Source organism: Marinomonas sp. TI.3.20 (genome assembly GCF_038155025.1).
GTDB classification, from domain to species: Bacteria; Pseudomonadota; Gammaproteobacteria; order Pseudomonadales; family Marinomonadaceae; genus Marinomonas; species Marinomonas flavescens.
Map to the genome: position 1 here is coordinate 1 of NZ_JBAKAS010000007.1, position 115343 is coordinate 115343.

A 115343-nucleotide genomic window follows, 5' to 3' on the forward strand; every position below is an offset into this window, starting at 1 on the left:
CCCACAAATGAGGGTCACATTAAGTTGATCAGAAGCCGTAAACATGAGTCTTTTATTCCAATTTAAAAAATGAAAGACTTTATGGTTTTTGGAAGAGACTGCTATGTGGGGTTTAGCCGACGCTCACCTTAAAACAGACAACTCCAGTCTTAATATTACTGGACGCGCCAAATTTACAGCGTCGCATACTGACAGTGGGGGTCTACCTGGATTTAGTTCTCGCTTAGGTGCAAATGGGCAGGTTCAAAACAATGATGGTGTAAGCGCGTTTTTTAATGTCGGTTGGGAGATGCAATCTACTCGAGACACGATATCAAGCAATGTTAAAGGTGGCGCTGACAACATAAAATCACGATATATATTCGTCGGTTTAGGTTCCAAAACATTAGGGAAAATCACTTTAGGACAAAATGACACACCATTTTACACAATGGTAACGTCCACTACAGATATCCCTTATTACAACAGCATGGAAGCCTCCGCAAATACTTACGGCTACGACTTTGCTCCTAATCTAGCTCTTTATTCAAATAAATTTGGTAAATTATCCGTAGAAGCATCTTATCAGTTTAAAACAGTAGAAGGTGGCTCTTCAAATAACGGTGATGTTCTTGATTATTATGATGCAGGCTTAACATCTGCTAACTTTAAAACTCAAAATAATGCTTATAGTGCTGGTGCTATCTATAGCCTTAACGATCACTTAAATGTACACGCTGGTTATGCTTATCAAACCTTTATGAACGATGCGACTAAAGCCGACTATGGTTTCGCTTTAGACTACACCATTAATAATCTTTATTTAGGCGCCGTTTATACTTATAGCAAAGAAGATGATGGCACAAACTCTGCTAACCACAAAGGTGCTGAAGTAACGGCAAGTTACTCTATGAATCAATATACCTTTGATACTAGTTACGCTTACGGAAAACAGAAAAGTGATATTTCCGGTCAAGATAAAACGTACGCCAAAGCAATCAATGTCGATGTTGTATACGCGGTATTTAGTAACGTAAATGCGGCAGTAGGTATAAGCCATGTAACCACTGGTAAAAATGAATATTACACCAGCTTAAATTACTCGTTCTAAACATTTGTTTTAATTAGTCAGGAAGCACTAACTAAATCAAATTGGTTATTAGGAAAGTCTTTTCAGTCCCCCCTTCTGAAAAGCACATAAAAAAAGAGGCCGAGGCCCCTTTTATTAATGCACTAAAACAATTTCACGTGCTGCAGATCTGCCATTAGCGTTTTAACATCAGTTTTGATCACCAGAAATTCGGCTGCCAACGGCTGACGTCTGATTCTTATATTTAGCATTGTCGCGCTTGTTATAAGGACGCTCTGCAGAACCAGACATGGTTTCGAAATTAATCGCACCAATGGTCATACCAGGACTCAGTGCAATGGGTAATTTGCCACCGTTTAAGAACTCTAAAACGATGCCGCCGCTCCAACCTGGATCAATCCGATGGGCGGTTACATGCACCATCAGACCTAAACGAGCCAAAGAAGAACGTCCGTCTAACCAGCCAACTAAATTATCTGGCAAGGTCACAGACTCCTTGGTAACGCCCAACACTAACTCACCTGGGTGAATGAAGAATGGCTCGCCGTCATCGACCAAAATCTCATCACTCATCACAGACTCGATGACTTTATTCAGATCTGCTTTCGAACTACTAAGATCCAAATACGGCGCCGGATGCCCCTGAAACACACGAAAGGAATTCCCTAATCGAAGGTCCACGGAGACGCCGCTAATCACGCTATTATCTGGGCGAGGTTCTATGGTGATGCTACCTTCGTCTAAGGCTTTAATGATATCTCGGTCACACAAACGCATTGCTATTCCTTAATCGTCACTCATGCCAATGGTAGGCATTGTAAACTGGTTATCTTGTTGGGACGCAAGAGTAGCACCAAGCTTACGCGCAATCGACTGATAAATGCCGGCGGCTTCGCTTTCAGGCTCACTCACTACCACAGGATTGCCCGCATCACTCTGCTTACGAATGGCCAAACTTAATGGCAATTTACCCAATACATCGACATTATATTCTTTCGCCAAACTCGCACCGCCTTCGTCACCAAAGATGGCTTCATGATGTCCACAGTTCGAACAAATGTGTGTCGACATGTTCTCCACCACACCCAATACAGGAATATTTACCTTATTGAACATTTCAATGCCGCGACGCGCATCTAATAACGCAATATCTTGTGGAGTGGTAACAATTACTGAGCCTGCAACCGGCACTTTTTGCGCCAAAGTTAACTGAATATCCCCCGTACCCGGCGGCATATCGATGAATAAATAATCTAAGTCACTCCAATCAGTTTGCGTCAAAATCTGCATTAACGCGCCCGTCACCATAGGCCCACGCCACGCTACTGGCGTATCTTTAGTGGTTAAAAATGCCATCGACATCACTTGAACATCATGCGCTACCGGAGGGATGAAATATTTTTCATCGCGTATTTTCGGACGAGTACCGTCCGCAAAACCCATCATCATACCTTGGCTCGGCCCGTAAATATCGGCATCCAGAATACCCACGCGCGCGCCTTCTTTCGCCATCGCCAGCGCAAGATTGACCGTGGTAGTCGATTTACCCACTCCGCCTTTACCAGAAGCAACGGCAATAATATTTTTCACCCCTGTGAGGCCTGGGATATTCCCTTGTGTTGCCTGACTTTCTACTCGGTGTTCAATCTCCAAAATCAATTCACGAGTGTCTGCCAATAACGCTTGAATGCGTGCACTTAATTGCGCCTGTTCAGTTTGCGCAGGGTAACCCAAACTCAAAGTAAGATGTAAACGACTCGAATCCCCTGTAACTTGCCATACAGCGCCATACGCTTGACCGCTATTTTGATCGATTAGTGTTTCTAATTGAGCCTGTATTTGGGCATCGGTTTGCATTTTTCTCTCCAACAAAGCAGCTGCACTGTTTATAGGCTGTTCAATAACCGCTCATAAACAAGCACAACCGACTTTTTAATAAGTCGTTCTCATAAAATTTTCTAGAATATGTGCCAAGTGTGGGGGCAAAATGCAGAAAAGCAAGTCAAGCTATTGCACACCACAGAGGGGCTCTTATAATTACGGGATCTATTTCGTTATCAATGGTTAGGCTCTTTTAGTGCGCTTCGACTTGTTTAGCACGCGTCGATTTGGCCCTTACATCGCGATATATCCAGCGATGCCTTCCTATTGATAGAATACTCGACCTTTTACTCCAGCAGGCTTATCACTAATGGCACAAACGCAACGCAAAATTTTAGTTACCAGCGCCCTTCCATATGCAAATGGTCCCATCCATTTAGGGCATATGCTGGAACACATCCAAACGGATATCTGGGTGCGTTTTCAGAAACTTCGCGGCCACCTTTGTACCGCCGTTTGTGCCGATGATGCACACGGCACCGCCATCATGATAAAAGCGGATCAACAAGGCATCACATCAGAAGAATTGATCGACGGCGTGCGCAAAGCCCACACGGCCGACTTTAACGATTTCTTGATTGGCTATGATAACTACTACTCGACTCACTCAGAAGAAAATCGTGAAATTTCCAATCACATTTATAAGCTTCTGCGTGACAACGGCAAGATTTCAGTCCGCTCTATCGTGCAAGCGTACGATCCTGAAAAAGAAATGTTCCTTGCGGATCGTTTTATCAAAGGCACCTGCCCAAAATGTAAAGCAGAAGACCAGTACGGCGACAACTGTGAAGTCTGCTCCGCAACTTACACACCAATGGAAATGATCGACCCACGTTCGGTTTACTCTGGCGCGACACCGATTGAAAAAGAATCTGAGCATTACTTCTTTAAATTGCCAGATTTCCAAGACTTCCTGGCAAAATGGACTCGCAGTGGCACACTGCAAGATCAAGTTGCTAATAAATTGGCGGAATGGTTAGAGTCTGGCCTAAAAGAATGGGACATCAGCCGTGATGCGCCGTATTTCGGTTTTGAAATTCCAGACGCGCCAGGCAAGTATTTCTATGTCTGGCTTGATGCCCCAATCGGCTACATGGCGAGCTTCAAAAACCTATGTGATCGCACCGACGGCTTAAACTTCGACGATTACTGGGCAAAGAACTCCGACGCTGAGCTGTACCATTTTATCGGTAAAGACATCATCAACTTCCACGCCCTATTCTGGCCGGCCATGTTGGAATGCGCGGGCTACCGCACACCAACAGGCGTCAATGCCCATGGCTATGTGACCGTTGATGGTACTAAGATGTCTAAATCGCGCGGCACCTTTATTATGGCGCGTACTTATTTGAATCACTTAGACCCTCAGTATTTGCGTTACTACTTCGCCGCTAAATTGAACTCAAGTGTCGATGACATCGATCTAAACCTGCAAGACTTCGTACAACGCGTGAACTCAGACGTCGTTGGCAAAGTGGTTAACATTGCTAGCCGTACAGCTAGCTTCATCAATAAGAAATTTGACGGACTATTGGCCGCCGAAGTGAGCGAAGGTGAGATGATTCAATCTTTCATTGACGCAGGCGATGTCATTGCCGAACACTTTGAAGCACGCGAATACGGCAAAGCAGTACGCGAAATCATGCGCCTTGCGGATGTCGCAAACACCTATATTGCTGACCAAGCACCTTGGGTATTGGCAAAAGACGAAGCCACTCTGCCACAAGTACAAGCAGTATGTACTGTTGCGCTCAACTTGTTCAGCATCCTAGCGACTTACCTGAAACCAGTTATGCCAAACATGGTTGCAGACGCCGAAACCTTCCTTGGCAAAACGCTGACGTGGGATAACCGCAGCGAACTATTATTTGGTGGTCAGATTAATACCTTTAAGGCGCTAATGGGTCGTATCGAGCAAAAACAAATCGACGCCATGATAGAAGAAGGCAAAGAAGCGGCCGCCGAAGCTGCTAAAGCCAATGAGCCCGAAGCCGTGGTTGCTGAAGAAACGGAACTCACTAAAGAGCCGATCGAAGCGGAAATCAATTTTGATGACTTTGCAAAAGTGGATTTGCGCATCGCACTGATTGCCAAAGCAGAGCACGTTGAAAAAGCCAATAAGTTGCTTAAACTAACGTTAGACCTTGGTGGTGAAACCCGCACCGTATTTTCTGGCATTAAGTCTGCTTACAAACCAGAAGATTTGGAAGGCAAGTTGACTGTGATGGTCGCAAACCTAGCGCCGCGTAAAATGAAATTTGGCTTATCGGAAGGCATGGTACTCGCCGCAGGACCAGGCAAAGACGAGATCTACTTGCTTGAGCCACACGCTGGCGCAAAACCTGGCCAACGCGTGATGTAAAGGCACTCTATTAAAAGTTCGACAACTGGCTCTAAATAAGTAAAGCCAGTTGTCTCTTTTAGTCTCATAAAGTGAGCTTATATAATCATAGCTTATTATCTATATTCTAAATTACACTAACCGAAGTGACTATTTAGTCTTGTTAGTTATAAGCAGCTTGGTATAGTTACCGTCGCGCATGACACTCGCTTTATGCGTGTCTACTTCTGTGAATTCATCGATTATATTTTGGACGTGAGATGACTGATTATCTCTTGATACTGGTCAGCACCATACTGGTTAATAACTTCGTATTGGTACAATTTTTAGGCCTCTGCCCTTTTATGGGCGTCTCTAGCAAGCTAGAAACATCGATCGGCATGGCCTTAGCCACCACGTTTGTGTTAACGCTTTCTAGCCTTTGTAGCTATCTCACTTATACCTATATTCTGCAGCCATTTGGCTTAGAGTATTTGAAAACCATTTCTTTCATTCTAGTGATTGCTGTGGTGGTTCAATTTACCGAAATGGTGGTCCATAAAACCAGCCCGATCTTGTACCGTGTATTGGGGATTTTCTTACCTCTGATCACCACGAACTGTGCGGTGCTTGGTGTGGCGCTGCAAAACACCAGCAAGCAAAACGGTTTTGTTGAATCCATCCTTTATGGTTTTGGTGCGGCGGTTGGCTTCTCTTTTGTGTTGATCCTTTTCTCTGCCATGCGCGAACGCATAAATGTCGCCGATGTACCGGGCGTTTTCAAAGGTTCAGCCATTGGTATGATCACCGCAGGCCTGATGGCATTAGCCTTCATGGGCTTTACTGGCCTAGTGCAAATTTAGGAGCCATTTATGCTGACCGTGTTAATTGCTGTCGGGATCTTGTTGGTCCTATCGTTAATTTTTGGCGCCATCCTAGGTTACGCCAATGTGCGTTTCCATGTGGAAGGTGACCCTATCGTTGATCAGATCGATGCCATTTTGCCGCAAACGCAATGTGGTCAGTGTGGCCATCCTGGATGCCGCCCTTACGCTGAAGCGATTTCTAATGGCGAAGCGATCAACCATTGCCCGCCTGGTGGCCAAGCCACTATTCAAGCATTGGCAGATTTACTCGATGTAGAAGCCATTCCACTGGATGGCGACCACGGCACAGAAACCGCCAAACGCGTTGCTGTGATCCGCGAAGACGAATGCATTGGCTGTACAAAATGCATTCAAGCCTGTCCTGTAGATGCCATCTTAGGCGCCGCGAAACAGATGCACACCGTGATTGCTGACGAATGCACCGGCTGTGATTTATGTGTAGAACCTTGCCCTGTAGATTGTATTGATATGGTAGAAGTAGGCGTTACCTCACGAACTTGGTCTTGGGACAAACCCCAAGGCATTGCCGCGCAACCTGGTAGCATCATTGCGACTGACCGCCAAGCGGAGGTAGTGCACTAATGCAAACTGCGACAGTATTTTCCTTTCACGGCGGCATTCACCCGCCGGAAAACAAAGCACAATCCTTGCGTCTACCGCTGGGTCGACCTAGTTTACCAAACGAGTTGATATTGCCACTTGGTCAGCACATCGGCCAAAGCTCGCGCCCTCTTATCAATGTGGGTGACAAGGTACTAAAAGGCCAAACGATCGCCATTAACAATGGTTTTTTAAGCAGCTTTTTGCACGCACCGACCTCTGGCACCATCAAGGCCATCGAAGAGCGCCCTATCGCGCACCCTTCGGGCTTGAGCGACGTTTGTATTGTCATCACCCCAGATGGTGAAGAACAGTGGGACACGCTAACGCCATTGCAACACTGGAACACCCTAAGCAAAACCGATGTTTTAGCCTATTTGGCTGAAATGGGCATTGTCGGCATGGGCGGCGCAGGCTTCCCGACTCAAGTAAAATTACAAGGCGCTCACAAACACCCGCTGACCCACTTTATTATCAATGCAGCAGAGTGCGAACCTTACATTACCGCGGATGACATGCTCATTCGCGAAAAAACCATTGAGTTGGTGCTCGGCATCGAAGCCCTGCAACACCTAGTGGAAGCAGAACAAGTCATCATTGGTATTGAAGACAACAAGCCCACAGCCATCGCGGAATTAAATAAAGTATTAAGCGATCGACTTAGCACGATTCAAGTGGCTGTCGTACCCACCAAATACCCTTCTGGTGGCGAAAAACAACTGATCCAGCTGATCACGGGTAAAGAAGTGCCAAGTGGCCAATACCCTGCTGACATTGGTATCTTGTGCCAAAACGTCGGCACTTGTGTTGCCGTACACGACGCCATCTTCCTAGGCAAACCACTCATTTCGCGCTTTACCACGCTCACCGGTGATGCTTTAAAAGCGCCACAAAATGTAGAGGTATTACTTGGTACGCCGATTAATCACCTATTGGACTACGCCGAAAACGACAGCAAGAAACTTAAGCGCCTTGTGATGGGCGGCCCTATGATGGGCTTCACTCTAGATTCTGCCAATGTGCCCATCGTTAAAACCAGTAACTGTGTTTTAGCCGCCAGCAAAAAAGAATTACCACAGCCTGCACCAGAACAAGCCTGCATCCGCTGTGGCATGTGCGAACAAGCCTGCCCGGCTAGTTTATTGCCACAACAACTGCTTTGGTTCAGCAAAAGCCAAGAGTTGGAAAAAGCAGAGCACTATAATCTGTTTGACTGCATTGAATGCGGCGCTTGCTCTTATGTTTGCCCAAGCAGCATTCCTTTGGTTCAGTACTACCGCCACACTAAGAGCAGCATTCGTGAAGCGCGCGAAGCCGCCGTAAAATCCGATTTAGCGAAACAACGCTTTGAAGCTCGTAAAGCGCGCCAAGATGCCGAAGCCGCTGAAAAAGAAGCAAAACGCGTCGCACGCCAAAAAGCCTCGGCCAACAAAACGACCGACAGTAAAAAAGTCGCGCCTAAAGCCGCCCCTGCTGCGGCCGCAACCACAGCAACGCCGGCTGGTGACGACAGTAAAAAACTAAAAATTGATCTAGCAATCGCTAAGACCAAACTGAAAAAACTGCAAAAACAGCTCCTTGCCGCACAAGAAAGTGAGCACACAGAAGAGATAGGCACACTTCAGTTACAAGCCAACGAACAAGAAAAAGCCGTTGCGCTATTAGAAGAACAATTGGCAAAAGCAGAAGAACAATTAGCAAAAGTAGCCGCATCCGCTCCAGCTGCGGCTGCGAAAGCCCCGGCCAGTGACGAACTTAAAAAAGCCAAAGTCGATGTGGCTCTCAGTGGCATCAAACTGAAAAAGACACAAAAGCAATTGGCTGAATCTCCTGATGACGCTGAATTACAGACTAAAGTAGCAGGCTTTGAAAAAGAGCTCGCCGACGCTCAAGCTCGACTCAGCAAACTTGCGGCAGACGCACCAGCCAGCAGCACAGCACCAAAAGCCGCTGCACCCAAGGCTGCCGTCAGTGATGAGCTGAAAAAAGCCAAAGTAGACGTTGCCCTACTGGGTGTGAAACTGAAAAAAACACAGAAACAACTGGCTGACGCGCCAGATGACAGTGAACTTCAAGCAAAAGTCGCAGGCTTTGAAAAGGAACTTGGCGAGGCGCAAGCGCGTTTAGCTACGCTTACCAGTCAGGCTCCAGCGGCCCAACCTGCTGCTACCGCCAACGCGGGTGATGAACTGAAAAAACTCAAAATCGACACGGCCATTGCTAAAGCGGCAGTGAAGAAAGTAGAAAAAGCACTGAAAAAAGCAGAAGACTTAAATTCACCTGAGTTAGACACCATTCGCCAGCAACTTCAAGACGCGCAAAAACGCGCAGACGACCTTGAAAAAGCTTTGGCTAATCCAACCACGGTAGCCCCTTCTGCCGCACCAGCCGCCAGTGCGCCTGCCTCTGATGAGACAGCACGCAACGCGGAACACATTAAAAAGCAAAAAATTGCGGCGGCATTGGCAAAGGCGCAGATCAATAAATTGAACAAGCGTTTAGCCGACTCACCACAAGACGCTGACAGCATTCAACTTGAAATCACCGCTGCCAAGCAAAAGCAACAAGACGCTGAAGCCCAATTGACAAAATTACAGGCTCAGCTCACTCCTTCGCAAGATAACACGCAAGAGAATCGTTAGATGGCATTATTGAGGGTTACATCCCCACACACACAACGCGCAGGGCGACGCACTTCTTGGGTCATGGTCATGGTGATTCTCGCTACTGTTCCTGGCATCGCTATGCAGACCTGGTTGTTCGGCTGGGGCACCATTATCAATATCGTGATTGCTGCTATTGCTGCATTGGCATCCGAGGCTTTGATTTTATCCGTGCGCCGTCGCGCCGTTGCGTTTTTCTTAAAGGATTACAGCGCGCTCTTGACCGCCGTGTTACTGGGCATTGCGCTACCACCGACAGTCGCATGGTGGGTCACGGTTACCGCCGTCGCCTTTGCGATTATTTTTGCTAAACAATTGTATGGCGGTTTGGGCAACAACCCATTTAATCCTGCCATGGTCGGTTACGCCATTGTGTTGGTGTCGTTCCCAGTCCCCATGACCCAATGGGTAGGCGCTCATGAGCTACTTTCTTCTGGGGCGATTCCAACCTTTAGCCAAAGCCTACAAGCCATTTTCCAACATCTGCCAAACATCGACAGCTACACCATGGCGACGCCTTTAGATGCCTTCAAGCACAAGAATGAATTGCCAAGTGCTGAGGCTTTTAACACCATAGATGCGTTACAAACAGCAAGCTTAAACAGCTGGTTATGGATCAACGGCGCTTACCTATTGGGCGGCGTTATGCTGTTGTGGTTGCGCGTCATTACCTGGCACACACCGGCCGCATTGCTAGCCGCATTGGCCGCGATTGCGGGCGCTTTTTATCTTATTGACCCAAGCCATGCCGCGACACCTCTGTTTCACTTAACCACAGGGGCCGCCATGTTTGGCGCCTTCTTTATTGCCACAGACCCTGTGTCTTCTTGTACCAGTAACCGCGGAAAACTAGTCTACGGCGCCGGCATTGGCATTCTTATTTATATTATTCGTACATGGGGCGGTTACCCTGACGGCGTTGCGTTTGGCGTTTTGTTAATGAACTTTGCCGCTCCACTGATCGACTATTACACTCAACCGCGTACTTATGGCCACCAAAAAGCCAAAAAAGGCCTAAAAATCGGGGAAGATAACTAATGGATTTATTCGCTTCTATCCGTCGTAATAGTCTTGGCTTGGGGATCTTTGCGGTGCTCACAGCAGGTCTTATTGCCACTATTCATTTGGTCACTGAACAAACTATTAAAGACAATGTGATTGCCGCACAAGTCGCGGCGTTTAATGAAATTTTGCCCCCTGATTTGTACGACAACGACCTGACTAAATCAACAGCAATGATCCCTGCTGATCCTCTGCTGGGCAGTGTTAAACCATCAAAAATCTACATCGCTCGTAAAGACGGTGACGTTAGCGCCATCATCTTCGATACCATCGCACCCGGCGGCTATAATGGCAGCTTAGGCTTATTGGTCGCGATTGATAAAAACGGCGTGGTCACCGGCACTCGCGTGATCAGCCAACAAGAAACCCCTGGCCTTGGCGACAAAGTCGATCTGAAAAAATCCAAATGGATTTTAGAATTTAATAATCGCTCCATCGGCAACCCTGATCTTGCTGGCTGGAATGTCAAAAAAGACGGCGGTGTGTTTGATCAATTCACCGGGGCAACTATTACCCCTCGCGCCGTGGTTAAAGGCGTACGACACACGCTTATTTACTTCAACAAACACAAAGACTCGCTGTTAGCGCGCTAGGATATTGTCATGAGTGCAGAAGATACCTTAACGAGTGAAACCACGCAGGATACCCCTCCTAGCGCCAATTATTCCGAGATCATTTATAACGGTCTCTGGAAAAACAACCCCGCTTTAGTACAGCTACTTGGCCTTTGTCCTATGCTGGCGGTGACCAGTACCGTGGTCAACGCGTTAGGGCTTGGCTTAGCGACTATGGTGGTCTTGATCGGCTCTAATGTGGCGGTCTCACTGATTCGTAACTACGTCGCTGATGCCGTACGTCTGCCTGCTTTTGTGATGATCATAGCGTCATTTACCACCTGCATTGAACTGGTTATGCAGGCTTATACTTACGAGCTGTATCAAATCTTGGGGATTTTTATCCCTTTGATCGTAACTAACTGCGCAATCCTTGGTCGGGCTGACGCCTTTGCCAGCCGCAACCCAGTGTTGCCTTCGGCATTAGACGGTATGATGATGGGCCTTGGTTTTACCTTTATTCTTGTAGTGCTTGGTAGCATGCGTGAATTGATCGGACAAGGTACACTCTTTTCTGACATGCAACTGCTATTTGGCCCTATTGCATTGAACTGGAAAATCGTTGTTTTTAGCGACTATCCAAACGTTTTGTTCGCTATGCTCCCACCGGGTGCGTTTATTGGCCTTGGCATTCTTATCGCCTTTAAAAACTACATGGATGAGCGTGAGAAAAAACGATTAGCCACACAAAAAGCTCAGCAAGGACCAGTAGAATCTAAACGCGTTCGAGTTACTGGCCAAGCCGCATCTTGATCTGACCTTGCACAAATGCAATTGATAAGCACAGAGGCGAACCGTGAATAAAGAGAAACGCTATGAAATTTTTGCTCGACTACGAGCCGAAAATCCAAACCCTGTAACAGAACTGGAATACAGTTCGCCTTTTGAATTATTGATTGCAGTACTATTTTCGGCGCAAGCCACCGACGTCAGTGTCAACAAAGCCACGCGCAAGTTATTTCCTGTCGCCAACACCCCAGAAACCATGCTGGCGCTTGGGGTGGATGGCTTAAAAAGCTACATCAAAACCATTGGCCTGTTTAACGCCAAAGCAGAAAACGCGATTAAAACCTGTCGCATTCTTGTGGAGCAACACAACAGTGTTGTACCAGACACACGAGAAGCCCTAGAAGCACTGCCCGGCGTCGGCCGTAAAACCGCTAACGTAGTACTCAACACCGCCTTTCGGCAAGTGGCGATGGCGGTAGATACTCATATTTTCCGCTTTAGTAACCGCACCAAGGTCGCCCCTGGAAAAAACGTGCTAGAAGTCGAACAAAAACTCCTGAAATTCGTACCCAAAGAATTCTTGCTTGATGCACACCATTGGATGATTCTTCACGGCCGCTATATTTGTGTCGCCCGAAAACCCAAATGCAACGCCTGCATAATCGAAGATTTGTGCGAGTTTAAAGAAAAAACCTCGGACTGATTAGCTCTTCGCCCTCATCGCTTTAGTTAAGTAAATACTAAAGTATGATTAATGAACATCGCATTTATTAAAACTTTCCTTAGCGGCATTCTCTCCTTATCGATTTATTATTTATCTAGTTAAGAGAGGATTGCCATGAGCCATATTGCGAAAACCCGACTCACTCAAGCTCAGCTTGATGCCCACTGGATGGCCTACTCAGGCAATCGTCAGTTTAAAGCAGATCCGCGTCTTATCGTCTCCGCCGAAGGCAAGTACTATACCGACCTCGACGGACGTAAAATTTTTGATGGCTTATCAGGCTTGTGGACCTGTGGCTTAGGTCACAGTGTCCCTGCGATCAATGAAGCGGTCGCCAACCAAGTTAAGACCCTCGATTACTCACCGGCGTTTCAATATGGCCATGAAAAATCGTTTGAACTCGCTGAAAAAATCACCCAATTCATGCCAAAAGAACTCAACCGTGTTTTCTTTACCGGTTCGGGTTCTGAATCTGTCGATACCGCGCTGAAAATTGCCCGCGCTTATTGGCGTAAAAAAGGCAAAGGTACCAAGGTGAAATTCATTGGTCGCGCCAAAGGCTATCATGGCGCCAGCGTCTCGGGTTTTAGTGTCGGTGGTATTCCAGCAAATAGATTGCTCTATGGCCAAGGTTTAGAATCTTACCACTTACCTCACACTCAAGTGCCAGGAACAGAGTTCACCAAAGGCATGGCGGAAAAAGGCAAAGAACGCGCTGAAGACCTGCTCAACCTCATTGCTATGCACGATGCTTCTAACATTGCAGCGGTAATTGTTGAACCTATGTCAGGCTCTGCGGGCGTTATTGTGCCACCACAAGGTTACTTGCAACGCCTTCGTGAAATTTGCGATCAACACGACATACTACTGATCTTTGATGAAGTCATTACTGGTTTTGGTCGCATGGGCGCGAAAACAGGCGCCGAAGCGTTTGGCGTTACACCCGATGTGATTACGCTTGCTAAACAGGTGACCAATGGTGTGATTCCAATGGGTGCGGCGGTCTTTAAGCAAGAAATCTATGACACCTTTATGGACAATGGCGGCGCCGATTACATGCTCGAAGTGCCTCATGGCTACACCTATTCTGCCCACCCTATTGCGTGTGCGGCAGGCTTGGCATCCCTCGAAGAAATCAAACAACAAAACCTCATCGAACGGGTAAAAGAAATGAGCCCGACGTGGGAAAATTGCGTGCATCAGCTAAAAGATGTCAGTCCGATTATTACCGACATTCGTAACTATGGCTTCGCCGCTGGCATCACCATTGCCCCCGTTGATAACGAGCCCGCTAAGCGCCCTTTCCAGATTGCCATGTCCATGTGGGACAAAGGCTATTATGTTCGCTATGGTGCTGACACGATTCAACTTGCTCCACCGTTCACCACGGAGAAGTCTGAAATGGACAGCATGATCAATGCCTTGGGTGACAGTATTAAAGAACTGACCTAAACCAATAAGTGTTCAGCACTACTATGCTGAACACTTATTGCTGAAATCGAGAAAATTATCTCTTTAATGTAAATGCATCAATAGACCCTCGTGGTGTTACCCTAATATTCTTATAAGGTAACATCACGATTTTTATCAATTTATCTAAAACCCCTCTGTTTGTCGCTCTTCTTTTCTTTATAATGGTGCCCACTGAATAATTCATTTAGCTATCTGAAATGCAGAGAGATAACAATGAAAACACCACCTTACGTACGTTGTTTTTGGACTGGCACCCTTTATTTAACGAATGGTAAAACAATGCCAATTCATTGCACGCACATTTCAGTAACGCATATTGAAGTTGAAGCACCATCAGGGCTAGAAGGGTCTAAAATGGTGAAGCTAGAATTGAATGCGACTCATGAAGGGAAAAGCGCGCTAATTAAAGCGTTAGGCGACCCGACCTTAGATGTATTTAATGAACACAATAAGCATTACATCAAACTGGATTTTCATACGATTTCAGATAAGGATATAGACTTTATTAAAGACTTTGTGAAAGCCCATTACTAATTAACACAGAAGGTGATCAGCTACGTCCATGTAGATGATCACATTAAATCAATGACCGATAACCCTTAGTCTTCTGATTTATCTTCAGCTTTGTCTTCCGCTTTTTTAACACGAATTTTACTGCCGTCAAGATCCATACCATTCAATGCTTTAATAGCAATTTTTACTTCGCCAACTTTTGGCATTTCAATAAACGCAAAACCTTTTGACTCACCGGTTTCTTTGTCCATTACCAAGGTGCAAGATTGCAGCGTGCCATGGGCAGAAAATAATTTATACAGTTCTTCTTCAGTGGTGTTACGCGCTAAGTTTCGTACTAAAATTTTCATATCATTCTCATCTTTATGTAATCAGTCTTCCAATGACGCAAGGTTAACACGCCAGAGAGAAGAGCGAGCTATAAAAAAGGCACGAGAAGGGCTTCCCATGCCTTTTTCTTATTCTTCCCACCCTTTATTAAGAAAGTGTGGTTTCAAATAGCTTAAGCAGACGCTCGCTGTCGACTTCCATACAAACTTGCGTCATAGGGACATCGTTCCAATGCGGTTCTGGGAATTCCATTCCTTGTGGCGCAAAGATTGTTTGACCAATGCCAATACCTTCGCACGCGACGCGCACCGCGCCTAACTCTACACCAAAGATGCTTGGGTCCATGGCGTAAGCGATGGTTGAAGCATCATGGAAATAACAGCCATTCATATCAAAACGGCTGCTGTAGAAGTTGATGTAATGCTGGGCGCAATCGTAAAGGAAACCGCCTTCTTCTGGATTAGCTTGCCTAATACGCTCTAATACCGTGTTATCAAGCAACACTTGGTGAGTCACATCAAGACCTATCATGGTCACCTGCCAAGGCGCAGTAAATACAGCGTCAGCGGCGTGTGGGTCGTTCATGATATTGGCTTCTGCAACAGGAGATACGTTTCCGTATTCGATCGCCGTGCCGCCCATCAGAATCACTTCGTCGACAAGATTTGCCACTTCTGGATCAAGCTCTAGCGCCTTAGCAAGATTACCTAATGGCCCCAATGCAATGATGGTCACTTCACCTGGAAACTCACGCACCGTATCGACGATAAACTGAGCCGCGTTTTTCTCAACCGCTTTGCCTTTTGGTGCCGGCCAATCAATGTTACCAAAACCATCTGCGCCATGAACAAAATCAGGATGCGGACGCGGTGCAATAACTAACGGCACGGCAACACCTTGTGCTACAGGCACATCCACTTTGGCAATTTCAGTCAATGTGATGGCATTTTTTGTTGCCAGTTCAACCGGCACATTACCAAAGGTTGTGGTTAATCCAAGCACATCCAGTTGTGGCGCTTGAAAGGCAAAAAAGATCGCCATAGCATCATCAATGCCGGGATCTGTATCAATAATAATTTTACGAGCCATATTCGACTTCCTCTTTATAAACTAAGCCTGTTTGGCTAAAAATTCGGTAACGTCAGCACTGCTTGGTATTGCGGAGGCTGCACCCATTTTGGTCACACAAAGCGCAGATGCCGCACAGGCACGCTTCAGTGCGACTGTCATGTCTTCGTTATTCATTAATGAAGACAAACAATAACCAATAAAGGTATCCCCTGCCGCCGTGGTATCTACCGCCTCAACAGAGAAGGCTTCAACAAAAAGACTCTCCATTCGCTGACCCGCTTCTTGCTTTGGAAAATAACGAACGCCCGCTTTACCCAAGGTCATCAATACAGACAAATCTGGGTACGCCGTAGGCAATGTTTGACTGGCGGTGTCGATATCTGCGACGCCAAGCAAATCCATGGCCTCTACTTCATTGACGATCAGCAAATCCACCGACGGTAATACTTTTTTCGTTAGCTTTGCGTCCATCGGTGCGGGATTAAATGCCACTTTCAAACCGTGCGCTTGCGCCTGTTTCATAGTGTATTCAATTTGATTGGTTTCGTTTTGCAACAATACCCAATCTCCTGCAGTGGCTTGAGCTAATACCGCATCCACTTGCGCTTGTGTGAGCGCATGGTTGGCCCCTTGAAACAAGATAATTGCGTTTTCTGCTTCTGTATTGAGCTGGATAATGGCATGACCCGTTGGTACATCAAGCTTGGCAATTAAATCCGTATTCACCCCAAGAGATGCCAGTTGATCCAACACCGCCTGATCGCTGTGATGTATCGCGCCAACGTGCTTAACATCGGCACCCGCTTTGGCCAAAGCAACCGATTGGTTAGCGCCCTTGCCACCCAGCAAACACTGATAGTTTTGCGACGCCATGGTTTCACCCGGACGGACAAAATGATCCACTTGATAAAGGTGATCTAAATTAATCGAACCAACATTATAAATTGTCATAATTACTCTTCTTTTAAGCTAACGCCCACACGACTCATACCAGGCCGCTTCTGCGCTCTCAAAAATACACTAATGATCTGAATTTAGGGTGAAGAAAAATAGAAACGACAGCATGAAAACCCAAGCTTCAATCAAAACATTTTTTTCAGTCTTTTCAAATAGAAAAATACCTGACCGATCGTAAAAACTTCTTTGAAAAAATAAAAAAAACGCCTCATCTGATTAAAAATGAGGCGTTTTTTAGAATACTAAGACGCGATTACTTTTTGTCTAAAAAGCTACGGCCTTTTTGAGCAGCAATACGCATACGCAATGCATTCAACTTAATGAAACCCGCTGCGTCTTTTTGATCGTAAGCACCTGCATCGTCTTCAAAAGTCGCAATCGAGCTATCGAACAAGCTGTTTGGAGACTGACGGCCAACAACGGTAATGTTGCCTTTGTACAATTTAAGGCGAACCGTACCGCTTACGTAAGTTTGGGACGCATCGATCATAGCTTGCATCATACGACGCTCTTCAGACCACCAAAAACCGTTGTAGATGATTTTAGCGTAACGCGGCATCATCTCATCTTTCAAATGCATCGCTTCACGATCCAAAGTGATAGATTCAATCGCGCGATGCGCTTTCATCATGATAGAACCACCCGGTGTTTCGTAACAGCCACGAGCTTTCATACCAACAAAACGGTTTTCTACGATGTCTACACGGCCAATGCCATTTGCACCACCAATCTTGTTCAATGTTTCCAAGATAGTTGCTGGTGACATGACTTCGCCATTAATGGAAATTGGGTCGCCTTTTTCGTAGCCAATTTCGATGTAAGTTGCTTCGTTTGGCGCCTCTTCTGGAGACACAGACCAACGCCACATGTCGTCTTCTGGCTCTGTCCACGGATCTTCTAGCTGATCACCTTCAAAAGAGATGTGCAGTAAGTTTGCATCCATAGAATAAGGAGATTTTTTCTTCTTCGTTGAGAAATCAACAGGAATATTGTGTTCTGCACAGTACGCCATTAAGGTTTCACGGGACGTTAAATCCCATTCACGCCAAGGAGCGATCACTTTCACGCCAGGTTTCAGCGCGTAAGCACCCAACTCAAAACGTACTTGGTCGTTGCCTTTACCCGTTGCGCCGTGTGAAATGGCATCAGCACCGGTTTCATTTGCGATCTCGATCAAACGTTTCGCAATCAAAGGACGAGCAATAGACGTACCTAATAGGTATTCGCCTTCATAAATAGTGTTAGCACGGAACATTGGGAATACGAAGTCACGAACAAACTCTTCGCGTAAATCTTCGATGTAGATTTCCTTAATACCCAACGCTTGAGCTTTCGCGCGAGCTGGTTCAACCTCTTCACCCTGACCCAAATCAGCGGTAAAGGTAACCACTTCACAATTATACTCTTCTTGAAGCCACTTCACGATTACGGAAGTATCCAGGCCGCCAGAATAGGCAAGCACTACCTTCTTCACGTCAGACATTATCTCTATTCTCCTCAACGAGATCGCGCTCCCACACCAATGCTTTGAAACCATTACATGGCGGCGCAAATAAATTAAAAAAAGGGGCGCTTAGTTTAAGATTTCGACTCTTTCATAGCAAGCAAAAAGCCCCTGACCATGTGGATAATTACATGATTACAGGGGCTCTGGATGATTTTTTAAAAACTTATCGTTAATTATCTTTTAATTTCTCTAGGCGAATCGTTACTCGCCGATTTCGATTTCGACCTTGCTTTGAATTATTGCTCACCGCTGGATAGCGATCCCCATGATATCGGGAAATGATTTTATTAACCGGTACGCCTTTCTGTAGAAGATAAGCGGTTACCTTTTCTGCCCGTTCTTTAGACAACTCTCGGTTATCTCGACGTGAACCAATATTATCTGAGTGACCATCAATATAAATGTACTGAACCGTCGGATCATTAGAAACATACAAAGCCACTAAATCTAAACGATGCTTGATACCTTCTGTTAGATCCGTGTGACCAGACTGAAATAAAGCCGCTGTACGCGCAATCTGATCGTAATTAACAGGCAATAAAGAAGCTAAGCAACGACGAAATTCATTGTAAGCAGGTGCAAAATTAATGTTCGATAAGCTTACCTCAACGGTTTCTCGACGATTTTCCCATGCCGTTCCAGCAACCGCTGGTTGACGACCACTGTCTAAACTAGACAACATTCGTTCTGCAACACTACCGCCGACTTCTACCGTTAAGCCATATCCCGGATACGGAAGAATATCGAGCGTTTCCGGCTTCACACCAGGAGACCAGCTTGCCGCTTGAGAAATGATATAAACCTGACCGGGACCTAACTTTTCATTTTCTGGTTTCAAAACAAATTTCATCGGTTCGCCCGCTTCTTTAATGAAGTGGCCTTCCCCATAATTGGGCACCGGGTGCGTCAAACTGCAGGAAAATATATTTCCTGATAAAAGCCATTTTGAATCCGTTATATCCGATTGATAATGGATCAACGCGCTCGCCTGACTCGCAGGCAATAAAATCCCTAAGGCAAAAAAAGTATGAATTAGCAGTTGTCGGGTAATTCCCATTTAGAGATCTCGTTCAAGCATTATCAAGTGTGTTATCATCCGATTCTATCTACCCCGTCATTCTTGAGTAAATGGCAGAATTAAGGACCTTCTTTTGTCAAACCATGAAATCAAAGATCGATTCCGAGGCTTCCTACCGATTGTTATCGACGTAGAAACCGCAGGCTTTAATCAAAAAACCGATGCATTGTTAGAAATCGCAGCAAGTATTCTAAGAATGGATGAAAATGGCGAGCTTTTCATCCATGAAACTCTCGAATTTTTAGTTAAACCTTTCGAGGGAGCGAATCTTGAAAAAGCCGCCTTAGATTTTACCGGCATAGACCCTTTTGATCCAGAGAGAGCACATATTGATGAAGGTGAAGTACTCACCCAAATTTTCACTAAAGTACGTAAAGAACTTAAGTCTGTAGGCTGTAAACGTGCCATTTTAGTGGGACACAACGCCGCATTCGACCATGGCTTTTTAAATGCGGCTATCGAACGTGCCGATATAAAACGCAATCCCTTTCATCCTTTTTCAAGCTTTGATACTGCAAGCTTAGCAGGGTTGATTTTTGGTCAAACGGTTCTCGCTAAAGCCTGTGAAGCGGCCGCTATACCATTTAATAACGCTGAAGCGCATTCTGCAAAATATGACACGGAAAAAACCGCCGAATTATTTTGTGAAATGGTCAATCGCTTGAAACGTCTTGGTGGATGGCCGCTTGTCGAACCTGAAATGGAAGACTCTATGGAGGCCATTTTTAATGCTGGAAAATAACTCCGCCATTAAATGCCAATAAAATCTGAGCAGGAGCTTTTATGGACAAAAGCCCCTGCTTGATAACCTTTAAAATTCAGCTATTTGTAACGTCTAGTAAGCAAAATGCAAAGCGTCTAGCAATAGCAACCAAAGCAACGTTAGAATGATTTTTAACGTGACGTAAAATCATGGGCGATTATATGCAATGGAAACGAGTTTCTTTCATCATTTTAGGATGGCTCTCGCTCATTACCGGTATTATTGGCATTTTTCTTCCTTTACTACCGACTACACCACTCGTATTACTCGCTGCTTGGTGTTTCTCTAAGTCTTCTGTTCGTTTTCACCAATGGCTCATTGGTCACAAATATTTTGGCCCCATCATAACTGATTGGCAGTCTTCTGATGGGATTCCTAAACGCACTAGAAACCGCGCGATAATCTTTATGTGGCTGGGGATGGGCATCTCTATGATTATCGTTGGACGATTCTGGGCTACTATTAGCTTAATAACGATAGGGGCCGCCGTAAGTACTTATTTATTACGTATGCCTACACGATCAGAACCTGAGAAAGTCCCTACAAAACACAAAGAAAATAGCTAATACATAGGCAACTAATAACATGAAAAAACCTTGGCGCAACTACCTTATTATCCCAAGTATGACCTTGTTTGTTGTTATTGCGGGCTCTTGGTTACTCACTCCCTTCGTGGTCAAACATTACTTAGTCAAGTACTTTGCTTCACAAGGTGAAGAAGCCAGTATATCCAGCCTGTCTGTTGATTTTTTCCCACCAAAAGTCACGCTAAAAAAACTGAATGTACTCTCTAATAAACACCAAACACTGGCTCTCAATACACTGTCTATTGGCATAGAAGCCTTTCCTTTGTTTACCAAAACCATTCATTTCACCAACGCAGAAATTGATGGCCTAACTCTGGATGTGAAACAGAAAGAGAATTCATGGATTATTGCAGGCATTGACTTATCTCAGTACCAAGCAACAGACAATAGCAGCGCTAAAAAAGAAAGTAGCCAAGAACAGGTCGTCGATACTTCCACTCCTTGGTCAGTAAAACTTCCAACATTTCGCTTTACGAACAGTACCGTTCAGCTATCACGACAACTAAAAGAACAAGCCAACCCTCAGCAAGATACATTAACGCTTAACACTCTCGCCATTGATGACCTCTATGGTAAAGGGCTTAATTGGAACGGCACCGTATCCATTAATGCACTCGTCAATGCGGCACAACTTGATATTGTCAGTAAGTTTGACTATTCCCCTAATGCTTCTACCGTAAGCCTCACCTTGAACAAAAATAGAATACCCATCGAAGATCTTTCTCATTTTCTGCCGGCGCCTTATAACCAAGGTACTGGGGTGTTGTCTGTTGATGGCAAACTAGCCCTATCAATGAAGGTGAACGATAAGGTTTCCTACTTTGCTCTAAATAATTCGACGCTTAATATAGGCGCCGAGAATCTAGACCTGCCCCTACAAAAGACAATGTCTGCAGGTACAAAAAATACCACTCTGAAGCTTTCCGATGTGACGGCCACTTACAACACAAACCAAGTACTGGATGCGACTGGAACACTGCAAGCATCCAGCCAAGACAGTACTTTTAGTCAAGGCCAAAATAAAACAACTTACCAAGCATTAGACATCTATTCAGCCATCGATATTAAACATCAAAACAATGCAAACGACCTTAAAAGTAATAAAACAGACATCACGCTAAAAGGCGCTAATGTACTGCAAGATGGCAATACGGCAAGCCTTGGTAACTTTCAGCTAACACTGAATGATTTACTCGCAACACTCAGTAACGACAATCAAAGTATTGCGCTTAAAAGCGGCATTCAAAGTATTGCGCTTAAAAGCGGCATTCAAATCAAGATAAACGAGTTAGCAGCACAATTGCCTGAAGACCAAAAAGCGGCGCTAAAAAGTGCGTCTCTTTCATTACCATTAACGTTTAGCAAAGATCAATCTGGGCTATCTGCAACACTGCCTAAAACCGATTTTTCAGTAAATGGTTTATCATTAGCGCTAACTTCCTTAATACTAGAAAATGACAGCACATCCGTTCAGCTAAACAATTTAACGGCCAAGCAAGCACCCGATAAGCAAGTATCACTATCGGCCGATAGCACGATAACCAGTACTAACTTGTCAGCCCAACAAGCTGACAACAAAGTGAATTACCAATCTCTCACCTGGTCAAATTCACTTTCAGCCATCCAAAATAATGACACTATATCGCTCAAGAACACACTATTTGACTTAGCGATAAAAAAACTGGATGTTGATAAAAAAGGGACCATACAATCGTCTTTAGCAGACGCCCACATTACAGCAAAAAATATCAATGTTGATTTAGATGGCGACAAAGCTCCTAAAGTGGCAGGGACTGACATTAATATTTTAACCCAAGGAATGGACAGTAAATTAACGCCAAATAAGCGCGCGGCTTCTTGGGAAAGTGCAAACATCCATGATTTATCAATGACTCAACAAGGGGACCTCTTTGCGACGGAGCTAAGCAAATTATCGATCAAAAACCTTGTTCTTTCTGCTCCCATTAACGATAAGAAAAGCCTACCACCGCTAACAACGGTTGGTGAAATAGACGTTAATACTGTAAAAGCAAACCAAGATGGTGCCAATATAAAAAGCATCATGACCAAAGATGTAAAAGGAAATGTATTCTTAGGCAAAGATAGACAAATTGAGAACCTTGTATTCATCGATGCCAACAAACAAACATCACCCACAGCGCCTTCAGCTAAAACCTCTATACCAAAGGCAAAAGATGCTGATAATGCTATTGCCAACACGCCGAATGCCGCAAAAGCCCCGGCATTCAAAGCACCTTATTATATTATTCTTAACGCCTATGATTTAACGGGAAAATCCAGCGTATACATTGAAGACAACGGCGTGAAACCGGCATTAAAACGCACGCTAGACATTACAAAACTATCGCTCAGAAACCTTAATACAAAAGACGCTAAGCAAGCCACCACCCTTAGCATTGGCGTAAAAAATGGCAAATACACCACACTTAATGGTGATGTAGAAATCTGGCCAATGGCTGATGAACTCACTATGAAAAGTGAGTTGAAAGTGTCCCAAGCAGACCTCCCACCTTACTCACCTTATGTCGCCAGTGCGTTAGGCTACCAAATTGACTCAGGGCAATTAAATCTAGACCTAAAGCTTCATGCTAACAAAGGAGATATAAACGGTAACGCTCACTTAGTATTGAAACAGTTTGACCTAGGCGGCTCCTACGAAAGTAGCAGCGCCATCAAATCCGGCATCATTCCACTCAATCTTGCAGTCAGTGCTTTAAAAGACAGCGACAATAATATTGATTTGGATATTCCTCTGTCAGGAAACATAGATAGCCCTTCGTTTGGTTGGGGAGACTTCCTTTTCATTCCGGTTAAAAAAGCCCTGTTTAGTGCGTCGAGCACCTACTTGCTGCAGACCTTTATACCTTATGCCAACGTCATTACCATTGCCCGGTATGCAGGCGACCAACTGTTGAAAGTACGTGTTGAACCACTGATTTATCCACCAAAAGAGACCAAAATTGACGACAAACAAAGTACTTTCTTAAAACAACTTGTCGCTCTCATGAAAGATAAAAAACAAAGTGAATTGAAAATATGTGGTGTGGCAAGCTACCTTGATCTTGGCTTAGAAAAACCACCCGCTACTATCAATGATAAAACCAGAGAAGCAGCGAACGCTTTAGCGGACAAAAGAGCACAAAATTTAAAAGACTACCTAGTGTCTCAAAATATAAACTCATCACGTCTTTTTGTTTGTTCACCTGAGCTTGATTTTTCAACAAAAAGTCAGCCTCGTGTTGACCTTAATTTCTAACAGTAGAGAAATAAGAGTAAGCCTGCTCATTCATTCGAGTAGGTTTACTCATTCCCAAGCCCTGATAGGCCGTCAACATTCAGTAAAACCTGCCGTCAAATAACTAAATTTTCTGCATCTAATCATTCGTTGATTGCTTTTCATCCCTATGACGCCATAACTTAATTGAGCACATACAGTTAGTTTTGTAAAAATTCGACGGCACTCGTCAATAGACAAGCAAAGCTTGATACACATCAAGCAAACATTTGACCGAGTAAAGTACTCTAGTAATAGAATATAAATAAGGAGAAAAGCATGCCTATCGAGAACCATACCTTAGTAAATGAGCTTCCAGAATTAAAAGATGAAATTCATCAGCTTAGAATGTCAGACGCACACTTCAAAAAGCTTTCTGATGAGTACAACTTCCTAACCAGTGAAGTTGAAAAGATGGAAAAAGAAATCATCCTTACCAGCACACCTGAAGAAGAAGAGTTTAAAAAGCGTCGTCTACTACTTAAAGACACACTAGTGGAATATATTAAAGCTAATACTGAACAGAAAACTGAATCCGTATAAACAATACGATCGCTGTTTTCATGCAAATAAAAAGCAATGCTTAAACCGCATTGCTTTTTATTTAGCGAACAGACCCATTGATCTATTAAACGCTCACAGTATTGATAGACAATTTAATACATAGTGTTGTCGTTTTTACTTTCAGTAGGCACTAACTGAATAGAATCCCAGTGCTCTACGATCTTTCCATTTCCGTCAAACCGAAAGAAATCCATAGTGACGTATTCTTCATTGCCGGGCCACGTTTGACGAGTATGCAATGACACTAGATCGTCTTCTGCTATGGTCCGTAAAAACACAATACTTTTCTCTGGGTAATCCCGTGCCATTTCAGAGAAATAATCAATAAAGGCTTGTTTACCGTCTCCCACTACAGGATTGTGCTGGATGTACTCATTCCCAACATAGGCGGCTACGGCTTTTTCAGGATCACCTAAATAAGCGGTTTTATAAAATGCTATGGCATTTGCTTTGTTCGCTTCTAGATCTTGACTCATACATATTCACCTATTCATTACTTTGTCTTTATTTTCTACTTAAGCGATTTTCTACTGAGGCAACGACCTCTCGGCTCATTGCCCTCATGAAGTACCGTCTCTGAATGCAAGAACTCAGCGGCTTCAGCGGAGCCTTTTACCTTCACCGCACTGCGAGCCAGCATTTCAGTTTCAAACTCAGTTAGCACGCTTTTTCTGACGCCTGACTCTTTCCAATCAGTATAAGGTCCGCACCCTTTTGTTATTGCGCGAGCCAAAGCCAAAGCATCTAACAATGCCTGATTTGCCCCTTGCCCTTTAAAAGGACTCATTGGATGCGCGGCATCGCCGATCAAGGTAACCTTGTCTGCGTTCGCTAGCCATTCAGGCGTTAACAAAGCACGATCGTACACCGGATAACCCGACACTAACGCCGCTTTTGTCGCGGACACAATTTGTGGAATCGGGGCGTGCCACTGGACTCTACGCAACGCCTCTTCTTTCAACGCTTGCACGCCTTGAGCACTCAAGGTTTTCGCCGCCTCTTCCGTCATTGGAAAACTAAGCTGCCACATCACAGAGTCCGACGAATAAGGCATAATATAAATACGCTCATTGCCATTGGCTGTTTGAAATACGGTAGCAGAATCCAACAACTCGCTCTCAATACCGCCTAAATCACGCAGCGGACAAATGCCTAAAATTACAATACAACCCAAATAACGCAACGGTGCAGCGCCTTCAGGAATCAACAACTTACGCACCGAACTGCGAATGCCATCCGCACCGACCACAAGATCCGCCTGTGTATGCTTAACGCCACCAGCCACTTGAAAAGTCAGCGCCACACCAGAGTCACCCTCTTGCAAATCAACCAACTGATGCCCCCAATGAACCCTCTCATCGCCGCCCAACTGATTCAGCAAAGCCAAACGCAGCGCCTGTCGCGCGATGTGGACATTCGTCCGTTTTGGCGAGTCATCTTTAACAGCAAGCTCAGCGGACGCTAACCACTTTCGCATCCCCCACTCTGCAACGACCTTACCTTCTGGGGTATGCACCAAATGCCGAGTCGACACCACCCCTTCCTGCAAAGAAAACAACCCAAAACCTTCCATCGCTTTGCTCGCTTGCTGCAGAGTCAAACCATACCCTTGAGAACGCGCATCAAAACCATCATCACGCTCATAAAGCGTAAAAGGAATACCACGATGCAAACAAGCAACCGCCAACGCCACACCACCGATGCCACCACCGACAATCGCCACATGAGGGTAGCTTTCTGGCGCTTCAACAGGGGGATCCATTGCGCGGATCAAACCTGACCCAGCACAATCTACGCAGTCATCCAAATGCCCCTTAGGACGCTCAGGCGCCACCTCTTCACCACCATTACGCTCAAATTCCACCAAGGCACTTTGATACTGTAACCGCACCTTTTTACGCAATCGACGGCTCTTCTTACCCCGCCCCTGACAATGCGGACACACTGCCCAATAAACTTCTTCTGCTTGCAAATTATTCACTACTTTCTTCAACCATCCAACAATCAACACATCGTAGGCCAGCATGAACAGAGGCACAACCAGAAACTAACAACAACCTTGCCCTTGCTCTAGCACTTGGCTCTGATTCTGACCTTGCTCTCCTCCTTACTTCAAAGGGGAGCTGGAGGGGGTTTTGCACTGGCACTAGAGAAATTTAACTAAGACAGGCACCGTTAACTACAATTTAACTAGGACAGGCACTGTTAGAATTTAATCAGGACAGGCACCGTTAGAACCTAGTTAAATACGGTAAAGCACTCAGTCCGTATCAATGAATTACTTTTCCTTCTACGTAATCAGTATAATGCCAGTCAAATCATCATTTTAGGACCCTATGCCATGCCTCCATTGTTCGAAGAACTTGATAGCCAAGATTCCCCTTTAGGTGAAATTTCCCTGCGCAGACGACAAATTCCTGCTTTTGGCGACCGTGACATCTATGAAGTAAAATTGGGCGAAGAGTTTCTTATGTCGAGCATGTTCGTCGAGGCAGAAGAAGCTTTATCGACACTGGGACTAGAGCAAGTCAAAGGCGATAACTTAAGCGTCGTCGTAGGTGGCTTAGGTTTAGGCTACACCGCGGTTGCAGCATTAAAGGACGAACGAATCTCAGAATTATTGGTTGTCGACGCGCTTAATACTGTCATCAGTTGGCACCAAAAAGAATTGGTTCCACTCGGTAAAATCCTCAATGCAGACAAACGTAACCGCTACATCTTAGGCAGCTTCTTTGACTTAGCAACTGATCCAAGCAACGGATTTGATCGTAACTGTGCGGGTAAAAAATTCGACGCTATTTTATTAGACATCGACCACTCTCCAACCGAATACCTGAACCCAGCCAATGCTGGCTTTTATACTACTGAAAACCTAACGCGCATGGCTGCACAACTAAAGCCCAACGGCGTCTTCGCTATGTGGTCACAAAACCCACCAGAAGCAAACTTCGAAGCCTTGCTAAGCACCGTATTTGAAAGCGTCAACTCTCACCTAGTTTCTTTCTACAACCCATTTCAAGGCAAAAACTCAACCAACTCAGTCTATGTTTGTGTAAAGGCTAACACCCAAACTGACATCTAAAAGACACACAATCAAAAGATAAAAAACACGACCCTATGTCGTGTTTTTTAAGAAAAATAACTAGGACAGGCATTCTTAAAAACAATCAGGACAAGCATAATTAAAAATCGCGAAACAACAGATATCGTACTTCTTCAAAGGTGTAAAATCCAGGTTAACGATGACCTATCAGATTTATACAAGAAAAATGAGTTTATTAAGAGATTTGAGGAAGAAGAAGTAAATCTAAGACGAATGAAATCAACAGCTTAAATTAGCTATATGACTTTCTTGTTATCCACTCTGTTATGCAAAAAGCAGAGTATTTTGTCGTTTAAACTGTCTTTTCCTATTTTTTGATTCGCAATAACGAGCGATAGAATGGGCGCGACCCACAATATTTTCTGTCTTTTTACCGAATTGCGTCGCAATGCAAAACCAATTATCCGCTGAAATACTCAACCGTTGTAAAATAGGTAAAAGCGAAACATCTATCGCCCCTCTTTTCTTACTGTTTATCACTCTACCCGTCATATCAACTAATTCTAAATAGTCTTTTAGTTGGAAAGGAAGTCCATTCGGCATGTTTTTTCTAGGGTTACCGACAAAGGGAGATAGAAATTTTGGCTGGCTATTTTTATTAAGAAAAGCGATACGCTGTTTGATACTCGTAAAATCTGACGCTTCCGGTGTATCACTCACTTTGGCACGGATTGGGTTTAAATCCACATACGCCATACAGGCAATTAAAGCCGCTTCATCCAACAATGCTTGAGACTTAAAACGCCCTTCCCAAAAATGCCCAGTACATTTGTCTTCAGCATTCGCATGTCGAGCAATCGGCTCATTTAACTCTTTCATAAACCAACTAATGTCCATCAGCCTATGTCTATACGACTCAGCAGACGCCTCCACCAGTTTCAATGCAAAAGGCGACAGGGCTTCTCCTTTAACATATTGTTGCGTATACAATGTTCCTTTATGCAACCTATGCCATTTATCTAAAACATCTCGCGTTGACCACTGCTGCGTACTCTCTAAATTAACATGCAGCACAACATGAAGATGATTACTCATAATCGCATAGGCACAAATATCAATACTAAACACACTGACTAAGAACAACAAACGCTTCTCGATCCAGCCACGTCGATGCTCATAACTGCTCCCGGTGACAGGATCTTCACCACACAGAAAAGCACGACGTACGCAGCGGGAAACACAGTGATAATAAGGTGTGCTTTCTAAGCTCACTTGCTGACTTCTTGGTATAGGCATAAATCACGCTCTTGACTAAGAATTACACTGTAATTATATACAGTATAATTCATTTTCGCCAATAACACGCTAAACCCCCAATATGACTGCCTCTTAGAGGTGCCTGTCCTGCTAATTCCTTAAAGGTGCGTGTCCTGCTAATTCTGTCCTGCTAATTCGCCCCCTAATCCAGCTTTAAACAGAAGGTAAGTTTTGCATTATCCATTGCTTGCATTGTGCTTTAGGCAAAGCCCCTGACATGCGTGCAATTTCTTTGCCATGATGAAATATCATTAGCGTAGGAATCGAACGAATATTGTAGCCACCAGCGATACTTTGATTATTTTCAGTATCCAATTTAACAAAGCACGCCTGAGTAGACATCTCTTCTGCCAGCGATTCAAAGATAGGAGCAAATTGCTTACACGGCCCACACCAGGACGCCCAAAAATCTACAATCACGGGCAAGTCATTGTAGGTAACAAAACGGCTGAAATTATGACCGTTCCCCTCAATAGGGCTTGTGGAAAGAACAGGTTGTCCGCACTTCCCACAAATAGGCTTATCTTTAAGCTTCGATTGTGGAACGCGGTTTTTTGTATTGCAGCTTGGGCAAATTATTTGAATAGGTGATTCAGTCATCTTACATCTCACAAAAAAGTGTTTTGAAGTTCGTCATGCACTAAAATAATACCAAACGCCTAATCTGGAACAAAGGCGTTCAGTATCATGTTTTACAACGAATTATCATGAAAAAAGTATCATTAGCGCTTTAACATTTGCTGAGTTTCAAACTTAAGCGGACTAGGCTTCCAGCCTGCAATATCCGTATCAACATTTGCCGCCACACTAATGTCGACACTAACAGGATCAGAGCCGGTCAACAGACGATAAGAGCTCATACCCAGATCACTAAAACCAACGGTCAGTGGGATAGATAACGACTGTGTCTTTCCTTTACCTAAGTCAAGTTTGCCAATTTCTCCACCACCAAGAGAGGTGCCTTTTGATGCTAATTGGTAGCTAATGTCGCTTAAGTTCACATCAAAATCATTCGGATTGGTTACCTCTAAATCAACACTAAATTTAGCGCCACTCAATCCAATAGAATCCATATTAACTCCTTTAAAGGCCACTTCTGGCTTTTGAGGTATCGGTAATTGCCCAGCAAATTCAACCGGCATTTTTAAGTCGCCCAATACAGGTAAATTAATAGCAACATCACCTTCAACCGCATAATCTAGCTGTTTCTGACCTTTCAACCCACTGACACTTTTTAGCAATTGATCAAATGTTAAGGTCACAGGCAAGCGCACACTGTTGCTGCCTTTTGCAGGCAGAGACAAACTCGAGTCTGGTTGATTTACTTTTGCAATATTATTGCCATTCACCAACAACCCAAGATCAAAGCCCGCCGTTTTTAATGGAAATACATTAGGATTTTTCACATCAACATCCAACAACAAGGTCACTGAATCTGTCGATAAACTACCAATCGACACTCCCGTCACTGAGGCGGTAGGCTTATGAACATCAAGCGTTTTCTGCAAAGATGAACAGCCCGATAAAAACAACACAGCAATCACACAAACCAATCGAAAAAACATAAACTACCTCTCATTGAATAGCCGACTATGGCGCAAGTATTTTTCAAGCTTCAGGGACACATCCTTAGATATAACAAACGTTTTAGCATGCCTGTCCTGTTAAATAATAGTGCGTCTGAAAAGTTTTCGCGCCTTAAATAGCAAAACGAAACAAACAAACGAACAACATTGGCAATTGGCTACTTGATAACGTGCCTTTCCTGCTTAATGTTTTAAAACGAACTCATTTAATCACCCAGAACGCTTTAGTATGCCTGTCCTGTTTAATGCTAAACATGCCTTTCCTAGTAAAGCCTGTGATAAAAATATAATAAACATATTGTTACACTTTGAAATTTGCATAACCGAGAAAGCGAGTCTAGAGTTAAACCTAGACAGAGAGCAAAGGATTTGCTTAAGCCTCCAGGACGGAGGCTCTGTCTATCTTTCATGAAGAACCCAGCACGGCAAGGGTGCTAGTAAGAAGAATTTTAACTCGCTCTAGCCCCATTCCAGATACTTCATATTTTCTATTAAAAACGACCATCTTTTCATCTATATTGGCCCAAAAAAGCCGATAATCACATCATGATTATCGGCTCTTCTGTATAGGTATTCGCTCACCTATTAGAACAAACTCACTTAATTACCTAGAACGCTTTAGCATGCCAGTCCTGCTTAATGTTACCCAGAACGTTTTAGCATGCTTGCCTTAGTAAAGCCTGCGATAAAACATAAGAAACATATTATTACACTTTGAAATTTGCGTAACCGAGAAAGCGAGTCTAGAGTTAAATCTAGACAGAGAGCAAAGGATTTGCTTAAGCCTCCAGGACGGAGGCTCTGTCTATCTTTCATGAAGAACCTCAGCACGGCAAGGTCACAGTAAGAAGAATCTTAACTCATCCTACGCTCATTCCAGATACCTAATATTTTCTATTAAAAAAGACTATCTTTTCGTCTATATTGGCCCAAAAAAGCCGATAAACACATCATGATTACCGGCTCTTCTGTATAAATATTCGCTCACCTATTAGAACAAACTCACTTAATTACCTAGAACGCTTTAGCATGCCTGTCCTAGTAAAGCCTGCGCTGAAAATATAATAAACATATTGTTACACTTTGAAATTTGCGTAATCAAAAAAGCGGGTCTAGAGTTATATCTAGACAGAGAGCAAAGGATTTGCTTAAGCCTTCAGGACGGAGGCTCTGTCTATCTTTCATGAAGAACCCAGCACGGCAAGGATGCTGGTAAGAAGAATTTTAACTCATCCTACGCTCATTCCAGATACCTAATGTTTTCTATTAAAAAAGACTATCTTTTCGTCTATATTGGCCCAAAAAAGCCGATAAACACATCATGATTACCGGCTCTTCTGTATAAATATTCGCTCACCTATTAGAACAAACTCACTTAATTACCTAGAACGCTTTAGCATGCCTGTCCTAGAAAAGCCTGCGCTGAAAATATAATAAACATATTGTTACACTTTGAAATTTGCGTAACCGAAAAAGCGGGTCTAGAGTTAAATCTAGACAGAGAGCAAAGGATTTGCTTAAGCCTTCAGGACGGAGGCTCTGTCTATCTTTCATGAAGAACCTAGCGCTGCAAGGATGCAGTAAGAATAATCTTAACTCATCCTATTCAAGATACTTCATCTTTCCCTATTCATATCGGTCATATTTTCGTTTTTATTGATAAAAAACAGATAGTCACATAATGATTATCGGCTCTTCTGTATGAGTATTCGCTCACCTATTAGAACAAACTCATTTAATTACCTAGAACGCCTTAACGTGCCTGTCCTGCCTAATGTTAATTACCTAGAACGCCTTAACATGCCTGTCCTGCCTAATGTTAACGTGCCTGTCTTGGTAAAGCCTGCGATAAAAACATAAACAACATATTGTTACACTTTGAAATTTGCGTGAATGAAAAAGCGGGTCTAAAGTTGAAGCTAGACAGAGAGCAAAGGATTTGCTTAAGCCTCCAGGACGGAGGCTCTGTCTATCTTTCATGAAGAACCTATCGCTGCAAGGATGCAGTAAGAAAAATCTTAACTCATCCTACGCCCATTCCAGATACTTCATATTTTCTATTAAAAACGACCATCTTTTCATCTATATTGGCCCAAAAAAGCCGATAATCACATAATGATTATCGGCTCTTCTGTATAAATATTCGTTCATCCATTAGAACAAACTCAATTTATTTATCTGAAATAGAATTATTCTTCGTCTGGACGTTTCGTACGAGTCTTTGGCACTGCAACAATTTCAAGGTAAAAAGATTTCCAATGCTGGCTCTGTGCAGAGCTAATATTCGTATTAATATCACCTTCGTGAATCGCTCTTGCTTTGTCTTCGGTTTGGCCAAACTTGCAACTAAATCCCCAAAAATCAACACCTTCTGGTAAGGCTTTAGCGCGCTCTTGCTTGATGTATTTTTTTACATCGTGCTTAGCCGTCTCAATTAAACGCTGGTAAGAGATCTTCGGGTGGGATAAAGCAAACGTCTTTTTCATTAGAATCCTAAAAATGTTAACTAAGGCAGCATAACAACCACCCTACTATAGCTGCACATGATAACGGGTTCACTGTTATCCAGCAATCTCCAGCCCTCTATGAAAACTCTTTTTGACCATACTAACGAAATAACTACCAGTAAATGCAAGGTTTTAAACATGCCTGTCCTAGTTAAATACAAGCTGACAGTAAGTGCGCATATTTAAACATGCCTGTCCTAATAAAAAGAACAGGATGGTTACAGTTGGATGACTCTGGCGTTGTCACTGAGGGGGCTGGAGATATGACTCGCGAGTACGAGTATGTCTGGTTTGTATTCATGTTGAAGCGAGTGGCAAATTTGTTTAATGCTGTCGCTGTCTAGGCCATCGAAGGGTTCGTCTAGCAATAGTACTTCGGTGTTTCTTAGTAATAATCTCGCGAGCACTAAACGCTTGCGTTGTCCTCCGGATAAATCACGACCTTGAGCGCCAAGTAAGGTGTTTAATCCGTTAGGTAAAGTTCGGGCCCAGTCACCTAGCGCGACGGCATCCAGCACTTTCCACAAGACGTCATCCTTTGCCTCTTCCGCGCCGAGGCGTAAATTAGCCGCTAATGTTTGCTGAAAAACATAAGACGCTTGTGGTAAATAGCTGATTTTTTCCTGAAAGGCACTGTTATCGTACAGATCAATTAATTGTCCATTAATAAGCGCTTGCCCTTCATTTAGACAGTCTCCAGCAAGTGATGCCAATAAGGTCGATTTACCACAACCGCTATTGCCCCGTAGCCAAACGCACTCGTTTGATGTCAGCGTCATAGAGATAGGCTTATTGCCTAACCCTGAAGAAGCGTGATACCCACGAAACTGTTTCAATTCTATACTTTCGATTGCCGCTAAAGCGTGTTGTTCAGTGGCGGATACAGACTTCTCGGTAGACTGCAATTGATTTAAGCGGCGGATACCTACTTGTGATTGCCCTTGTGCGACAAAGGATTGGGCCAAAGGTAAAACCAGCTCATTAACTGCCAAAACACAAAGAATCAAGGCAACAAACCAAGTTCCGTGAACACCTGTTTTTAAGGCTAATGTTCCCGTGTTGCTTTGATAGTCTGTGAGAAAATAAAAGTAGCTTAGGAGTAATCCTACGGTAATCGTATACGATGCCAAACGACCAAAGCTGATCGATTGCTGCATTTTAACTTCGGCTTTTTTCTGACGTTCGTCTAATTGGCCCAAACGCTCTGAATACGCTTGCCAATGGCCACGAATGGTTAAGGTTATTAGTGCTGAAAATAGGCTAACGAAACGACCGCGACGGTGGGTTCCTAAAATTTGTCCAATATGGACGCTATGACTCGCGTAACGACCACATATAAATGGCACAACGATCAAATGCAATGTCGCAGCAATTGCCATAGGCCAAAGCAGTTGTGGAGAAACAAGGTAGGCAACAATAAACACACTCGCGTACGCCAATAATGCATAGATCCACGGCAGCATAACCACCAAAGGCCAACGAATAATTTGATCTAAATCGCTGACTAAACGTTGTAATAAATCACCACGGCTTTGTTGATGTAGGTTAGCCGCATCTTTCGCGACGCGTTGATCCCATACCCACAATCGCAATGTTCTTAATAAGCCCAAAAGATGTTCATGGGCCATAACCTGTTCGCCGTACCGCCCTGCTGTACGTAGAATTGCCATCAAACGAACCAAGGCACCCGGTGTAAAATAGTTAAAGGCTTGAACAGTGCCGAGCACCCCAGCAAGACCCGCAGCAGATAAAAACCAACCTGAAATTCCCAATAAAGCAACACCTGCAATACTCGCCATCACCCCTAAAAACAAAGGTACGGCAAAGCCCCACGGATTCGCTAATAAAAGACGTCTAAGCGATAGCTTCGATACTTTGCTCATGTAAAGCTCCGTGAGTTAAATTCCAATGTCTGTCCGCCCATTTAATAGGGTGTGTGTCGTGACTAACAACTAATAGTGTTTTGCCTTTTGATGCTCTATCTAATGTGTTTAGCACCGCGCTGGCAGTGTCTTCATCAAGCCCAGAACAAGGCTCATCCAAGAGCCATACATCGGCCTTTGATAGTAAGGCACGAGCAATCGACAAACGCTGCATTTGCCCACCAGAAAGCCCAGTACCTAACTCTGTTAATTTGGTTTCAATGCCCTCAGGCAAGGCATTCACAAAGTCATCACACTGACTTTTCACTAACGCTTCTTGTAATGCTTGTTCGGTTGGTGTTTCGATACCCAATAGTAAGTTTTGGCGGATACTGCCATTTATCCATTCTGGCGTTTGTGGCAACCAAGCTAATCGGGCACGCCATGCAGCTAAATCAAGCTCTGAAAATGCGTCATCGTAAACAAAACACTCCCCTTGGTAGCCTTCTTCGAAACCCAATAGCAAGTGTAATAAACTCGACTTCCCCACGCCCGATTCACCACTCAGCCAAATACGTTCACCTTCACTAATATGGTTGGTGATCGGCGCTAACCGAGAACGGCCGCCTTCTTGCCAACTTAATTTGAGAAAAGTAAGTAACGATGTGGAGTGCGTTTTGACAACAGACAAATGAGAAGTCTCTGTGTTTGATTTTGCTTGCGCTGTTGTATGCAAAGGCGTATCGAAAATTTCGATTAAATCCGTCGCGGCCGCTTCCGCTTTTTGTTTTGCATGATAATCATTGCCTAACTGACGAAGCGGTAAATAAAACTCTGGCGCCAATAATAAAAGGAAGAAGGCTTGCGTTAAAGTAACAGGAGAAAGCCCTTTATCCCAAGGCAACTGTTCTAATAACCCCAGCCCTAGATATAAAGCGATCATGGCGATAGAAAGTGACGCAAACAATTCCAATGTCGCAGTTGATAAAAAGGCTAAGCGCAACACACCCATGGTGGTTCTTTGGTAAGCACTGGCACTGTCCGACAAGCGTTGTTTGGCTTGTCCGGTACGACCAAGACGCTTTAATTCAGCAAGGCCTTGGTTTAAATCCATAAACTGGTTCGATAACATCGCCAACACACGAAACTGACGACGGTTAGCTTGGGCGGCTTTATGACCAACAAAGATCATAAATACAATCACCAAGGGTGCTGTAATCATGAATACGCCAAAAGCAATAAAGGATACAGGCAACACGGCTAACAAGATAACGCAGGGAATAAGCGACACCATAAACAGCTGTGGTTTATAGCGGCTAAAATAATCGTCTAGCGCGTCCACTTGTTCGTAAACACGCGTAGACAAAGCGGCATCTTCATCAATTCTTAAGCGCGAAGGCCCAAGGTGAGTCAAATGCGAGAGTATTTTTTTGCGTAATGAATAACGAATACTACGACTAGCACTGGCGCTTAATCGCTCGCGGCCAAAACTGGCCAGCGCGCGAATAAGCAGTGCGGATAGAGCAATAAGCAAAACCGAAACAGAGAAAGCCCCTTCAATTACCATGTCTGAAAAAACATTAGCAAGAGACCAAGCCTGAACAACCAAAGACACTGTAAAAACAATACCGAGTAATTGAACAAGACGATAACGTTTAGATTGTCGACTTGCCCATTCATTAAGAAAAAGTAACTCGGGGGATTTTACTCGACCCTGACGAGGCTGTTTTGGCGCTTTCTCTTGTTTAGGCATAACGCTTACTTTTGCTCCTCTTCGCCTTCGTAACCGCTAAACTCTAACCATATTGCATTCACAATACCGAATGAGCAGGCCAGTAAAACACCCAAACTCCAAGCAAAATACCACATAGAAATATCTCCTTCGTGAGGCGCTAATAAAGCGCCTCATCCTTAATAAATTAGCTTAATAAAGAGAATGTGCGTTGTTCTCGATATGTTCTTTGCTGATACGGCCAAACATTACGTAGTAACACCACGCTGTGTAGCACAAGATAATCGGTACGAAGATACACGCTGCAATAAACATGATCTGCAATGTATGCTGGCTAGAAGTCGCATCCCACATAGTCAAACTCATGCTTGGAAAAGTAGACGATGGCATTAGGAATGGGAACATAGACCCACCGGCTGTCACAATAATACCTGCAATCGCTAATGAGGAACCTAGGAACGCTAAGCCACCTTTATTGATACGACTAGCAAAAGCCGCCACCAACAAGCCCAGTACACCAATGACAGGAGCAAGCATTAATAACGGCACCTTACTGTAATTAGCTAACCAAGCACCCGGCTGCATAACGACGGTTTTCATTAGCGGCGTCAACACTTGATTGCCATCAATGGCGCTGGTAATAACATACCCTTGAATGCCATAAGCCAACCAAACACCGGCAAGAACAAATAACACCGCACCTAGAATCGCACTGATGGTCGTCGCTTTACGAACACGAAGTAGCAAATCGCCTTCTGTCTTCATCTGCAACCAAGAACCACCTTGAGTAACAATCATCATCAAGCTAACTAACCCACAAAGAATGGCGTATGGGTTTAGCAAAGCAAAGAAAGACCCAGTGTAATCTACACGTAAATACTCATCGAACTGAAACGGAACACCTTGGAGTATGTTGCCAAATGCCACACCAAAAATAATAGGTGGAACAATAGAACCAAAACCAATGCATAAATCCCAGTTTCTTTTCCAGCGAGGTGAATCTATTTTAGAACGATAATCGAAACCAATTGGACGAAACCACATGGCTGCTAATGTCAGAATCATGGCTAAATAAAAGCCAGAAAAAGACGTCGCATAGACGATAGGCCAAGCCGCGAATAAAGCACCGCCTGCGGTGATAAACCATACTTGGTTACCATCCCAATGAGGCGCCATGGAGTTGATCATGACACGGCGTTCACTATCATCACGAGTGATAATATTGACCAAACTACCGACACCCATATCAAAACCATCAGTGATAGCAAAGCCTATTAGTAGAACACCGATTAAAGCCCACCAAACTAATTTTAATACATCATAATCCATTTTAAATCTCCTGAGATTTTATCTGATCCGTTTCGTTTTCAAGCGCATAACGACCGGTGTGCAAACTAGAAGGACCTTGTTTGGAGAAGCGAATCATCAGGTACATTTCTGCGATTAAGAAAGCGGTATACAGAAGTATAATACCAATAATAGTGATCCAAAGATCTGTTGCGGTTAGCCCAGATACAGCCAAGTTAACGGGCAATATTTCACCAATCGCCCAGGGTTGACGACCGTATTCAGCCACAATCCAACCTGCTTCACAGGCAATCCAAGGTACTGGCAAACTAAACAGGATAACCTTTAGGAACCAGCGATTTTGACCAATGCGACGGCGCGCGTTTTGGTAAAAAGCAACGGCAAAGATAAGTAACATTAAGCAGCCCATACCGACCATTACACGGAATGACCAAAAGATCGGAGCCACATTAGGAATACTGTAATTCACCGCTTGATCAAGTTGTTTCGCCGTCACGTGGTCCATGTCATTAGTGAAGGCTTTAACTAATAAGCCGTAGCCCAAATCACCCTTCACTTTTTCAAAGTTGGCTTTCACTTGAGGATCAGTTGAACCATCACGTAACTTTTTGAGTAGCTGGTTTGCGTAGATACCGTTAATAATACGTTGACGATTTTGCGCTTTAAGATCCTTGATGCCTTCTACTTTTTCATCTAAGGAGCGGGTTGCAATCAAGCCAAGAGCACCTGGGATTTTAATCGCGTATTCCGTTTTTTCTATTTTCTGATTCGGGAAACCGATCAAAGTAAAATCAGCAGGCGCTTTTTGTGTGTCCCATTCTGCCTCGATGGCAGCCAATTTAACTTTTTGAACATCCCCTATTTCATAACCAGAAGCGTCGCCTAGCACAATAACACTCATTGTCGCGGCTAATCCGAAAGCAGAAGCAATCGCAAAAGAACGACGAGCAAATGGCAAATCACGACCTTTAAGTAGGTAGTAACTTGAGATAGCCAATACGAACATAGCGCCAGTACAGTAACCCGCTGACACAGTATGAACGAATTTCACCTGAGCCACTGGGTTAAATAACAAAGCACTAAAGTCCACCAACTCCATACGCATGGTTTCGTAGTTGAACTGAGAACCTACTGGGTTTTGCATCCATCCGTTGGCAATCAAAATCCATAACGCCGACATGTTAGACGCGAAAGCTACCAACCAAGTAACCGCCAAATGCTTGACTTTACTCAGACGCTCCCAACCGAAGAAGAACAAACCGACTAAGGTAGATTCTAAGAAGAAGGCCATTAAACCTTCGATCGCCAATGGCGCACCAAAGATATCGCCCACATAATGCGAGAAATACGCCCAGTTCGTACCAAACTGGAATTCCATGGTAAGACCTGTCGATACACCCAAGGCAAAGTTAATACCAAATAACTTACCCCAAAATTTCACCATGTCTTTATAAACTTGCTTGCCGGTAATAACGTAAACCGACTCCATAATTGCAAGTATAAAAGACAACCCGAGTGTTAAAGGAATAAACAAAAAGTGGTACAGAGCAGTTAGAGCAAACTGGAACCTCGATAAGTCCACTACCGTTTCATTGATCATAATGACTTCAACCCATTCACTTGATTCAGAAAAGACGTTCACAGGCACTTAAATGCTCTTGTTGTTTTACGTCCGCCGCCGCTCCAGCCCCTGGAGCTAACTATAAGCATGAATTATGAGTGAGGTTGCAGACTGAAACATTGCGTTAGATCAAGATAAAGAGAGAGAAAGCGACAGAGTTACTCTGGTAACGATTTTATAGATTTAGATCAAACCACTAGGGTAAATTGTCAAATAGTTGTTTCATAAGTTCTAAAAAGTCTGCTCTAGTTGATATACGGTTGATATTCGAAGCAAAAAAATATCGCTAAAATGGATAATGGGTAAAAATATCTTCAACCAACTGATCGAGTGGCGCCTCATCTCCATAGGTTTTTGCATAAATTCGTAAGCCCGAGATTTGTATTTGAAGATGACGAGCGAGCTGCCCTGCGACTTTATCTTTCGCCACTTCACCGTGCTCTTGAGCCTCTATAATCAGTTTTTCAAATTCTGTTTCTAATATTTTGAGCGAACGCTTTGCTTCTTCTAATAAGTCTCTATTGCTATCCGTTAATTCCGCCACCGTTTTTGCCAACATACACATGCCATTAGGGGCATCCGTTTGCGTATCAATAACAATTTCTTTCACAAACCGTTTAAGCGCTTCAAGCGGCGATTGAGTTTCATTACGACATAAGTGCAAAGCTGTCACGCCCTGTTGTGTATATCGCATTAAAGCTTCTTTGAATAAACCTTCTTTACTGCCAAATGTTGCGTAAATACTACCCGGTCGCATATCAATCACATCTTGTAAGTTACGCATTGATGTCGCATGAAAGCCTTTTTCCCAATACAAATTCGTGGCTTTATCAACAACCTGATCACGGTCAAACTTGGCATTTTTTCTCATTTTTTGACTTCCAACATTTAGATCTTTGAACGATTGTTCAATTTTAACTTGAACGAACGTTCAAAACCACTTATTATTCGTTTTATAGAAAAACGACACGACAAAACAAGTTACTAATTCATACAACATTAAATAGGATACAAAATGAGCGAATTTACTATTCACACCCTAGACACTGCCCCTGAAGCCAGCAAATCCCTAGTTGAAGGCTCTATAAAAGCAAATGGATTCCTACCCAATTTACATGCGGTTATGGCAGAAGCACCTGGCCTGCTTGAAGGCTATCAAGTCCTTCATAAACTTTTTTCTGAATCATCGTTTAATGCAGAAGAACTGACTGTTGTTTGGCAAACAATTAATGTAGAACACGAATGTCATTATTGTGTTCCTGCACACACAGCCATTGCGAATATGATGAAAGTTGACCCTGCAATAACAGAAGCGCTGCGCAATCAAGAAGCAATGCCAACGGAAAAATTACAGGTATTGCATGAAACAACACTTTCTATGACCCGTGGTCGTGGAGTGTTAACTCAAGAAGAAATGACACGATTCTTTGACGCTGGCTACACTCACCGTCAAATGCTCGACATTGTGCTTGGATTAGCACAAAAAGTAATGAGCAACTATACAAACCATCTAGCAGAAACCCCCGTTGATAGTGCTTTTGAAAAATTTGACTGGAAAGCAAAGAAGTAAAAAGCTTTCAATAGACTAAAAAAGAATAAAAAAGACGCTCTCTATGCAAATAGGGAGCGTTTTTTTATAAGTCACTATTAACATTGAAAATTTTATAGAAATAAACCGATTATTATTTTTTATTAACTCTTTAGTTATTTACAGAAAAATTAATCAATAAGATTAGATATTGAAAACTCGGCCATAAATTAGTAAATAGATGTATTTCAATGTATAAAAAACGTACAATTATGTCATAATAAAAATGATAATTCTCAAGGTAGATATATATGACTGTTGTAGACTCAACCATCAAAGAATTCGATTTTTTAAGCCCTAGAAATTGTAGCCCACTCCTCTATGTCGTTACTCATTATAATTTATTAGTGGTTAATTATAAGACATTGAATGGTATAACAAATTATGAATTTATTAACCAATTCATGCAAGAACATCAACATCAAGGTTTAGTCATTTTTGACGTTCCAAAAGACAGCGATACATTAGAATTAAAGGGCTGGCCTAATTTGAAAGGCGTATTTTATGAAGGCGCAGATCAAGCACTTTTCCAAAAAGGCTTTGAAGCAATCGATAGAGGAGAACTATGGTTTCCTAGAGCAGTAACGGATTGTTGGATGCGTAAGATGCTCGAAAATGAACAGCAAACCATATTGAAGTCTAATAATTTAACGCATAAAGAACTTAAAGTATTAAACTTGCTCTTTTCTGGGCTTGAGTGCAGCGCAATGGCAGACAGCTTATTTATTAGCGAGGCAACGGTTCGCGTACATTTGCATAAAATATATCAAAAAATCGAAGTTAAAAATAAACAACAAGCAAGAATCTGGTGCAAAAATAACTTAAAAAATATTAATAGTTAAGAGGACTAACATGAAACCTTATCGTATCTGAATATTCTCCAGCAGCTTGTCTATTAAACTGCTCTAGTCGTAATTTTAGTTTTAATAAAAAAACGGTTCTTCCTGAATAAGAAAATTTCCTTTGGTATCCATTAGCCAAATCAACATTTTTCCCATCTATATTTAAAAGATAATCAATAAAGTATTGTTTCTTATAAATCTCATGTAATAACTTACCTTTATTTTCTGAACTGACGCTCAATTTAACATCAGAGTTCGTAACCACCTTCAAAGTAGGTAACATGTTGTATTCCTTACCTGAGACTAACACACCTAAATTCACACTATTAGAATCGGCATTATATCCAAGTATTGAAAGACTAGTACTAGGTTGAATGTTCTCTTGAATATCAAATTGTCTTTCATCTAATAGTTTATTACTCTCATCATATAGCTTAATTTTAAGTGTATCACTGTATTCACCCGCTTTAACGGGAGTGCCTGATGGTATTAATAAATCAACATTAGCAGACGATCCGACCAAATTTATACGTGTCATCGATGAGCTGATTTTTTGCTGAGTATCACTTTTAATATAATAAGGTACTGCCTGAAACTGCCCCTTCAATTGATTCAGATTTGTTGTAGAGATAAGAAGATGCAATTGACAGTTCTTAATATCTGACACAGAAATATTAAGACGTTTTTTGGCATCACTCTGCTGCTCTGCTTGATAACTTCCGAAATCATCATAAATATTTTTAATATTATTTATTTTCGCATTGCATCCTGCCTGAGCAGCTTGCGATAAAAAAACAAACACCAAGCTACTTAAAAGAATACCTATGTTTTTAGTGTACATAAATTTTTCCTTTTCTTTGTAATTGCTGGCCCTTTTCAACATCAATTTGGAATTTTGATTTTTCAGGGTTTTTCAATGTGAAATCATATAAACAGGGTTTCAGTCCTGTAAGAGCAAACCGACCTGATTTATTAGTAAAGAATACATTTTCTTTTTTGACACTGTCTGTAGAGCACACAGCAGTCCCAACTTGCATGGATATAGGTTTATTTTTCTTATCCAATAAGGTTGCAAGAATAGAAGTATTCGCATCTGATCCTACCGTAATGGCATAGCCACTATGGTAAGAAGGATAAAAAGAAAGAAGGCCTGAACCAATATCGTACCCTGGAGCTAAGTCAGCCACATCGACTGCGACATTTGACTTGTTATACGAAGGAATATCGCTTAACACAATCGTATCTAAAGCATCGTTACTTGCTCTATATTGGTCATTAAATTGACCTAGTGTAATTTTTTTACCTTCCAAACTTGGGTGACCTTTTACCAAAGCAAAACTATCATAAATTGGTTTGCCTATTCCCCAATCCCCTCCTGCAAAAGCTAAGCTAGTTGAAAGACTTACTCGTGTTGCATGAGTTGCAGATTGAGAATTAAGTTGCTCATAGTAGCTTTCCTGATCGACGCTCGCTAAGAATCGATTGGCATTGTATTGGGCATTCAAATTAAGCTGAGCTTTGTCTTGATCATTTTGCTCAACTCCCGCTCTTACACTGTATGCCCCAACATAACGTAAATCTCCATTGTCCGTATATTCTAATCGAGTTCTGTCATGTTCAGTTTGATGTGATAATTTTAGTCGTTCTGTATCATTAAATTTGTATGTCACGGCTAAATTAACACTCCAATCAGGATTACCATCGTCTTGATTTACTTGTCCACCAAAATTATAAAGAACTTGCCCATTGTCCGTATCATACGAAAAATTCACACCAATAGAGTTATTAAATCCATTTTGATCGTATATTTTAGATGCACTTGCAGACAACGTTGTTTGAAAATTAGGTGTACTTGAGAAAGAATAATTGGCTTGTAGCATATGTTCAGTTCGCTGAAAACTATCATCTGACCCTGGACGATACCCGAGCGATCTGAAAAATTGGGTTGAATATTCGTAACCAAGACTAAATGATTTATGCTTAGGACTGTTATCCGTGAAACTACTGTATACCACTCGATAAGCCTGCCCTGTTTTATCACTAAAACTAATAGCATTTTCGAAAGAAAGTTGGCCAATACTAGAGGCATAAATATTTTTAAAACCAAATTGTTGTAAATATTGATCTGCTTGTGAATTTACTCCAATAGTCCAGTCTGGTGCTAAACCATAATTAAGGTAACCGCTTATTAAAGGGTCATTATAATCGTATACTAATTTAGTGTTTAATTCGGCCGGAACACCAACATGAAGTTCATATTTCAACTCCCCTTTTGAGAATAAATCTAACCCTGTTGTGACTCCAAACTTAACATATTTGACGACACCTACATTATCAGTGATTCGTAATGTTATATTATTAGTACCTTCGTTCAATGGAATATCATTTAATGAATACACCCCTGAAGATAAGTTGAGTCTTTTGACAACTTGATTATCGACCATAACCTCAACCGTCGATGGTGTGCTCAATGTAAAACTTCTGGAAGCACTTGGACGAATAGTCCTATCTGATACTAATGAGAAGTCATGAGCAATTGAAACACCTAGTATCCTATTGCTTGATTGAAAATAACTACCATATGCATAATTATCGCCAATAGAAATTCGAGCACCTTTTAAAGGCAGATCATGAATTAACCTTGTTCCTAAACGTTTAACACTAGACCCATCATCTGTCGTATTTGACGAATATTCATTCTCATTTTCTAGCACCCACCCATTCATATTCATAACCATTTCTGAACGAAGCGCCAGATCTTTATCATCTGTGTCATCAAGGTTATCTTTTTGGTAAAAGTAACTAGAATAGAGATTTAAAAAACCACTAAATTCAGTTGGGTTTAAAGCTTTCAGGCCATCTTGGCTATCTTTTAAACTTAAGACTTGAGGGCGCATTAGGCTTATTGGTGCGGATATTTTTAAATTGAAATTACTCAAATCAAAATCGACGGCAAAACCTGAATTTTTTAGATCCTTTTCTGAAATCAGATCATTTTTAACTTTTTTCTCTAGCAAATCCAATGTCTTAGGGTAAAGAAGCTTTTCAAGCTTAGGTTCAATTTCACTCCATTTAAGCAATAAACTATCATCAGGCTTAACCACTAATGACATCTGCCCTATAGCCGCTTTATTTAATTCAGTATCAACACTCAACTCGATATTATGATTAAATGGATTTATTTTTGCAAAAACAAAACTTGGAAAAAAAATGATGGAAAAAAAAATGATGGCAGGAAATATAATATTTTTCATCTTCATTCCATCAATTTTAACGTCAACTCATTATTTTTGTTTTTCTTTAATGATTTTGAAAATGGAATTTTCACATCCATAGCACTATATGGTGGAAAGAAAACATCATAGCCTTGAGATTTTAGTTCTTGCTTTTTAAAGTTTTTTAATCTTTTACCATTTTCAAAAATGGTACTGTCATAATCACTTAATCTACTAGATCCAGGGCCGCTATTAAGAATAGTGGCATAAAGATCACCGTTTTTTGAATACGTTTTTTCTACCTTTACATCAGGCTTGAATTTATTTTGGTTAAGATGAACAATCAAATTAACATCAAGTAAAATCGTTAATTTAGATGTTTTATTTGTAGATGTATTTTCAATAGGCTGTTCAATTAAACTAACTTGGTAGGTCTTGTCTTCTGTTGGCATCGTTTTACCAATCCATCGAAACTGTATTCTCTGACTTGTTCCCGCTTTCAAATACAATGAAGGAGGAAACACCCATAGAGGAGAGTTGTCTAGAGGAACCAAGGTAGGTTTAGATTTACCAGTTTTATCAAATTTAACATCATAGACTTGAATATTAAAAGCAACATCACGAGGTAGTTGATTATAAATCACACTAAAAGGCGTTCTTGTAGTATCCTGAGGTGAAAATGTAACTACCATTGGGGTGACTTCTATAGCATACGCAGATGGTGCCACAGAAATAATAAAAGCAAATAAAATCCCCCCAATTAACTTAAACATTATATAGCCACTGCTAACTTGCTATCACTAGCATTAAATTCTGAAGGTATTTTTATATAAACCGTACGTGTTGAATTTGGAAGAAGAAGTTTTCCTGTCAATGCACGACTTAAGTCATTTCCTTCTAGTGAAAGTGTTTTGCCTTTACTCTTTATTGTCCATTTCGCTTTTGATAAGCGAATGTATTTATTACCTTTATTTTCTAGAGAAACACTCCAAATTCCTTTTTTAAATTGTTCCTTATTTTTTATAACCAATTTTGCTTCTGCCTTATCTGGAACAACATTCAGCAAGGTTCTAAAGCTCATAGCCAAACCAATACCTGACCCTTGTGCTTTTCCTAAATCGACATGAACTTGATTGATTGCAATACGATATGCTTTAGAAGAAGACAATAAAGGCTCTCCTATATAACGCACGATTATTGATTGGCTCTTACCTGGAGCAATCACACTGGTTAAAGGGATGATTAAAAAATCATTGTCATTTTCTTTTAATTTTTCCTGTCCACTTTTATCTATCAATAAATCATATGCGGCAACATCTATGGTTAAAGGGTTTTTTGAGGTATTTGATACCTGTATAGTTTCTTGTGATTTACTGCCCATTGGTTGTATATCAGATACCATAGGACGCACTTGAAATGCAAATACTGAATAAGAGCTAAAAACAAAAATAAATAGAATAATTAATCGCATATAAATCCTTACTAATAAAAAAAGGCAGTATGATACTGCCTTTTTCGTTTAGATATTAGTTAGCTTCAACAGTCAACATTAAGTCATCGTTATAACTACCAGCATATATTGGATTTGTTAGAACAGTTAGAAGAATGTTGCCAGCAACGCCGCCGGCTGCCAATGCAGGTGAACCTGAATGGCTTTGTTTTGCTACTTGATTATTAACACCGCTTAGAGCTGTCAAGGTAAAGTTATATGGAGCTGCTGAAAGTTTAGCAGAATAACCAACACCTGTTCCATCTTGACCGTCTGTAGTTTCTAATTGACCTTCTGAAGAAGTAAGTGAAACAGTCGCGCCATCTGCATCATTACAACGCAAAGTGAAAGGAATGTTACTAGTTTTACCTTGTTGCAATACTGGAAAACTTACTGCATTTAGAGACGTGGTTGCTTCACAAACAGAAGGGTTACTACCAGAAACTTGAAAGGTTCCTGCAAGTGCTGCGCCTGAAGTCAATGCTGCGATTGCTGATAACATGATTAACTTTTTCATCTTAATATTCCTTATTTAATATGTATGTATATAAAAATTAACGATCTACCACACTCCACCCGAAACGGCTGACGGTGTCATTTCTATACGTAAAATATCCTGATAATTTCCCGCATAGATTAAAGGCTTAACCAGTTTAAGTTGTAATTTTGCTACGCTTTTAAATAAAATGTCATTAACGTTAAATGCCTGTGTTCTTTTAAGATTTTGCGAAGATACAGTTTTACTGTAATTTTCATCTAAAATAGACAGTTTTACATTATAGTCATTTACTTTTGTACTATGCTGGCGGCGTAAACCACCATTTATAGATTGCATAGATACTCGCATAGGAGAATTACAATCAATCACTAGCTCAGTGTTAGCGAAACCATCAGATGAAAGAATCAAGTTATTATTAACTGCTGTAAACCCGCACTTCTCAGGAATATACCCAGATAAAGTTAAATTAACATTATCACTGCAATATGCATTAAAAGCACAGAAAAACAATAAATAACCAATTCGTTTTTTCATTACTGTTAATTCCTTTTAGCCATCTCGCTAACACGTGATGAATCCTAGATAATAAAAATCTGTTTAGTACGTTTCTATTTGTTTAGAACATTCAGAAATAGATATTTGTAATTTATAAAAAAACAATAAAAAAAAATTAATCACATAAATAAAACCAATAAAAACTAAACAAACGGACAGAATTCAAGAAAAAACCATATTAAAACAAATGGTTACATAATCTATTTTAAGTTTACACAAATAAACAACAAGTAAACAATTTCACAAAAAATCAACAAAATAACACTAAATAAAATTAAACAAAATTTCATAATTAAACTTAACTTATAGCTTCCATACACTTGATTACACTAAGTTGACCGAACTACATAACAACTTACTGTCTCTTTCATTCTCTTTATTTCACAAAAATTCAAGACCAATATCGCTTATGGACTCTTTGTTACAGTGCTAAAGCGACAAGTAATATCCTGCTTAGCACGCTTAAAAAATACCTTAGAGCACTTCTTTGGGCGATAACAAAAACCGATCGCGGTTCACTTAGATAATTCAGAATAACTTATGGTGAAACGATGAAGGTTATGGTGAAACGGTGAAGAAAACTGTAAATACTGAGCAAGCGAATTGCACCGGCTAAAGGCTATGGGTAAAGAAGGAAAAGTAAGGTGGAAAAGGTAAGAGACATTTTAAGCATAAAAAAAAGGCACGATGTGGGGGGAACATCGCACCTCGTTTAACTGTGTTTTTTAAGCAGGTAGTTCAGTAAAAACAGCGTCTAATGTAGACAAAATAAAATCAGCTTCCGTTTGGTTTAGAGTCAATACTGGGCACAAACAAAGCGTGTTGTTAAACTTTTCAAAAGAACGATTTGTTCTTCCGATGATAAGACCTTTTTGCATACACATACCGGCAACCTTCGCGGCCACTTGCTCAAGTACTGGTGTTTTTGCTTGTCGATCACTGACTAATTCAATCCCTAACAACAGGCCTTTACCGCGTATATCACCAATGATGTCAAACTTCTCTTTTAGACGAACTAAACCCTCAAGAAGGTATTTTCCCATTACAGCACTGTTCGTTACCAAATCTTCGTCTTCAATAATGCGCATATTTTCAATCGCGGCAGCAGGACCACCAGTACAACCGGCGTAAGTGCTAATGTCCCTAAAATAGACATCTTTATCGCTGCTTTCACCAAGAAACTCATTAAACACAGCTTCTGTGGTAACCGTACACGATATGGCTGCATAGCTTGAGGCGACGCCTTTCGCCAAGGTCACTATGTCAGGCTTTATGCCGTAATGTTGATAACCAAACCACTCACCTGTTCGACCCAGACCACAAACAACTTCATCAATATGCAAAAGTACATTGTATTTTTTACAGATTTCCATGATTTTTGGCCAATAACCTTCTGGTGGTGTAATCACGCCACCACCCGCAGTAATAGGCTCTAAAATCACAGCACCAACGGTATCAGCCCCTTCACGCAGAATCGCTTTTTCTAATTCAAGTGCAGCAAGCTCACCATAGTTATCTACGTCACCAAATTGGCTCCGATACTCACAGCAATGAGGAAACTCAACAAACCCAGGCACAAAAGGTCCATATTGATCACGTCGTTCTTCTTGGCCTGTTGCGCTTAACGTTGCAATGGTTGAACCATGATAATCTCGCTCGCGATATAGAATTTTGTATTTTTTACCGCCATATTTTTTGTGAGATATTTGACGCACAATTTTAAACGCTTTTTCATTCGCTTCAGAACCTGAGCTAGCATAATAAACACGGCTCATACCGGGCATTTTACTGATCAATTTTTCAGCAAATATAGCCCCAGGAATGGTTCCTGCGGTACTGGCAAAGAAATTTATTTTACAGACCTGATCACGAATCGCATCCCCAATAGAGGTTCGTCCATAGCCTACATTCACACACCACACGCCACCAGCAGAAGCATCTAGATAAGAATTGCCTTTAATATCCCATACACGAGAGCCTTCACCTTTGACCATTATCATAGGGTCTTGTGATGTCAGTACACTATGTTGACTAAGGTGGTGCCACACATGCTTGCGATCTCGTTCTATGGTTTCATTATCAACGACAGACATAGGCTTCTCCGTAAATTTGGTTTATCAAAAAAATCAATAAATCCAGCTTAGACCATGCTTGACGTAGGCTTTAGAACCAACAAAGGTAATCAATAGAGCCAGTTTATATAAACTAGAGGCTGGCGCTATGTAGAGTGCTAACTGGCTCTAGTGAGAAAGCAGAAAGAGCTGCGATACTCTCTCACTATTTGATTTTTGAGAGCCTATTAGTATGGAAAATTTAGCCTATTTGATTCCTATCGTGTTTTTCGCTGGCATTATCAGAGGTTATTCAGGCTTTGGTTTTGCAGTGATCGCTGTGGTTGGCTTGAATCTATTTTTAGACCCCGTCAAAAGCGTTCCTATCGTTTTAGCTTTGGATTTCATTTGTAGCATTACCCTAATAAGGGAGGCGGTAAAACACGCTCATTTTAGTACCTTCAAGGCCCTCGTCACAGGCTCTATAGTAGGTATTCCTATTGGATTACTATTACTCTATTTCCTTCCTGCTACTTGGCTAAAGCTTTTCATTTGCTCCTTTGTTTTAGTCTTGGTTCTATTATTAATAAAAAAAGTGAAAGCTTCACAAAATGATTCTTTCGCGAAAAAATTTATTACCGGTGTCGCATCCGGAGCCGGTACGTCAAGCGCTTCTATCGGTGGCCCTATGGTTCTGTACTACATTCTTTCTAGTCCATTAGATGTACGCAGCCAACGCGCGACTATGATCCTCTTCTTTATCGCAAGTGAATTCGCCGCATTGATTGGTTTAGCACTAAGCCAGCCTTCAAATGATGACGTTTATCTTTATTTGGCCTCTCTGCTTATTCCAACGCTTATTGGCGTCAAAATTGGTCAGTTCTTTTTTAATAAAAAACCACCCGCTTCTTTCAAAGCTATTTCACTGCCACTGATGGTTATTGTTGCTGTCGTTGGGTTTGTTAAAACGCTCAGCGCTATGTGACGTTCAAATACTCGGCTATTTAGTGTCTTACCTAAATTTGAAATAATCACTTACAAGAAGGTTATAGGTATAGACGCAGACACAGAAAAGCCAATGCTATATTGCCTATAGCATTGGCTTTTTAGAAAACACTGGGTCACATGCGTTTATTTCAATGCAGCTTCCACATATTCAGAATTAACAAATTCTGCATAGTTGTCTTTTAAACCACTGATTTTTTTCTGATCAAGCAGAAATTTTGATGTAGCTTTAAGTGAAGCAACAGCGCCACTTTTATCACCACAACCTAACCATGTACAAGAGGCTTGCTCTTTCAGTGTTGGGTATTCATACAACGCCATAACACCAGGCACTGTACTCAAATCGCCACCAGTTACTTTACTGATAGATTTAGCCATTGGGCTATTAACAGTAAAGCTGTCTTTGTTGTCATTATATTCTTTATCAACGGACGCTAGAATTTTAACAAAATCCACTAAGAATTTTTTATGTGTTCCTGCAAATTTCTTGTTCGCAACAAGCCCATCAAATGTTGGCTTGCCCCAAGAGCTCAAAGTCTTAGAGGTAATCAGCACATGGCCGCTTTTTTTGATTTGTCCAAGAACTGGATCCCAAATGAAGGCTGCATCAATGTCACCTCGACGCCAAGCAGCGGCAATCGCACTGGGTTGCATATTTAGTAATTTTACTTCGCTTGGCTTAATTCCAAACTGCTCTAAAGCAAACATTGTATGAAAGTGTGTGGTTGAAACAAAAGGTACTGCAATGGTTTTACCTTTTAGATCTGAAGGTTTTACGATGTTTGAACCATCGCGAACCACCATAGCTTCAGCATCACCAATATTCTCTAGTATCCAAAAAAGCTCAGCATGCACACCATTACTAACCGCGGCTGCAATAGGACTAGAACCCGCTGTAGTGATGTCCAAACTACCAGACGCTAGTGCTGTCATGGCTTTTGCACCCGAATCAAAGCGGCGCCATTTGATGGTTACACCTAGTTGTTTCTCAAGCATTTTTTGATCAATAACCTGCTTATAAGGATTAAAGATACCTTGATAACCAATGCTAATTTCTTCTGACATCGCGCTGAACGAAATCGCCATCGCGCCAACCAGTAACCCTATTTTTTTAATAAATTTCATAGTTATTCCTTAAGTGATATTTAAGTATTTTAATGAGTTCCAGTTTTAATTTTGTCCTTTCCATGGAACGAGTTTTTTCTCTAGATAACGCATAAGCAAATCAAAACAGTAAGCAATCACACCGATAACAATAATCCCTGCTATGACGACATCCGTCCGTAAGAATTCAGACGCATTGAGCACCATAAAACCTATGCCTCGCTGAGCGGCGACCATTTCCGCGGCGACCAAAGTGGTCCAACCAAAGCCAATGGCAATACGCATACCGGTTAAAATATCTGGTAAAGCACCTTTTGCAATAACTTGAGTAATCACCTGCCAGCGACTAGCCCCCATCGAATAAGCGACTTGTATTTGCTCGATGCGCACCGATGTCACGCCAGCACGCGCGCTTAAAATAATGGGTGCTAACATGGCTAAGAAAATAAGAGTTACCTTACTACCCTCATCAATGCCTAACCAAATGATGATCAAAGGCAAATACGCCAACGGTGGTAATGGGCGATAGAACTCAATGAGAGGATCGAAAATACCGCGTAAAATATAGCTACAGCCAATCAAGATCCCTAATGGGATACCAATTAAACAAGCAAAGAAAAATGCACCAAAGATACGTGTCAAACTGGCAGACAAATGCTGAACCAAGGTTGCGCCAGCAAAGCCATTGTTAGCAATGTCTAAAAACTTCTCAAACACATCCACCGGTGATGGCAAAAACAAAGGGTCGATGAAACCCATTTCAGTCACAAACGCCCAAATAGAGATAAATAATATGGTTGAAAACACTGAGATAAGTCGGCTATCACCCGCTCCTGGCGCGCCGTAAAATTCACCGCTCTTTATTGATGGTTTGCTAATTTTTAGTTTTACATAAGCAATCAGCTTTTGAACCAAAGGGGTGAATTCTTTGACGGCTAAATGCTCTGTTCTACTATTACTTTGTGTGGGTTTTAATGTCGACGTAGCAACGACTTTGGTAGATTCAGTATTCATATTAAGCCCCTTTTCCATCCGTTTCATCGCCGTGAATAATCGACAAAATTTGCTCTCTTGTTTTGATAAATGCCTCACTAGATTTCACTTTTCGGGCATCACGACATTCCAGAAATTCTCTATTAAAAGTCAGATCAAATTGATGGGTAATACGTCCAGGTCGTGGAGACATAACGATAAGACGAGTAGCCAGTAACAGTGCTTCATCCACACTGTGTGTGATAAAAAACATCATCTTGTTTGTTTCTTGCCACACATCTAATAAAAGTTCTTGAAGGGACTCTCGCGTTAGGGCATCCAAAGCACCTAATGGCTCATCAAGCAGTAACATTTCAGGGTTATTCGCCAATGCTCTGGCAATACCTACACGCTGCTGCATACCACCAGAAAGCTGATACACACGATGATGATGAAAATCTTCTAAGCCGACTAATTTAAGATATTCTGCGGCTTTTTTACGACGCTCTTCTTTTCCTACTCCTTGTAACTTAAGGCCAAATTCCGTGTTACCCATGACATCTAGCCATGGCAGTAAGGCATGCTTTTGAAACACGACACCACGATCTGCACCAGGCCCCATAACCTCATCCCCAAGGTCCAAACCACAAGCCACCCTCGGATATCCTTTGATTGAACTATCACCCAGTGTTAAATAGCCTTTACTTGGAGCAATAAAACCCGCAATCAAACTCAGCAAGGTAGTCTTACCGCACCCTGAAGCACCCAGCGCAACAACCAAATCACCTTGTTCAATTGTCAAATTAATATCGGACAATGCTGTCACTGCTTCCCCACCTTGAGAGGCGGGGTAAACAACCGATACATCTCGAATGTCTAGTGTATTCATTTTCTATTCCTCACATTCGCTCCAGATCTAGAGATCTGAGACCAGCCTGATTAAACCCTTTGCAAACACGTTACTTGGCTGTTCAACAAAGCCATAGGGCCAATCTCTAAAATAGATGGTCCAGTAGGAAAAACTAGTTTTTTTGGCTCGATTTTTGCATGAAATATTAAATAGCATTAACAAACAAAGTCGTAACTAGAAAAGGTAAACACAATGACTGACTGCTTAATTAATGTGGAATTTCAATCAGGAAGAAGCTTCCAGCAGCAGATCAGGGAAAAACTCGTTGATTTAATTAAAAAAGATTACTTTGGCGAGTCTCATCTACCCTCTAGCCGCAAGATGGCTCAGCTTTTAGGCGTATCGCGAAATACCGTTATGCTGGTGTATGAAGGCTTAGTTGATGAACGATTTTTGATATCAAAAGAACGCAGTGGCTACTTTGTAAACCCAGAACTCTCTGAGAATACACTCCCCGAAACAGTGCAAGCGCCACAAAAAACACAGAATAGCGATCTAAATTGGAGCGAGAGGGTTAAGAAAACCCCTTCCTCTTTTAACACTTTGCATAAAGATAAAAACTGGATTACGTATTCTTATCCTTTCATTTATGGCCAAATTGAGCCAACACACTTCCCTCTTTATCAGTGGCGAGAATGTACTCGCATTGCTCAAAGCAGAGGCAATGTACATGAATGGATAGAAGACTATGTCGATGTGGACTCAAAAGAGCTAATCAGTCAAATTCGTCAAAACATTTTGCCCAAGCGCGGCATTACCGCTAATGCGGATCAAATACTTCTCACCATGGGAACTCAAAACTCCTTCTCTTTATTAGCTGGATTATTAACCAATGAAGACACCCTAGTTGGTTTAGAAGACCCAGGTTATCCAGATCAAAGGCATATTTTTAATGCTGCACGCTCCAAACTCACTTTTCTAGAGCTGGATGATAAAGGTGTCGTCACTGGCCCTCAGTTAAGTGACTGTCATTATGTATGCGTCACACCTAGTCATCAGTATCCAACCACGGTAACCATGCCACTAGAAAGACGCATCGAACTATTAGCACAAGCGTCCAAAGACGATTTCATTATTGTGGAAGATGATTACGAAAGTGAAGTGAACTTCCATGAGCGACCACTTCCTTCTCTAAAAAGTATGGACACAGAAGGTCGTGTGATTTATGCCGGCAGTTTGTCTAAGTCCCTATCTCCAGGACTAAGATTAGGGTATCTCGTTGCCGATGCAGGATTAATCAAAGAACTAAGAGAGTTACGTCGTTTGCAATATCGCCATCCGCCCGCCAATAACCAGACGGTTGCCGCTCTCTTTATCAGCCAAGGGTATTATGATAGTCATTTGCGACGCATGAAAATCCTTTATGAGACAAAATGGAATTTAATGTCAGAAGGGCTCAAAAAGCATCTAAAACAATGTCAGGTTACAGAAACTCAAGGCAGTTTTTGCTTTTGGATTAAATTACCAAAACCGCTAAAAAGTGCTGACCTAGTTCGCTTCGCATCTAACTACAGCATCTTAGTAGAATCTGGAGACAGTCTCTTTGCCCAGCCGTCTTCGCCACAAAATTACATTCGCTTAGGATTTGCGGCAATCCCTGAAGATAAAATTGAAAAGGGTCTTGAGGTATTAGGCGGACTAATTAGCCAATTATTAAAAGAATACCCGCAAAAAGTGTATGCCACGAATTAGTTATCTTGCATTGAAGTAACGCGCTATTCACAACGCTAAGCGCCTTGCTTCTTCAATCCCAATTACTCTTGCGTAGGCTTTTAATTTTACCCTTTTGCTTTTTCTTGTCGACTCGCTTCTTTTGTGAAGAACGCGAAGGCTGCGTTGCTCGACGTGCTTTTTGAACTTTAATCGCATCTAAAATCAACTCTTTCAAACGCACTAAAGCATCTTCTCGATTTAATTCTTGGGTTCTATGCTGTTGAGCCTTGATAACAATGTCGCCCTCTTTTGTTAAACGACTATCGCTCAGAGCAAGAAGACGCTCCTTATGAAAAGCAGGTAATGAGGAATTAGCCACATTGAATCGAAGGTGTATCGCAGACGACACTTTATTAACATTTTGTCCTCCTGCACCTTGGGCGCGGATCGCGGTCAATTCCATCTCATTATCAGGTATGGAAACAGCAATAGAAATTTTTAACATTGGGGTAATTTGAATACTCATCAGCCTAATCTAGCCCAGATTATAACAGTCTTGAGAGTCCTTTGCTTTGATCCATCGTTTCAAGATAAATTATCAGTTACAATCCGTCTCTTGTCTCAGATTAATTAGGGAGTTTTTTGTGACTCAGTTCCGTCCTTGTATCGATTTACACCAAGGCAAAGTAAAGCAAATCGTCGGTGGCAGCTTAAATGACAAAGGCGCCAAAGAGAACTTTATCAGTGATTATGATGCTGCTCATTATGCAGCAATATACCGTGAACATAACCTAACTGGCGGCCATGTTATTGCGTTAGGAAAAGGCAATCACGATGAAGTAATGAGCGCACTAAGAACTTATCCTAATGGCTTACAGTTTGGCGGCGGTGTAAATACTCATAACGCAGAAAGCTACCTTAAAGCAGGCGCATCTCATGTTATTGTCACTTCCTATTTATTTGAGAATGGCGAGTTCTCTTGGGATAGACTGGATAAAATCAAACGCGAAACTGGTACTGATCGCTTAGTTCTCGACCTTAGCTGCCGTCGCACTAAAGATGGTTGGTATATAGCAACAGATCGCTGGCAAACAGTGACATCCACACAGATCAATATGGATAACCTTATTGAACTTGCTGACCACTGCGATGAATTTTTGATTCATGCTGCCGACGTAGAAGGCCTACAAGGCGGGATTGATGAAGATCTTGTCAGTTTACTCGCTCAAGGTTGCCCTGTGGCAGTAACCTACGCCGGTGGTGCCCGTTCGCTGAATGACTTAAAGCGCGTTAATGAGTTATCTAATGGTAATGTGGATTTAACCATTGGCAGTGCACTAGATATCTTTGGTGGTAAGGGTGTAACACTCGATGAGTGCATTCTCTGGAACCAAGCTGAGAAATAAGAGATCACTCACAAAAAACCACGCTTAAAACCACAAAAAGATGCTTTCTAAACATGGCACTAAGAAAGCATCTTTCGCCCAAATTTAACCTTCTAAAACACGCCTACTCTTTAATAGGTAAGACTTAGTCTCTTAACCCATCGTTTTACATTCATTTTAATGGAATTGGACTCGCTCATGTTGAGCTCAAGATCTCGACATCATAGGATCCATGCCGCATACTAGTGACTATTATGTCCAACTCTAATCTTAGGATTATTCAATGTTGTTATTTCGTGTAGGCGTTTATCTTTTGCCGCTTTTCATCAGTGCCTGTTCTTTACCTATTTTACATAAACCAACACAACCAGAAACCGAACAAACACAACAAAAATCACCAAAAACTCAGCAAGAAACAACATCTTCTTCTGTTAAAACCAGTATTTCTAATGTGTTAGTAAGCAAGCTAGACAAGCAGATCACATTAGCAAAGTCACAATACTCAGAATTAAATGCGCGCTCTGGTTCTGCACCAAGCATGCCGTCGATTAACAAAAACGACCTGACTACACAACTCGCTGTCACGGACGCTATTAACAACCTACAATCTTACAATAGTAAAGTGGATACTCTGCTTAATGCCGTTGATACGCGCCTAGATCGTCGTAAAAAATCAGGACTACCAGGCGATGTTATTCAAATTTTCGTTTCTAAAGCAAATGTAACACTGCCTAATTCAAGCTTTAAAACACAGCCAGTAATTGGGCAATGGGTACGAGGCGAAAGCCGTACTATTCGCCTAAAAGACAGCTTGTTGTTTGACGCTCTACACTCTGAAGATCTTCGCATTACTTATTCAGAAAACTATCAATTATTAGTGAATCATAAAGTCGTTAGTGTCATTGACCCGAGTATAAATAAGAGCCAAGCCTCCTTTAAAGTAGACACACCAGAAAACGGTGGATCCATTGCGGGCTCATTGGATTATCGTATGGTGGAAGGCAACCGTTAATTAAGCGGTAAGAACGCAACGCTAAGCACAAGCCGAACGACTAACGGCTTGCGCTCGTCGGTGTTGAACATAGTCTAATGTGATTTGGATCCAAGCAAGATGTTTACTAATCCAATTAGCAAACAGACGATTTTTCATGCTATTTACCATTTTTTTGATTCGCTTTAATGCTTGTCGATTCACGCTCATAACTCTATTAGGGGCATTTTTGTCAGATGATTTAAGCGCGGTCAAATAGGCTTTTGCAATATACCCCGCTTCTAAATTCATCGTCCCACTGTCTTTAAGTAGTGGTGCCATTCCTTGTAACAAACTATCGGAAAGGCTCTTATATTGTGCAGAAATTTGCAGAAAGACATGTTTCTCTGTCGTATTCATCGCCCGCTGATAGAGGTGTGTATTTGCGACACTGCCATCGAAACTAATTGAGAGGATGTCACAAATGAGCAGTGTGTCTGAATCACAATAAGTCTGAGCATTAGCCTTCTTATTACTTTTCATGATTTATCTCCTCATAAAAAAGCATGTATTGTGTAAAAAACCTATAAAACGAATCTGTTTACTGAAAAGTCTCTTACAAAGACTATGCCAACTCAGCAAACCTATGATTTTATAGTGCCACCGCAGCGATCTAACGTTTCGATCCGTCTATCATCGGAAGAATTTACAAGCCCTCTTGTCACCTTTACAGGATAACTCATGACAAGACGCGATTATTAAGGAGAGGAATATGTCATCACCAAAGCTGTTTATGCACACTCGTGATCCATCATTGGCCTCTACCCTATTGTCTCTACCAAGCGTTCGACAATTTGAGCTAACGATAAGCAATCAAAATGAGTGCTGGCTGGAACAATTAACAAATTCTCACTGCCAAATCGCCCTAATCGAAGTTGATAATTCAGAGAAGAGCTCATTCCTTGCTTTGCAAGAGAACGATCTTTTATCAAGCATTGAATTTCTCTTCTTCAGCCAAGGAGAACCAGATTCGTTATTAGACGATTTAATGCATAAAGGAGCGGGGTTTCATTATCGTGCGCCCTTTAATAATGCATTAATCGAATCCTCTTTAGAGGAGGCTTTTTTAGAGCTCAGCGACATAAAGTCATTATCATCAAACAATACTAGCCATCTGGATCAATTCGGCCATTTGGTCGGCTCATCGGTGGCGATGCACTCTCTCTATCGAACTATCCGTAAAGTTGCCGCGACCAACACCAACGCCTTTATTATTGGCGAAAGTGGTTCAGGCAAAGAGCTGGTTGCCAATACACTGCATATTTTTAGTGATCGCTCCGAAGCCCCTTTCATTGCGATAAACTGTGGAGCACTAAGTCCAGAACTTATCGACAGTGAGCTGTTCGGGCATGTAAAAGGCTCCTTCACCGGTGCTTACAAAGACCATGACGGTGTTTTTGAACAAGCCAAAGGAGGCACCTTATTTCTTGATGAAATCACCGAAATGCCTTATGAACATCAAGTAAAACTCCTCCGTGTGCTAGAAAGTGGTGAGTACAAACCTGTCGGCGGACAAACGGTTAAAATAGCTGACGCGCGTATTATTGCTGCCACTAACCGTTCTCTAGGTGACGCAATTAAAGAGGAAACTTTTCGAGAAGATTTATATTTTCGCCTCGCTCAATTTCCAATTACGGTACCACCATTGCGAGATAGAGATGGCGATGCTTACGGCTTAGCGCAGCATTTCTTGGCCTACCGAAATGCAGAAGATAAAACCCAGAAAAGTCTATCGAAAAGCAGCCTAGAAAAAATCCAAACCTATTCTTGGCCCGGCAATGTTCGTGAACTAAAACACACAATTGAGCGCGCCTACATACTTGCCAATGAAGTCATAGAGCCCGAACACTTGATCATCAATAGTCTCGGCGATGAGTTACAAGGCAATGATCAGAACAAAGTACCTGTTGGTATGCGCCTTGATGACATCGAAAAAATAGCGATCACAGAAACCCTAAAAGAAAACGCTGGCAATAAAACAGACACAGCACAACAATTGGGTATTAGTGTTAAAACGCTCTACAACAAACTGGACAAATACGACAATACCACTGATTAATCATCAAGCCTTTCTGCCTCCATTGTGCCAGCGTCTTCTTCTAAAGCATTATTTAGAGCGGATTCTGGCACAATGACATTAAGCGATTTAGGCTTAAGCATAATATCAAGGGTATCGGCCTCTCTTACTTCACCATCAATCACGTATCTACCCACACTACTAATATCTACCCTTACTTTGCGCGCCGATCGGTGAAAAATACCTGAAGTAGTATTGTTAGTCGTACCGTCAGACATATTCTCACGATGGTCACTCCCTAACCCCAGTAAAGCCAACTCAGCTAGATTCAAAACTTGAATACGGTCAGGGTCCAGCCAAGTCAGATCTAGCTCTCCATCAGTAATATTTGGTATTCCACTGCCTTGTGCTAACAAGGTCGTTATAGGCGCGGCATTCGCGACCGTTAAGCTCGGCGTTTTAACAACAAAAGCGACGTCATCATCTAGCGTTACGCTAAATTCATATACTTCATTTTGACTGATCGCATCTCGTAACCCTTGTAAATAGGCTATTTGTCCACTGGAGTTTTTCTTTTCACGATCAGCCTTTTCAATCATCTGTTGTTCAAAGCCAACTCCTATCATTAATAACATCGTTTCATCATTGCATTGTGCTGTGTCGATTTTTTGTTCGCAGCCTTCAATCAAGTTGATACAGGCCGTTTCAATTGGAGCGATTTTAGATGAGGAACCAAATAACACATGACTTAAGGAGTTGGCCGTCCCAAATGGAATAATACCTAGCTTAATATCAGTTCCTATTAAGGCCGTTGCTACCTCAGTAACCGTGCCATCACCACCGCACGCAATAACTAGGTCTGGAGAGACCTTAAGCGCCTTTTTTGCGCAGGCTGTGCCATTTTCATCAGGTGACGTCATTGTTACCGTCACATCATAATAAGGAGCAAGATAGCGGAGAATATAGGCCTTTTCATCGTCCCACTGGCGTTTCCCCGCAACCGGATTAGCAATTAGCCAAGCCGTGTTTCGTACGGTTAATAACGCATTTTCATACACTCGCTTTAAGGCTTTAAATTGGCGTTTATTTAGGCGGGCGGTTTGACGGATGGCATGTATTTTTTGCATTACTTCATCAGGTGTTGCTTTCGCATTTTGACTTAACATATACGCGGCCATCATGAACACCGATCGCCCTCGACCTAGCGCACAATGAATCACCACAGAGCGACCTGTTTTGCGGTGCGTATGAATCCAATTTAATGCTTTATAAATTTGTATATTAGAAGGGAATGAGTGATCAAGAATAGGGACATTCAAATAGTCGACATTTTGTTGAGTCGAGGTCCAATTCAGTGAAGTGAATTCAGCCGTAACATCAAGAATAGCGCCAATGTTTTCGCTTTTTAGATCATGTATATCAGAAGGAAATAAACGACGGGCAAGGTAAAGACCTTCGTCTATTTTTTGCAATGCTGGCACAGAATCATGACGTCGTTGCCATGTGTTATACAGCTGCGTGACCCAAAGAAAGGGCAGAAAAATCCAGCGTATATAAAAAGGCACAGTACCATCTGATCGCTTTCGAAAAATCGTCGGATTATTAAGTAAATAGGCCAAACTAACAGCAAAATAGGACAGCGCAAACCACCCCAACGCCAGCTTAAAATAGACATTAGAAGTGAATGTCGCCATTAATGCGAGTACCACTGTTAGATAGAAATAATACCGCGGCTGAAACACAGTCATGTCTCCTGATCATCCCACTAAAACATCACTCAAATTTTAAAACCACTATTACCTAACCAAAACATCATCCATCCTGCTCAATCTTTCTGAGCAGGATGGATCTATCAAACGACTAGCAATCAGTGTCGTCTGCGTTAACACCTTCTTTTGCTTTCTCACATGCATCTTCAATGGCATTTCCAGCATCAGTTGCCGTGTCTGACATTGCATCACTTGCATCGGATGCTTTATTGGAAATCTTATCGCCAGCGTCATCCATTGCATCGCCCGCTTTATCCATTGTTTGCTCAACTTTCGTACCAGTTTTAGACATAGCATCATCTACTTTCTTACCAGTACTGTCCGTCGAATCATCGCTACATGCTGCTAAAGAACCCGCAACAACCATGACTAAAGCACTTTGTAGTAGTACACGTTTAATATTCATTAAAATAACCTCCGTTTAGTTTAGATTACTTTCTCGGTGATTTGCCACGAATGGCATTTGAGACCAAAGAAATAAGCAGTAAAACAATGAAAATGAAAAAAATAATTTTAGCGATCCCTGCCGCTGCGCCTGCAACACCAGTAAAACCCAGTACACCCGCTATTAATGCGATGATTAAAAACATGACTGTCCAGAACAGCATAATATTCTCCCTACGTTATTTTTCTCGTTTACATTGTGTTCCCTATCTATATTGCGAAGGCTGTGCCAACTCTAAAATAAAAACTTAATACATTGATTAATATAGATTTTTTATAATTTATAGTATTTTTTATAACTTTTTTTCAAAGCCAAATAAGAAAAACTTACAATCCAATCAAGTAATCATTTCCGTCTGGGATATGTAAAGACGCAAATAATGTGATCGTTTCCTTGTAAACCATCTAACCAAGCAATCAAAACACCAAGCAGAAGGGAAATAACAGCGGTGACAACTTGAAGGTACTAAAAGACAAGGTGCTAAAAGTACAAGGTACTAAATACAAGACAATAAAAAGCCCTTCATATAAAAGGGCTTTAATGACAAAACTATTTACCCGCAGATTAAGCGGTTCGTACTTGGTGCGCTGCCGTGATGAAATCAGTAATCCATTTCATAACATCGGACGAATCCAGAGTCTCTTTGTCTACACTTGCTAAACCTTGCTCCGAAATATCGGCTGGAACCGGATTGGATTTATGAGATTCAATTAGAGCCACTTCATAAGCTTTACTAAACTCTGGATGACCCTGCAGGGTTAAAATATGGTTATCATAAAGAAGCCCAGCATTTTCACAAAAATCAGATTGGGCAAACACCCGAGCTCTCTCTGGCTTTACCGTCACCTGATATTGATGCATAGCACAAATAGCAAAAGAGGCTACATTAGCAGGTACAGCACTGTCCTCCCCAATGTGTTGATAACGATGAATGCCAACACCCCAACCCCCATCAAAACGAGCCACTTCACCACCCAATGCATCCGCAATGATTTGGTGCCCAAAACAAATGCCAATCAGGGGCTGCTTCTTCGCATCAGCGTCACGAATAAAATCATTCAGCTTTAGCATCCAAGGCAGTGACTCATCCACATTCGACGGTGACCCCGTGATCAACCACGCATCACACTGATCGCTAGAACTTGGAAAGATATTTTCGCGTACATCAAACACCTCACAATCAAATGCCGAGTCTTGTTCTTTTAATAAAGCAACAAACATATCGCTGTAAGAACCATAAGTCGGCAACAGTAAATCCGATGTTGTGCCCGTCGCAAGAATACCTATTTTCATGAAACTTCCCTTAAAAAATACCGCCCCCTGTTTAGAGACAGCTTATTTTTCTATATTATTCATTATGGCTATTTAAGCAACGGTTCGTAACGCTTATCCGTTAGCGTTTTCATGAAGGCGACCAAGGCATCGATTTTACGCTCAGTTAACGCATGTGCTTTTAAATCTTCTTTATCGACCGTAGCGGGCACTTCTGGGGCGCGCCATGGCTTACCGGTTTCCGGATTAATCGAACGCTTTGGATTATTATAATGATCGTAGAATTCCACCACGGTGCGTAAATTTTTGAATACGCCGTTGTGCATATAAGGGGCGGTTACGGCCACATTCCGCAACGATGGGTTCTTAAATTTTCCGTCGTATTTTGGATCAGTTACCGCAGGGTTTTCCAATAAACCGTGATCGATGAAATCCACTTTCAAATGCCCTAACGCCAACAAATTCGTGTTAGCAGGCACGCCAATATTGCGATATTGATGATTGGTGAAAGGCTCTTTCTCGCTGTCTTCTGCTTTTAAGCGATGGCAGCTGTTGCAATTGACGTTATTGTTAGAGAAAAAGAGCGTTCGCCCTAAGTCTTCCAATACCGTTAACTGATACTCCCCTTTCAAGAAACGGTCGTATTTGCTGTCGTAACTGCTAAACGCAGCCGTGCTTTCAAAGGCTTGAAGCGCCTTACCAAAAGCCGCATACGCTGGCGCTACAGCGCCCTCTTTTAACGGTTTATTGGCAAACACATCCGCCCCATAAAGACGCGTAAAGGTGGCTTGATAAAGTGGGGTTTTTTGAATCTTTTCAACAACCTGTTGCTCATTAGACAAACCCATCTCGACAGGATTCAATGGTGGCCCAAGCGCCTGATCAGCCAAGGTAGTGGCACGGCCATCCCAAAACTGTCCTCCAACGAACTCTTTTAGTGCTTCATCAAAATGAAAGTCGGGTGAGGTGCTCGCGTAAGCCGCCATCGGCGTATTGCGGGATCCCAGAGCATGCCCATCATCCCCCAACGAGACAAAACCCGAGCCACGATTAAGACGATGATCCATAAAACCTTGCTCAGGTACATGACAGGTCGCACATGACATGGTGCCGTTCACAGAGAAGACAGGATCAAAAAACAGCACCTGCCCTAATTGTGCTTCAGAGAGGCCTTCTGCTGCCTCGACCTGGCTACTAATCAGTGATACGGAAAAAAGAAAAGCAAAAATCTTGATCATTTTAATGTCCGTCGAATACGTGAATAAATTCTAAAAAATGGCTGCACTAAGAGTTTTCCAACACTGTCAAAATATTGCCTCTCACCGTCACCTAAACCAAAGCTGCCATCATCGGGGATGCCTTTAGACGTCTTAAGCGTGCCAAACAATCCATCCCAGATAGCCAAGGCACTGCCAAAGTTGTGGCGCATATGGCGTCTTTGATGATGTACCTGATGCTGCGCTGGCGAAATTAGTACGCGCTCTAACCAACGTCCATAGCTTAAACGAATATGGCTATGGCGCAGGTTTCCTGTGAAGGCAAACAAACTCACAATAAACAAGTTGCCGCCCAGTACGGTATACAGGTTTACCCGCGCACCAAAGCAAAAAATAAACACCCCTGTCACCGCTCCTGCGACCACCGCATGGCGCAGTGCAAAGAGGATATTTTCCAGCGGATGCAAGCGATAAAAGGTCAACGGATTAAGCGATTCAGCACTATGATGAACCTGATGAATCTTCCATAACCAAGGGTTGCTGTGCATCCAGCGATGCAAGGCGTAGCGGCTCAAATCTTCGAGCACAAACAGACTCAGTGTATAAAGCAGCACAATATCGCGATAGTACCAAGGCAAAAACAATGGTTCAGCCACCGCATTAAAGGCGCTTATCGTCCATAACGCGACAGTCTGCCCCGACAATAAAACCGGTAAAATAAGCAGTGTCTTGATCAACCAGTTAATCAAGAAAAAGCGATAATCCAGTGTCGCATCGGCACTCCACCAATAACGCTTCAGGTGCGCCAAAGACAAGGACTTGCCCTGTCTCAGGTACCACACCAAAGCAATGACGGCGCTGACTAATAAATAGCCCCAAAATACCCGTTCACTGCCGTGTAAAAAAGCGTCTAACGGTGAACTAATCGCCATCTGCATCGATCAGTGTGGCCGTCACACCAATACTGCCAACCAATTGGCGGTAAAAGGCTTTTTGCAAATCCAACAAACCTTGGAACAAAGGGATCATGTCGCCGGTGTTGTAGTTGTGTTCCGCTGGTGCTCCTTGATACGCCAACAAAGAAGCATTCAGCGCTTCTTGCACCGCTGCCAAGCCTTCTTCACCGTGTTTCGCATAGACTATGGTCGCCACATTGGGTTGCTGGTCGTCCGCGAGAAGCTGTTTATTGGTCTCTAAAATCGCCCCAATAAAGACCCAAGACGCTTTACTATAAGGGTACTGCTGATTCTCTGGTTTTGGTTTACCCAGCGTATCCTTAGTCAAACCACTGATTTGCGCAATACGCCAATCGCGGGTTTTATAAATATTCTCGATTTCTGCGTTCACCAATAAAGACAAGGCTTTATCATGGTCTTCTAGAAAATCGGCACGATGCGTTTGGTAGCCATCTCGCACTTGAGTCAATCGTTTGCATACGTTCGAGCTAATGACCTCCGCCATTGCTTTACGACGCTCTGTCCAAGGTCCGCTGAACATCACATCGTCCAATGCACCCAAGGTTTTATAAGAGTTTTTATACAGGGCTTTAGACGGCGCCAGATCACTCTTCATGATACGCCCAAGGCTTTCATGAATGTCTTCTTTGCCCATATGGAAATAATCGACCATCAAGGGGTAATCCATCGCAGCCATGTCGTAAGCGCCCAGAATATAGCTCGCCTGTACACGCCCCCACCCTTCTGCCAGTTGCGTAAAAGCCTGATGACGCTGGTCAAGCGATGGGCTGTCTAAGGTTTGTTTTAGCTCTCCACAATAGGTCACTGCATGGTTTGCGTTTGCCTGAATAACCGTGTCATAAATAACCGCATAAGGGTCTTGTTCAGCCGCCTGACTTAACGCAGGCGCACTCAGCACTAGCATGAGTGACAGACCAGTAAAAGCTTTCATAGTTGCTCCAGAAAATGTAGCAAGGCCGCACGTTGAGCGCGAGCCAGTTCAATAAATGTCGATTTGGCGGTTTGTGCTTCCCCACCATGCCAGAGAATGGCCTCTTCCGGTGTGGCCGCCCGTGCATCATGCAAAAAACGCTCGCCGGCGCGAACGCGTCCTCCTATTCCCCACAACGGTGCCGTACGATACTCCCGTTCGCTGGCCAAAAACTCTGGCCGCCCATCTTTTAGCGCAGCGCCCATATCATGCAGCAGCAGATCACTATAAGGGTGGAACATCTGCCCTTTTGCCGTGGTTAATGTTGACCGGTGACAGCCACCGCAACCAGCCTCATGAAACACCTTTTGTCCTTCCAGCGCTTGCGCATCCAAAGCGACCGGCTGCGGCACTTTATGGCCACGAATGTACGATGCAATGGCTTGCAAGCGAAACTCAGGAAGATCCAAAAGACCATGGGGTGATTGCCGCCCACGAGGCGCCGCGAGACAATCTAACTGCGCGGGCTGACACAACTCTTGAGGGTACGCAGGGTTCGTCAAACCAAGGTCATGGGCCGCCGCATTGGCAGATTGGTTGGCAATACTAGCTTCCGACGCCTTCCAATTAAAGCGCCCCAGCACTTTTTGTGTTTGTTTTGGTGGATTTAGCCAATTTGGCCGTCCACTGATGCCATCGCCATTGCGGTCATCCGGGTCCGCCCAAGCCAAAATCTCACTCTCAGGCACCGCTTCAAGCAATCCTAAACCAACTAAGGCAGGTGGCTGACGCAAAGAAATCACTGTTTCATCGGCTAACGGGCCATAGGCCAGTTGATCCAAGTAAGGGTCAAATCTAGATAACGTGAGCGCTTGCCCATCTGGATAGGTAAAAGGCACCGACTCGATGTGCAGCCTAGTGCGCGCTTCTGGCATTACCTTACCATTGCCATTAATGGCAACTTGCACCCCGTAGACAGGATCTGGAACACTGTCATGGGCAGGGGCATCTATATTATTTAATTGCCAACGTAACCCGTGTTTACTCGGTTGAGTCAGCTTAAAGACCAGAGAGCGCAACGGCTGACCGTCTTTGCTTAGGGTCGGTGCGCCCCCGCTGTCCACATGGCAACTGGTACAAGTATTAGCATTAAAATGAGGACCCAAGCCATCACGTGCTGTCGTCGCACTGGGAGCTTCGACCCAAGGAATAGAGAAAAAAGAGCGACCAAGAATAAACTGATCGTATTCAGCGTCCGTCATTTTACGCGGCTGCGAAAAAGGCTTATTACCTTTTGAATTGGTAAACAACTCACTATGAACCGTACCTGACACGTCAAGCGCGGCGCTGTGAACCAAACTAGGCCATATCAGAAACACAAAAGCGCCTCGAAAAATCCTTTTCGCGACGCATCGACCGTTACTTTTCATAGATCACTATTTACTTCACTTGCACAGATTAAACAATGAGACACGCCGCCCTAACGAATTTTATTAAGGCAACGCGCTCCTGTTAGTTCATTACTTATTTAGCGCTTAAAATACGATCTTAATGGCGACTTAGATCTGAGTTTCTTCAGCGTCTGTTACATCGTTCGTCGTCAAAGAAATGCCATAAGTTTTAGCAACATTTACCATTTGATCACCTAAGCGACGAAGTTCGTTTTTCAAGGTAACAATGTTTTGTACGCTGGCTTCGTTTTCTGGGTGAATCTGGTAATCAAAATGCATGGTCGTCGTTGCCAATGTATTGATTTTAGCAATGCGCATTTCGATGTCTGTCATCAATGCCTTGATCTTAGCTTGCTCTTCGCTTGGTAGGTTATCAAAGAAAGCAGGACCTACTTTTTTGCCTTTGTACTCGCCTAGCAAGACGTTTTTAATGCCTTGGTAGTTCAAAGCAATATCACGGTGAGTGTTATCAGAGAAACAAGAATGCTCGTCTTCTTCACTTGGCGTTAATACCGCAACAGCGATACGTTCGTTCGCCAATTCGGATTTTGAGAACACGCCCATTGCTGAGAAAATTTGTTTTAGTGATGTCGCTGTTGAAAGGTTTTTGTCTTGATTAGCGCCAGATAATTGATCCAGTAAAGCGGCACGGTAAAGGCCGCTATTGCCAATCACTTTGGTATTCCACGCACTAGACACTTTCGCTAGGTCGTAAACCAACTTGTCTGTAGCTGCTCTTAGGTAGTCTAGACGACGCTGCTTCAATTTATCTGTGGTGAAATCAGACAATGGACGCTGACCGGCAGTCATGGCACCGTGAGTGATCTTATCTTCGATCATATTGTTGTAATCTTGGTCTTGTCCCCACAACAAAAATTCAATCGCGTGGTAACCACTCGCAACGTTGGCATCGCCACCATTTTCGTTTAATTCAGTGAGCACTTCAGGGGTGATTTTGGCCACATTAACTGGCTCTGCGTCTTCGCCGCCTGGAGTAAAGACACCTTTTGTATCAATAATATTGCCACTGGTGCGTTTGTAGTTGGCATCTTCCGTGTAATCGATTAGGTTTTCATCCAACGGCCACGCGTTGATTTGTCCTTCCAAACCGCCGTAAGCTTCAGCTACCCAGCCATCTTCAGCATCGATAGGACCATTAGACAGACGGAAAATTTCAGTCGTGCCGTAGCTCTCACGAGAAGCCAACCAAGCGTCTTTTGCCGCTTGAAGCGTAACCGCTGTTGGTTTTTTAGCAAAGGCATCAATGGCTACTTTAAGCGCTTTTGCACCCTCAACGGTATCTTGGTAATTCGCCGTCGCAATAGTCGCGTAGGTATTCAAGGTGGCACGCTGTGCGCTCTGAGAAACAGTCGCCATACTTGGTAAAGAAAAACTAAGCGTAGCACCTACGATAAGGGTATTTAGAATCATTCTCACTTTTATTTACTCCTAATGTGTTTTTTTTTAATCTCTCATGGGATTACCCTAACGAATTAAGGCAATCCCGATCATTCATTGCTTAGTGCGCTTCTACTGCAGCATTCAATCTTTGTGCGTGTTGAATTCGTCCATTCAGTTGCCATTTAAGCATCAATAACACCAACACCCAGTAAGTACCCAGCATGACCAGATCCCAACCAATGGGCTGTGATCGATAACCAAAAAGAGACGCCAGCAAACCGCCAAAAACAGAGCTGTCACTCAATACACCGGACACGTCCCACACTGTGCTGTACATCCAAGCAGGCAAGTCTGTCGCGGCCAATGGACCACCGAGCAATTTTCCTGCCGCGGTTAAAAACAATGCCGAGCCCAAAAACAACAACATGGTTTCTGTAACTCGAAAGAACCATTTCCAAGAAATGTATTTGCCGCCAATTTGCAGCAAGAAAAACAACACCATTGCCAATGCCAGACCAATGGCCGCGGCGACAAAGAAGTCCACGTAGGAGCCAAATGAATCAAGCTGTAACAATGATCCATAAAGGAACATTACGGTTTCAGAGCCTTCTCGACCCACAGCGATCATCGCTAGGAAAAACACGCCCCACCAATTGGAGGATTGAGTGCTGTCTTCTAAGCCTTCTTCTAGGTCTTTTTTCATTGTGCGACCGTGGGCTCGCATCCACATGACCATCTGTACAATCAATGCACTGGCAAATGTTAGCATCCCGATTTCGAACCAATCGCGACCGGCACCGCCTAAAATATCGGTCACACCAATCAAGGTCAGTGTTAGCAATCCAGCAAGAGCAAAACCACCCAATATCCCAGCTAACAACCAAAGTTTCCCTTGTTTAGCGTTAGGTCGACCATTCATCCAGGCGTAAAGAATACCAATGACCAAAAGGGCTTCGACACTTTCACGACAAACAACAAAAATAATTTGTCCCATGGTGGATTACTCCTGCGCCTTAACGGTGATTTTACCGCGCGCTGTTGGAGCAAAGTCATCGTAGTAATCGTAAGTGCCTACGTCTAATGGCGTAATGACCAAGCTGGTATTAGCCCCCATAAACAACACTTTCTCTTGGCGCAGTTGGTTGCTTTCAAATTCCGCAGGCTTACTGCCTTCATTTTTTACCACGAGACGAAATTTTGTTTTAGCAGGAACAACAAGTTCTGAAGGGATTAACACACCATCTTTCATTTCAATCAGGTAAGTCGGTAGTTTGGTATAACGAGGATCCTGTATCTGTTGGCTGAAACCATGCTCGTCTTTTTGCGTACTATTTTGAGAGCCACTTTCTGCTGCCCAGACTTTCATTGTTGTCAGAACACAAAACAGGGAAAGAAAAAAAACACCGATCAACTTCATTGATATCATCCAGCCATAGTAGGTTAAGTAAGGGGGAGTAGATAAAAAACCCGCCTCATCATTAAATATAAGAACTGCAAATCCCTAATTAAACCAAGTACGATTTGACGCAATAATAGAATTGCGGTTTCGATCTTCACACATGATAACAAGAACGCTTCTCATAATCATTGTTTTTGTCAGCATTGCGTTAGAAAAATTTATAAAGGAAGAAAGCACGATTCTCTTGGAGAAACCAGCGAGCGTTTTACATTATCTTGAGTGAAGCCAGCGCCATCATGGCGCGCATTGTTGGATCTTCTTGATCAACCACTGGATGCTTTCTTGGCTATCGTAAAGTTGATGGGAAAAAATACTCAAAGACAATTCCGGCACGCCTTCTGGCAGTTGCACTGTTTTCACTGGCAACATAGTCGTCAATTCTTTGGCAATGTTCGCTGGTACACACATGATATTGTCTGATTTTGCGGTGACCATGCCACCAATGGCATAACTCTGCACTATCATCGAAATCTGTCTTGATTGATGCTGATCCAACAACCATTGATCAATTGGGTCTGCCCCCGAATTCACCAACGGCAAATGAATGTGTGGCGTGGCCAAAAAAGCGTGCAAGCTAAGCTGGTCAGATAAGCGGTGCCCTTCACGCACAATGCCCACGTATTGGTCTGTCAACCAATGCTGGCGATGGTAATAACGTGGCACAGACTGCAAGTCGTCTACCCCTAAAAACAGATCTAAGCGCCCTTCTTCTACTCGATCCATGCGCAGATTTTCCGGCAATATATCAATGGCGATTCGAATATTAGGCGCTTCGTCTTGTAAACGACTGGCTAATTGCGGCAAAGCATAAAACTCAAAATAATCGACCGCGCCAATGTAAAAGGTTTTAGCTTCCGTGCGCGGGTTAAAAGGCTTCACTTTATTAAACGCCAAATCCAGTGCACTCAGCCCTTTGCGCACATCTGGGATCAGCGCCAACGCCGTCGGAGTGGGTTCCATGCCCATTTTGGTCTTAATAAACAGTGGGTCATCAAAACGCGTACGCAACTTTGCCAACACATGACTCGCTGCAGACTGACTCAAATGCAAGGCTTTGGCTGCTCGCGATAAGCTACGCTCACGCTCTAATACCACGAGTAAACGCAGCTGACTAATGTCTATATCCATAGGTTATCGAAATCTCTCATATAGAAAACAAAATATCACATTTCCATCATAACCCAATTCAGCGTACAACTAGCGTATTGTTATACTATCGTCACAAAAGCATGCCCTACTGGCGTATCGACTATAGATAATTAACCACACATCATCGACTAGATGTCAGCCACTAACATCATCGACTAAAGAGACAGATGCTATGAGAAAAGTAACGGTTGCCGCCACCCAAATGGCGTGTTCTTGGAACATTGAAGAGAACCTAGACACGGCAGAACGCTTAGTAAGACAAGCCGCAGAACAAGGCGCGCAAATTATTTTGCTGCAAGAATTGTTCGAAACCCCTTACTTCTGCATCGAGATCAGCGAGTCTTTTCACGCCTTAGCCACTACCTTGGAAAACAACAGTGCCTTCAAACGTTTTTCGGCACTGGCTAAAGAACTTGAAGTAGTTTTACCGTTTAGCTGGTTCGAAAAAGCCGGCAACGTACGTTACAACACAGTGGCCATGATCGATGCCGACGGTAGCCTAATGGGCACCTACCGCAAAACGCACATTCCAGACAGCGATGGCTACCTAGAAAAGTACTACTTTAGCCCTGGCGATACTGGCTTTAAAGTATGGGAAACACGTTATGCCAAAATCGGCGTGGGCATTTGTTGGGACCAATGGTTTCCAGAAACCGCTCGCAGCATGGCACTCAAAGGCGCAGAGATTCTCTTCTTCCCTACCGCCATTGGCAGCGAACCAAGCCAACCGCAATTAGACAGTCAGCCTCATTGGCAACGCGTGATGCAAGGCCATGCGGCCGCAAACCAAACGCCTGTGATTGCTTCTAACCGCATTGGTACTGAGACGGCGAAGTTCCGTGATTTATCTTTGACCTTCTACGGCTCGTCCTTTATTACCGACGATACCGGTGCCAAAGTGGCCGAAGCGGATCGCACCACCGAAGGCGTGCTGGTGCATGAATTCGACTTAGACCATTTGGAATTCCAACGTCAAGCATGGGGTTTGTATCGTGATCGTCGTCCGACTCATTACGAGACAATCCAAACGCTAGATGGCACAACACCGGCTAAATCATAAGGACTGACCATGAGCACTAAGCTGGACACCACACCAAAACACGATGGCTTTCGTATGCCTGGCGAGCACGAGCCACAAGAGCAAGTATGGCTTGCTTGGCCAATACGAGGGGACAATTGGCGTGAATCCGGCAAACCTGCTCAACAAGCCTTTGTGGCGGTCGCCACCGCTATCGCGCAATCTACTGCCGTCACTGTGGTGGTATTAGCCAGCCATTATGACATCGCTCGCCAATCTCTTAATGAAGACATTCGCGTACTTGAGCGGCCTTATAACGATTGCTGGATGCGTGATATTGGTGCCACATACGTGGTCAACAATAAGGGCGAGCGCCGCGCAGTAAGCTGGCAGTTCAATGCGTGGGGGGGTGACGTCGATGGTTTGTATTCCCCTTGGGACCTAGACGACGCCATGGCTATCAACATGGCCACCATTACGGGTGACGACTATTACCAAGCACCGCTGTTTCTAGAAGGTGGCTCCATCCATTGTGATGGCGAAGGCACCTTATACACCACAGAAGAGTGCTTGTTACACCCAAGTCGTAATCCAGATTTGAGCAAACAAGACATCGAAGCCTTATTGGCCGATTACGTCAATATTGAAAAAGTCATCTGGTTAAAAGACGGCTTATTTAACGACGAAACCAACGGCCACATTGACAATATTTTGCACGTAATCCGCCCTGGGGTTGTCGCGCTCACTTGGTGTGACGACAAAAACGACCCGCAATACGCCATTAGCCGTGCCGCTTATAAGGTATTAAGCGAAACAACCGATGCTAAAGGCCGGACGATTGAGATCATTAAGCTGCCGTTACCTGGTCCGCTCTATATGAGTGCGACAGAAAGCCAAGGCATACAGCAAACCGACACCATGGAGCGTCACGCAGGCGATCGTTTGGCGGCGTCTTACGCCAATTTTTTGATCAGTAATCAATGTGTGATTTTCCCATTGCTGGACACCAAAACAGACCCTCAAGCACAGCAGATTCTTGCCGCGGCTTTTCCACAGCAGCGATTAATTGGTGTGCCGGCCAGAGAGATTTTGTTAGGTGGCGGCAATATCCATTGCATCACCCAGCAAGTGCCTAAATAGAATGAGACGCCAGCACCCTCATAGCCGTCGTTAACAGGCACTAGACACTCATTATTAAGACCATTTTTCATCCCTATTTTGAACTTTGAGAAGTGGTTTTAATGATTCATAAAAAAAAGCATTTTACGAAGCAATATAATGATTTGACCCTCCCCCTCTCTGTGCTAATCTCGCAAAAGTCGTTATGTCATCGTTCGGACATTTCGCGTGTTTTGTTAGACCCTTTTCTAGACCAGAGCAAACTAAGACAACCTTGCTCAGTAAACTAGTCAGGGTGCTTTGCTCCTTACTTAATAATAGCGTTTTACGCATAGGGTAATATCAATGGACTCCACGTTCACTTTATTGGATTTAGGCTGGCAGCCTTATTTTCAACAACAGTTGTCATTGGATGACTTAGAATCTAACCGCATTGCACGTATTTGTTCCCATCAAGACAACACCTACGAGCTCATTGACGAATCAGGTTTATTTAGCTTATCAGAGGAATCTGAGATGCCTGAAATGACAGTGGGTGATTGGGTTATTACCGATGCTGATCATCTATTTATACGTCGTTTAGATCGCGCGTCTGTGTTCGATAATATCGCGGCAAACATCGATACGGTGTTTATCGTTTGTGCTCTGGATGAAAACTTTAATCTGCCACTTATCAAACGTTACCTTGGTCTAGCCCATGAAGCACAAGCTGATGCTGTGGTAATACTGACGAAAGCAGATACTTGTGAAGACCCACAAGAAAAACGTGCTCAAGTAGAACGTTTAGATCCTATCTTGATTGTCGAAACCGTCAACACCCTAGACCCAGACAGCATGAACTGTTTGTCTCCTTGGCTTAAAAAAGGCAAGACGATTGCCTTGTTAGGCGCACAAGGTGCAGGAAAATCCTCTCTGATCAATACCTTAATGCAGAACGATGGCACTTCACTGCCTAAAATCGGCACCTCTGATACGCTACAGCCGACTCCAAAAGGTGCCATTTTACTGGACACTATTGGCTTAAGAGAATTACAAGTTGCTCAATACGGCGCGGGTAAAATCGAAAGTTTTGCCGACATTTTGTCGCTGGCTGAAGATTGTCGTTTTAGTGATTGCCAACACCAAGGTGAACCCGGCTGCGCAATCGCCAAAGCAGTCAAGCAAGACCGCCTAGACGAGCAACGAGTGGCTAACTTTCTATTACTGCGCTCTGAAGAAACAGATGATGGCATCAAAGCTAAATCCAAACCTCAGGGCAAATTTTACCGCAGTGCCCAATCGGATGTTCGCGCTCGTAAACACAGCGCCGCCGAATAACCTTTGAATTAAAAATGGCCTGCCAAATAGGTAGGTCATTACCCCTCTTTTTTGTCACATTTCTTTGCCTCAATGGGTGTTAAATTACTCCACCCTTTATCCGTGGCACATTTTACTCGATTTATAAAATGAGACTTAGGTCTAAATTACGATGCTCGAATAAAAGCTTAGAATAAGCAAATCGTAAAATTCTTCATAAAAAAACACAGCCTGATCCTGTTTTAACCTCGTCGCTTTCATTGCTCGTAGGTGAGTTTTACAACCTAATAACAAAACTAAAAAAGAGTTAACCATGCAGTTAGATCGAATTCGACACACCGGACTACACCAAAAAATAATGTCAGCAGAGCAAGCCAGTGAATTCATTAAAGATGGCATGACCGTCGGTATGAGTGGCTTCACCCGCGCCGGAGAGGCAAAAGCGGTGCCCAGAGCCTTGGCAGAAAGAGTCAAAAATAATCCTATGAAAATCAACCTAATGACTGGTGCATCATTAGGTAATGACTTAGATAAACTGCTTACTGAGTCTGGCGCTTTAGCTCGCCGCATGCCTTTTCAGGTAGATAGCACACTACGAAAAGCCATTAACAATGGCGATGTCATGTTTATTGATCAGCATTTATCAGAAACGGTTGAGCTACTGCGCAATCACCAATTGACCATGCCAGACATCGCCGTCATTGAAGCTGTTGCCATTACTGAAGAAGGCCACATAGTGCCTACAACGTCAGTAGGTAACTCAGCAAGTTTTTCTATTTTTGCTAAACAAGTCATTGTTGAAATCAATATGCTGCACAGCCCTAAACTTGAAGGCTTGCATGACATTTATATTCCATCGTACCGACCCGTTAGACAACCAATTCCATTAACCAAAGTAGATGATCGTATCGGCAGCACAGCAATACCCATCGATCCGGCGAAAATTGTGGGCATTGTTTTTACCAATCAAAGCGACTCATTTTCCACCGTCACCGATCCTGATGAGGAAACCGCTGCCATTGCACATCACTTGGTAAACTTTTTTGAGCAAGAAGTAGAGCAAGAACGCTTACCTTCTAATTTAGGCCCACTTCAAGCCGGCATAGGCAATATTGCAAATGCGGTAATGATGGGGCTTTTAGAGTCTGATTTTAAAGACCTCACCATGTACTCTGAGGTATTGCAGGACTCAACCTTTGATCTGATTGATGCGGGAAAACTTAATTTTGCATCAGGCTGTTCAATCATTCTTTCTGAGCGTTGTAACGCCCAAGTGTTCAATAACTTGGATAAATACAGAGACAAACTGATTTTACGCCCCCAAGAAATCTCAAATCACCCAGAGATAGTGCGTCGCTTAGGCATCATTTCAATAAACACAGCACTGGAATTTGATATTTACGGAAACGTAAATTCAACACATGTATGTGGTACTAAAATGATGAACGGTATTGGAGGGTCGGGGGACTTTGCTCGTAATGCGAATATTTCTGTATTCGTCACCAAATCCATTGCCAAAAATGGCGCGATATCCAGTGTTGTTCCTATGGTAAGCCATGTTGATCACACTGAGCACGATGTGGATATTTTAGTGACTGAACAAGGCTATGCAGATTTACGCGGTTTAGCACCACGGGAACGGGCCGTACAAATCATCAAATACTGTGTACATCCTGATTATCGTGCCGCCATGCTAGATTACTTTGAACGGGCTTGTCAGCGAGGTGGACACACGCCTCATTTACTAGAAGAAGCGTTTAGCTGGCATATTCGTCTTGAAACACAAGGCAGCATGCAAAAAGACCAATCTGTCATCCGCTCTCTTTCAGCGTAACGCTGAGTTACTTATGATTCGCTTATCCGTCGCTAAAAGCGATGGTAACAAGCCCTAAGAGATAATAATGGCCCGCATCTCACACTGCGGGCCATTTTTTATTACTGAGCTAAGTTGCTTATTTATTGCTGCGATAGCGACGTCTAAACTGAGCAATACGCCCTTCACCATCATGCGTTCTTTGCTCACCCGTATAGAAAGGGTGCGATGCACTAGATACGTCAATGGCCATATAAGGGTACTCTTTGCCATCACGCTCGATGGTTTGCTCTGTTTTTACCGTTGAACCTATTAAAAAATATTGGTCAATTCGCGTGTCATGAAAAGCAACAGTACGATAGTTAGGATGAATGTTATTGCGCATAGATATCTCCTTAATACGTTATGTTATAACATTTTATAATCCTTTTTTATCTATAATGCAAACAAAAAAAGCGGCCCTTCAAAAGGGCCGCTTTATTTCACCAAGATGATCAAAGGTTAATAAGGCGTATTATTCATCATCGCTCTCCATTGCTCTACATGCTCTTTAAACGCATGCATCTTAGAGTTTGGAATTTCCTGCAAGGTTGGAATATCCGTCGTCATTGGATTAACCGGCTTACCATTAATGTGCAGTTCATAATGCAAATGAGCACCAGTCGTTCGTCCAGTATTGCCAGATAAAGCAATAACTTGTCCGCGCTTTACATGCTGACCTTTCTTAACTAGCGATTTGCTCAAGTGCAAAAAGCGCGTGCTATAGGGACCTAAATTATCAATATCAAGGTAATTACCTGCGTATTTTTGATAAGCGACACGAGTTACCACACCGTCACCGGTCGCTAACACCTTGGTGCCACTAGGCGCCGCCATATCAGTACCATTATGTGGGGACAAACGTCCTGTTATAGGATGACGACGATGAGGATTAAATGGCGAACTAATACGATAATGAATTTTAGTCGGCCAACGCATTAATGCTGGTGTGAGACCATTACCCTTTTGATCATAAAAGCGTCCATCCGTGTGTAAAAAGGCGCTGTATGTTTCCCCTTTTACTACCAGCTGTATCGCCTCTAGCTCTGATCTGCCCACGGACTCACCATTAACATCACCATTCTTTACAACAACATCAAAATCATCGCCAGCCCGAAGGTCCTTTCTAAAATTGATACGTGTTTTAAACAAATCGTTGATTATAACAATATTCGCATCTGACAAGCCTAGCTTTTTGGCGGACTGGTAAAAACTGCCAGCAATGACACCATGCAATGCTTCTTGTGTGTAATTGATTGGTAAGGTATTTTCTTGGTAACTAAAGCCACCACCATCATGACGAACAAAAGAAATACTTTTGCTGGGGTTAATACGTCGCGAAAGACTTTTTAACTTCCCTTCCTTATCAAGCTCAAAGATCAGAGTATCACCTGGCAAAATAGGATCTAACACTAAATATTCTTCATCGGCTTCTAAGATCGAATACATATCACTACGAGAAAGCCCAAGGCGATTAAATATCCCTTCAAGGGTTTCACCTGGTTTAATAATATGATCGATCGTTTGCGGTGCAGGAGCGGCGGTGCCAACATTTTGCAGAGGATCAGTAGAAAGTAGAAGGCCATCTGCATCGGCTTTTGCAGGAGCTGGTTGTTGCACACTAATCCCTGCTTTATCTAATTTATCGTTGGGCAACACATAGGTCTCTGGGTCCGGGCTCGGAGCCACTAATCCTCGATAAACCAACATAAAAATAACAAACACACTCAATATAAGAACTAACCAAGCTTTTGGTCCAGATGGAGTCAAACGCGAAAGGCGATTTTGAAAAGACATATAAAAAACTCATTAAAACAGAATAATGTGGTTCTGACGGAACCCTTTAAACGCCTAAAGCGCCATGAAAACTTAGTGAATCGGTTAACAAACACTTAACCCTTTTTGAAGGGAAAACAGTTAGTACCATTAGTTACGCTTGATGTACTACTAAATCAAACCGATTTAATCGCAATTTGCACTTTCTATACCGAAACAGCTCAAGATACTAAAATAACTGGCGAGAATACGTCATTCTCGCCGTTAAATAAATCTCTCTGATCAATAAAAGACCAAAAGCTATTTTTAAACAACTCAAGGTTTAAAAATAGTGCAGCAACTGAACGGACGTATCATTCCAACTTTTTGCTTCGTACCACGAATGAGAGGTGCTTAAGCGAACCTGCCAATCTGGTGCTAATTGATGCGCCCAAACAGCATTAACGGTCCGACGTTCAGCGTTATGAAGATTAATATCGGCAAGGTATTCAAAATCTAATTGGAAATTATTTCTCTCACCATACCAAAGCCATCTTAATTCAGGCCCTACTTCTAGCCGATAACCATCTTGATAGTTTTCTTCCGCTGATGCGCTGCCGTTAAGCAACACAGCAAACATACTTTGACCAAATTGCTGCGTGACGCCAGCCCCACCTTTTAAGCGAAACACTAATTCATCATCAATAGTGTAATCACGTAATAGTGACGCGTTTATTTGCCAAGATTTTGGCGTCACAAGCGCATTTTTAGGGGATAAAGAACGTATATTAATAAACGAGAAAGTATCGACTTCAACAGATTTAGCTTGGTCCCAGCGCAAACTACCACTGAACATGGATAATTCAGCACCTTTTAAATAGCCGCCTTGAGGGTCTAATAAACCGTGATAGGAAGGTCGATACTCTAAGGTTGAATACGCGGAACTTTCTCTAGAACCTACAGATAACGCTAAACGCTGAGTTTTATGACCTTGATCATCACGTAACTCTGGTGGCTTAACGGGCGTAAATACTTCACCACTTTGACGCTTACTGCGTAATGAAAGTAACTTAATAGAGCGCTGCTTCAAATAATTTGAAATAATTTTCTCACGCGCAACCAAATAACGACTGTATTCATAGGCCACTTCTAGAATCTGCGCTTGATCCTGCGGACTGTAAGTTTCTAATTTAGTAAGATTTAATGTCTCGTTATCCACTAAATCTTTAGCAACGTTAACTTGCTCATCGCCCATTTGATTCAGCATATTTGACATTCTATTTAATAAAGAAGGTCGATAGCTGGCGTCATCTATCATTTTTGCTTTTTTAAGGACTCGAATCGTATCAGCAGGAATCGCCCAAACCGTAAAATCATCCGCAAGGTCTAAACGCGGACTACTGGCATCCAGCAAGGTTAATAACTGATATGAGCAGTTCTCAGAAAAGAAATAATAAGACATGTAGGTATTTTGCATTTCCCATACATGACGAATAAATTGATTCACCTCGAAGGGGGTTAAATCCAGTTTATATTCCCAAATATCACGGCTTTCTAAAAAATTATATTCTTTTACTTTTTGATAGTAAGGCATCACTGAAACAACGCCTGGATAGCCGCCGGTCAGCCCTTTATAGCTGAATACTAGTTGATTATCATCTGGATCAGCGTTCGCTGCGTAGTTAACGGCATAGTCCAATAATGGCGCATTGTTGCCTTTTTTCTTCACCCGAAACAAGGTATGCCCGTACATTGATGACGGACTGTTCAAAAAAGCTGCGGGGAAAATTAAATAAACACTCTCACCATCGATTTGAGCAAACCATGGATCAAAATCTGGGCACTTAATTTCTTGTAATGGCAAATCGGGGCGTTGTTTTTTAAGCCAAAAGAAACGCGCAGGAAAACGACATTGTGCTGCTTGATTGGCGTCAGTAAGTGAAGGCCCCTGTAAAAAACCAACCAGCGTTGCTTTAAGCTCTGCGCTAGGATCTTTATTTCCGTTTGTTGCTAAAAAAAACTTAGGGTCATCTATCTGGCTGCCAGTACCTTTAATGGCACCAACGCGATGATAATGAAGTAAATCGCGCCATTCTTTTTGTGCCGCAAGCGAGGTAATTTCAGCATCAGACAAAGGTAAAGCAGTGGCTGCAAATAAAGAAGACGATAACGTGGAAAACAGTAGAAAGATAAAAAAGCGCATAAAAATAAAAGCTACCTACAGAAAATGAGGGCATACATTATGCCCTCATTTGGTAAAGATTAAGTAGGTATTAACCTAAGTATTTAGATAACTGCTTAGAACTAGCCATAACAGACATGATGCCGTTATAAGCTGTTGTTGGATTTGCTTGTGCATCTGCAAAAACAGTGTCGAAATGCGCTTGCATTTGTTCATTAAAGACAGCTTTATCAGCACCTTTAACGCCCATAAGGTCAGCCAAAGCACCTAGAGTTTCGCCGTTACCTTTAGCCATGTCGATAGCCAATGGTTCTAGGTTATCGTTTAGGAACATTGCTACGCCGCCAGCCAATGGGCCATTAGCATCTTCACAGCCTAAAGTGCCTGATGTCATACCAAATGTTTGGTTACCAGAAGACATATTCGTTGTTGCAGCCATAACATGTTCGTACCACTCGTTTGCGTCTTTAAAGATTACAGCAGTACCCAAACCACAACCAGCAGGTCCGTAAGACGCTGCAAAAGAAGAAACAGAAACGCTAGCAAGTAACGCAGTCAATAGAAGCTTTTTCATAATAATTCCCTTAATAAAAATCTAGCCAGTACTCAAGATAAAACTGCCCACAATACCCCTTCCAAGTGGCATTAAGTTAATACTCACTAAAAAAGACTATTTAATGAAGCAGTTAGCCGTAAGATTATAGGAAGCCCCATAACGATGTAAAGAAAAGGTCATAAATAAGCATTAAATTTTCGACTATTTAAAATAGCTGCTTTTTTTGTGAACAATTACTGATCAACCTGAAAAAGATCATCAATAAAGGACAAAATTCTAATAGGATATAACTACTAACTTTTCACTTTATGAATTTTATTACAATAGATAAAAACCTATAAAACACTTTTTATGGCCAATAAATCACTAGATATCATGGTTTAAAAATGCCCTCTAATACTCTATATAACGACGTACTGACACCAGTAAAACGACAGATATCGTGCAAACGCATAAACTAGATAGACGCCATCTTCTGGGCTACGTATTATTTAAAGTAGTCAACATCATCCGTAATTAAAAAAGCGAGCCCCATGACCAGTTTTTCAAACACCAGCATTCAAACCTGCTATTTTTCACGCAGTAATGAAGCGTCTCATGAGGCTGTGATGCTGGTTGAGGAAGTCCCTCTCGCGATCAGCATTAACGACATCACGCACGCGGTAATGATGGTAACGCCAACGTCTCTTGATGCCTTTGCTTTTGGTTTTGCCCTCAGTGAAGGGGTCATTGAGGGGGCGAATGATGTTCGTGATATTACGATTGAAGAAACAAACACAAACCATGCTGATATTAGCGGCTTCAATATCAACATGGTCATTAGTCAACGACGTTTTACTTACTTTAAAAAGAGTCGATTGGCTAGACTCGGTGCAAGCGGATGTGGACTATGCGGTGTCGAATCCTTAGAGCTGGCACTGCCTTCTCTGAAGCTATTATCACCAAGTCAAATTTTGCCAGAAGCCATATTACGAACACTAAAAGACACCTTTTTTGATTACCAAACAATTGGTAAAGTCAGTGGCGCTATTCATGCCGCTTTATTGATATCGCCACAAGGTGAGGCCATTATTGCGATGGAAGACATTGGACGGCATAACGCACTGGATAAAGTGCTAGGCTATGCCTTACAACACAATATTGACCTGCATAACCACAGCGTGGTTATGTCCAGTCGGTGCAGTACAGAGTTAATACAAAAAGCCGTTCGTTCGGGTTTATCTTGCTTGATTCACCTAGCGTCTCCAAGCACTTTAGCGGTCAAGCTAGCACGTCAATATGGCTTGATATTAATCCATTTGCCAAAGAAAGACGCCCCTAGAGTTTTTGCGCCTTCCTTCAATAACTCAAAGGTAGCTAATCATGTCTAAAAATGATTTTTACACCCCCTATAAAGGACCAGCCGGCGGTTGGGGTGCACTGAAAAGCACGACTAAATCTTGGCTTCAAAGTGACAACGCCGTACGCAATGTATTCACAATGCTCAAGACCAATCAGCCCAATGGCTTTGATTGCCCAGGTTGTGCTTGGGGCGATAAACACGACTCTGCCAAAATTCGCTTTTGTGAAAACGGCGCTAAAGCCGTCAACTGGGAAGCGACGTCGCGTCGTTTCGATGCCAACTTTTTTAAAGACCACAGCGTCAGCTGGCTTAACACACAAAGTAACTACTTCTTGGAATACCAAGGTCGTCTGACAGAACCAATGCGCTATAACGCGCAAACAGACCATTACGAAGCGATTTCATGGGACCAAGCCTTCACTCAAATAGCGCAGACATTAAAAGCGCAAGACGATCCGAATCAAGTCGCTTTTTATACATCAGGACGAGCGAGCAATGAAGCCGCCTTTATCTATCAGCTATTTGCGCGCGCCTATGGTACTAACAACTTCCCTGATTGCTCAAACATGTGCCACGAAGCCAGTGGCTACGCTTTAACCAGCAGTATTGGTACCGGCAAAGGAACGGTTGAAATGGATGATTTTGAACACGCTGATGCCGTGTTCGTGTTTGGCCAAAACCCCGGCACAAATCACCCTAGAATGCTCGAAACATTACGTGAAGTAGTAGAACGTGGCGCACAACTATTAAGTTTTAATACGCTTCGTGAAAGAGGGCTAGAACGTTTTCAGCACCCACAGCATCCTATCGAGATGCTGACGAATGGCTCAAAACCACTCAATACTGGCTATTATTGCCCTAAAATTGGTGGTGATATGGCCGTTGTTCGAGGCATGGTCAAGGTCTTGATTGAAATGGAAAAGGCCGCACAAAAAGAAGGCAAAGCAGTCTTTGATCATGCGTTTATTGAGCAACACACTCAAGGTATGGATGAGTATCTTGCTGAAGTGGAAAAAACACCATGGGACGCGATTATTGCGCAATCAGGACTAACCAAAGAAGAGATTTACCATAGCGCCAAGGTTTATGCCGAGGCCAATAGCGTCATCTGCACTTGGGCCATGGGAATCACTCAACACCATCATTCTGTCGCCATTATTCATGAAATTGTTAATTTACTCGCCCTTCGTGGCAATATCGGCAAACTTGGGGCTGGCGCTTGCCCTGTTCGTGGCCACAGTAATGTTCAAGGTGACCGCACCATGGGCATTAACGAAGCCCCTTCTAAAGCTTTTTTAGAAGCAATGGAAGCGCACTTTGGCTTCCAGCCGCCACAGGAACATGGCCTGAATGTAGTACAAACAATTCAAGCAATTCAAGAAAACAAAGTTCGCGTTTTTATCGCCTTAGGAGGCAATTTCGCGGCAGCAACACCAGATACCAATGCAACAAAAGACGCACTAAAAGGTTGTGAACTGATTGTACAAATCAGTACAAAGCTAAACCGCTCTCATCTAACCATTGGTAAAAATGCTTTAATCTTGCCTTGCCTTGGCCGTACAGACATCGATAAACAAGCCAAGGGGATTCAACGAGTTACCGTAGAAGATTCGTTTAGCATGGTGCATGCATCTGGTGGAGTACTTGAACCATTAAGCTCTGAACAACGCTCAGAACCAGCAATTATTGCAGGTATGGCCCAAGCTGTACTGGGTAATTTCCCTTTGAACTGGCAAGAATTGGCTGATGACTACGGCCTGATTCGAAAACATATTGAAGCCGTGATTCCAGGTTTTAAAGACTTTAATCAGCGCATTGAACAGGATGGTGGATTCTATTTAGGCAACAGTGCAAGAGAGCTCAACTGGAAGACCCCTTCCGGTAAAGCGATTATTCACGCTCATGCGTTGCCAGACTCTGTATTACCGAAAAAAGCTCAGGACTTAGCAAGCGATACGACATTGATCTTGCAGACTCTACGCTCGCACGACCAATACAACACAACCATCTATGGGATGAATGACCGTTACAGAGGCATCAAAGGTGAACGTGATGTGTTGTTTATCAACCCAGCAGACATCGAGCGCCTTGGCTATCAAGAAGGCGACAGTGTTACATTAAGATCTCTTTGGGATGATGGTATAGAGCGCAAAGTAAGTGGATTTAAACTCGTCCCTTATAGTATCCCAGCCGGTAATATTGCTGCGTACTATCCTGAAACGAACCCTCTGGTTCCACTAAACAGTCATGGTGAATTTAGCTACACACCAACTTCGAAAAGCATCGCGATTGAGCTTGAACCGTACCAAGAACCAGCAAATACCATAGCGGCTGTCTCAAATTAACCAGTAGCATTTCAACATAAAAGGGGAAGTCGACATGATCGCTTCCCCTTTTTTTATGATTGTCCATCCGTCTTTACATAATCAGCCAGTACGGTTTAATGACGCCACAGTATTGGAAAAAATAGCACTAATACGGTGAAATACTCTAAACGCCCTAAAATCATCGCGAAACTCATTAACCAAGTACCAGTATCACTAAGTGGCGCAAAGCTACTGCCTAATTCTGCAAAACCTGGCCCTAATACATTCAAACAAGCCGCTGTCGCACTCAGTGCTGCAGTGAAACTCAGACCCGTTGCCATCAATAATATCGTAAAAACAATCGTCGTCAGGGCGGCAAGACACATAAACCCCATAACAGATTGACGTACGTCGGCATTGATAGTGCGACCCTGAAATTTCATCGCGAACACGCCGCTTGGGTGAACAAGACGCTTTATTTCTAAGCCAACAGACTTCAGTGAAATAATGTTACGTATCACTTTATTACCACCTGCCGTCGAACCTGCACAACCGCCAATATAACCAACAAAGATTAATATAATAGTTGTTACCGCTGGCCAAGTACTTAAGTCTGTTGCCGCAAATCCAGTGCTGGTAATGAACGAGATAATATGGAAAAAGGATTCAGTAAAAGCGCCACCGATCGTTTTTACTGAGCCTTGTTGATAAAGGTAAAAAGCCAGTAGAGACGCAATAACAAAAACGATTAACAAAAAGCCTCGCATCTCTTCGTCACGCCAATACAACTTTATATTTTTTGCTAAATAGACACGGTAATGCAGCGCGAAGTTGGTCGCTCCCAGCAACATAAAAACATTACAAATCCAAAGTAATAAGGTGCTGTGAAAATAGCCCATGCTGGCATCATGGGTCGAGAAACCTCCCGTAGATACCGTCGAAAAACTGTGACCAATGGCATCAAAAACCGACATTCCTGCAAGGTAATAACACACAGCACAAAGCGCAGTAATGGTGAGATATACTAACCATAAGTAATGCGTTGTGCTTGCTACTCGGGGGGACAGTTTTTCATCTTTAATAGGCCCTGGGGTTTCGGCTTTTAGAAGCCGCATTCCTCCAATGTTTAACATGGGTAAAATAGCAACAACGAAAATCACCACCCCCAAGCCGCCCATCCACTGTAAAAACTGACGATACATTAGAAAAGTGTGCGGCATTGCATCAAGACCGGATAATACCGTGGCTCCCGTCGTCGTTAGGGCACTGATGGACTCAAAAACACCATCCGTAAAAGAGATATGTGTAATCGTAATGATTGGAATCGCACCGAGCACACCCACCGCCAGCCACGTTAAGCTGGCAAACAGCATGGCTTCACGAGAGGAAACGGAAGGCAAAGGGTATTTTTTAAAACCAATAAGAATAACAAGAGAAACACCCAATGTGATCGAGGCTGGGGTTGCGAAGTTGCTCGCGACATTGTCTTTAAATAACATAAAAGACAATTCACCAAACACCAACTGCACCAATCCCATCCATAAACAAGGCATTGTCAGTAATCTAAGGACTAATAGAGGCCGAATCATGTGCGGCAAATACTCCGATTAAAACGCAGGCACATTCAATAGAAACGTACTTTAAATAAAAATATCGCCGTTATAACAATGAGGGGGTAGTGATGCTAGCTTTCGATTACAACGGTCTGATTTATACCAAGCTGCTTGGCAGTATGTCGCCCACTATTCGCTTGTTTAATAGAAGGCTCACAGCGTAGGCCGCTATTCTGCCATATTGATAAGGTAACCCCTAATAAAATAGTCATTATCCATAGTAAAGCATCATAATTCTGTTTCTTTGCTCTATCTAGTATGTGCTCTAGAAATAACACACAGTACTTTCTTAGTGGTCGTTAATCAAAATGAGACTAGAGCCAAACGAACCCTTAGCGACTTGAAAAGAATGATTGAAAGTTGACTAAGCACCCTTCTCAGTCATGATGTAGATGACTAAAATCCCAGTACTCCATTGCAAATGGAACACTACATCGTTTCATAAACAACACATTCTCTATTTATTCTTATTCTTAATTTTTGTCATTTATGACCATTTATCATTGAAAATGATTGTTTTAACGGTATTTTTTTGTAAGAAATAAGGAATAAACAGAAATAAAAATCATCCTAAAAATGAGACTCTACATCTCATTTTTTAAGATTGCCCTTCCCTGATAATCCTTTTACTCTTGCCGCGTTAATGCCTCCCTAAGATTGATATTCGCGAGCAAAAAGAACACATGACTGACACTGAAAAACACAGTATTAAAAAGAAATACACCCTGATAGCCATCGTATTTGTCGCCATTATTGCTTGTGCAAGCTTTTATATTTGGTGGTCTAAAGTCGGACAATTTCATGAAACCACTGAAGATGCCTATGTTGCAGGTAACATTGTTAGCGTTATGTCTCAGGTCTCGGGTACCGTCACCGACATTATGGCAGACAATACCCACTTGGTTCATCAATCAGATGTTTTAGTCAAAATCAATCCGCTAGACGCTCAATTAGCGCTGCAAGAATCCCAAGCGAATTTAGCCAGTACTATCCGTGCTGTTCGTAATGAATTTGCGACACTAGATGAAGAAAAAGCCAATACCGATGTGGCTAAAATTGCGTTAGACAAAGCACAAAGAGATTACAATAGACGCATTCAATTACGCAAAGATAATCTTATTTCTACTGAGGACCTTAGCCACTATAAAAGTACCCTCATCAGTGCTGAGGCATCTTACCAAGTTGCATTAAAGGCATATGAAGCAGGTAAAACTCAAGTCGATAATACCACAGTGCTAACCCATCCTAATGTTTTGAAAGCGGAATCTGCTCTGAGAACCGCTTGGTTAACACTGCACAGAACCGAAATCCTATCACCCGTTGATGGTTATATTGCTCAACGTAGCATTCAAGTTGGTCAACATGTTAGCGCTGGCAGTACATTAATGTCCGTTGTTCCATTAAAAGGGGTTTGGGTAACGGCCAACTTTAAAGAAACCCAAATTGGCGATATCCGAGCAGGACAAGACGTTACACTCAAATCTGATGTATATGGCTCAAGTGTTGTCTATCACGGTAAAGTGAAAGGCATCGAAGCTGGAACCGGCAGTGCGTTTTCACTACTTCCTGCGTCTAATGCGACGGGGAACTGGATCAAGGTAGTACAACGTGTTCCTGTCAGGATAGTGCTTAATGAGAAAGAACTGGCACAACATCCATTGCGTCCTGGTCTTTCCATGACGGTAAACGTTAATACCCATAATGCTGGTGAGCCTACTCTGAGCGCACTTTCTGGTGATGCTCAACCATGGCGTACTGATGTTTTTGACCATAACGATACCGAAGTAAATACCATCATTCAGAAGATCATCAAAGACAACAACTAAGCTATGATAAAACGTCTCGCTCAACACAAGTACGTGCCTGCGCCGTCTCATGAATGGTTAATGCTGGCGACGATTTTCCTATTGATGTTGGTTAATTTCTTAAACGTTGGAATGATCGCTTTTGCTGCCTCTCCGCTAATGGGAGAGCTTGGCGTTTCACCACAAGAATACAGCTTGTCTACTGCCGCTTATGCGGCGGTAGCGGTAGTAACCATCTCGAAACAACGCTGGTTAGTTGAACGTATGGGGTGGCGAAATTACATACATTCCTCTCTGCTCATATTTTTTATTGGCTGCTTCATTTGCTATCTTAGCCGTAATTTTAATCAATTTTTAATTGGTCACGTGGTAATGGGGTTTGGTGGTGCTGCGTTTATGGCTGGCGCTCGAATTCTTATTACGCTATTACCAGTAGGTCCTATACGCTTTAAGGGCATAAAAACCTATGCGTATGGCTTGACCATCAGCATCTCATTAGCGCCCTTTTTAGCCGCTCAACTCTTCATCAATGCGTCGTGGAATGACATCTTTATTATTCTAATGATTTTCTGTGTTTTAGTGGCTATCACGGCGGCATTTTGCTTGCCGGGTATTCCATCAAAAGATGAAATACGCTCTCAATCACATCCCTACGTTCTAATGGCATTAGCAACAGGGTCTTTTTTAACCCTCTATGCTCTACGCTCTGGAACCTATGATTTTTATAGTAATTCCATTTTAATTAGCGTGATATTGCTATTGGGACTAACTAGTTTTTATTACTTTCTTCGTAGCATGGTCAAAAATCACCATAAAACACCTCTGCTTTCAATCAAACAAATTTTTGGCAGCAAACGATATCGTACCGGTATATTAGTATTTTTTACCTGTTATTTAATAATGGGATCCAACAGCTATTTTTTACCACAAATATTACAAAAAGGTCTTGGCTTTGGCTGGGAGACAATCGGTAATTGGTACGCTTTAGGGCTTACTTCTATGATCCTTGGCTTATGGATTCATATGAAAATATTTCCTAAGCGGCCAGATGGTAAGAAATTTTTCATGCTAGGCTTTTTTTGTATTGGTCTGTATGGCTTCTTAATGTCCCGCTTAAGCCCTAGCACCGATATGCAAACCTATATTCTTCCTGCCATCATAGTGTATGGTTTTTTTAGTGTATTTCTCCAAGGTACCGCCGCCGCTAAATCCTTTAGCGAACTGGAACATGACGATACTGCGTTTTCGCATGCTCAACAATTTAAAAACATGGTCTCTCAAATAGCCCAATCCATGGGGATAGCCCTCTCTAGTATTGCCTTACAATGGCGTACTACTGTGCACTATAATGAGCTCAATACTCATATCACAAACAGTAATCCGATTTATCAAAAAGCATTAGCTCAAGTCGCTACTCAGTATGCGCAACATGTGAGTAGTGTTTCAGCAAATAAGATGGCTCTTGGTTGGATTCAAGGATTAGTCAAACAGCAATCTATCTTATTGGCTGGCATTGATTATTTCACTTTGCTCTTCTTTGTTGGCATTATTGGTTTTGTTGTTATGTTTATTCAAAAGCGACTCAATTAATTCCCCTCATCACTCATAACGTACATCGGTAAGAACATGGATTTTAATGACATCTACTATTTTTACCTAACCGCAGAAAACGGCGGTTTTACAGCGGCCGAGCGAACTTCTGGAATCACTAAATCACTGTTAAGTCGGCGTGTGGCTCAGCTTGAAGAAAAAGTGGGGGTGCAATTAATTCAGCGCAACAGTCGCCAATTCTCTCTTACCGAAGCTGGGCGCCAACTCTATGAAGGCGCGATTAATATGGTCGCAGAAGGTCAGTCTGCTTACGATTCGGTTGCCCTCCTAAGGTCCGTGCCGTCAGGCATAGTACGCGTGAGTTGTCCTACGGTATTAGCTCAACACCACTTGTCATTACTGCTGCCTGATTTCATGAGGCAATACCCAAAAATCTCCGTGTCTTTAGATGCGACAGATCGGAATGTTCAAGTCATCGAAGAGCGCATTGACATTGCCCTTCGTTCTAAGAAATCCCTTGATAGCGAGCCGGGCCTTGTTGCAAGACCGCTGGCCGCGAGCAAAATGATTCTAGTGGCTAGCCCGAGCTTTATTGAGCAGTACGGTATGCCGACCCACCCAAGCCAATTATCACGGTTACCGACACTCAGTGACGAGTTAGAACGTATAGATGGTGAGCATAAGTGGGAATTATTTAGTCCAGAAGGCAGTAGCTGTATTGTAAAACATCACCCAAGGTTATTCTGCCTTAACCGTTGGATTCAATTAGAGTCTGCTTTACAAGGAATTGGCTTAGGTTTGGTCCCTAGCCCACTGGCAACAATCAGCATAGAAAAAGGGGATTTAATACAAGTTCTACCAGAATGGACCACCAAGGCTCAAATTATTCATGCTGTCTTTTCTAAAAGAAAAGGTATGAACCCTGCTACACGAGTTTTTTTAGATTATCTCATTCTGCACTTACCCGAAATACTTAAAGCCCCGCCATTTCGCTAATAATTTTTTCACATATATCAAAGTAAACTAATCCTTATTGATGCGAATAGTGTAAACAATGTGTATTAAAATCCATTCACATGGTTTAGTGTACGACACTTGCACTACAACACCTTTAGGAGAAAAATATGGAAAATCTTATTTTAGATGAGGCACTACATCTAGGCGCCTTGGCCATCATGCTTGGAAGTTTCAGCGTATTAGCCTTAAAAAATGTTGTTCAGATTGTCAAAAAAAATCTAGCGTAAACCGATACTAAGCACTTTCATCGACATTAAAGGTGCTTTTAACACTATTTTAAAGTATCAAATACCAGTTCGCTTGGTACGCCGCTTAGCTTTAGTACGCTGTTTAAAAAAACAGTTTAAGCATGGTTATCCAAATCTCGCAAAATATACTCAAGGTCCATTTTGAGCTGCTCACGATAAAAGCGAACGTCGATATTTACCAACACGCCTCTCACCTCTTCTGTTTGCTTCAATTGCGTTTCAACACCAGAAATTTGCTCCGATAATGCACTCAACCCCATGGTGCCAGTCGAACCTTTTAAGGTGTGTAAGCTTTCTTGCACTGACTTTTTATCGTTATTATTAATGCCTTGTTCAAGGGCGCTTATTAGCCCTTCAGATTCTTGCAGAAAACTGTTCGTTAGACTTTTATAAAGGTCTAGATTATCAGCAAAACGAGCCATGATAGACGCATATCCCTCCACCCGCTCAGCTTGATTCATGTTCGGTAGCGTCTCTTCATCTTGAGCGCTAAGCTCTAAAAAGTCTGTCTGTGAGCGCCCTACATGCCGACAAATCGTACTAACCATCACATCGATATCCAGTGGCTTACTAATGTGATCGTTCATTCCAGCTTGCAAACAAGCTTGTTGGTCTGCTTTGGAAACGTTTGCCGTCATCGCAATAATCGGCAAGCGAGAAAAACGATGATCTTGTCGTATCCGTCGCGTGGCTTCTAAACCATCTACATTGGGCATTTGCATGTCCATTAACACCAAATCAAAGGCAGAAGGTTCTGCTTCTAATACGGCGACAACCCCCTCTTGACCACCTTCTGCCAAGGTGACTGTAGCGCCTTCAGCCTGCAACAGTTCTTCTGCAACTTGTCGATTAAAGGCATTATCTTCAACCACCAGCAGATTTAAGTTTTGTAATTTTTTAAAAGCAACCTGTGAGGCTTTTTCAGCAAGATGCTCTGCGTTAATACGTATTTCATTTTGATCTGCTATAGACAGCTCTAATGCAAAATAGAAACGGCTACCTTCTCCCAATTCACTGTCTACTATTAGGTCGCCTCCCATCAATCGAACCAAACGACGAGAAATAACAAGCCCTAAACCAGAGCCACCAAAACGACGAGCAGTCGATGACTCGGCCTGAGAAAACACCTCGAAAATATGCTCTCTTTGGCTTATATCTATGCCAATTCCAGTATCTTTCACACTAAACTGCAAATAGACAGCGTGAGCACTGCGTGATATTTGCGTAATCGCGATATCTACTTGCCCTTCCATCGTGAACTTCAACGCATTACTCGACAAATTAGTCAGCACTTGTAACAGACGTAAATGATCACCGATCAACAAAGCGGGAATATCAGGATCAACGTCATAATGCAGCGTTACTTTATCCCCTTTTACAAGACCTGATAACAATACGTCTAGCTCAGAAATTACTTGTGCTATTTCAAAAGGGGCATGCTCGATTTCAAGCTTGCCAACGTCTACTTTTGAATAATCCAAAATATCATTTATCAAACCCAGCAAGGATGTTGCGGCGGTATGAGCTTTGACGATGTAATCCTCTTGTTTAATATTCAGAGAAGTACGCTGCACTAACGCTAACATCCCCAACACCGCATTCATTGGCGTACGAATCTCATGGCTCATATTCGCCAAAAATTCTGATTTTGCTACGCTGGCAGCTTCAGCGTCTTCTTTTGCGCGTCTTAACCAGGTTTCTAGTTCATGTTCTTGAGTGATGTCTCGATTAATACCCGTTAGGCTTACAGCACGACCTTGTCTGTCTTGCTCGACATAAGCTCTAGCTTGAATATAGCGAACATTATTATTAGGCAACACAATACGGAACATTTGATCAAATTCTCCGCCATTGTTAAGCGCCTCTTGCAGTGCAACGTCAAAAGCGACTTTATCGTCAGGGTGAAGGCACTCCACCCAATGTTGGTACATTAAGCCCTTTTCTCTCAAGGTAATGGGCTTCTGATATATTTGAAACATCATGTCATTCCAGTCCAGCTCATCTGTCTGAACATGCCATGTCCAAATCCCCAGTTGAGCCACATTGGCCGCCATCAATAATTGATCTCGCACCGAAATAATTTCAGCATTGGATTTCTTTTGCTCTGTGATATCAATGGCCATATTTAAAAAGCCAATAATCTCCCCGCTGTTATCATGCATAGGGGTCATCACGACAGACACATCGAGATAATGACCTTGCTTATCGATATACGTCCACTCTCGGCTATCTGACTCATTATGCAATGCAGGATAGAACAGTGTGGATAAGCCTGGTTTTATAGCGATGCCAGATTGAGCAGACAGCGCTTTTCTAACCTCATCAACTTCCTCCGGTAAATGAAAGGCTAATTGCGTCAGTAGGCCAATCACCTCTTTATCAGAATACTTCAGCATTCGCTGAGCACCAGAGTTAAACAAAGTTATCGTGCCATGAATATCGGTGGCGATAATGGCAATTTCAGAAGAAGCATTAAGTACGTCGTTTAACACAAGGTTTAATGTTTGAAGCGCTTCAGTTCGCTCTCTCACTTGGTTTTCAAGTGTCGAATTAAGTTCGTGGATTTTGGCTTCAGCCGCTTTTTGCAATGAGATATCGCGTACCGATTTAGACGTGCCTATGACAGAGCCGTTAGCCGAATAAATAGGAGAAATAGACACAGAAACAGGAATCTCTTCACCCGCTTTATTTTTCCTAATCGTGTCAAAATGCCCTAACTCTTCACCGCGTTTAATCCGCTCAAAAAGTTGTTTTTCATGATCGTAAAGCTCATCCGGCACTAATAAACGATAAAAAGAATCACCAAGAACATCTCTTCTTCTATAACCAAATATTTTCTCTGCTCCCTTGTTCCAGCTCGTGATGATGCCGTCTAAGGTTGTTCCTATAATGCCGTCAGATGAACCTTCTACAATCGCCGCCATTTTTTCTTGTTGAGCAATAACTTCTTGGTGATGTCGTCTGCTAACACGAATAACTCCCAATAAAGTGGCACTAAGAAAACTAATAAGCACCCCAATAATAAAAACATTTCGAGACGACGGTAGGCCAAGATCTTGAATAAAAGCGGGGTAAATGGAAAAATGACTTTCCCAAATACGGCCGTAAATAGCGAAGCTTTTTGTGTGTACATATAGCCCATGAGTGTGCCCATGAGTGTGACTAGAGAAGTTGGCATGGCTATCAAAAAATCGCTCAGGATCACTCGGGTCAGTCACATCATACAAATCAACATGAACACGAGTATTGTCTAGCCCTAAATTCACCATTACTTCTTGCATTAATAATGGAGCATAACTCCAGCCATAGGCTCTTGCTTTACGTTTTTCCAATGTATCTGGCACAGCACCACTGTCATAGATAGGCATTAAAATTAAAAAGGATTGAAGCGGACTACCCGACGCCTGAACCAAGGTAATGGGGCCAGTTAACTGAACCTTACCTGTTTCCAGCGCATTTTTAGCGGCTATTCTACGATTTTTTTCTGACGCAATATCCAAACCAATAGCCTGTAAGTTTCGAGCCAGTGGTTCAATATATTGAATAACGTAACGATCTCCAGAATGGGGCGCCAACTCTTTTATGGAAAAATGTAACCAACCGTCTTGTCGTGCGTCATTCACGAATTTTTTAATATCAGCTTGTTTAACAAGACGAATAAAACCAAAGCCTCGTGCTCCAGGAAATTCATCATCGGTATTACGGCTCAAGCTATAGCGCATAAAAATACGCCGTGAAAGGTTATCTTCTCCTGCCGTTAAAATCGCGCCACGAGCGCCACGAAGACCATATTGATAGAGTGAGATGCGCTCTTTAATCGTTTTAATTGTCTGATCAGAGGCTAATTGGACCGCTTTATTAATACGTAACTGATTGTTTGTATTTACCTGAATCGTGACAAAAATAGTAATGCATAATCCACACAACAAAGTTACAAGTGCCCAGCGGTTATAAATCGAACCTGAGAACTTCCACGTCATCCTGCACCCTCTTCATTGTCACCAGATAGAAATTTTGTAAATCATTTTCAGTTTTCTAACTATAGCCGAGTTATTATGCGTAAAACACAGGTAAACCATCTGGTTACAATTATCAACATTCTCTATGATGTATCATTGTCTGAGAAGCCCAGCCAAGCGCGATAACACTACAATGTTATGGCATGATTTCTTACTTCCCCTCTCACTCTGGAGACCACATGCGATTGATCCTTACCTTTATACTAGCCACACTAATAACAAGCTGTAGCTTAATCAATCAAAAAGCACTCACACTGCACGTCGGCATGGGCAAAGCTGAAGTCTCTAAAATCATGGGACCACCTAATAGACGCTCTTTTAATGGCACAACAGAAGCATGGCAATACGCGGACTTCACCAGTAAGGATCAATGCAGCTACATAACGGCTTGGTTTAAAGAGGAAAATTTAGCGGCCTTAACCTCACGACAAGAAACAAGACTAAAAGACTGCAGCAAAGGAATTCAGGACATTGATTGGACACAAATCCCTATGGGAATCGACAAGTAAAATCGGTTAAATTAGTACCGTCAATGTCGCTTTTGGTCAATGTCAATCCGCTTGAGAAGCCTATTCTGTCGATGATGCATACGCATACAATCCTTAATAAAAACAAGCACAGGATGTCGATATGAATAACCATGCAAACCGTGGTGTTGTCTATCAAGGCAACGGTACCGTCAAAGTAGAAGCCATCCCCTTTCCAGAACTCTCTATCGGTAAACGCCGCTGTGATCACGGCGTTATTCTTAAAGTGGTTACGACCAACATTTGTGGTAGTGACCAACATATGGTTCGTGGCCGAACAACCGCGCCCAATGGCTTAGTGCTAGGTCATGAAATCACCGGCGAAGTCATTGAGTGTGGCCGAGATGTTGAGTTTATCCATGTTGGAGATCTTGTCTCTGTGCCTTTTAATATTGCCTGTGGTCGCTGTCGACAATGCAAGGAAGGCAATACTGGTATTTGCTTAAATGTTAACCCTGCCCGCCCCGGCGCTGCTTACGGCTATGTGGATATGGGTGGCTGGGTCGGTGGACAAGCCGATTACGTCATGGTGCCCTACGCAGATTTCAACTTATTAAAATTCCCTGATGCGGATCAAGCCCGCGAGAAAATCCAAGATCTGACGCTGCTATCCGATATTCTTCCGACCGGTTTCCATGGCTGCATTACCGCCGGCGTTGGACCAGGATCAACTGTTTATATTGCGGGGGCAGGTCCGGTTGGTTTAGCCGCCGCCGCTTCTGCAAAATTACTGGGTGCCGCCTGTATTATCGTCGGCGATATGGTAGAAGACAGGCTAAATCAAGCTCGCTCTTTCGGTTGCGAAACCATCGACCTGAAAGAAGAAGGCGACATGCAAGACAAAATTGAAGCCATTATAGGTGATCGCGAAGTCGATTCATTTGTTGATTGTGTCGGTTTTGAAGCCCATGCTTGCGGCTGTAATCACCACCAAGAATCTCCTGCTGTGGTACTCAACTCTGCAATGCAAATCACACGTGCAGGCGGGCAAATTGGTATTCCTGGACTCTACGTCACAGAAGATCCTGGCGCCAGTGACCTCGCCGCACAGCAAGGTAGCCTCAGCATGCGCTTTGGTCTTGGTTGGGCAAAATCTCACTCCCTTCATACAGGCCAATGCCCTGTGATGAAATACCATCGCCAATTAATGCAAGCGATCTTGTTCGATAAAATTGAGATAGCCAAAGCGGTTAACGTGCAAATGATCTCATTAGATCAAGCACCCCAAGGCTATGCCGATTTCGATGGTGGTGCCGCGAAGAAATTTGTCATCGACCCTCATAAAATGGTGAGTTAATCGTCTCCCCACTATTAAGAAAACGCTAAAAATCAGTCTCATTGACTTTATCAACAGCGCTATCCATCAGGACCGCGCTGTTTTTTTCATAAGTACCGCTTTCAGAATCCACCTAAAAATACTCTTCACTTTATCTCTATATGGAAAATCAATAACTGAACGAAGAAATTTCGTAATTGCTGGTGTAACTAAAAACATCAAAGATAAGGACATCATTAAAACAATAAGATGTTAGGAGTTAACTATGAACCAGTTTTTTAAAAATGTTCCATTCGTAAAGTATGAAGGCAGTCACTCTACTAATCCTTTTGCTTTTAAGCATTACGATGCCAATAAAGTGCTCATGGGTAAAACCATGGCCGAACATCTACGTATGGCTGCCTGCTACTGGCACAACTTCTGCTGGCAGGGTAGTGACGTTTTTGGTGGTAATACCTTTGACCGAGTATGGCACCGACCTATGGATGAAATGGCAGCTGCAAAAATGAAAACGGACGCTGCTTTTGAGTTCTTCACTAAGCTTGGCATCTCTTATTATAGTTTTCATGACGTTGACGTTAGCCCCGAAGGCAACTCCATAAAAGAGTACATCCGTAACTTCTCTGAAATGGTCGATGTATTAGAAGCAAAGCAAGAAGAAACAGGGATGAAACTACTGTGGGGCACTGCAAACGCTTTTTCCAATGCTCGTTATATGTCTGGCGCAGCATCAAACCCTAACCCAGAAGTCTTCGCTTACGCTGCAACACAAGTATTTCACGCAATGAATGCAACCAAGAGACTAAAAGGTGAAAACTATGTGCTCTGGGGCGGTCGTGAAGGTTATGAAACTCTGCTTAATACGGACCTAAAACGTGAACGAGCACAACTTGGTCGCTTCATGCAAATGGTAGTCGAACATAAATACAAAATAGGTTTCGAAGGCACTCTCTTGATTGAACCTAAACCAGCCGAACCTACTAAACACCAATACGACTATGACACCGCTACGGTCTATGGTTTCTTAAAAGAGTTTGGCTTAGAGAATGAAATCAAAGTCAATATCGAGGCTAACCACGCGACCTTAGCAGGTCACAGCTTTCATCATGAAATCGCCACAGCTTGTTCATTAGGTATTTTAGGCTCTGTTGACGCCAACCAAGGCGATGCCCAATTAGGCTGGGATACGGACCAGTTCCCAAGCAGCGTCGAAGAATACACGTTAGTCACTTACGAGATTCTAAAATCAGGTGGTTTTAAAACAGGTGGTTATATGTTTGACACCAAACTTCGTCGTCAATCTACCGATCTTGAAGACATGTTCCATGCCCACATCGGTGCCATGGACACACTTGCATTATCATTAGAACGTGCGGTAAAAATGATTGAAGACGACCAACTGACTATGCTGATTGAGCAACGTTATGCTCAATGGAATCAACCTCTTGGACAAGATATCTTAACTGGAAAACACTCATTACAAGACTTGGCACAATATGCCGCCAACAACGACATCAACCCACAACCCGTCTCTGGACGACAAGAGCTATTAGAAAACATGGTTAATGGGTATATTTATCGTTAATTAAAACAACGAAATACTTCTAAATAAGTAACCATCATTCTGTCTTTAAACTTAAAGAAGTCACTATGATTTATATATTGAAAATCATAGTGACTCTATTTTCCAGTAAAAAACTATAACGACCTTTTCCAAATTGGTATAGCAGTCAGTGACTCTCCAGCAGGTCCATTTAAAGTAGAACCAGGAGCAATCCAAGAAAGCTAACAAAATTATAAAGTATTCACTCTTAAAAAATTTCTTATGACTGACTAATGCCCTCTATGCTAGATTTGCCTAAACGAGACGATATACGATATTCCCTAGGAGTCATACCAAGATTCTTACGCATAACGGTATACATATACTGGACTGATGGGTAGCCGCAGGTTCTTGATATTTCATCAAATGGTAAATCGGTTGAGGTGACTAATTCACAAGCCCGATAAAATTTTGTCATATGAAGCTGTTCGTGCATAGAGCAGCCAATCTCTTCGACAAATCGTGTTTCTAAGTTAGTGCGTGACAAGCCCACATAATCCACCACTTGTGCAACTTTCACTCCACGACATGCGTTATGGCGAATAAAATGCATGGCTTGAATCACGTACGGATCATTCAACGCCCGATAATCAGAAGATTGTCTAGCCGTCACACCAACGGGATCCACCACCACTAGCGATTCATCCACCGCATACCCAAGCAACATACGATGCAGCATTTTAGCCGCTGCATAGCCCATCGCTTTACTACCCTGCTCTACTGATGAAAGTGCCGTTCGATTGAGATAACGCGCCATACTTTCATTATCAATTCCAATAATCGCGACCTCTTCAGGCACCATGATATTGAGGTGATCGCACGCTTGTAATAAGTGCCTTGCTCGCGAATCGGTTACTGCCACAATCCCAATCGGTTTGGGTAGGTTATCTAACCAATTTTCTAAATTGTTCTGAGCCGTTTCCCATAATTCAGCGCTAGTACATAAACCAAGGTTTACATTGGGGTAATATCCATCTGAGCTAACTTGCTCAATAAAAGCGCGCTCTCTTTCAATCGCCCAACGACTGTAACGTGTACTTGGAACACCGTAGAAAGCAAATTCAGTAAAGCCTTTTTGTTTGAGATGATCATAGGCAAGCTTAACTAATGCCGCATTATCGGTCGCGACATACGGTAAACGGGGATAGTCTTTTTTTTGTTGGTATGAACCACCAACTGCTACGGTAGGAATGGTGGAATCCTTGAGTAAAGCTTCCACATCTGGGTTATCAAAGTCAGCAATGATACCGTCACCTTTCCAGTGTGCTAAACCGTCAACTCGAGAGCGGAAGTCATCTTCAAAATATACATCCCAATCACATTGAGCGGCTTGTAAATACTCACCAATTCCTTCTACCACCTGACGGTCGTAAATTTTATTAGCATTAAAGACGAGATTAAGCCGATAGCGTTTTTCAAACATACACATTCATCTCTTATTATTATTGATAGCCGTGATAGATATTTATCATACACTTGTATTTTATTGAGATTATGAGAGATCGAAAAAAAAGAAAGATATCTGTGAAAATTCGTAAAATAGAAATGATCATTAACTAATGATTGGGCGTTTAGGCAATGACCTAATACCATCACGCCCCATGGACATAATTACAAACCTTGTACGCGTTCATACAAGGACTGAAATTGCTGACGCTTCTCTTGATAATAATCAGCGTCATTGAAATTTGGTTCAAATCGAGTGATTATCTTGGGTTTAAAACAGATTTCCTCTAACCGAGTTTGAGAGTTCACTGCGATAGCAGCAAGACGTGCGGCACCCAATGAGGGACCCACTTCACCACCCTCTCGATAATCCATCGTCACCCCAAATATATTGGCTAACAATTGCAACCAGTATTCACTGCGAGCACCGCCGCCGATTACATCAATACTGCTGCTAATCTGTTGCACCGATTTTACCGCATCAAGTCCATCCAACAAGGCAAATGAAACGCCCTCTAATACCGCAGAAACTAAATCGACTGATTGAGTATCGTGAGACAAACCATAAAAGACACCTTTTGCATTAGGATCATTATGGGGCGTTCTTTCACCACTCAGATAAGGTAAGAATTGCACGCTACTATAATGACTAATCCGCTTGCCTTTTTGATATTGATTTTCCACGGCCTGAAAAGCGGCTGCTACACTACTAAATCCGGTCAGTCGCACCACCCAATCCACACAACTAGCGGCACTTAAAATCACCGACATAGTATGCCAAGTATTGGGCAGCGCATGCCCAAAACTGTGTAACGCAACTTCTGGGTTTGCGGTAAAACCATCGCTGACAGAAAAAATCACCCCAGAGGTACCCAGTGACAACATAGTGTGTTCTTTATGAATCACCCCCATGCCAACCGCACCTGCCGCGTTGTCACCGCCGCCTGCGGCCACGGGAACACAAGGCATAGACCAACGCTGTGCTACCTCGGCACTTAAAACACCGCTAACTTCACAGCCTTCGTAGACCTTCGGCATCTGCTCTGTGGTCAACCCCGTCGCCTGTAACATGCGCTCACTCCAAGCCCGCTCCTCCATATCAAGCCATAGGGTGCCTGACGCATCCGAAACATCGGTTGCAAATTCATTTGTCATACGCAACCTGAGAAAATCTTTAGGTAATAAAACCTTCGCAATTTGGTTGTATATCTCAGGTTCGTACTCTTTTATCCACAATAGTTTCGGTGCCGTAAAACCAGGCATCACCAAATTTCCAGTTATTGCCTGTACTTCAGGACACTGTCTTTGTAATTGCTGGCAAGCCTCAAATGAACGTCCATCATTCCACAATATAGCAGGCCTTAAGACGCGGTTTTTAGCATCTAATAAGGTCGCTCCATGCATTTGTCCAGATAAACCAATCGACTTAACGCCGCGCAAATCGTGTTCGGCGCCAAGCGCAAGCATGGCTTTATCTGTAGCTTGCCACCAGTTCTCAGGATCTTGTTCAGACCAAAGTGGATACGGCCTAGATACAGACAAAGGGGATGTTTGGCTAGCCATCACTTTTCCGTCTTCGGTCATTAGAATAACTTTTACACCTGATGTGCCGAGATCAATACCTAAATACATACGACTTCCTTTTTATTAAGCCTAGACTGTCCGCGCTGAATGCAACGCTCCCCGTGAGATGAATACTCGTATTACTGGGATTTTTTTGTTTTGACATCCAGCCAGACTGCCAATAGCAAAATGGCTCCTTTTACAATCAGCTGCCAAAACGTCGGCACATCTAACATACTCATACCGTTATCTAGACTCGACATGATCAAGGCCCCCATAATGGCACCAAACACAGTTCCTACGCCCCCAGCCAAACTGGTACCACCAATAACACAAGCAGCAATGGCATCCAGTTCTGCCATATTACCGGCGGCTGGCGATCCAGCACCTAAGCGTGATGTTAAAATCAATGCGGCCACCGCCACCATCATGCCGTTAAAACCAAACACAAACATTTTGTTCAGCTCTACGTTGACACCTGACATTCTTGTGGCTTCAATATTTCCGCCAATGGCGTACACCCGACGCCCAAAAGCCGTTCGCTTAGCTACGTAAGTCGCGATCAGAATCAACACACCCATGATTAAGATAGGGGTAGGAATACCTCGATATCCTTCCAATAACGCTAATAAAACCAATAAAACGACCACGGATATAAAGGCTTTCAGATATTCAAACTTAGGAGATTGATTGACCACTTCGTGCTTTTTTTGGGCTTGGTGACGACGAAAGACCTTGGCTATCAAGCCGAGGCATAACAACAAAACAATGCTAATGCCCCATCCAGAAGGTACGTAACTTTGACCAATAACCCCCATTGAACTGGACGTTGGTGCGACCGTAACACCATCCGTTAGTCCAACTAAAATGCCACGAAAAGCCAACATCCCGGCTAAGGTAACTATAAACGAAGGGACTTTTTGATAAGCCACCCACCAGCCGTTAAACAAACCAAGGACCAAACCAGCTCCTATGGTAATCAAGATCGTTAACATAATAGGAAAGTGAAACCAAACATCTAAAATAGCGGCAATACCACCTAATAGCCCCATCATAGAACCAACAGATAAATCAATTTCAGCGCTAATAATGACAAACACCATACCAATGGCTAATACGCCAACGATGGCCGTTTGGCGAAATAAATTAGAGACATTACGTGGTGAAATAAACGCGCCATCTGTCGCAAAAGAAAAGAACACGACGATCAGAAACATCGCCGTTAACATCGCCAAAAGTTGGAGTTGACTGGTTTTTATTATTTTAAACATGTTGAATATTCCTCTAAGCAAGTACGGCTTCTTTAATGGCACAATTCATAATTTTTTCCTGAGTCAGCCCTTCATAGCCAAACTCCCCTTTAAGCCGACCTTCGTGCATAACTAACACTCGATCACTAATACCGATTACTTCAGGAAGTTCTGATGACACCATAATGATAGAGACACCTTCCTTCACAAGCGCAAACATCAGTTTGTAGATTTCATACTTAGCCCCCACATCGATACCTCGAGTCGGTTCATCTAAAATAAGTATTTTTGGTTTAGTTAACAGGCATCGCGCAATAATGGCTTTTTGTTGATTCCCTCCACTGAGATTCTTTATCGCTAAATCAGAGGTTGCTGTTTTGACTTTTAGCCGAGCTATCGAATCATTGATGTCATGAGATTCTTTGGCTTCATCAATCGCCCCCAACCCCGTACTGTAATTATCAAGAATAGATAAAGTGATGTTTCGCCCTACTCCCATGATAGGGACAATGCCATGACGTTTACGGTCTTCTGGCACCATGGCGATACCTGCTTTTAATGCTGCGCGCTGCGAACGAATCGAATGACTGCGCCCTTCCAGCTCAATGCTGACTTGATATTGGCCGTCGTAGCATCCAAACAGGCACTGCATTAATTCAGTTCTACCTGAGCCAATTAAACCAGCAATACCAAGAATTTCGCCTTTATGTAGAGAAAAACTCACGTCATCAACTTGAGGTCGAGAAGCACCCGCTTGAATCGCACTGGCATGATTCACTTGCAAAATCACATCACCAATATCGTGCGGCTCTCTAGGAAAGAGTTCATCTAATTGGCGACCAACCATCATGCTAATAATGTCATTTTGAGTCAGATCAACAGCGGCTTTGGTCGCTATGTGGTCTCCATCACGAATCACTGCTACCCAATCAGATAAGGCAAGTACCTCGTCTAACTTATGAGAAATATAGACACAAGCAATACCTTGTTGCTTCAACCCATCTACAATACGAAGTAAAATTTCAATCTCGTTATTGGTCAAAGACGATGTAGGCTCATCCAGTATCAGCAGCTTAACGTCTTTATTTAGTGCCTTCGCTATCTCTACCAATTGCTGCTGCCCAACACCCAGTTCTCGAATCAAGGTATCTGGGGATATATTGAGCTTTACTTGTGCCAATAGCTCCTGTGTTCGACGATGCATTCGTTCATCATCAAGACTGGCATAAGAGCCTAATTCATTACCCAAAAAAATATTCTCCATCACAGAAAGCTCTTTAACGAGCGCCAATTCCTGATGAATAATCACAATACCTAATGCTTCCGTATCTCGAATACCATTAGCCTTAACTTGCTTTCCTTGGAAGTAAATTTCTCCCTCATAAGTGCCGTATGGCCAAACCCCACTTAGCACCTTCATCAAGGTTGATTTGCCCGAACCATTCTCACCACAAAGCGACAACACCTCCCCATCACGGAGCGTTATGCTGACACCATTTAACGCACGCACACCGGAAAAACTTTTCACGATATCACGCATATCTAATAGGGGTTGCTTCATATATACACCTCTATGAAAAGCAAAAGCGCCCATATGAGCGCTATATCATGAATAATTTAAGGGTTATAAACGTCTTTATGAGAATGGAAGCCATCAGCGATAACCGTGCTGTCTATATTGTTTTTAGAAACGGCAATGGGTGTTAGTAATACTGCTGGTACGTCTTTTTTGCCGTTATTGACTGAGCCATTTGTCGTGATTTTTTCGCCACGAGCCAACTTCACAGCAAGCTCAGCACTGGTTGTTGCCAGCTTAGAGATAGGTTTATAAACCGTCATGGTTTGAGTCCCTGCAACAATACGACGTATCGCAGCAAGATCGGCATCTTGGCCAGAAATAACCACTTTACCGGCCAATCCTTGGGCATTAAGCGCCTGAATGGCCCCGCCGGCAGTAGAGTCATTAGACGCTACGACGGCATCAATTTTATTATTATTAGCAGTTAAGGCATTTTCCATCATATTGAGAGCGGCTTCGGCAGACCACCCCGTTGCCCACTGGTCACCAACTACCTTAATATCACCACGATCGATTGCTGGTTTCAGAACTTTCATTTGCCCTTCTCGAAACATCTTTGCGTTGTTGTCTGTTGGCGCACCGCCCAATAAAAAGTAGTTACCTTTAGGGACTCGTTTTAATAAGGCTTCCGCTTGCATTTCACCTACACGGACATTATCGAACGACACATAAAGATCAATGTCTGCAAACTTAATCAAGCGGTCATACGCTAATACCTTGATGCCAGCGTCTTTAGCTTCGGTTAGCACATTACCTAATACTTCACCATTTTCCGGAACGATAACCAAGACATCCACTCCACGAGAAATCATGTTCTCAATTTGAGAAATCTGAGTAGTGGCATCCCCATTCGCAGATTGGGTATAGACTTTTGCCCCTAATGCTTCTGCGGCGTGAGTAAATAGGTCGCGGTCTTTTTGCCAACGTTCAAGGCGTAAATCAGACATCAATAAGCCAATTTTTTCACCAGACGCCATAACAGGACCAGCTGAAAAAATAGCCGCAAGCAATCCAATTGATATAAGTTTTTTCATTTTTCATTCCTTTTATTTTTATTAAATGAATAGTCTCCAAAAGGAGTCTACTGAATGTAAATAAATGAGAGAGACAGTGACATTATCTTTTTTTGTTTACCTTTAGCGTTTTTTATAAAAACAAAAAAGGCCGTTTCTCAATCTGGAGAAACGGCCTAGCATTTATTATTTCAAAGATAGCCATAAGGCCCATTTAATCTATACCTGCCTCAGCATATTTAAGACTAGTCAGCCAAGCGATAGGGGCCGCCTTTTTTAAGGGCTGCTTGATAAGCTGGACGAGCCTGAAGGCGTTTTACCCAAGCAACTATGTGTGGGCGTTGCTCGCACAAGCCAAAAGAGACGGCAAGCTCTCCAACGAAGCTCATTTGAACATCTGCCGCACTGAATTGATCATCTACCAAGTAACTTTTCCCTTGTAACGACGCTTCAATAAAATCTAAATGATTATCCAGTTCACTATTAATTCGTGGCTCTAACGGTAAGCCACCATCGCCAAGTGGACCAACGTAGATTTTCAATAGAAGCGGAAGCATTGCCGAGCCTTCAGCATAGTGAAGCCACTGCACATATTCCTCATACTCTTGGCTTTCTAAAATAGGATTCAGTTGGTTGGTTGAATATTTTCGGACAAGATAATCAATAATCGCACCAGATTCATGAATGATCATTCCCTTGTCTTCAATCACTGGCGATTTGCCTAATGGATGAACATGAAAAAGTTCTGGCGGCGCTAGGTTAGTAACAGAATCACGCTCATAATGTTTGATACTGTATTCAAGACCTAACTCTTCCAGTAGCCAGAGGATACGTTGTGAGCGCGAGTTGTTTAAATGGTGAACGATGATCATACGTTTAACTCCGATGTTTTAACAAGGTGAGAAGAAGCAAAAATAATTAGACTAATGGCCTGTTAAAGTAGGCTAATCGCGCGATGAAATCAATCATATACGACTGGTCTAATTATTCATTTCATTAACGTGACTTACGCTTTCAATCAAATTAAATAGGTTTATAGACAACTGGTCTATTCCGGCATAAAATTTACAGATGAAACCAAAAGTAAAAACGAACGACATGCGTAACCACATCCTCGAAACCGCACAAGAAATCATCAGCGGCAAAGGTTTTAGTGCCGTCGGATTAAATGAAATTCTAAAGGCATCCGGTGTTCCTAAAGGGTCTTTTTATCATTATTTCGGCTCCAAAGAGATCTTTGGCGAAGAGCTGCTCAAGAATTACTTCTCGATTTATTACCTTTCTCTAGAGGAGCAATTATCTCAGCCAAATCTGTCTGGTGCTGAGCGCTTAATGGGTTACTGGGAAGCCTGGCTAGAAACACAATCGTCCTGTGACCCAAAAGGAAAATGCTTAGCCGTCAAACTGGCTGCCGAGGTTAGTGATTTATCTGAACCTATGCGTACCGTTTTACAACAATCAACTAATCAAGTCATTGAACGGCTTGCTCAAGCTATTGAAGATGGCATTGCTGACGGATCGCTAGCGGCTAATTTGAATGCAAAGACACTGGCTATGACGCTCTATCAACTGTGGTTGGGAGCCAGTTTACTCGCAAAAATCACACGAGACCGTAATCCGCTAGTATCTGCGCTAGACGCAACACGGGGATTACTGGGGCTGCCGCAACGTTAACAGACATTGTTTTATTAAAATTGTTTTATTGAAAAAGCCAATTCGATTCGTCATCGAATTGGCTTTTTTATGTTTCACCCTTTGCTCTATCTATTTTAAGAGCGGGCTATAAACGTCATCAAAATGCTCACACCGCTAGAGGCTAGAACTATCTGAATTCGTCTATTTTTTATATCAATGATGGCCGACGCGAATCACTCGTTTACCGAAGTTTTCACCTTTAAGAAGGCCAACAAAGGCTTCTGGCGCATTCTCTAAACCATCAATCATTTCTTCTTTGTAGCTGATTTTATTACCTTCAACCCAAACACTCATCTCTTTAGCAAAATCAGGATAAAGGTGTCCAAAATCATCAAAGATAATAAAACCTTGCACCTTGATTTTCTTACGCAAGATTTGCCCCATCAACCAGTTCATGCGATCTGGTCCTTCTGGCAACTCTGTTGCATTGTATTGCGACACTAACCCACAAACAGGCACGCGTGCATTCGAGTTCAATAGAGGCATTACCGCATCAAGAACCTTGCCACCAACGCTTTCGAAGTACACATCGATTCCTTCTGGACACGCGTTAGTAAGCTGCTCCTGAAAGTTATCCGCCTTATGGTTAAGGCAGGCATCAAAGCCTAGCTCTTCAACGGCATACGTGCATTTTTCATCCCCACCAGCGATACCAACAACGCGACAGCCTAATAGTTTACCAATTTGGCCAACCGTAGCGCCGACTGGTCCCGTCGCAGCAGCAACAGCAATCGTCTCACCTGGTTTTGGGGCACCAATCTGTATTAGACCAGCCCAAGCAGTAAAGCCTGGCATACCTAAAATACCGAGTGCCCAAGATGGATGTTCAGGTGATTCGCCAAGATTTGTTACGCCAGTACCATCTGACAAAGCGTAGTCCTGCCAGCCATTGTAGCTAAGCACCCAGTCTCCTGGTGCAAAACCTTCAACATTAGAAGTAACCACCTGAGCGACCGTACCACCGACCATTGCATCACCAATTTCTACTGGTGCGGCATAGGATGGAGCATCGCTCATACGGCCTCGCATATAAGGATCAAGCGATAGATACTCAGTGCGTAACAGCATCTGATTATCAGCGGCGGTAGGAATCGCTTCTTCAACAAGCTTCAACGTATCTTTAGTTGGCTCACCTTTAGGGCGTTGTGCCAATACCAATTTACGATTTACTGTATCAGTTTGTTTCATATTAACTTTCTCCTATAACGCAGCGTTTAGTATGCGACGAGCATCTTCTGGGGTAATCGCATCGTGCTCACCCAGTGTTGTCATGCCATGCTCTTTTAAAGCGTTAACAATATGATCAATTTCAGGCGCTCCAATGGCGTAATCACTCAAATGCGTTTTAATGCCCATCTGCTCAAAGAAACGACGAGTTGAATCAATCACCGCATCAATTCGAGCATCCTCAGAGCCATCACGAATGTTCCAAACATTGGCCGCATATTGCAGTAATTTTTCACGTTTTCTATCACGCTGGTCATTCATCAACGATGGCAATACAACCGCTAACGTACGCGCATGGTCGGTATCATTAAGCGCTGTAATTTCATGCCCAATCATGTGACTTGCCCAATCTTGAGGAACACCTGCACCAATTAAACCATTAAGAGCCAGCGTAGCTGTCCACATTAGATTCGAGCGGATATCGTAATCTTTAGGCGTCTCAAGCGCCTTAGGTCCAAGCTCTATTAACGTGCGCAATAAAGTCTCGGCAAAACCATCTTGAACATACGCAGCAGATGGATAAGTCAAATACTGCTCCATAGTATGAACAAAAGCATCTACGACACCATTAGCGACTTGGCGAGGCGGTAAAGTATAAGTAATCTCTGGATCTAATACTGAGAAAACAGGGAAACAATGCGAACTATTAAACGGTAGCTTTGCTTCTTTCTCAGGGTTAGTAATGACACCACCAGAGTTCATTTCAGAACCCGTAGCAGGTAGCGTAAGCACTGAACCAAATGGCATAGCTTCCTTAATGACCGAGCCGTATGATGTCAGGATTTCCCAAGCATCACCTTCGTATTTTGTTGCTGCCGCGATAAATTTAGTCGCGTCGATTACTGACCCACCACCAACAGCAAGCAAAAAGTCCACGTTGTTTTCATTGATCATATCAACGGCTTTCAATGCAGTGGCATAACGTGGGTTTGGTTCAATTCCGCCAAACTCAACCAATGTACGTCCAGCAAGTGCTTCACGAATTTGTCCTAAAACACCACTACGTTCAGCGCTGCCTCCGCCAAATAGGATCATTACTTTAGCATCACTAGGTATCTGATCATTCAGGTCAGCAATGCGACCTTTACCAAATAGAATTCGTGTTGGATTTTGAAAATTGAAATTTTTCATGTATCAGTATCCTTTGGTTTCAATATGAAAGCGGATCGTTATATTTCCGCCTACGGCACTAGAATAGAGGAGTGTAATAAAAACAGATTAACGCACTGCATCACCTTGGACTATATCTCGCTGAATAAGCAAAACGTAACCGTCGATTATATGGCTAAAGTAACGTCAAAAAATGACCGCCTCGCCTCCCCTCTTCTGTCTCATTGGTTATAATAGTAAAGCAACAATAGACCGGTCGTCTATAGTTGAAGGGCGCTTATTTAACGGTACTTTTCGGACAGTAAATACTTCGTCATTTTGAATCCTTTTTACGACTAATAAGGACTAAAATGATGAATATTAATGATTTTATAAACAGAAAATCGACATTGAGCCATACGAGACAGTACGTCACAAAAACAAAAAGGCCACGTCCCAATAGTAATATCGAAACGTGACCTAGTAGTAAACAAGCCATAAATGGCTATTAAGCCTGCTAGAACAAAGGTAAAAAAACCTCTATTCAACGCGCTTAAAACTAGCAAATTAAAACCAGCACCTTAAAAGATCAAGAAACCTAGTGAGATAATCACGCCAGAGCCAATCAAAGCCATGATGCAGTAACCCATTACATCTTTTGCACCCAGACCTGCAATCGCCAACGCCGGTAATGCCCAGAAAGGTTGAATCATGTTGGTCCAAGCATCCCCCCAAGCAATTGCCATGGCGGTTTTCGCAGCATCAACACCCAACGCCGCGCCTGCTGGCATCATGACAGGGGCTTGAACCGCCCACTGACCACCACCAGAAGGAACGAAAAAGTTAACAATACCGGCACTTAGGAAAGTAAATAATGGGAACGTCGTTTCATTGGAAATAGACACAAACCATTGCGAGATCACGCCAGCCAATGACGCACCACCGTCACCAGTAGCTGTCATCATGCCCATGATACCTGCGTAAAATGGGAATTGAAGAAGAATACCAGAACAGTTACGCGCACCTTGTGAGACAGAACTCAACAAACTTTTTGGTGTGCCATGAAGCAAAATCGCCGTGAACAAAAAGGTAAAGTTCACGATGTTTAAGTTCAATGCAAAGCCATTATTAATGAAATAATAAATGATATATGCAAAGCCCATTGCCCCTAACAAAAGAGACAATATACGGCTATTTTCCAATCGCTCTGCTGGTGTCATATCACCTGTTTTAGGCGCTTCCACTTTTTCATCTTCAAGCAAGGACGCATCAATCGTGATGGTGTCTTGAGGAGATGGGTGCATGAGTCGGTTTAACAAAGGAATCGCGACCAGCATGACAGCAAGGATCGTTAGATTCATTGGCGAAAAGATAGTTTCAGAGGTTGGGATTGGCGACGTTACCGCACCATTTGTCACTGTGCTGATATTCGCACCACCCGCAATCGCCAATGGAATCGAGCCAGACAAACCAGCATGCCAAAACAAAAAGCCACTGTACGCGGAGGCGATCAACAAACGGTAATCAACACCTTTTACTCTTGACGCCAATTCGCGCGCAAAAATAGCACCGACAACCAAGCCAAAGCCCCAGTTGATCCAACATGCAATCGCACTGATCACTGTCACCAAGATGATGGCTTGACCCGGTGTTTTCGCCACACCTGCCAACATGGCTAATTTACGTTTAAAAGCAGGCGCACTGGCCATCGCGTGACCGGTTACCACCACCATCGCCATCTGCATAGAGAAACTAAGCAGTTTCCAAAACCCACCAGCCCAAGCATTTACCACTTGCATTGGCCCTTGGTCAGTACTTGGCATCACCAGTACAAACACGACCAGAGTTAGCACAATGGCAAAGATAAAAGGATCAGGAAGGTATCGCTGAAGAAGCGTAACGAAAAATTTACTTAAGCGCTGCAAAGCAGTCTGTTTTACTGCGTTATTAGTCATTGAGTGTCCTAATATTATAATTATTCTAGGTTAAAGCCAGACAACTGGATGAGTTGTCTGGCTTATGTTTTTTCAAGCTTATATTGCTCTTTATTGTCTTGTCTTCCTGACCGTTCTAACGTGACACTAACATGGCGATTCCCATGCCACCGCCAATACAGAGCGTTGCCAATCCTTTATGACGCTCCTGACGTTTCATTTCATGTAACAAGGTAACAAGAATCCGACAACCTGATGCCCCAATAGGATGACCCAAGGCAACAGCGCCACCGTTTACATTTACTTTATTAACGTCTAAACCAAGTTCCTGATTAACGCACAAAGCCTGTACAGCAAAGGCTTCATTCGCCTCAATAAGGTCCAGATCAGCCAGTGTCCAATCGGTTTTAGCCAATACTTTTCTTGTTGCTGCAATTGGGCCTGTGCCCATAATCTCAGGATCAACACCCGCACTGCTCGCCGCTTCAATCACACCAAGCACGGTTAATCCTAACCGTTTCGCCTCTTCATCCGACGTCACCACCACCATAGCAGCACCATCGTTAAGGCTAGATGAGTTACCCGCGGTTACCGAGCCCCCCTTGCTAAACGCTGGACGTAACCTAGCAAGTACTTCTTCAGTCGCATTTGGCCTAATCTGCTCATCTTCTGAAACGATGATGGGATCACCTTTACGCTGAGGAATAACAACAGGAATAATTTCTTCAACAAAGCGGCCCTTTGCTTGCGCTTGCCCCGCCTTTTTCTGTGACTGTACGGCAAATGCATCTTGGTCTTCACGACTAATGTTCCAGCGTGACGCGATATTTTCAGCAGTTTGTCCCATGTGATAATCGTTAAACGCATCCCATAGGCCATCTGTGACCATGGTATCTACCATTTCCCAGTTGCCCATTTTTTTACCAGAACGACTCTCTGGTAAAACATGAGCAGCCTGACTCATACTTTCTTGGCCACCCGCAACAACCATTTTGGCATCGCCATTTAAGATAGCTTGAGCCGCCAGTTGAACGGCTTTTAAACCAGACCCACACACTTTATTAATCGTCATTGCCGAGACGCTATTCGCCAATCCTGAATGAATCGCGGTTTGACGCGCTGGATTTTGCCCACAACCTGCGGCCAGTACTTGCCCTAGAATAACTTCATCAATATTGTCTTTCAGAGCTGGCTGTTTAGCCAATAAACCCGTTAATAACTGCGTACCTATCTCTACCGCACTCAACGAGGACAAGCCGCCATGAAATGAGCCTATAGGGGTTCTTCCTGCTGCAACAATTACTGCTTTCATCGTCTTTACTCCGCTAACTCAGATTATATTAAGCAAACACCATTTCAGGTACATGATCAGGAACGATCAATTTACCCTGTGTTTTCTCTTGGATTTCCTCGATAGAAACACCCGGTGCGCGTTCTTTCAAAATAAAAGCACCGTCTGCGATTTCTAACCAAGCTAAATCCGTTAAGACCTTCTTAATACACCCTTTTCCCGTTAAAGGTAAGGAACAATCCGTTAACAGTTTTGATTCACCTGATTTAGACGCATGGGTCATAGTGACAATAATGTTGTCTGCACCGGCAACAAGATCCATTGCGCCGCCCATGCCTTTGATGAGCTTATTAGGAATCATCCAAGAGGCAATATTGCCATTAACATCTACTTCGAAAGCACCCAATACCGTTAGATCTACATGACCGCCGCGAATCATCGCGAAAGATTCTGCCGAAGAAAAAATAGAAGCACCTTTAACCGCGGTAACGGTTTGCTTACCCGCATTAATCATGTCTGCATCGATGGTTTCCTCCGTTGGAAACTCCCCCATGCCCAACAAGCCATTTTCTGATTGCAACATCACTTCCATACCCTCTGGAATGAAGTTGGCAACCAAAGTCGGAATACCAATGCCTAAGTTTACGTAAAATCCATCTTGTAACTCTTGGGCGACACGCTGTGCCATTTGTTCTCTTGTAAGTGCCATCTTTGAGCCTCTTATTATTTGTCTATTTTTTTGTCAGTGTTAATCATCAATATGACAGGGCAAATTAGTCTGCAGATCGTACCGTACGTTTTTCGATACGTTTTTCAAACGTGCCTTGAATAACACGATCAACATAGATACCAGGAGTGTGGATTTGGGCAGGATCAAGTTCGCCAACTTCGACGATTTCTTCCACTTCAACAACGGTAATTTTTCCGGCTGTTGCCGCGAGAGGGTTAAAATTTTGTGCCGTATGGCGATAGATAACATTGCCGTAACGGTCCGCTTTCCAGCCTTTGACAATAGCAAAGTCGCCAGTAATCGCTTCTTCCATTAGATATTCTCGGCCATTAAAGACACGAACTTCTTTGCCTTCGCCGATTGGCGTACCTACACCGGTCGCGGTAAAAAAGGCAGGAATACCCGCACCACCCGCGCGCATTTTTTCGGCTAGCGTGCCTTGGGGAGTAAGTTCAACTTCCAACTCGCCGTCTAAAAGCTGTTTCTCGAAAAGCGCATTTTCGCCAACGTAGGAAGAAACCATCTTGCGCACTTGCTTGTCTTCAAGCAAAACGCCCAAGCCAAAACCATCGACACCACAGTTATTAGAGACAATGGTTAGATCACGAGTTTGTCGTCGTTTGATTTCTTGAATAAGATTTTCAGGGATACCGCATAAGCCAAAACCGCCAGCCAAGACGGTCATACCATCTTCTAGCCCAGCCATGGCGTCTTCATAAGACGTAACTACTTTGTCAAAACCCGCCATTACTTTTCTCCTAATTATTATTGTTTAAAAGTGCTTTTTAAAAGTATTGCGTAAAAGTTTAAGTCACTGCAGTTTGACTCAGGACGATAAATAAATTAATTTTAATTTTTATATTTATTAATAAGAATTTTAAATAAATGAATTTAAAGCAAGTACGCGCCTTTCTCGCCGTTGCAGATGCTATGAGCTTTGCCAGCGCCGCCAACCAACTGCATTTATCGCAGCCAGCTCTAAGCTTGTCGGTAAAAAGCTTAGAAGAGAATCTAGGTGGTAAACTGCTAACCCGAACAACACGCACCCTGTCACTCACGCCAGAAGGTGAAGCCTTAGTGCCCCTTGCTAGACGTATATTGGCCCAATGGGAAAACGCGGAAGATGAAATGAAGCAACGCTTTGCGCTTCAACTAGGGAAAATATCCATCGCCTCCATGCCTTCTTTCGCCGCGTCCTTATTGCCAAAAGCCATTCATAACTACCACAAATGCTACCCGCATATTCAAGTTGCCATAGACGATGTGCTGTCTGACATTGTCGTCGATATGGTGGGCAATAATCAGGTCGAGCTCGGCATTTGTTTTGAGCCAAGCAACTTACTAGATTTGGCATTTTATCCGCTCTATGAAGATAACTTTATCGCTATTTTTCCTGAGCATCATCCGCTCAAT

General features: G+C 42.9%; 99 protein-coding genes (1 of these 99 running past the window's edge). 38 read left to right on the plus strand and 61 right to left on the minus strand.

Annotation, left to right across the window (positions count from 1 at the left end; translation table 11 throughout):
* The first annotated feature begins 103 nt into the window (after nucleotides 1-103).
* Nucleotides 104-1090, plus strand: coding sequence for a porin (locus tag V6259_RS08840; RefSeq protein WP_341584246.1), 987 nt, complete (start codon nucleotides 104-106; stop codon nucleotides 1088-1090).
* Nucleotides 1091-1258: 168 nt separating this feature from the next.
* On the opposite strand, the gene dcd is transcribed toward V6259_RS08840, so the two are convergent.
* On the minus strand, nucleotides 1259-1846 hold the full coding sequence (dcd, locus tag V6259_RS08845) for a dCTP deaminase (RefSeq protein ID WP_341584247.1): 588 nt from the start codon (nucleotides 1844-1846) through the stop codon (nucleotides 1259-1261).
* 9 nt (nucleotides 1847-1855) lie between these two features.
* Nucleotides 1856-2926, minus strand: a complete 1071-nt coding sequence (apbC, locus tag V6259_RS08850; RefSeq protein ID WP_341584248.1) for an iron-sulfur cluster carrier protein ApbC — start codon at nucleotides 2924-2926, stop codon at nucleotides 1856-1858.
* 334 nt (nucleotides 2927-3260) lie between these two features.
* Between apbC and metG the strand changes: the two genes are divergently transcribed.
* The 10 genes from metG to V6259_RS08900 all read left to right on the plus strand — a co-directional run bounded on the left by metG (nucleotide 3261) and on the right by V6259_RS08900 (nucleotide 14556).
* Nucleotides 3261-5312 carry a methionine--tRNA ligase gene (gene metG, locus V6259_RS08855; RefSeq protein ID WP_341584249.1) on the plus strand — a complete coding sequence of 684 codons (2052 nt, stop codon included), beginning with the start codon at nucleotides 3261-3263 and terminating at the stop codon, nucleotides 5310-5312.
* 239 nt (nucleotides 5313-5551) lie between these two features.
* Nucleotides 5552-6133 (plus strand): electron transport complex subunit RsxA, encoded by a 582-nt coding sequence (gene rsxA / locus V6259_RS08860; protein ID WP_133010446.1) that lies wholly within the window; start codon nucleotides 5552-5554, stop codon nucleotides 6131-6133.
* A 9-nt stretch (nucleotides 6134-6142) separates the two neighbouring features.
* On the plus strand, nucleotides 6143-6739 hold the full coding sequence (gene rsxB / locus V6259_RS08865) for an electron transport complex subunit RsxB (RefSeq protein WP_133010445.1): 597 nt from the start codon (nucleotides 6143-6145) through the stop codon (nucleotides 6737-6739).
* Nucleotides 6739-9399, plus strand: a complete 2661-nt coding sequence (rsxC, locus tag V6259_RS08870) for an electron transport complex subunit RsxC (protein WP_341584250.1) — start codon at nucleotides 6739-6741, stop codon at nucleotides 9397-9399. Before rsxB ends, rsxC begins: the two co-directional genes overlap by 1 nt.
* Complete coding sequence (rsxD, locus tag V6259_RS08875; protein WP_341584251.1) at nucleotides 9400-10458, plus strand: electron transport complex subunit RsxD; 1059 nt, start codon at nucleotides 9400-9402, stop codon at nucleotides 10456-10458. It begins immediately after the preceding gene.
* Nucleotides 10458-11075 carry an electron transport complex subunit RsxG gene (rsxG, locus tag V6259_RS08880; RefSeq protein ID WP_341584252.1) on the plus strand — a complete coding sequence of 206 codons (618 nt, stop codon included), beginning with the start codon at nucleotides 10458-10460 and terminating at the stop codon, nucleotides 11073-11075. Before rsxD ends, rsxG begins: the two co-directional genes overlap by 1 nt.
* 9 nt (nucleotides 11076-11084) lie before the next feature.
* Nucleotides 11085-11849: an electron transport complex subunit E gene (locus tag V6259_RS08885; RefSeq protein WP_341584253.1), complete on the plus strand. Its 765-nt coding sequence runs from the start codon at nucleotides 11085-11087 to the stop codon at nucleotides 11847-11849.
* A 43-nt stretch (nucleotides 11850-11892) separates the two neighbouring features.
* Nucleotides 11893-12528 (plus strand): endonuclease III, encoded by a 636-nt coding sequence (gene nth / locus V6259_RS08890; RefSeq protein ID WP_341584254.1) that lies wholly within the window; start codon nucleotides 11893-11895, stop codon nucleotides 12526-12528.
* Between the two features lie 135 nt (nucleotides 12529-12663).
* Nucleotides 12664-14001, plus strand: coding sequence for an aspartate aminotransferase family protein (locus V6259_RS08895; RefSeq protein ID WP_341584255.1), 1338 nt, complete (start codon nucleotides 12664-12666; stop codon nucleotides 13999-14001).
* 234 nt (nucleotides 14002-14235) lie between these two features.
* Entirely contained in the window at nucleotides 14236-14556 is a 321-nt protein-coding gene (locus tag V6259_RS08900) for a hypothetical protein (RefSeq protein WP_165942844.1), read from the plus strand.
* Nucleotides 14557-14621: 65 nt separating this feature from the next.
* Here the strand turns inward: V6259_RS08900 and V6259_RS08905 are convergent, their stop codons facing one another.
* The 5 genes from V6259_RS08905 to V6259_RS08925 form a co-directional block, all read right to left on the minus strand.
* Nucleotides 14622-14885, minus strand: coding sequence for an RNA recognition motif domain-containing protein (locus V6259_RS08905; RefSeq protein ID WP_133010437.1), 264 nt, complete (start codon nucleotides 14883-14885; stop codon nucleotides 14622-14624).
* A 127-nt stretch (nucleotides 14886-15012) separates the two neighbouring features.
* Nucleotides 15013-15954 carry a nucleoside hydrolase gene (locus tag V6259_RS08910; RefSeq protein WP_133010436.1) on the minus strand — a complete coding sequence of 314 codons (942 nt, stop codon included), beginning with the start codon at nucleotides 15952-15954 and terminating at the stop codon, nucleotides 15013-15015.
* Nucleotides 15955-15975: 21 nt separating this feature from the next.
* Entirely contained in the window at nucleotides 15976-16887 is a 912-nt protein-coding gene (locus V6259_RS08915) for a ribokinase (protein ID WP_341584256.1), read from the minus strand.
* Between the two features lie 259 nt (nucleotides 16888-17146).
* On the minus strand, nucleotides 17147-18376 hold the full coding sequence (locus tag V6259_RS08920; RefSeq protein WP_341584257.1) for an argininosuccinate synthase: 1230 nt from the start codon (nucleotides 18374-18376) through the stop codon (nucleotides 17147-17149).
* A gap of 193 nt (nucleotides 18377-18569) precedes the next feature.
* Nucleotides 18570-19457 (minus strand): OmpA family protein, encoded by an 888-nt coding sequence (locus V6259_RS08925; protein WP_133010433.1) that lies wholly within the window; start codon nucleotides 19455-19457, stop codon nucleotides 18570-18572.
* Between the two features lie 94 nt (nucleotides 19458-19551).
* Here V6259_RS08925 and rnt point away from each other — a divergent pair, with 94 nt between their 5' ends.
* The 4 genes from rnt to V6259_RS08945 all read left to right on the plus strand — a co-directional run bounded on the left by rnt (nucleotide 19552) and on the right by V6259_RS08945 (nucleotide 24666).
* Complete coding sequence (gene rnt / locus V6259_RS08930) at nucleotides 19552-20220, plus strand: ribonuclease T (RefSeq protein WP_133010432.1); 669 nt, start codon at nucleotides 19552-19554, stop codon at nucleotides 20218-20220.
* 182 nt (nucleotides 20221-20402) lie between these two features.
* Nucleotides 20403-20807: a YbaN family protein gene (locus V6259_RS08935; RefSeq protein ID WP_341584258.1), complete on the plus strand. Its 405-nt coding sequence runs from the start codon at nucleotides 20403-20405 to the stop codon at nucleotides 20805-20807.
* Nucleotides 20808-20826: 19 nt separating this feature from the next.
* Nucleotides 20827-24105 (plus strand): DUF748 domain-containing protein, encoded by a 3279-nt coding sequence (locus tag V6259_RS08940; RefSeq protein ID WP_341584259.1) that lies wholly within the window; start codon nucleotides 20827-20829, stop codon nucleotides 24103-24105.
* Between the two features lie 297 nt (nucleotides 24106-24402).
* Nucleotides 24403-24666, plus strand: a complete 264-nt coding sequence (locus V6259_RS08945; RefSeq protein ID WP_133010429.1) for a YdcH family protein — start codon at nucleotides 24403-24405, stop codon at nucleotides 24664-24666.
* 113 nt (nucleotides 24667-24779) lie between these two features.
* Here the strand turns inward: V6259_RS08945 and V6259_RS08950 are convergent, their stop codons facing one another.
* Both V6259_RS08950 and V6259_RS08955 read right to left on the minus strand, forming a co-directional pair.
* Complete coding sequence (locus tag V6259_RS08950) at nucleotides 24780-25163, minus strand: nuclear transport factor 2 family protein (protein WP_341584260.1); 384 nt, start codon at nucleotides 25161-25163, stop codon at nucleotides 24780-24782.
* A gap of 35 nt (nucleotides 25164-25198) precedes the next feature.
* Nucleotides 25199-26713: an FAD-dependent oxidoreductase gene (locus V6259_RS08955; RefSeq protein ID WP_341584261.1), complete on the minus strand. Its 1515-nt coding sequence runs from the start codon at nucleotides 26711-26713 to the stop codon at nucleotides 25199-25201.
* 315 nt (nucleotides 26714-27028) lie between these two features.
* Between V6259_RS08955 and V6259_RS08960 the strand changes: the two genes are divergently transcribed.
* A complete protein-coding gene (locus tag V6259_RS08960) occupies nucleotides 27029-27769 on the plus strand; it encodes a spermidine synthase (RefSeq protein WP_341584262.1) in 741 nt (246 codons plus the stop codon).
* Between the two features lie 285 nt (nucleotides 27770-28054).
* Here V6259_RS08960 and V6259_RS08965 read toward each other — a convergent pair whose 3' ends face one another.
* From V6259_RS08965 to V6259_RS09010, 10 genes are all read right to left on the minus strand, one after another.
* A complete protein-coding gene (locus V6259_RS08965; RefSeq protein ID WP_341584263.1) occupies nucleotides 28055-29026 on the minus strand; it encodes a transposase in 972 nt (323 codons plus the stop codon).
* 174 nt (nucleotides 29027-29200) lie between these two features.
* Nucleotides 29201-29647, minus strand: a complete 447-nt coding sequence (gene trxC, locus V6259_RS08970) for a thioredoxin TrxC (RefSeq protein WP_207923175.1) — start codon at nucleotides 29645-29647, stop codon at nucleotides 29201-29203.
* A 122-nt stretch (nucleotides 29648-29769) separates the two neighbouring features.
* Nucleotides 29770-30612, minus strand: coding sequence for an LEA type 2 family protein (locus tag V6259_RS08975; RefSeq protein ID WP_341584264.1), 843 nt, complete (start codon nucleotides 30610-30612; stop codon nucleotides 29770-29772).
* 2210 nt (nucleotides 30613-32822) lie between these two features.
* Entirely contained in the window at nucleotides 32823-33119 is a 297-nt protein-coding gene (locus tag V6259_RS08980) for a DUF6172 family protein (RefSeq protein WP_341584265.1), read from the minus strand.
* A 239-nt stretch (nucleotides 33120-33358) separates the two neighbouring features.
* Nucleotides 33359-35023: an amino acid ABC transporter ATP-binding/permease protein gene (locus V6259_RS08985; RefSeq protein ID WP_341584266.1), complete on the minus strand. Its 1665-nt coding sequence runs from the start codon at nucleotides 35021-35023 to the stop codon at nucleotides 33359-33361.
* On the minus strand, nucleotides 34995-36755 hold the full coding sequence (gene cydD / locus V6259_RS08990) for a thiol reductant ABC exporter subunit CydD (protein ID WP_341584267.1): 1761 nt from the start codon (nucleotides 36753-36755) through the stop codon (nucleotides 34995-34997). Before cydD ends, V6259_RS08985 begins: the two co-directional genes overlap by 29 nt.
* A gap of 5 nt (nucleotides 36756-36760) precedes the next feature.
* On the minus strand, nucleotides 36761-36871 hold the full coding sequence (cydX, locus tag V6259_RS08995) for a cytochrome bd-I oxidase subunit CydX (protein WP_133010421.1): 111 nt from the start codon (nucleotides 36869-36871) through the stop codon (nucleotides 36761-36763).
* A 55-nt stretch (nucleotides 36872-36926) separates the two neighbouring features.
* Complete coding sequence (cydB, locus tag V6259_RS09000) at nucleotides 36927-38063, minus strand: cytochrome d ubiquinol oxidase subunit II (protein ID WP_133010420.1); 1137 nt, start codon at nucleotides 38061-38063, stop codon at nucleotides 36927-36929.
* Between the two features lies 1 nt (nucleotide 38064).
* Nucleotides 38065-39642, minus strand: coding sequence for a cytochrome ubiquinol oxidase subunit I (locus tag V6259_RS09005; RefSeq protein ID WP_133010625.1), 1578 nt, complete (start codon nucleotides 39640-39642; stop codon nucleotides 38065-38067).
* A gap of 307 nt (nucleotides 39643-39949) precedes the next feature.
* Nucleotides 39950-40534: a TetR/AcrR family transcriptional regulator gene (locus V6259_RS09010; RefSeq protein WP_341584268.1), complete on the minus strand. Its 585-nt coding sequence runs from the start codon at nucleotides 40532-40534 to the stop codon at nucleotides 39950-39952.
* 144 nt (nucleotides 40535-40678) lie between these two features.
* Between V6259_RS09010 and V6259_RS09015 the strand changes: the two genes are divergently transcribed.
* Both V6259_RS09015 and V6259_RS09020 read left to right on the plus strand, forming a co-directional pair.
* The gene (locus V6259_RS09015) at nucleotides 40679-41233 is read left to right on the plus strand and encodes a carboxymuconolactone decarboxylase family protein (protein ID WP_133010418.1); all 555 of its coding nucleotides are present in this window, start codon (nucleotides 40679-40681) and stop codon (nucleotides 41231-41233) included.
* Nucleotides 41234-41502: 269 nt separating this feature from the next.
* Nucleotides 41503-42093, plus strand: a complete 591-nt coding sequence (locus V6259_RS09020) for a LuxR C-terminal-related transcriptional regulator (RefSeq protein WP_341584269.1) — start codon at nucleotides 41503-41505, stop codon at nucleotides 42091-42093.
* Here V6259_RS09020 and V6259_RS09025 read toward each other — a convergent pair.
* The 7 genes from V6259_RS09025 to V6259_RS09055 form a co-directional block, all read right to left on the minus strand.
* Nucleotides 42083-42934, minus strand: coding sequence for a hypothetical protein (locus V6259_RS09025; RefSeq protein ID WP_133010416.1), 852 nt, complete (start codon nucleotides 42932-42934; stop codon nucleotides 42083-42085). The two genes, V6259_RS09020 and V6259_RS09025, sit on opposite strands and share 11 nt — an antisense overlap.
* A complete protein-coding gene (locus V6259_RS09030) occupies nucleotides 42924-45347 on the minus strand; it encodes a fimbria/pilus outer membrane usher protein (protein WP_341584270.1) in 2424 nt (807 codons plus the stop codon). The genes V6259_RS09025 and V6259_RS09030 overlap by 11 nt, the downstream gene beginning before the upstream one ends.
* Before the next feature lie 2 nt (nucleotides 45348-45349).
* Nucleotides 45350-46081, minus strand: coding sequence for a hypothetical protein (locus V6259_RS09035; RefSeq protein WP_341584271.1), 732 nt, complete (start codon nucleotides 46079-46081; stop codon nucleotides 45350-45352).
* Nucleotides 46081-46779 (minus strand): fimbria/pilus periplasmic chaperone, encoded by a 699-nt coding sequence (locus V6259_RS09040; RefSeq protein ID WP_341584272.1) that lies wholly within the window; start codon nucleotides 46777-46779, stop codon nucleotides 46081-46083. The genes V6259_RS09035 and V6259_RS09040 overlap by 1 nt, the downstream gene beginning before the upstream one ends.
* A gap of 55 nt (nucleotides 46780-46834) precedes the next feature.
* Complete coding sequence (locus V6259_RS09045; protein ID WP_341584273.1) at nucleotides 46835-47314, minus strand: hypothetical protein; 480 nt, start codon at nucleotides 47312-47314, stop codon at nucleotides 46835-46837.
* 45 nt (nucleotides 47315-47359) lie between these two features.
* A complete protein-coding gene (locus V6259_RS09050) occupies nucleotides 47360-47830 on the minus strand; it encodes a hypothetical protein (protein WP_133010411.1) in 471 nt (156 codons plus the stop codon).
* Between the two features lie 746 nt (nucleotides 47831-48576).
* The gene (locus V6259_RS09055; RefSeq protein WP_341584274.1) at nucleotides 48577-49944 is read right to left on the minus strand and encodes an aminotransferase family protein; all 1368 of its coding nucleotides are present in this window, start codon (nucleotides 49942-49944) and stop codon (nucleotides 48577-48579) included.
* Between the two features lie 211 nt (nucleotides 49945-50155).
* Between V6259_RS09055 and V6259_RS09060 the strand changes: the two genes are divergently transcribed.
* Entirely contained in the window at nucleotides 50156-50887 is a 732-nt protein-coding gene (locus V6259_RS09060) for a sulfite exporter TauE/SafE family protein (RefSeq protein ID WP_341584275.1), read from the plus strand.
* 146 nt (nucleotides 50888-51033) lie between these two features.
* On the opposite strand, the gene tauA is transcribed toward V6259_RS09060, so the two are convergent.
* From tauA to V6259_RS09075, 3 genes are read right to left on the minus strand one after another with little or no spacing between them, the layout of a single operon-like run.
* Nucleotides 51034-52032 carry a taurine ABC transporter substrate-binding protein gene (gene tauA / locus V6259_RS09065; protein ID WP_133010408.1) on the minus strand — a complete coding sequence of 333 codons (999 nt, stop codon included), beginning with the start codon at nucleotides 52030-52032 and terminating at the stop codon, nucleotides 51034-51036.
* 45 nt (nucleotides 52033-52077) lie between these two features.
* Complete coding sequence (locus V6259_RS09070) at nucleotides 52078-53025, minus strand: ABC transporter permease subunit (protein WP_341584276.1); 948 nt, start codon at nucleotides 53023-53025, stop codon at nucleotides 52078-52080.
* 1 nt (nucleotide 53026) lies between these two features.
* Nucleotides 53027-53872, minus strand: coding sequence for a taurine ABC transporter ATP-binding protein (locus V6259_RS09075; protein WP_133010406.1), 846 nt, complete (start codon nucleotides 53870-53872; stop codon nucleotides 53027-53029).
* A 213-nt stretch (nucleotides 53873-54085) separates the two neighbouring features.
* Between V6259_RS09075 and pdxR the strand changes: the two genes are divergently transcribed.
* Entirely contained in the window at nucleotides 54086-55585 is a 1500-nt protein-coding gene (gene pdxR, locus V6259_RS09080) for a MocR-like pyridoxine biosynthesis transcription factor PdxR (protein ID WP_341584277.1), read from the plus strand.
* Nucleotides 55586-55637: 52 nt separating this feature from the next.
* Here pdxR and arfB read toward each other — a convergent pair whose 3' ends face one another.
* Complete coding sequence (gene arfB, locus V6259_RS09085) at nucleotides 55638-56051, minus strand: alternative ribosome rescue aminoacyl-tRNA hydrolase ArfB (RefSeq protein WP_341584359.1); 414 nt, start codon at nucleotides 56049-56051, stop codon at nucleotides 55638-55640.
* A gap of 139 nt (nucleotides 56052-56190) precedes the next feature.
* Between arfB and hisA the strand changes: the two genes are divergently transcribed.
* Together hisA and V6259_RS09095 are read left to right on the plus strand one after the other, a co-directional pair.
* Nucleotides 56191-56952, plus strand: a complete 762-nt coding sequence (gene hisA, locus V6259_RS09090) for a phosphoribosylformimino-5-aminoimidazole carboxamide ribotide isomerase (RefSeq protein WP_341584278.1) — start codon at nucleotides 56191-56193, stop codon at nucleotides 56950-56952.
* Nucleotides 56953-57214: 262 nt separating this feature from the next.
* The gene (locus tag V6259_RS09095; protein WP_133010403.1) at nucleotides 57215-57943 is read left to right on the plus strand and encodes a hypothetical protein; all 729 of its coding nucleotides are present in this window, start codon (nucleotides 57215-57217) and stop codon (nucleotides 57941-57943) included.
* 21 nt (nucleotides 57944-57964) lie between these two features.
* On the opposite strand, the gene V6259_RS09100 is transcribed toward V6259_RS09095, so the two are convergent.
* On the minus strand, nucleotides 57965-58444 hold the full coding sequence (locus V6259_RS09100) for a hypothetical protein (RefSeq protein WP_133010402.1): 480 nt from the start codon (nucleotides 58442-58444) through the stop codon (nucleotides 57965-57967).
* A 229-nt stretch (nucleotides 58445-58673) separates the two neighbouring features.
* Here V6259_RS09100 and V6259_RS09105 point away from each other — a divergent pair, with 229 nt between their 5' ends.
* A complete protein-coding gene (locus V6259_RS09105; protein ID WP_341584279.1) occupies nucleotides 58674-60020 on the plus strand; it encodes a sigma-54 interaction domain-containing protein in 1347 nt (448 codons plus the stop codon).
* Here V6259_RS09105 and V6259_RS09110 read toward each other — a convergent pair.
* The 12 genes from V6259_RS09110 to V6259_RS09165 all read right to left on the minus strand — a co-directional run bounded on the left by V6259_RS09110 (nucleotide 60017) and on the right by V6259_RS09165 (nucleotide 72007).
* Complete coding sequence (locus V6259_RS09110; protein WP_341584280.1) at nucleotides 60017-61726, minus strand: diacylglycerol kinase family protein; 1710 nt, start codon at nucleotides 61724-61726, stop codon at nucleotides 60017-60019. The two genes, V6259_RS09105 and V6259_RS09110, sit on opposite strands and share 4 nt — an antisense overlap.
* Nucleotides 61727-61838: 112 nt before the next feature.
* A complete protein-coding gene (locus V6259_RS09115; RefSeq protein ID WP_133010399.1) occupies nucleotides 61839-62153 on the minus strand; it encodes a hypothetical protein in 315 nt (104 codons plus the stop codon).
* Nucleotides 62154-62178: 25 nt separating this feature from the next.
* On the minus strand, nucleotides 62179-62355 hold the full coding sequence (locus V6259_RS09120) for a DUF1328 family protein (protein ID WP_133010398.1): 177 nt from the start codon (nucleotides 62353-62355) through the stop codon (nucleotides 62179-62181).
* A gap of 401 nt (nucleotides 62356-62756) precedes the next feature.
* On the minus strand, nucleotides 62757-63485 hold the full coding sequence (locus V6259_RS09125) for a glutamine amidotransferase-related protein (protein ID WP_341584281.1): 729 nt from the start codon (nucleotides 63483-63485) through the stop codon (nucleotides 62757-62759).
* Nucleotides 63486-63553: 68 nt separating this feature from the next.
* Nucleotides 63554-64702, minus strand: a complete 1149-nt coding sequence (locus tag V6259_RS09130; RefSeq protein WP_341584282.1) for a cytochrome-c peroxidase — start codon at nucleotides 64700-64702, stop codon at nucleotides 63554-63556.
* Nucleotides 64699-65613 carry a sterol desaturase family protein gene (locus V6259_RS09135; protein ID WP_341584283.1) on the minus strand — a complete coding sequence of 305 codons (915 nt, stop codon included), beginning with the start codon at nucleotides 65611-65613 and terminating at the stop codon, nucleotides 64699-64701. The genes V6259_RS09130 and V6259_RS09135 overlap by 4 nt, the downstream gene beginning before the upstream one ends.
* A complete protein-coding gene (locus tag V6259_RS09140; RefSeq protein WP_341584284.1) occupies nucleotides 65603-66589 on the minus strand; it encodes an imelysin family protein in 987 nt (328 codons plus the stop codon). The genes V6259_RS09135 and V6259_RS09140 overlap by 11 nt, the downstream gene beginning before the upstream one ends.
* Entirely contained in the window at nucleotides 66586-67947 is a 1362-nt protein-coding gene (locus tag V6259_RS09145) for a di-heme oxidoredictase family protein (RefSeq protein ID WP_341584285.1), read from the minus strand. Before V6259_RS09145 ends, V6259_RS09140 begins: the two co-directional genes overlap by 4 nt.
* Before the next feature lie 180 nt (nucleotides 67948-68127).
* The gene (locus V6259_RS09150; RefSeq protein WP_341584360.1) at nucleotides 68128-69450 is read right to left on the minus strand and encodes an imelysin family protein; all 1323 of its coding nucleotides are present in this window, start codon (nucleotides 69448-69450) and stop codon (nucleotides 68128-68130) included.
* Between the two features lie 88 nt (nucleotides 69451-69538).
* Complete coding sequence (locus V6259_RS09155) at nucleotides 69539-70414, minus strand: FTR1 family iron permease (protein WP_341584286.1); 876 nt, start codon at nucleotides 70412-70414, stop codon at nucleotides 69539-69541.
* Nucleotides 70415-70420: 6 nt separating this feature from the next.
* Nucleotides 70421-70837 carry a cupredoxin domain-containing protein gene (locus V6259_RS09160; RefSeq protein WP_341584287.1) on the minus strand — a complete coding sequence of 139 codons (417 nt, stop codon included), beginning with the start codon at nucleotides 70835-70837 and terminating at the stop codon, nucleotides 70421-70423.
* Between the two features lie 276 nt (nucleotides 70838-71113).
* A complete protein-coding gene (locus V6259_RS09165; RefSeq protein ID WP_341584288.1) occupies nucleotides 71114-72007 on the minus strand; it encodes a LysR family transcriptional regulator in 894 nt (297 codons plus the stop codon).
* 193 nt (nucleotides 72008-72200) lie between these two features.
* Here V6259_RS09165 and aguB point away from each other — a divergent pair, with 193 nt between their 5' ends.
* The 4 genes from aguB to V6259_RS09185 all read left to right on the plus strand — a co-directional run bounded on the left by aguB (nucleotide 72201) and on the right by V6259_RS09185 (nucleotide 77295).
* Nucleotides 72201-73088, plus strand: coding sequence for an N-carbamoylputrescine amidase (aguB, locus tag V6259_RS09170; protein WP_341584289.1), 888 nt, complete (start codon nucleotides 72201-72203; stop codon nucleotides 73086-73088).
* A 9-nt stretch (nucleotides 73089-73097) separates the two neighbouring features.
* Nucleotides 73098-74186, plus strand: a complete 1089-nt coding sequence (gene aguA / locus V6259_RS09175) for an agmatine deiminase (RefSeq protein ID WP_341584290.1) — start codon at nucleotides 73098-73100, stop codon at nucleotides 74184-74186.
* Nucleotides 74187-74510: 324 nt separating this feature from the next.
* Entirely contained in the window at nucleotides 74511-75482 is a 972-nt protein-coding gene (gene rsgA / locus V6259_RS09180) for a GTPase RsgA (RefSeq protein WP_341584291.1), read from the plus strand.
* A 292-nt stretch (nucleotides 75483-75774) separates the two neighbouring features.
* The gene (locus V6259_RS09185; protein ID WP_341584292.1) at nucleotides 75775-77295 is read left to right on the plus strand and encodes an acetyl-CoA hydrolase/transferase family protein; all 1521 of its coding nucleotides are present in this window, start codon (nucleotides 75775-75777) and stop codon (nucleotides 77293-77295) included.
* A 118-nt stretch (nucleotides 77296-77413) separates the two neighbouring features.
* Here the strand turns inward: V6259_RS09185 and V6259_RS09190 are convergent, their stop codons facing one another.
* From V6259_RS09190 to V6259_RS09205, 4 genes are all read right to left on the minus strand, one after another.
* Nucleotides 77414-77659, minus strand: coding sequence for a type B 50S ribosomal protein L31 (locus V6259_RS09190; protein ID WP_133010376.1), 246 nt, complete (start codon nucleotides 77657-77659; stop codon nucleotides 77414-77416).
* Nucleotides 77660-77775: 116 nt separating this feature from the next.
* Nucleotides 77776-79110 (minus strand): peptidoglycan DD-metalloendopeptidase family protein, encoded by a 1335-nt coding sequence (locus tag V6259_RS09195; protein WP_341584293.1) that lies wholly within the window; start codon nucleotides 79108-79110, stop codon nucleotides 77776-77778.
* Between the two features lie 301 nt (nucleotides 79111-79411).
* Nucleotides 79412-81271, minus strand: coding sequence for an Lnb N-terminal periplasmic domain-containing protein (locus V6259_RS09200; RefSeq protein ID WP_341584294.1), 1860 nt, complete (start codon nucleotides 81269-81271; stop codon nucleotides 79412-79414).
* Between the two features lie 70 nt (nucleotides 81272-81341).
* Nucleotides 81342-81824, minus strand: coding sequence for a DUF3015 family protein (locus V6259_RS09205; RefSeq protein ID WP_341584295.1), 483 nt, complete (start codon nucleotides 81822-81824; stop codon nucleotides 81342-81344).
* A gap of 515 nt (nucleotides 81825-82339) precedes the next feature.
* Between V6259_RS09205 and fdhD the strand changes: the two genes are divergently transcribed.
* On the plus strand, nucleotides 82340-83176 hold the full coding sequence (fdhD, locus tag V6259_RS09210) for a formate dehydrogenase accessory sulfurtransferase FdhD (protein WP_341584296.1): 837 nt from the start codon (nucleotides 82340-82342) through the stop codon (nucleotides 83174-83176).
* Nucleotides 83169-85493, plus strand: coding sequence for an FdhF/YdeP family oxidoreductase (locus tag V6259_RS09215; protein ID WP_341584297.1), 2325 nt, complete (start codon nucleotides 83169-83171; stop codon nucleotides 85491-85493). The genes fdhD and V6259_RS09215 overlap by 8 nt, the downstream gene beginning before the upstream one ends.
* Nucleotides 85494-85588: 95 nt before the next feature.
* On the opposite strand, the gene V6259_RS09220 is transcribed toward V6259_RS09215, so the two are convergent.
* A complete protein-coding gene (locus V6259_RS09220) occupies nucleotides 85589-87043 on the minus strand; it encodes a TrkH family potassium uptake protein (protein ID WP_341584298.1) in 1455 nt (484 codons plus the stop codon).
* A gap of 707 nt (nucleotides 87044-87750) precedes the next feature.
* Between V6259_RS09220 and V6259_RS09225 the strand changes: the two genes are divergently transcribed.
* The 3 genes from V6259_RS09225 to V6259_RS09235 are packed head-to-tail and all read left to right on the plus strand — an operon-like array spanning nucleotide 87751 to nucleotide 91419.
* Nucleotides 87751-88893 carry an HlyD family secretion protein gene (locus V6259_RS09225; protein ID WP_133010361.1) on the plus strand — a complete coding sequence of 381 codons (1143 nt, stop codon included), beginning with the start codon at nucleotides 87751-87753 and terminating at the stop codon, nucleotides 88891-88893.
* A gap of 3 nt (nucleotides 88894-88896) precedes the next feature.
* Complete coding sequence (locus V6259_RS09230; RefSeq protein WP_341584299.1) at nucleotides 88897-90462, plus strand: MFS transporter; 1566 nt, start codon at nucleotides 88897-88899, stop codon at nucleotides 90460-90462.
* 36 nt (nucleotides 90463-90498) lie between these two features.
* The gene (locus V6259_RS09235) at nucleotides 90499-91419 is read left to right on the plus strand and encodes a LysR substrate-binding domain-containing protein (RefSeq protein WP_133010359.1); all 921 of its coding nucleotides are present in this window, start codon (nucleotides 90499-90501) and stop codon (nucleotides 91417-91419) included.
* Nucleotides 91420-91783: 364 nt separating this feature from the next.
* On the opposite strand, the gene V6259_RS09240 is transcribed toward V6259_RS09235, so the two are convergent.
* Complete coding sequence (locus V6259_RS09240) at nucleotides 91784-95668, minus strand: CHASE domain-containing protein (protein ID WP_341584300.1); 3885 nt, start codon at nucleotides 95666-95668, stop codon at nucleotides 91784-91786.
* Between the two features lie 218 nt (nucleotides 95669-95886).
* On the opposite strand from V6259_RS09240, the gene V6259_RS09245 reads away from it, so the two are divergent.
* The 3 genes from V6259_RS09245 to xylA all read left to right on the plus strand — a co-directional run bounded on the left by V6259_RS09245 (nucleotide 95887) and on the right by xylA (nucleotide 99095).
* Nucleotides 95887-96216, plus strand: coding sequence for a hypothetical protein (locus V6259_RS09245; RefSeq protein ID WP_133010357.1), 330 nt, complete (start codon nucleotides 95887-95889; stop codon nucleotides 96214-96216).
* A gap of 121 nt (nucleotides 96217-96337) precedes the next feature.
* Nucleotides 96338-97531: a formaldehyde dehydrogenase, glutathione-independent gene (gene fdhA, locus V6259_RS09250; protein ID WP_133010356.1), complete on the plus strand. Its 1194-nt coding sequence runs from the start codon at nucleotides 96338-96340 to the stop codon at nucleotides 97529-97531.
* A 244-nt stretch (nucleotides 97532-97775) separates the two neighbouring features.
* Entirely contained in the window at nucleotides 97776-99095 is a 1320-nt protein-coding gene (xylA, locus tag V6259_RS09255) for a xylose isomerase (protein ID WP_341584301.1), read from the plus strand.
* A gap of 238 nt (nucleotides 99096-99333) precedes the next feature.
* Here the strand turns inward: xylA and V6259_RS09260 are convergent, their stop codons facing one another.
* From V6259_RS09260 to V6259_RS09285, 6 genes are all read right to left on the minus strand, one after another.
* The gene (locus V6259_RS09260) at nucleotides 99334-100536 is read right to left on the minus strand and encodes a XylR family transcriptional regulator (protein ID WP_341584302.1); all 1203 of its coding nucleotides are present in this window, start codon (nucleotides 100534-100536) and stop codon (nucleotides 99334-99336) included.
* Nucleotides 100537-100724: 188 nt separating this feature from the next.
* Nucleotides 100725-102191, minus strand: a complete 1467-nt coding sequence (gene xylB / locus V6259_RS09265) for a xylulokinase (protein WP_341584303.1) — start codon at nucleotides 102189-102191, stop codon at nucleotides 100725-100727.
* A 71-nt stretch (nucleotides 102192-102262) separates the two neighbouring features.
* Complete coding sequence (locus V6259_RS09270) at nucleotides 102263-103393, minus strand: sugar ABC transporter permease (RefSeq protein ID WP_133010352.1); 1131 nt, start codon at nucleotides 103391-103393, stop codon at nucleotides 102263-102265.
* A 13-nt stretch (nucleotides 103394-103406) separates the two neighbouring features.
* The gene (locus V6259_RS09275) at nucleotides 103407-104933 is read right to left on the minus strand and encodes a xylose ABC transporter ATP-binding protein (protein WP_341584304.1); all 1527 of its coding nucleotides are present in this window, start codon (nucleotides 104931-104933) and stop codon (nucleotides 103407-103409) included.
* A gap of 56 nt (nucleotides 104934-104989) precedes the next feature.
* Complete coding sequence (xylF, locus tag V6259_RS09280) at nucleotides 104990-105985, minus strand: D-xylose ABC transporter substrate-binding protein (RefSeq protein WP_133010350.1); 996 nt, start codon at nucleotides 105983-105985, stop codon at nucleotides 104990-104992.
* A 224-nt stretch (nucleotides 105986-106209) separates the two neighbouring features.
* On the minus strand, nucleotides 106210-106836 hold the full coding sequence (locus V6259_RS09285) for a glutathione S-transferase (protein ID WP_341584305.1): 627 nt from the start codon (nucleotides 106834-106836) through the stop codon (nucleotides 106210-106212).
* Between the two features lie 199 nt (nucleotides 106837-107035).
* On the opposite strand from V6259_RS09285, the gene V6259_RS09290 reads away from it, so the two are divergent.
* Nucleotides 107036-107638 (plus strand): TetR/AcrR family transcriptional regulator, encoded by a 603-nt coding sequence (locus tag V6259_RS09290; RefSeq protein WP_341584306.1) that lies wholly within the window; start codon nucleotides 107036-107038, stop codon nucleotides 107636-107638.
* A gap of 174 nt (nucleotides 107639-107812) precedes the next feature.
* Here the strand turns inward: V6259_RS09290 and V6259_RS09295 are convergent, their stop codons facing one another.
* Both V6259_RS09295 and V6259_RS09300 read right to left on the minus strand, forming a co-directional pair.
* Entirely contained in the window at nucleotides 107813-108847 is a 1035-nt protein-coding gene (locus V6259_RS09295; protein WP_341584307.1) for an NADP-dependent oxidoreductase, read from the minus strand.
* 12 nt (nucleotides 108848-108859) lie between these two features.
* A complete protein-coding gene (locus V6259_RS09300; protein ID WP_341584308.1) occupies nucleotides 108860-110017 on the minus strand; it encodes an iron-containing alcohol dehydrogenase in 1158 nt (385 codons plus the stop codon).
* Between the two features lie 24 nt (nucleotides 110018-110041).
* On the opposite strand from V6259_RS09300, the gene V6259_RS09305 reads away from it, so the two are divergent.
* Nucleotides 110042-110230 (plus strand): hypothetical protein, encoded by a 189-nt coding sequence (locus V6259_RS09305; protein WP_341584309.1) that lies wholly within the window; start codon nucleotides 110042-110044, stop codon nucleotides 110228-110230.
* A 326-nt stretch (nucleotides 110231-110556) separates the two neighbouring features.
* Here the strand turns inward: V6259_RS09305 and V6259_RS09310 are convergent, their stop codons facing one another.
* The 4 genes from V6259_RS09310 to V6259_RS09325 form a co-directional block, all read right to left on the minus strand.
* Nucleotides 110557-111930 (minus strand): TIGR00366 family protein, encoded by a 1374-nt coding sequence (locus V6259_RS09310; RefSeq protein ID WP_341584310.1) that lies wholly within the window; start codon nucleotides 111928-111930, stop codon nucleotides 110557-110559.
* Between the two features lie 115 nt (nucleotides 111931-112045).
* A complete protein-coding gene (locus tag V6259_RS09315) occupies nucleotides 112046-113221 on the minus strand; it encodes an acetyl-CoA C-acetyltransferase (RefSeq protein ID WP_133010336.1) in 1176 nt (391 codons plus the stop codon).
* A 28-nt stretch (nucleotides 113222-113249) separates the two neighbouring features.
* On the minus strand, nucleotides 113250-113909 hold the full coding sequence (locus V6259_RS09320; protein WP_133010335.1) for a CoA transferase subunit B: 660 nt from the start codon (nucleotides 113907-113909) through the stop codon (nucleotides 113250-113252).
* A gap of 64 nt (nucleotides 113910-113973) precedes the next feature.
* Complete coding sequence (locus tag V6259_RS09325; protein WP_133010334.1) at nucleotides 113974-114678, minus strand: CoA transferase subunit A; 705 nt, start codon at nucleotides 114676-114678, stop codon at nucleotides 113974-113976.
* 137 nt (nucleotides 114679-114815) lie between these two features.
* Between V6259_RS09325 and V6259_RS09330 the strand changes: the two genes are divergently transcribed.
* Nucleotides 114816-115343, plus strand: partial view of a LysR family transcriptional regulator gene (locus V6259_RS09330; protein ID WP_341584311.1) — the 5' portion only. Its footprint extends 405 nt past the window's final position; only the first 528 of its 933 coding nucleotides appear in the window; its start codon is at nucleotides 114816-114818; its stop codon lies beyond the right edge, outside the window.

Bases quoted from the DNA above. Each gene is read 5' to 3' on its own strand.
- V6259_RS08840 (WP_341584246.1), top strand. From the start codon at position 104: ATGTGGGGTTTAGCCGACGCTCACCTTAAAACAGACAACTCCAGTCTT.
- dcd (WP_341584247.1), bottom strand. From the start codon at position 1,846: ATGCGTTTGTGTGACCGAGATATCATTAAAGCCTTAGACGAAGGTAGC.
- apbC (WP_341584248.1), bottom strand. From the start codon at position 2,926: ATGCAAACCGATGCCCAAATACAGGCTCAATTAGAAACACTAATCGAT.
- metG (WP_341584249.1), top strand. From the start codon at position 3,261: ATGGCACAAACGCAACGCAAAATTTTAGTTACCAGCGCCCTTCCATAT.
- rsxA (WP_133010446.1), top strand. From the start codon at position 5,552: ATGACTGATTATCTCTTGATACTGGTCAGCACCATACTGGTTAATAAC.
- rsxB (WP_133010445.1), top strand. From the start codon at position 6,143: ATGCTGACCGTGTTAATTGCTGTCGGGATCTTGTTGGTCCTATCGTTA.
- rsxC (WP_341584250.1), top strand. From the start codon at position 6,739: ATGCAAACTGCGACAGTATTTTCCTTTCACGGCGGCATTCACCCGCCG.
- rsxD (WP_341584251.1), top strand. From the start codon at position 9,400: ATGGCATTATTGAGGGTTACATCCCCACACACACAACGCGCAGGGCGA.
- rsxG (WP_341584252.1), top strand. From the start codon at position 10,458: ATGGATTTATTCGCTTCTATCCGTCGTAATAGTCTTGGCTTGGGGATC.
- V6259_RS08885 (WP_341584253.1), top strand. From the start codon at position 11,085: ATGAGTGCAGAAGATACCTTAACGAGTGAAACCACGCAGGATACCCCT.
- V6259_RS08895 (WP_341584255.1), top strand. From the start codon at position 12,664: ATGAGCCATATTGCGAAAACCCGACTCACTCAAGCTCAGCTTGATGCC.
- V6259_RS08900 (WP_165942844.1), top strand. From the start codon at position 14,236: ATGAAAACACCACCTTACGTACGTTGTTTTTGGACTGGCACCCTTTAT.
- V6259_RS08905 (WP_133010437.1), bottom strand. From the start codon at position 14,885: ATGAAAATTTTAGTACGAAACTTAGCGCGTAACACCACTGAAGAAGAA.
- V6259_RS08910 (WP_133010436.1), bottom strand. From the start codon at position 15,954: ATGGCTCGTAAAATTATTATTGATACAGATCCCGGCATTGATGATGCT.
- V6259_RS08915 (WP_341584256.1), bottom strand. From the start codon at position 16,887: ATGACAATTTATAATGTTGGTTCGATTAATTTAGATCACCTTTATCAA.
- V6259_RS08920 (WP_341584257.1), bottom strand. From the start codon at position 18,376: ATGTCTGACGTGAAGAAGGTAGTGCTTGCCTATTCTGGCGGCCTGGAT.
- V6259_RS08925 (WP_133010433.1), bottom strand. From the start codon at position 19,457: ATGGGAATTACCCGACAACTGCTAATTCATACTTTTTTTGCCTTAGGG.
- V6259_RS08935 (WP_341584258.1), top strand. From the start codon at position 20,403: ATGCAATGGAAACGAGTTTCTTTCATCATTTTAGGATGGCTCTCGCTC.
- V6259_RS08940 (WP_341584259.1), top strand. From the start codon at position 20,827: ATGAAAAAACCTTGGCGCAACTACCTTATTATCCCAAGTATGACCTTG.
- V6259_RS08945 (WP_133010429.1), top strand. From the start codon at position 24,403: ATGCCTATCGAGAACCATACCTTAGTAAATGAGCTTCCAGAATTAAAA.
- V6259_RS08950 (WP_341584260.1), bottom strand. From the start codon at position 25,163: ATGAGTCAAGATCTAGAAGCGAACAAAGCAAATGCCATAGCATTTTAT.
- V6259_RS08955 (WP_341584261.1), bottom strand. From the start codon at position 26,713: ATGCTGGCCTACGATGTGTTGATTGTTGGATGGTTGAAGAAAGTAGTG.
- V6259_RS08960 (WP_341584262.1), top strand. From the start codon at position 27,029: ATGCCTCCATTGTTCGAAGAACTTGATAGCCAAGATTCCCCTTTAGGT.
- V6259_RS08965 (WP_341584263.1), bottom strand. From the start codon at position 29,026: ATGCCTATACCAAGAAGTCAGCAAGTGAGCTTAGAAAGCACACCTTAT.
- trxC (WP_207923175.1), bottom strand. From the start codon at position 29,647: ATGACTGAATCACCTATTCAAATAATTTGCCCAAGCTGCAATACAAAA.
- V6259_RS08975 (WP_341584264.1), bottom strand. From the start codon at position 30,612: ATGTTTTTTCGATTGGTTTGTGTGATTGCTGTGTTGTTTTTATCGGGC.
- V6259_RS08980 (WP_341584265.1), bottom strand. From the start codon at position 33,119: ATGAAAAAGACGTTTGCTTTATCCCACCCGAAGATCTCTTACCAGCGT.
- V6259_RS08985 (WP_341584266.1), bottom strand. From the start codon at position 35,023: ATGAGCAAAGTATCGAAGCTATCGCTTAGACGTCTTTTATTAGCGAAT.
- cydD (WP_341584267.1), bottom strand. From the start codon at position 36,755: ATGCCTAAACAAGAGAAAGCGCCAAAACAGCCTCGTCAGGGTCGAGTA.
- cydX (WP_133010421.1), bottom strand. From the start codon at position 36,871: ATGTGGTATTTTGCTTGGAGTTTGGGTGTTTTACTGGCCTGCTCATTC.
- cydB (WP_133010420.1), bottom strand. From the start codon at position 38,063: ATGGATTATGATGTATTAAAATTAGTTTGGTGGGCTTTAATCGGTGTT.
- V6259_RS09005 (WP_133010625.1), bottom strand. From the start codon at position 39,642: ATGATCAATGAAACGGTAGTGGACTTATCGAGGTTCCAGTTTGCTCTA.
- V6259_RS09010 (WP_341584268.1), bottom strand. From the start codon at position 40,534: ATGAGAAAAAATGCCAAGTTTGACCGTGATCAGGTTGTTGATAAAGCC.
- V6259_RS09015 (WP_133010418.1), top strand. From the start codon at position 40,679: ATGAGCGAATTTACTATTCACACCCTAGACACTGCCCCTGAAGCCAGC.
- V6259_RS09020 (WP_341584269.1), top strand. From the start codon at position 41,503: ATGACTGTTGTAGACTCAACCATCAAAGAATTCGATTTTTTAAGCCCT.
- V6259_RS09025 (WP_133010416.1), bottom strand. From the start codon at position 42,934: ATGTACACTAAAAACATAGGTATTCTTTTAAGTAGCTTGGTGTTTGTT.
- V6259_RS09030 (WP_341584270.1), bottom strand. From the start codon at position 45,347: ATGAAAAATATTATATTTCCTGCCATCATTTTTTTTTCCATCATTTTT.
- V6259_RS09035 (WP_341584271.1), bottom strand. From the start codon at position 46,081: ATGTTTAAGTTAATTGGGGGGATTTTATTTGCTTTTATTATTTCTGTG.
- V6259_RS09040 (WP_341584272.1), bottom strand. From the start codon at position 46,779: ATGCGATTAATTATTCTATTTATTTTTGTTTTTAGCTCTTATTCAGTA.
- V6259_RS09045 (WP_341584273.1), bottom strand. From the start codon at position 47,314: ATGAAAAAGTTAATCATGTTATCAGCAATCGCAGCATTGACTTCAGGC.
- V6259_RS09050 (WP_133010411.1), bottom strand. From the start codon at position 47,830: ATGAAAAAACGAATTGGTTATTTATTGTTTTTCTGTGCTTTTAATGCA.
- V6259_RS09055 (WP_341584274.1), bottom strand. From the start codon at position 49,944: ATGTCTGTCGTTGATAATGAAACCATAGAACGAGATCGCAAGCATGTG.
- V6259_RS09060 (WP_341584275.1), top strand. From the start codon at position 50,156: ATGGAAAATTTAGCCTATTTGATTCCTATCGTGTTTTTCGCTGGCATT.
- tauA (WP_133010408.1), bottom strand. From the start codon at position 52,032: ATGAAATTTATTAAAAAAATAGGGTTACTGGTTGGCGCGATGGCGATT.
- V6259_RS09070 (WP_341584276.1), bottom strand. From the start codon at position 53,025: ATGAATACTGAATCTACCAAAGTCGTTGCTACGTCGACATTAAAACCC.
- V6259_RS09075 (WP_133010406.1), bottom strand. From the start codon at position 53,872: ATGAATACACTAGACATTCGAGATGTATCGGTTGTTTACCCCGCCTCT.
- pdxR (WP_341584277.1), top strand. From the start codon at position 54,086: ATGACTGACTGCTTAATTAATGTGGAATTTCAATCAGGAAGAAGCTTC.
- arfB (WP_341584359.1), bottom strand. From the start codon at position 56,051: ATGTTAAAAATTTCTATTGCTGTTTCCATACCTGATAATGAGATGGAA.
- V6259_RS09095 (WP_133010403.1), top strand. From the start codon at position 57,215: ATGTTGTTATTTCGTGTAGGCGTTTATCTTTTGCCGCTTTTCATCAGT.
- V6259_RS09100 (WP_133010402.1), bottom strand. From the start codon at position 58,444: ATGAAAAGTAATAAGAAGGCTAATGCTCAGACTTATTGTGATTCAGAC.
- V6259_RS09105 (WP_341584279.1), top strand. From the start codon at position 58,674: ATGTCATCACCAAAGCTGTTTATGCACACTCGTGATCCATCATTGGCC.
- V6259_RS09110 (WP_341584280.1), bottom strand. From the start codon at position 61,726: ATGACTGTGTTTCAGCCGCGGTATTATTTCTATCTAACAGTGGTACTC.
- V6259_RS09115 (WP_133010399.1), bottom strand. From the start codon at position 62,153: ATGAATATTAAACGTGTACTACTACAAAGTGCTTTAGTCATGGTTGTT.
- V6259_RS09120 (WP_133010398.1), bottom strand. From the start codon at position 62,355: ATGCTGTTCTGGACAGTCATGTTTTTAATCATCGCATTAATAGCGGGT.
- V6259_RS09125 (WP_341584281.1), bottom strand. From the start codon at position 63,485: ATGAAAATAGGTATTCTTGCGACGGGCACAACATCGGATTTACTGTTG.
- V6259_RS09130 (WP_341584282.1), bottom strand. From the start codon at position 64,702: ATGATCAAGATTTTTGCTTTTCTTTTTTCCGTATCACTGATTAGTAGC.
- V6259_RS09135 (WP_341584283.1), bottom strand. From the start codon at position 65,613: ATGGCGATTAGTTCACCGTTAGACGCTTTTTTACACGGCAGTGAACGG.
- V6259_RS09140 (WP_341584284.1), bottom strand. From the start codon at position 66,589: ATGAAAGCTTTTACTGGTCTGTCACTCATGCTAGTGCTGAGTGCGCCT.
- V6259_RS09150 (WP_341584360.1), bottom strand. From the start codon at position 69,450: ATGATTCTAAATACCCTTATCGTAGGTGCTACGCTTAGTTTTTCTTTA.
- V6259_RS09155 (WP_341584286.1), bottom strand. From the start codon at position 70,414: ATGGGACAAATTATTTTTGTTGTTTGTCGTGAAAGTGTCGAAGCCCTT.
- V6259_RS09160 (WP_341584287.1), bottom strand. From the start codon at position 70,837: ATGAAGTTGATCGGTGTTTTTTTTCTTTCCCTGTTTTGTGTTCTGACA.
- V6259_RS09165 (WP_341584288.1), bottom strand. From the start codon at position 72,007: ATGGATATAGACATTAGTCAGCTGCGTTTACTCGTGGTATTAGAGCGT.
- aguB (WP_341584289.1), top strand. From the start codon at position 72,201: ATGAGAAAAGTAACGGTTGCCGCCACCCAAATGGCGTGTTCTTGGAAC.
- aguA (WP_341584290.1), top strand. From the start codon at position 73,098: ATGAGCACTAAGCTGGACACCACACCAAAACACGATGGCTTTCGTATG.
- rsgA (WP_341584291.1), top strand. From the start codon at position 74,511: ATGGACTCCACGTTCACTTTATTGGATTTAGGCTGGCAGCCTTATTTT.
- V6259_RS09185 (WP_341584292.1), top strand. From the start codon at position 75,775: ATGCAGTTAGATCGAATTCGACACACCGGACTACACCAAAAAATAATG.
- V6259_RS09190 (WP_133010376.1), bottom strand. From the start codon at position 77,659: ATGCGCAATAACATTCATCCTAACTATCGTACTGTTGCTTTTCATGAC.
- V6259_RS09195 (WP_341584293.1), bottom strand. From the start codon at position 79,110: ATGTCTTTTCAAAATCGCCTTTCGCGTTTGACTCCATCTGGACCAAAA.
- V6259_RS09200 (WP_341584294.1), bottom strand. From the start codon at position 81,271: ATGCGCTTTTTTATCTTTCTACTGTTTTCCACGTTATCGTCTTCTTTA.
- V6259_RS09205 (WP_341584295.1), bottom strand. From the start codon at position 81,824: ATGAAAAAGCTTCTATTGACTGCGTTACTTGCTAGCGTTTCTGTTTCT.
- fdhD (WP_341584296.1), top strand. From the start codon at position 82,340: ATGACCAGTTTTTCAAACACCAGCATTCAAACCTGCTATTTTTCACGC.
- V6259_RS09215 (WP_341584297.1), top strand. From the start codon at position 83,169: ATGTCTAAAAATGATTTTTACACCCCCTATAAAGGACCAGCCGGCGGT.
- V6259_RS09220 (WP_341584298.1), bottom strand. From the start codon at position 87,043: ATGATTCGGCCTCTATTAGTCCTTAGATTACTGACAATGCCTTGTTTA.
- V6259_RS09225 (WP_133010361.1), top strand. From the start codon at position 87,751: ATGACTGACACTGAAAAACACAGTATTAAAAAGAAATACACCCTGATA.
- V6259_RS09230 (WP_341584299.1), top strand. From the start codon at position 88,897: ATGATAAAACGTCTCGCTCAACACAAGTACGTGCCTGCGCCGTCTCAT.
- V6259_RS09235 (WP_133010359.1), top strand. From the start codon at position 90,499: ATGGATTTTAATGACATCTACTATTTTTACCTAACCGCAGAAAACGGC.
- V6259_RS09240 (WP_341584300.1), bottom strand. From the start codon at position 95,668: ATGACGTGGAAGTTCTCAGGTTCGATTTATAACCGCTGGGCACTTGTA.
- V6259_RS09245 (WP_133010357.1), top strand. From the start codon at position 95,887: ATGCGATTGATCCTTACCTTTATACTAGCCACACTAATAACAAGCTGT.
- fdhA (WP_133010356.1), top strand. From the start codon at position 96,338: ATGAATAACCATGCAAACCGTGGTGTTGTCTATCAAGGCAACGGTACC.
- xylA (WP_341584301.1), top strand. From the start codon at position 97,776: ATGAACCAGTTTTTTAAAAATGTTCCATTCGTAAAGTATGAAGGCAGT.
- V6259_RS09260 (WP_341584302.1), bottom strand. From the start codon at position 100,536: ATGTTTGAAAAACGCTATCGGCTTAATCTCGTCTTTAATGCTAATAAA.
- xylB (WP_341584303.1), bottom strand. From the start codon at position 102,191: ATGTATTTAGGTATTGATCTCGGCACATCAGGTGTAAAAGTTATTCTA.
- V6259_RS09270 (WP_133010352.1), bottom strand. From the start codon at position 103,393: ATGTTTAAAATAATAAAAACCAGTCAACTCCAACTTTTGGCGATGTTA.
- V6259_RS09275 (WP_341584304.1), bottom strand. From the start codon at position 104,933: ATGAAGCAACCCCTATTAGATATGCGTGATATCGTGAAAAGTTTTTCC.
- xylF (WP_133010350.1), bottom strand. From the start codon at position 105,985: ATGAAAAAACTTATATCAATTGGATTGCTTGCGGCTATTTTTTCAGCT.
- V6259_RS09285 (WP_341584305.1), bottom strand. From the start codon at position 106,836: ATGATCATCGTTCACCATTTAAACAACTCGCGCTCACAACGTATCCTC.
- V6259_RS09290 (WP_341584306.1), top strand. From the start codon at position 107,036: ATGAAACCAAAAGTAAAAACGAACGACATGCGTAACCACATCCTCGAA.
- V6259_RS09295 (WP_341584307.1), bottom strand. From the start codon at position 108,847: ATGAAACAAACTGATACAGTAAATCGTAAATTGGTATTGGCACAACGC.
- V6259_RS09300 (WP_341584308.1), bottom strand. From the start codon at position 110,017: ATGAAAAATTTCAATTTTCAAAATCCAACACGAATTCTATTTGGTAAA.
- V6259_RS09305 (WP_341584309.1), top strand. From the start codon at position 110,042: ATGAAAGCGGATCGTTATATTTCCGCCTACGGCACTAGAATAGAGGAG.
- V6259_RS09310 (WP_341584310.1), bottom strand. From the start codon at position 111,930: ATGACTAATAACGCAGTAAAACAGACTGCTTTGCAGCGCTTAAGTAAA.
- V6259_RS09315 (WP_133010336.1), bottom strand. From the start codon at position 113,221: ATGAAAGCAGTAATTGTTGCAGCAGGAAGAACCCCTATAGGCTCATTT.
- V6259_RS09320 (WP_133010335.1), bottom strand. From the start codon at position 113,909: ATGGCACTTACAAGAGAACAAATGGCACAGCGTGTCGCCCAAGAGTTA.
- V6259_RS09325 (WP_133010334.1), bottom strand. From the start codon at position 114,678: ATGGCGGGTTTTGACAAAGTAGTTACGTCTTATGAAGACGCCATGGCT.